This is a genomic window from Sorangium sp. So ce726, assembly GCF_051521405.1.
Taxonomy (GTDB): domain Bacteria; phylum Myxococcota_A; class Polyangia; order Polyangiales; family Polyangiaceae; genus Sorangium.
The window spans coordinates 11,771,301-11,886,643 of record NZ_CP150349.1 but is presented as its reverse complement, the minus strand read 5'-3'; the positions used below and the strand labels follow the sequence as shown (position 1 = coordinate 11,886,643).

The following is a 115,343-nucleotide window of genomic DNA, read 5'->3' as shown; positions in this document are numbered from 1 at the left end:
GCGATCGTGGCGGCGCCGACAGCGGCGCCGTAGCTGGTCATGCCCGCGCTCGTCGGCGCACCGAGGCGGCCGGCGGCACGGTTCGTGGTTCCCCGGGGGCATGGCAGAGCCCGCAGCGCAGCAGGGGGATGGACGCGGCGAGGAGCCCCTCTCGACGGTACGGATCGCCCTGATCGCGTCCGTCGCCGCGCTGGGTGGCTTCCTGTTCGGGTTCGACACCGCCGTGATCAACGGCGCTGTCGGCGCGCTGGAGCGGGTATTCACAGCGCACCCGGGAACCGTGGGCCTGTCCGTGTCCTCGGCGCTGCTCGGCGCGGCTGCCGGCGCGGTGCTCGCGGGCAGGCTGGCCGACCGTTACGGCCGGACGCGGACGATGATCGCGACCTCCCTGCTGTTCGTCGTCAGCGCGGCGGGCTCGGGGGCGGCGATCTCGCCCTGGGACTTCAGCGCGTGGAGGGTGCTCGGCGGCATGGCCATCGGCGCGGCCAGCGTCGTCGCCCCCGCCTACATCGCGGAGATCGCGCCGGCCCACCTGCGCGGCCGCCTCGGATCGCTCCAGCAGCTCGCGATCGTGCTCGGCATCTTCGTCGCCCTGCTCAGCGATTATGCCATCGCGACGTCCGCGGGCTCGGCGACGAGCCCGTTCTGGCTCGGGGCACAGGCCTGGCGATGGATGTTCTGGAGCGCCATCCCACCGGCGCTCCTCTACGGGCTCGGCGCGCTGCTGATCCCCGAGTCCCCGCGCCACCTCGTGGCGAGGGGGCATGTGGACGAGGCGCTCGTCGTGCTCCGTGGCCTCCTCGGCGCGTCCGCCCAGGCGAAGCTCGTCGAGATCCAGAGGACGCTCTCGTCCGAGCGCCGGCCCAGGCTCGCGGATCTGCGCGGGCGCGCCGGGCTGCTCCGCATTGTCTGGATCGGCATTGGCCTCTCGGCGTTTCAGCAGCTCGTGGGCATCAATGTCATCTTCTATTACTCGAGCGTCCTCTGGCAGGCGGTCGGGTTCTCCGAGAGAAGCTCGCTTGCCATCACGGTCATCACCGGCGTCACGAACATCGTGACCACCCTCGTCGCCATCGCGACCGTCGATCGCGTCGGGCGCAGGCCGCTGCTCATCGCGGGCTCCATCGGCATGACGCTGACGCTCGGCGCCATGGCGGCCGTGTTCGGCGCCGCGGGCGAGGACGCCGCGGGCAACCCCGTCCTGACGGGCGCCGCCGGCCCCGCCGCGCTGCTCGCAGCCAACCTGTATGTCTTCTGCTTCGGGGCGTCCTGGGGCCCGGTGACCTGGGTGCTGCTCGGCGAGATGTTCGAGAACCGCATCCGCGCTCTCGCCCTCTCGATCGCGGCCGCCGCGCAGTGGCTGGCGAACTTCCTCGTGAGCGCGACCTTCCCCGCGCTCAAGGCGGCCGGCCTGGGCATCGCCTACGGGCTCTACACCGCCGCCGCGGCGGCCTCGCTGGTGTTCGTCGTCGCCTTCATCCCCGAGACGAAGGGCAAGGAGCTCGAGGAGATGTGATGTGCCCCCACCTGGCGAGAGGCGATTAGAGCGACGGTCACCCGCTTCGGAGACGGGCCCACCTCGACGTTTTCGGTGCTCAGCGCACCGGAGTGCGCTTGCGCGCCGAAAACGCCGATCTGGGCCCGTCTCCTGTGCGGGTGACCGCCGCTCTGCTCTGCATGGTGCAGAGGTGAGCGGAAACCGCTGTAGAGGACATCAGCGGGCGGCGAACTCCCGCTCGTGGATGGATCGCACCTTCTCCAGCACCCTCGGGCCATGCTCTCGGAACGGGAGATCCATCGCGCGGTCCTTCTTCAAATAGACGCCTGAGAGTTGCCGGTTCGCGCCGAACGCCGCCTCGTAGAGCCGAGACGCCCCGTGGCTCGGGGGCGGGAACAGGAACCTCATCAGCGGCTCCACGTAGAACGGCAGCCCCGATCGCTTTCCCTTCCTCAACGTGTTGTTGGGCCCAGGATCCACGCTCCGGATCTTGATCCCATCCCCCTCGAGCAGCGGCGCCACCTCACGCGTCCAGAGGGACAGCGCGAGCTTGGAGGTCGCGTACGGGCCGAAGAGCTGCTTGAACGACGCCGGGCGCTCGAGGGCGTCGGGGTCGAAGCGCCTCGTCATCTCGAACGCATTGGAGGACGTGTTGACGACCGTCTTCAAGTCCCCCTTCTGCAGCAGCCCTCTGAGCTCCATCGCGATGACGTACGGCACCACCGTCTGGAGCTCGAAGTGCAGCTCACGGCCTTGCCTGGAGAACGTCAGCTCCGGGACGCTGCCGCCAGCGTTGTTGAACAGCACGTCGATCTTCTCTTCGCTCGTCTCGATCGCGCCGAGCACCCGCCTGAGGCCCTCGAAATCGGACAGATCTGCCGTGTGGACACGGAGCCTCCGGCGCTCGAGGCTCTCCCGTATCAGGGGATCGTCCTCGGGGAACCCCGAGCGGTTCAGCGCGATGACCTGAAAGCCCTCCGACAGCAGACGACGCGTGAGCTCGAGCCCAATACCGTGGTTTGCGCCCGTGATGAGCGCGACCTTGTCGTGTTCCATGGTGTTCCTCGTGGATCCTGTGAGGGCCGCCTCCCCCGCATCCTCCGGCGGACAACGGCCATGGGCGCGCCGATCGCTCGATCGCCCGAGATCGCTCCAATCGGCGGGGAGCCGCGATGGGGAAAGAATGTGCGCCTTAGTGGCATTTGTCAAGAAGGGGCACCTGGATCCTGCGCGTGGTAGCCTGCGGGCATGGCGGAGGGCCAGGCACCGGGGCTCCGGGAGCGCAAGAAGGAGCGGACGCGCGCGCAGCTCATCGAGGTGGCGTGCGAGGCGGTCCGCGCGCGCTCTCCGAGCGAGCCGCCGCTCGTCGCGATCCTCTCCGCGCTTCGCCGCTAGGACAGCGGCAGCGTGAACCGGAAGGTCGTCTTCCCGGGCGCGCTCTCCGCCCAGATCCGCCCCCCGTGGGCCTCGACGAGCCCCCGCACGATGTAGAGCCCGAGGCCCAGCCCGGCGGCGCCTCCTGCCTTCGCCTCGCGCGTCCGGTAATAGCGGGTGAAGAGCCTCGGCACCTCGTCCGGCGCGATGCCCTTCCCCTCGTTCTCGACCGCCACGCACACCTCGCCGCTCCGCCGTTCCACGGCGATCCTGATCGGCGTCTCGGGCGCGCCGTACTTGGCCGCGTTGGACAGCAGGTTGGTGAGCACCTGCTCCAGGCGCCCGGGATCGGCCAGGAGCGGCGGGACCCCGTCCAGCACCTCGACGTCGACCCGATGTCCTCTCGTCGCGTCGGCCGTCCGCTCCACCGTGGCCCGGATGAGCGCCGGGAGATCGACCTCGGCGTGCCTGAGATCCAGCCGGTGCGACTCGAGGCGGGAGACGTCGAGCAGATCGTCGATCATCCGGTTGAGCTGCCTCGCGCTGGCCAGGATGTGCTTTGCCTGGTCGCTGGACTGCGATTGCTTCGAGAGCATGGCGGCCTTGAGGACGATCGTGGTGATCGGCTGGCGCAGGTCATGAGCGATGACGCTGGTCCACTCCTCGCGCATCCGCGCGAGCTCCTTCAACGGGCTGATGTCCTCGGCGGCGACGATGGCGCCGGTGATCATCCCCGCGCTGTCGCGGAGCGGCGCGGCGGCGACGAGGAAGGTCCGGCATGAGCCGTCCGCCTTGGCGACGAGGAGCTCCTCGCCGGTGAGTGTGTCGCCGCGCATCGCCCGGCTCGACGGCAGCTCGTCCAGCAGGAGGGGGGTGCCGTCCGGGCGCCTCACGCGACCGACGCACTGCGCCCGGTCCTCCGCGCCCCCGGTGAGATCTCGCCCGTGCGGGTTGGCGATCAGGCGCTCTGCGCCGCTTCGATCGACGAGCAGGAGCGGGACGGGCGTGCTGTCGAAGACGGTCCGCAGCGTCCTCCGCTCGGCGTCCAGCTGCGCGAGCAGGCGCTCCCGCTCCTCCTCTGCCTGCTTGCGCGCCGTCACGTCCTCCACCTGGGCGATGTAGTGGATGGGCTCGCCCGTCTCATCACGCACCACGGACGTATGCAGGACGACGTGGATGGTCGTGCCGTTCTTGTGGATGTACCGCTTGGCGAGCTGATAGCGCGGGATCTCACTGCGGCGCAGCCGCTCGACCAGGCCCACGTCGGTGTCCACGTCGTCGGGGTGGGTGATGTCCTGGAAGCGGAGCTTCGAGAGCTCTTCCGCCGAGTAGCCCACGATCTCGCAGTAGACGTGGTTGACGCGGATGAATCCCCCGCCGAGCCCGACGATGGCCATGCCGATGGGCGCGTTCTCGAAGGTGAGCCGGAAGCCCTCCTCGCTCTCGCGGAGCGCCTGCTCCATCTGCCTGCGCTCGGTGATGTCGCGCCCCTCGGGGATGAGCATCACGACCCTGCCACGGTCGTCGGTAACGGGCTTGATGGAGAAATCGATGAAGCGCCGCCCGCTCGCTCCGATCACGTACATCTCATCTCGCACGAGCCGGCCCGCCGCGGCCTCGGCGACGGCGGCGCGGACGCGCTCCCTGTGCTCGGGGCTCCACCCCGTCAGCTCCCAGAACGGCTGGCCGATCGTCTCTGCCTCCGTGGCCCTGCAGAACTCGAGAGCGGTGCGGTTGTTCTCCAGGACGATGCCCTCCGGCGAGAGCAGGCCGATGAACTGGAGGGCCCCGTCGAAGATCGCCCGAAAGCGCTGCTCTCTCTCTCGGAGCGCCCTCTCCAGGTGACTTGCGCGCCGGAGCTCCTGGGCCATGCGGTCTGAGGTCCGTGCCCTGCCCTCGCGCGCGAGGGCGCTGTCCAGGCCGATCGCGAAGAGCGCGGCGAGCGCGTCGAGATCGACGCCGGCGCGGGGGTAGGGGCGGGGCAGGCAAAAGGAGAGGACGCCAAGGCAGCGATCGCGGACGCAGAGGGGCATCGAGACCGCGCTCTGCGTGTCGGTCCGCGCGCAGAGCTCTCGCGTCATGGACGGACCCGGATCGAGCGAGCGCACATCGCTCATCACCTGAACCCGACCCGAGCTCGCCGCCCACTCATCGAGCAGCGGCGCGCCCCGCGCCACCCGCGCGAGGCAGAGACAGATGTCGGCGGGCACGTGGCGGTGGGAATGGAGCTCGAGCTCGCCGGTGTCCTCGGAGGTCAGGAGCAGGTAGGCAGCGCGAGCGCCGAGCTCCATCGCCTGGTCGAGCAGGAGCCCAGCGAGCTCGTCGAGATCGGCCACGCGCGCGATGCGGGGCGCCGCGCGCGCCATGAGCTCGCCCGGCGCCGGGTAATGCTCGCGGCGAGCGCATGGGCTGAGAGAGGCCGCGCAGGCGACCTCCTCGTCGCGGCTGATCGACGCCTCGATCTCTTCTGCCGAAAACGTGGCCCCCACCGGAATCGACCGATTGTTGCACGAGAGCCGCGCCGCCTGAAGGGTCGACGCGGTCATGTCCCTCGGCATGACCTCCTCGGATGCCGATCTGTTCCTGCTCGCCAGGGCCAGGAGCGCCGGCGCCCTGAGCGGCGCCGCCTCACGGCATCCCGAGCAGCCCGCTCCCCTGGTAGACGACGAGCGCCGCGACGTACGCCGCCGCATAGGTGTAGCCGAGGACGAACGCCGGCCAGCGCCACGACTTCGTCTCGCGCCGGATCGCCGCCACGGTGCTCATGCACTGGCAGGCCAGGACGAAGAACGCGAGCAGCGCGAGCCCGGTGCGCGACGAGTACGCGACCGTCCCGTCTGGGCGCTTCGCCTCGCGGATCTGCTCGGCGAGCGGCGCGGGCTCGTCGTCCGCGTCCTCGACGCCGAAGATGACCCCCATCGTCCCGACCATGACCTCGCGCGCGCCGAACGAGCCGATGAGGCCGACGTTGATGCGCCAGTCGAACCCGAGCGGCGCGGTCACCGGCTCGAGCGCGCGCCCCACGCTGCCGGCGATGCTCGACTCGAGCGACGTCGCCCCGCCCTCGGCCGCGGCGGCAGGAGGCTCGTGCGGCGCGGCGCCCGGCATGGGGACCTTCAAGAGCACCCACAGCACGGCCGAGACGGCCAGGATCACGGTCCCGACGTCGCGCGTGAACCGCCACGCCGCCTGGCCCGCCTTGCGGACCACGAGCCGCGGCTCGGGGCTGCGGTACGCCGGCATCTCGAGCACCATCGGGAGCGAGCGCCCGCGGGTCGCCGTGCGCCGGAGCAAGAGCGAGGCGACGAGCCCGGAGAAGATGCCGGCGACGTAGAGCGCGACGAAGAGCAGCGCCTGCACCCAGGCGCCGTGGGCTGCGAAGAAGGTCGTCAGGAGGAGCGCGTAGGTCGGGATCCGCGCCGAGCAGGCCATGAGCGGCAGGACGAGGATCGCCGTGAGCCGCTCGCGCGGGTCGCGGAGGATGCGCGTGGCGTGCACGGCGGGCACCGCGCACGCGTGCCCCATCAGCAGCGGGAGGAACGCCCGGCCGCTCAGCCCCATCAGCTGGAGCAGGCGGTCGACGAGGAAGGCGCCGCGCGCGAGGTACCCGCTCGCCTCGAGCAGCTCCATGGCGATCGTGAGGATCACGATCTGCGGCATGAAGGCGAGCACCGTCCCCGCGCCGCCGAGCAGCCCGTCGACGACGAACGAGGCGGCGAGCCCCCCGCCGAGGGCGCGGGACACGAGGTTGCCGAGCTGACCGATCGCCGCGTCGAGCACCTCGGTGACCGGGGTGGCCACGAGGAACACGGCGGCGAAGAGGAGCGCCATGAGCCCGAGGAACAGCACCGGGCCGATCGCCGGGTGGAGCAGCACGGCGTCCGCGCGCGCGGTGAACGTCCTCCGTCGCTCCGCGGCGGCGTCCCGGCGCGGCGGCTCGACGTACGCGGCGCGCGCGACCTCATCCGGATCCCACGCCGCGGCGCCGGGGGGCTTCACGTCGCCCGACGCGATCGCGTCGAGCCGCGCGGCCGCCGCGTCGAGCACCACGCCGCGCGCGGCCGGGTCCCGCGCGCTCACGAGCAGCACGGGCAGGCCGATGGCGCGCTCGAGGGCGCCGAGGTCGAGCCCGCGCCCCTCGCCCTCGAGCACGTCGCGCTGCGTGGCGACGACGAGCGGGGCGAGCCCGCGCCGCACGAGCTCACGCGTGAGCCGCAAGCCGAGCGCGAGCTGCGTGGCGTCCACCACCTGGACCACGAGGCGCGGCCGCCCGCCCTCGCCGGAGCGGTCGAGGAAGCGGCGCGCGACGCCCTCGTCCGTCGCTGGATCGACGACGGCCTCGATCGAGTAAAGCCCGGGGAGATCCGCGATCGTCGCGACGGCCCCGCCCGCGAGGCGGACGTCGGCCGTGAGGATGTCGACCGTGATCCCCGGGAAGTTGCCGACGTGCGCGCTGCCCCCGGTCAGCCGGTTGAACAGCGACGATTTGCCCGAGTTCGGCCGCCCGAGCAGCGCGATGAGCGGCCGCTCTGCCGATACCGGGAGGCGCTCCGGGCCTGCGCCTGTGCTCGTGAAGTCGAGCGAGGCGGTCATCCGACCCGCCGCTGCGAGGTCAGGGGCGCCACCAGGATCGAGCGCGCGAGCGACGCGTTGATCGCGAGCTCCCCGCCCGACCCGGTGCGCACGTGGAGCGGGCCGCCGAACGCCGCGCGCCGGATCGACGTGAGCGTCTGGCCGGGGCCGAGCCCCATCGCACCGAGCCACCCGGCGAGCTCGGCGTCGAGGCCGACCTCGACCACGATCACGCGCTCACCGGCGCGCACCTCCGAGAGCGGACCTGCAGGAGCAGCGGCGCTGGCGTCGCGCGCCGGGGCATCCGCGCTGGTCACGCTGCCGGTCGAGTCCACCTCGGGGAAGCTCACGTCAAGTTGGGGAGGAACGCTGGAAACCATGGGCCCCGTCAGATTTTGAAAATCAATTTCAAATCTAATGGCATTGTGAACGGGTTCGACCGGGATGTCGAGCGTCTCTCGACCAGCGGCCGCGGCGACGGAGCGCTCTGGCGTGGCGGTGGCGCCTGTTCTTCCTGTTCCTGCCCAGGCGGCCAACGATTTCCGGTCCTGGAGATAGCCGCGTTGCTCCTCGCTTTGGGGCCCAGCGCACCCTCGATCTGCTCTCCGGCGAGCGGTCGCCGTGCGTCGGCTGAGGGCGCGGAGCGGAGCGCGCGAAGCAGCGTTCGGGTCGGGCGAGCCATCCGATTCACGGGCAGCGGCGGAGCCTCGGCCAAAGCGATGGCGGTCCGCGGATTGTCCTCCAGGGGCCTCTTCTACCATGGGGACGCGACTCGAGCGCCTCACGGTGCTCCAGCGCAGGCCCGCCGCTCCTTGGTAACGCGCGACGCGCGACCCGCCCGCAGCGCCACGGCAGGCGGGCGTGGCGTGGATCGCTGGCGGACGACCTCTGACGCACAGCGCGCTCCCCCGCGCGCGGCTGGTTTCTGTCCGCGTGTCACGCCTTCCGCGCGACGTGATGGTGCCCTGGAGCATGCCCATCCTGCACCCGAACTTGAGCTCACCCGCCTTCAGCTCGGGCAGATCGATGGTGATCGCCTACCCGGTCGACAGCTCCTTGGATGTTCGTGGTCCTGGGACTGCTCCGGCTCCCCTGACGGACGCTGCGGCTCCTGCGCGGTGTAATGAACCCCGATGGCTGCGTCTCCGGGGGTGAGCGGCCCGTGGGCCGCCGAAAGGAAGACGCCATGAAAGAGACCATGCTCCAGGTGGACGGGATGAGCTGCCCGTCCTGCGTCCGCCACATCGACAGCGCGCTTCGCGAGCTCGGCGGCGTGGCCAAGGTCGACGTGCGCCTGCGCGAGGGCATCGTCGTGGTGCAGCACGATCCGGCGAGCGCGCCCGTCGACGCCCTCGTCGAGGCCGTGCGTGGGGCCGGCTACGGCGTGCGCCCGCGCGCCGCCTGAATGCACGCAGCGCCCGCGGCGCGTGACCTCATCGTCTCGGCGCATCGCGCCACGAGATCTCCCACGCCGCGCTCGACGCCGCAGTGAAAACTTTACCGGTTAATCAAAGTAGGGGCCAGCTCACGAGATTGGTCGTCTCTGCGAGCTCCGAAGCGCGTCCATCCCAGCACAGACATCGAGACCCCGCGTCGCCCTTCAAGGCGCTGGACAATGAACCGATTAAGTGGTTTCCTGTCCGCGCTTCCCGCGTACCTCGGGCCATGTCGTAGGAGTCGTTGGTGAGCCCCGGTCCGCGGTTTCTTGGTTCCTTAATTCTCGTGGGCCCGCGGACGGAATAGGTCCTCTCGCCGTGGGGTCCTCCCAGGCCTGGCCATGCAGGGCGTCATTTGCGCGCCGCCCGCGGTGCTGCGCGGCGTGCAGGATCTGGCCGACCTGCAAAAGGAGAAGGATTCACCGTGCGGTCACGCAGGGTCGAAGCCGGACGTCGCCAGGTGCAATCAGGAGAGAGGCAGAAGGAGATCACGATGCGCGTTCTTCATGGGTCGGTGGCTGGTTGGACCGGAGCAGCCCTCATGGCGCTGGGCCTCTCCGCGGGGTGCGGAGACGGCTCGGACGACCAGCAGGGCTCAGGGCAGGAGACGACCGGAGCGGGGGGCGGCGCGTCGGGCGCGGGCGGGGCCACCGGCGCCACGTCCGGCGCCGACGGCACCACGTCGAGCAGCGGCGTCACGTCGGGCGCTGGCGGCGCCACCTCGGGCAGCGGCGCTACGTCGGGCGCCACCTCGGGCAGCGGCGCCACCTCGGGCAACGGCGCCACGTCTGGCGCTGGCGGCGCCACATCGGGCGCGGGCGCCGGGGGCGGGGGTGACCAGGAGTCGCCGGGGTTCTCGGTGCGCGGCCGCTTCCTCTACGACCGCTGCGGCGAGAAGGTGCTGCTCCGGGGCATCAACGAGATGGTCGTGTGGCTGTCGTCGGGGCCCGACGGCCTGCCGGAGTTCGCGGAGATCGCGAAGACCGGCGCCAACGCGGTGCGGATCGTCTGGCTCGCCACGGAGTCCTCGGCGGGCCTCGATCAGGCCATCACGAACGCGCTCGCCCAGAAGCTCATTCCGATCGTCGAGCTCCACGACGCCACGGGGAAATGGGATCTCCTGCCGAGCCTTGTCGACTACTGGACGAGAGCGGATGTCGTCGCCGTGATCAAGAAACATGAGCAGAGCTTGCTCGTCAACATTGGCAACGAGGTCGGGGACCAGGTGGACAACGCCGCGTGGGAGGCGGGCTACAAGCAGGCCATCACCCGGATGCGCACCGCCGGCATCACGGTCCCGCTGGTCATCGACGCCTCCAAGTGGGGGCAGAACATCGACCAGCTGCAGGCCGTCGGCCCCGCGCTCGTCAAGCACGACCCGAACATCCTGCTCAGCGTCCACATGTGGTGGACGGACGGCAGCGCGGCCACGATCACGAAAGAGCTGCAGGAGTCCGTGGCGCTGAACCTGCCTTTGATGGTCGGCGAGTTCGCGCAGCACGCCGTGTACGAGTGCGGCAAGCACCCGTTCGAGTACAAGACGCTCCTGGCCAAGAGCGTCGAGCTCGAGGTGGGGTGGCTCGCCTGGTCGTGGGGCGCCGTCAAGAACAGCGACTGTCAGAACGACGGGCCGTTCGACATGACGACCAACGGGACCTTCGCGGGGCTCACCGGCTGGGGTCGCGAGGTCGCGGTGACCGACCCGAACAGCATCCAGAACACCTCGGTGCGCCCGCGCTCGATCGAGGCCGGATCGTGCAGGTAGTGGCGTGACGACGCCCCCGCCTCCTACTCCTCCGCTACCGGCGGGAAGTAGACCTGCTTGGGGCCGATGGCGTGCCCGGCGGGGATGGGGGTGCCGAGCTCCTCAAGGCGGAAGACGTCCGGTGGGAGTCGGAGCGACTCCCGCAGCCGATCCATCGTGGTCGGGACGAACGGGTAGAGCATGATCATCAGGTTCTTGAGCACGTAGAACGAGGAGAAGAGGGCGTCGCGCCGGCCCTCCTCCGGGTGCCGATCGTCGTGCGGCTTGAACTGCGCGAAGAGGCTGTTGATGACGCGCGCGTAGTTCTCGATCTCGAAGAGCAGCGTCGGGTAGTCGGCGCGATCCATCGCGCGCACGTAGCGCTGGACGATGCGGAGGGTGTCCGCGACGACCTTGTCGAGCAGCGCGCCGTGGGGCACGCGCCCATCGAATTTCGAGTGCGCCGCCGAGATCGGCCGCTCGAACGCCGCGTTGAGCGGCCCGGCGAGGAACCGGTTGCGCTCGTCGAGCTTGGCGAAATCGAAGTTCGACGGCTTCTCCGCGAGGCCGAGCAGCGCCAGGTAATAACGGATCTGGTCCGCAGAATACCGCTTCTCGTCGAGGAGCTGATCGGCGGTGAAGAAGTTTCCGCGCGACTTGCTCATCTTGTCGCCCCCGACGAGCAGGTGGAAGCACCCGAGGACGTCGGTGAGCTGCAGCTCGCCGGGCGCCGGCAGCCGGCCCGGATCGGGCTGCGTACCGAGCCACATCGCGCCCTGCATGAGCACGTAGAAGAAGACGTTATCCTGGCCGAGGAACTGGTAGATCCTGGCCTCCGGATCGCACCAGAAGTCCACGTACCGGGCCGGATCGACGCCCCTCCGGGCGAGCGCGACCTGCGAGAACGCGATGGGGGCGATCAGCGAGTCGGGCCAGACATAGAGGGTCTTGCCCGCCAGCTCCGGATCGAGATCCACCGGCAGGGAGAGCCCCCAGGCGACGTCGCGGGTGATGGCGCGGTGAGCCCAGTCCTCGACGGGCTCGCTGGGGACGCCGTGGCCCGCCAGGGCGGCGCGCGCCTCCTCCATCTCCGGCTTGCTGCCGAGCTGCAGCAGGACCTTGCGATCCTGCGTGAACTTCGCCTTGTGCTTCGGCAGCGACGCCTTGATCTCCTTGTACGCCGGGGCGAGGTCGGCCTCGAAGCGGAGCGAAGGCATCACGGTGTTCAGCACGTCCGCGAGCACCGCCGGGCGCCACGCGCCCTGCTTGCCCTGGATCCAGCCCCGGAGCGTCTCGGACACGGCCCACATGTCGAGCCACCAGTGCGCGGTGTCGCGCATCACCGGCGTGGCGTTGCTGAGCGCGCTGCGCGGACTGCCGAGCTGTGAGGGCGAGTGCTGGTGACCGCAGCGATCGCACTCGTCGCTGTAAGCGTCGCCGTTGTCGCACTTCGGATTGGGGCAGCGCCCGCGCACGAAGCGGTCGGGGAGGAAGCACTGGAGCTCCGTATCGAACCACTGGCTGCTCGTGCGCTTCTCCAGCAGGCCGTTCTCGTGCAGGCGCCGGAGGAAGCGGTGCGCGAGCTCCTGCTGAATCGGGAAGCACTCCGGCCGAGAGGTCCCCGAATAGACGTCGAGATCGATGTCATACCGCCGGAGGCTCGCGCGCTGCTTCTCGTGGATGCCGTCGATGAACTCGCGTATCGGCACCCCGGCCTGCCGCGCTGCGATCTGGCTGGCGGAGCCGTGATCATCGGTGCCGCAGACGAAGAGGACGTTCTCGCGGCCGATGACCAGGCCCAGCCACCGCGCGTGGATGTCCGCAGGGACGTGCGCCCCCGCGAGGTGCCCAAGGTGCAACATCCCGTTGGCGTAGGGCATGCCTGCGGTGACGACCGCCCGCCTGGGCCTGCGAACCTGGCGGAGGACCGAGGCGACATCGGTCGGGGCGCCGTGAGAAGATGCCATCGAAGCTCGCTATACCCCAGCGGGCCCATCAGCACAACGCTCGCGCCTCAAGCTTCCTTCGTCACGTTCGTCACGTTCGTCACGTTCGTCGCGTTATGCGCGCGCTGAAGCCGCGCCCGCAGCGGGCTCGGGCCCGGCCTGAGCGCCGAGGTGTCCTGCTCCTGAAGCATTCCCTCGAATAGTCCGGGAGAAGTCACGGGGAGGCGGGGAGGCGGGGAGAAGGGGAATAAAATCCCATGAATCTCCCTGTCTCCCCGCCTCCCTGTTCAATATTTCTCTAAAAATGCCGACGAAATGAAGGGTCTATCAGGCCCTGATCGATACCCGTCCTCCGTGTCGCGATTCCCCTCTTTGCCGGCTCGAACGGACGTTGTGGGGTTACGTGTCTACCGGTGTCCGCGATCCAGGGTGCCCCCAGGAGGACAGGAGGGAGGCCATTGAAGACTTCCACTTTCACGGCGATCAGACCCGCTCGGATCACGGGCAGATCGCGGCGCATGCCGTGTGGGCACGGGGGCTCCGGCGGTCGCTCGCTGGTTTGGACCACCCGCCCCTCGGCGCAGCCAGCGAAGGCGACAGGTCCCCACGGGTGGGCATCGACGCGACGAGGCCCGGCCAGGAGGGCCTCCACGCCATGCCCGCGTGACGCCAGAACGCGCCGCCGACGCCGCCAGGCCGCCGCGCGGCCGCCGGCGGGCTTCTCCGGCGTCGCCCTGCGTCAGCCCCCGGCGGGGCCGATCCGTCGCGCTCGGAACCCGCTTCTCGATTAGACTCGCCGTCGATGGCCGACCTAGCCAGGCAAGCCGCCCCGGACCAGGCACGGCAGCAGGTACCCCCGGAGAGGCCCACCCGACGCTGTCCCGTGTGCGGCGTCCGGTACCCGCTCGACTTCCTCGTCTGCCCCATCGACGCGACGGCCCTGGAGCTCCAGGGCGTGACCGCGACCGATCCGATGGTCGGCGAGCTGCTCGCGGGGAGCTTCTGCATCACCGGCGTGATCGGCGCGGGCGGCATGGGCCGCGTCTACGTTGCCGAGCACATCCGCCTGCCGAAGCGCTTCGCCGTCAAGGTGCCGCACGAGCACTTCGCCAGCCACCGGGAGGCGATGGCGCGCTTCGAGCGCGAGGCGCAGACGATCGCGCGCGTCGGCAACGAGCACGTGATCGACGTCGTCGATATCGTCCGCCTCAAGGACGGGCGCCCGTGCATGGTGACCGAGCTGCTCAAGGGCGAGGACCTCGGTGGCCTCCTCGACCAGGTTGGCAAGCTGCCGCTCCCCACCGCCATCACGATCTCGCGCCAGGTCTGCCGCGGCCTGGCCGCGGCCCACGCGACCGGCGTCGTCCACCGCGACCTCAAGCCGTCGAACCTGTTCCTCGTCCGGCGCGAAGGGGGCAGCGTCCACGTGAAGATCCTCGATTTCGGGGTCGCCAAGGTGCTCGACGGCGCCGACCTCACGCGCACCGGCTCGGTGGTCGGCACGCCCCAGTACATGGCGCCGGAGCAGGCGCGCGGCTCGGCCGAGGTCGACTCGCGCGCCGACATCTACGCGGTCGGCGCCGTGCTGTACCGCATGCTGACCGGCGAGCGGCCCTTCCCCGAGGAGGAGCCGACGCGGACCATGCTCCGCCTGCTCACCGAGGATCCTCGGCGCCCGCGCGACATCGACAAGACCATCCCAGAGGGGCTGGAGGCGCTGATCCAGCGCGCCATGGCCCGGGCGCGCGAGGACCGGCCGCCGTCCGCCCAGGAGCTCGATCGCCTGCTCGCGGACTTCGATCTGCAGGATCCGCTCGCGCCTTCCCGCGCGCTCGGCGTGGGCGTCGCGGTGACCGAAGGCGCCCCGAACGACGAGCGGGCCACGGTCGTCATCCCGAACGCGCAGGGCCAGAGCGCGGACGACGTGACACGCAAGGCGCGGCGCGCTCGCCCCGTTGCGTCGCTGCTGTCCATCGCCGTGAGCCTCGCCGCGGGCGCGGCCGTCTTCACCAGCGCCGCGATGGTCCTCCGCAGGGTCTACGGCATCACCGAGCGGCGGGCGCTCAGCCAGAGCGAGGTCCTCCTTGCCGCGGGCGCCGCGGGAGCGCTGGCCTTCATCGCCTTCGTCGCCACCCTCCGGGTCCTCGTCGGCCGCTGGCGGAGCGCGCCGGCCATGGAGCGCCTGGGGAGCGGCCTCCTGGGCGCGCTCGTGTGGCTGTTCGTCTCGTGCGGTGTCCTCGCGCTCGGCGCCGCCGCCTACAACGCGTTCGCGCTGCCGATCCCCGCCGTGGGCCTCGACCCGGCCGACTGGCTCGGCTGGCTCGACGTCGGCGTGATCGCCCTGCCGACCCTGTTCGCGCTCATCGTGCTCGCCGTGGCGCTGCGGCGCGTGACCCGCGTGTCGTAGAGCGGCGGTCACCCGCTTCGGATACGGGCCCATCTCGTCGTTTTCGGTGCTCAGCGCACAGGAGTGCGCTTCCGCGCCGAAAACGCCGATCTGGACCCGTCTCCTGTGCGGGAGACCGCCGCTCTGCGTCGCGTGTATCAGAGGGGGTGGGAACCGCTCTAGAGCGGGCGGGGCGGCAGATTTTGCTCATCCCGCGAGCCCGCCAGCATTTTCTCATGCATTCGATAGCTTGTAAATAGGCGGCGGGATCGGCGAGATCCGCGTGCTCGCGAAGCACCCCACGAGGAGGCGAGATCATGTCCGCACGATTCAGGCCCGAGGTGTATGCCGTCGATTTCGGTACCTCCAACTCGCTGCTCGCGGCGGCCAGCGCGGAGGCGACCTGCCCGCCCATCCCGCTCGACGCCGCGGCGGCCGATCCGACCGTCCTCCGGAGCCTCTTGTTCTTCGGGCAGGCGCGGTTCTCCTGCGGCGCGGCGGCGATCAGCGACTTCGTCGCGAACGGCATGCAGGGCCGCTTCATCCGCTCGATCAAGAAATACCTCCCCGATCGCAGCTTCTCCGGCACGCAGATCGGCCACCGGGTCGTGACCATCGAGGACCTGATCGGCCGCTTCCTCCGGGAGATGCGCGAGCAGGCGAACCGCCACTTCGACGCCGACGTCGCGCGGGTCGTGCTGGGCAGGCCGGCGAAGTTCTCGACCGAGCCGGCGGACGATCGCCTCGCCGAGGAGCGCCTCGAGCGGGCGGCGCGCATCGCCGGCTTCCGCGAGGTGTCGTTCTGCCCCGAGCCGGTCGCCGCGGCGCACGACTTCCACCTGGAGCTGGATCGCGGGGCCGTCGTGCTCGTCGCCGATTTCGGCGGCGGGACGTCCGATTACACGATCGTCCGGATGCGGCCGGAGGGGTTCTCGCCGTCCGACGTGCTGTCGCTCGGCGGCGTCTCTGTCGCGGGGGACGCGCTCGACGGCAGCCTCATGCGCCACAAGATCGCCCGCCACTTCGGCGCGGAGGTCACCTACCGCGTCCCGCTCGGCTCCAACCAGCTGACCATGCCGCGATCCATCGCCGAGAAGCTCTGCTCACCGGCCGACATGACGGTGCTCCAGCACCGCGATGTCCTCACCTTCCTCCGCGACGTGAAGGCGTGGTCCCTCGGGCCCGAGGATCGGCAGCGCATGGACCACCTGCTCTGCCTCGTGGAGGACTCGCTGGCCTTCCGGCTCTTCGAGGAGATCGAGCGCAGCAAGTGCGCGCTGTCCGGGGAGGCGGCCACGGAGTTCCACTTCGAGTACCCGTCGATGCACATCCGCGAGCGCATCGCTCGGGAGGAGTTCGAGGCCGGAAGCGAGCGGCAGATCGACGCCATCCTCGGCGCGCTCGACCGGACGGTGGCGGACGCGGGCCTGTCGTTCGACGACATCGACGTCGTGTGCTGCACGGGCGGGACCGCCAGGGTGCCGGCGCTCCGGCGCGGCATCGAGCGGCGCTTCGGCGAGGGCAAGGTGAGGCAGCTGCGGAGCTTCCACTCCGTCGTCCAGGGGCTGGCCGAGCGCGCGCGCAGCATCGCCGCCGCCTCCTGCTGAGCGGGCATCGGCCTCGCCGGCCGGCGCGGCCTCGCCCGTCGGCCCGGCCCCGTCCTTGGGCGGCGCGGCCTCGCCCGTCGTCGCGGCCCCGTCCGTGGGCGGCGCGTCTCCGCCGTCGAGCCAGCGGGGATCGCCCTCGACGACCCACGGGTACGCCTCGTGGAGCGCGCGTTCCATCAGGCCGCCGTAGCTGTGGCCGGCTCCCACGGCGTGGACGACGCGCGCCGTGACGCCGCCGCGCTCGAGCACCTCCCGCGTCCTGCGCGCCTGCGCCGCGCAGTCGGCCCGCCCGCACGCGAGCAGCACCCGCGCCCCGCCGCCGCCGTGAAAGCGCCGGGCGGCGCCGGGCGTCCACTCGTCGAAGCTGCCGTATCCACCCTCGATCAACGCCGCCCGCGCGAAGCGGGCGGGATGCCCGGGCAAGAGCAGCGCGCCCATGATCGCCCCCTGCGAGTACCCCGCGTAGATCGGGTCGCGGAGATCCACCCGATCCCCGAAGCGCGCCGACAGCGCCGAGACCGCCGCGGCGACCTCGCGGCTCAGCGCGTGATGGTCCGGATAGTAGAAGATCCGCCCGGCGTCCGGCGTACGGACGTCGATCGGCTTGCCGCGCGGGCAGAGCACGAACCCGGCCCCTCTCACGATCCCGCGCCAGATGTCGCAGTGCCATTCGGGTCGATCGCCGGCGCCGTGCGCGACCACGAGCAGGGGCCGCGGCCCCACGCCCCGCGGCGTCACGACCACCGCGGGGCCGAAGTCCGGGACCTCGAGCTCGATGAGCTCGGGCTCGTCCGCGTGCGGCGGAGGCTCCGGCGCAGGCGGAGGCGCGCTCTTCGGCCCGCGCCCGCGCTCCTGCCGGGCGGCGGGCGGATCGCTGCGGCCGACACGGCCGAGAGGAGCGGTGAGCGGCGCTCGCGCGCACCCGTCGGCGCCGATCGCGAGCGCGATCCCGAGGAGGAGCGCCCGCCGAGGGCCCGAGGCGGTCAGCGCGTGTCGACGTGCCGCATGTGTCGCGCGCATCGCGCGTGGTGCACGTGCCTCACGGTTCGCGCGTGTCCTACCGGTGGCACGTGTTGCGCTCATCGCACATCGGAGGGTGAACACCCTCAGCACGGGAATCAAGAACCGGAGAACATGCCTGTCCCGAAGACCCTCGAGTGCCCGGGAGCTCGCGGCGGTTCTCTGCAGATCAACACCGAGCTCGGCCGTCCGTTCGCCCGGCGCCAGGCGAGCTCGACGGGGACAGTGTCGGGCGTGACGTCAGGCGGCGACGAGGACGATGCGGCTCACCTCGGGGGGCGCTCCGACGCGGGCGGGCGGTCCAGCGGTGCCAAAGCCGCGGTTGATGTAGAGATGCGAACTGCCACGCTGGTAGAGCCCGGCGACGTAGCCGTGGGGGAGCACCAGATCGGCGGGCCGCACGAGGAGGTTGACCTGGCCCCCGTGGGTGTGGCCGCTGAGCTGGAGGGCCACCTCGCCGGCCGCTTCCGGGAAGAACACGGGGTTGTGGCAGAGCAGCACGCGCGGCAGATCGCGGGGCACGTCCGCGAGCGCCCGGCCGAGGTCCGGACCGCCGCCGGGGACTCGCCCTCGCGCCCACACATCGTCGACGCCGAGCAGCGCGAAGGCGCCGCCGGACCCACCGACGACGCACCCGCGGTTGCTGAGCACCCGGGCGCCGCCGCGCTCCAGCGCGCCCAGCGCCGCGTCGATGCCGGCGAAGTGGTCGTGGTTGCCCGGGATCGCCGCGACGCCATGACGGGCGAGCGGGCCGAGCCTCCGCGTGAGCCGCCCGAGGTGCTCGGCGTACCTCGGATCGAAATCGACGAGATCACCCGTCATCACGACGAGATCGCCGTGGGCCTTGCGCACGAGATCCTCGGCGGCGCGCATCTCCGGCTCGCCGACGAACAGCCCGAGGTGGATGTCGGACAGCTGCACGATGGTGAACCCGTCCAGGCTCCGCGGCAGGCCCGGTATCGGGATGGCGACCTCTTCAATGGTGTAGTCGTGTCGCCCGAGCAGCGCGCCATACACCGCGCTACCGCCGCCGATGAGGAAGGCAGAGCCAGCGGCCCCGGTCGCGAGGAAGTCGCGGCGAGCGAGCGTCGGGAGCTCGACGGGCGGCGGGAGCGGCAGGGCCGCGGCGTCGCCGTCCTCTTGCGCCCCTCGCTCCGCGGGGCGGGGCGCCGCGTCGGCAGGGCGGCTGGTCCCGCCTTCCGCGCGTGCGGCCGCCGTCGCGCGCCGGAGCGCGGCGCCCCCGAGCCGGGCGATCAGCCGACCGAGGTCCACGACGGCGAGCAGGACCGCGGAGATCAGGACGCCGAGCGAGAGCGTGCTGCCGGCGAGCCCCATCCCGCGGAGCACCCCGTCGGGCAGCGCGCCGCGCCCGAGCCGCGCGGCCGTCATGCCGACAATCCCGGCGGCCAGCAGGCACGCGAGCGCGCGCCGGGCGCGCACACCCAGGCCGAGCAGCCGGGAGGCGCGCCGGTGCACGTACAGGGCCAGGGCGCTGAGGACGAGGACGATGATCAGCCAGAAGGCGGTGAAACGCATGGGAAGCTCTGCGCGAAAGGGGGACGGAAGCCTAACCGATCGGCGGCGGTCGGCCAGAAAGCGCCCCGTGACGGCCCGATGACGGCAACGCGCTGCGACGGATGCCGCGACACGCGGACGTGGCGTGCGATCTCCCTCGCTGTCACGTCGTGAGCGCCCGGCTGGGAAGGCTGGGAAGGCTTAGGAGAAGCCTTACACGCACGCGCGGGCGAGCGGCGCACTCCGCCCCTCGACATCCGGCGCTTCATGGCGCCGTGCGTCGCCTCCTCGCATGACGCCAGGCGCAGAGCTCCGAGCAGCCCTGGTGTGGGTTATCGCTCGGAGAGGCGGAGTTTGACGCCGCTGATAACGTTGGAAATAGAACTGAAACCCTTCTATGGGTCTGCCGAGTCACATCCAGGCCCAGCCATGCTCGCAACTGTGGAGTCGCGGTGATTGCGCGTTGCGTTGAAGGGACGGCGTTCGCCCTCGTTGCCGGCGCGTTCTCCCCTTGCAGAACCGCCACAGCTTCTCGTGGCTGGACGCGCGTAGGACGCACGCGTGACGCGTGTCGAAAGGTGTCGGTGGTTCCAGCATACGCGGAAAAATACCTACATAGCGTACTACGACGGATGCCCATTGGCGTGGCATAGCCGTCGTTTGTCCTTGCCCGAGAGAGGCCTTTGGTCTAAATTCGGCCCGCTATTTGACGCGTTGAATTCGCCTGGTTTCTTCGTTGAAGTAATGAAAGGCTTAATATGCTGAGAAGGACTACGCATCAGCTGGGGTTGGCAACGTCGGTTGCGGTCATCCTCGCGCTCACGGCGTGCGGGGACGGCGGGGGCGGTGACGCGAACGGGAACGCGGGCGGGGGCGGCAACACCAGCAGCGGCGGCACGGGCGCGGGCACCCCGACGAGCGGCGGCACGGGCGCGGGCACCCCGACGAGCGGCGGCACGGGCGCGGGCACCCCGACGAGCAGCGGCACGGGCGATCCAGGGACCACCACCACCGGCGGCGATCCGGCGACCACCGGGACCACCGGCACCGTCGACCCGACGGCCACCTCGTCCGTCTCGGGCGGCAACTGCTCCCCTGCGGTCGACATCGCGGCGCCGAACGGCAACCCGTTCGCGGGCGCGACCCTGTTCGTGGACCCCGGTTACATCGCCAAGGTCGACTCGTCGATCGCGAAGGTGACGGATACGGCCCTGAAGGCGAAGATGGAGAAGGTCAAGCAGATCTCCACCGCGTTCTGGCTCGACAGGATCGCGGCGGTCGACGGCCTCGCGGCCCACCTCGACGCGGCGCTCAAGCTCCAGAACGAGACCTGCAAGCCGGTCACGTCGGTCATCGTCGTGTACGATCTGCCGAACCGCGACTGCTTCGCCGAGGCGTCGAACGGCGAGCTCCGGGTCGAGAACGGCGGCGTCCAGCGGTACAGGAACGAGTTCATCGCCCCGATCAAGCAGATCTTCGCCGCTCACCCGGACCAGCGCATCGTCGCGATCATCGAGCCCGATTCGCTCCCCAACCTCGCGACGAACCTGGGCAAGAAGGACTGCACCCCGGAGACCGAGAAGGCCTACCGGGAGGAGGTCGCGCACGCGCTCAAGGAGCTCGATATGCCGCACGTGTACCAGTACATCGACGCGGCGCACTCGGGCTGGCTCGGCTGGAAGGACAACCAGACGAAGGGCGCCCAGATCTTCGCTGACGTCATCCAGGCCGCCGGCAATCCGAAGAGCATCCGCGGCTTCGCGACCAACGTCGCGAACTACACGCAGCTCAGCTACAGCTCGGAGAGCTACGATCAGCAGAGCAACCCCTGCTTCGGCGAGTTCGACTACGTCGATGCCATGGCCTCGGCGCTCTCGGCCGCGGGCCTCAGCGACAAGCACTTCATCATTGACACCAGCCGCAACGGCGTCGGCAACATCCGGGAGGACTGGGGCTACTGGTGCAACAACATCGGTGCAGGCATGGGCCAGCGGCCCCAGGCCAACCCGAGCGGCGCGACGAACCTCGACGCGTTCTACTGGGTCAAGCCGCCGGGTGACTCCGACGGCACCGCCGACAAGAGCGCGGAGCGCTTCGACGCCTTCTGCGGTTACGAGAACGCAGATCAGCGCGCTCCGGAGGCGGGGCAGTGGTTCCACGAGTACTTCGTGGAGTGCGTGAAGAACGCCAATCCGGCGCTTTGACGGGCGGGTCGGCCTGCTTCAGACTGTGACGAGCGCGCTCGGCTGAGCGCGCGGCCGGCGGCCGGGGCAGGCGAGGAGCGTGAGAAAAAGGGGTCTACCTTCCCGCGGACGACGCGGGCCCGCTGGAGGGTAGACCCCTTGGAAAGACGCTCCTCGCCTGTCCTGGCCGCCGCGCCGCTTTCAGGGACATCACCAGCGCAGAGGGCCCGCGACCTCCGGCGGGCGCACGCACGCACGCACGCATCCTACAACCGCACCGCGCCGCGCCGCGGCGGGCCGTGGCATGGTGATGCGCGGTGCACGACTCCATCACGCTCGAACAGCTGCGCACGTTCATCGCGGTCGCCGACGAGGGCAGCTTCTCGGCCGCGGCCAGGAAGCTCCGGCGCGTCCAGTCGGCCGTGAGCCACGCGATGGCCAACCTGGAGAGCCAGCTCGGGATCGCCCTCTGGGACCGGTCGACGAGGATCCCGGCGCTCACGGAGCACGGCCGCGTCCTGCTCGGCGCCGCGCGGCGGGTGTGCGCCGACGCGGACGCGCTCAGCAGCACGGCGCAGCGGCTCGCCGGCGGCCTCGACCCGCTCGTCTCGCTGTGCGTCGACGCCATCTTTCCGCTGTCCGCGCTCGTCGATCTCTGCGTCGAGTTCGCGCGCGTCTACCCGACCGTGGAGCTCGTCGTCCACACCGAGACCATGGCCGCCGTCGCCGATCGCGTCCTCGACGGGACATGCCAGCTCGGGGTCGTGGGGCCGGCGGCGATGGCCCAGGGGCTCGAGCGCCAACACCTCACCTCCGTGCGCATGGTGCCTGTCGTCGGCAAGACACACCCGCTCGCCTCCGCAGCAGCGCCGCGCGGCGCGCGCGTCGCGACCGAGCAGCTGCGCGAGCACGTGCAGATCGTGCTGAGCGAGCGCGGCGGGGCGCGCTCGCCGGAGCAGGCCGTCCTGTCTCCCCGCACCTGGCGTGTCGTGGATCTGGAGACCAAGCGAGAGCTCCTGTGCGCGGGGCTCGGCTGGGGGAACCTGCCAGAGCACATGATCCGCGACGACCTCAACGCCGGGCGCCTGGTCCGGATCTGGCCGGCGGCGTGGGGGGACGACGAGCACGTCTTGCCGCTCGCCGTGGTCCACAGGCCGGGCCTCGTGCAGGGGCCCGCGGGGCAGTGGGTGCTGAAGCGCCTCGTCGAGCTCTGCCGCAAGCACGTGGGGGACCCGGAAGCGCCGCGGTGACCTGAAGTCGAGCGGGGGGTCGAGCAGGGAGGAGCGGCGAGCGCGCGCCCATCCACGCTCGCGCTCGCACCGGGCTTCCGGAGCCGGCGGGTGTCAGAGCGAGAGCCGCGACAAGAGCTCGTTCACGCGGAGCGCGGCCGCGACGCTCCCGATGTCGTGCGCGTAGTCCATGGCCGCGAACAGGTGGGTCTGCTCGAGGTCGAGCCGCTCCGGAGAGCGCTCGAGGAGCGCCATGTAGTGCTCGAAGAAGCGGCGCTGATCCATCTGCGTGCGCTTCAACACGGCGTGCCGCACCGTCGCGTGCAGGGCGAAGCGGCCCGCGAACGGCTCCTGCACCAGCCGGAAGCGGCGCAGCGAGGCCAGCGCGTCGCCGGCGCGCCGCCCGGCCCGCGCGAGCTCGGCGAGGGAGCCCTCGTCGATGTGGTCGCCGTTCGAGTGCGCCAGCACCGCGAGCATCCGCCGCGCCGGCGGCGAGAGCCCGCGGAAAGCCCACGCGACGAGCAGGCCGACCTCGGGGAGGTCGTCCTCGTGATCGATGACCTGCACGCGGTCGACGCCGCCTGCCACGAGCCACCGGTGGAGCTCGGCGACGTCGGCCGCGCCGCTCTCGACGATCGCGTCGGCGAGCTCCAGGGAGACGGGGTTCCAGCGGAGCAGGCGGGTCAGCGAGGCGACCGCAGGGAAGGGGCTCCGCCCCGAGGTCACGAGCGGCGCGATGACCGGAAAGATGGAGACGCCGGCGACGAGGCAGCGCCGCGCCGTGATGACCCAGGTCACCGCCTCGTCGCGGAGGTCGTCGAGCAGCTCGGCGACGGCGCGGTCGTGCTCGTGGTTGTCGAGCACGATCAGCATCTCCCCGCGCGCCCGCAGGCGGCTCCGCAGCGCAGGCAGCGACGGCGACGGCCCTGCTCCGAAGCGGAGCGACAGCATGCCGCGCAGCGTGCGCGCGTCCCATGCGCCAACCCGGAACCAGTGGATCCCGCCGGGGAGCTCGCGCGCGAGCTTGTGCCCGAGCGCGCACGCGAGCGTCGACTTGCCGCTGCCGCCGGTGCCGACGAGCGCGATGCGGGTCGGGCGCGACGCGCGTACCGTCGCCAGGAGCGTCGCGAGCTCGCGGCGACGGCCGCGCAGCGAGGGGGGGCGGGGAGGGAACACGAGCGGCGATGCGGTCATCCCCGCGCGAGCGTACCAAAAAGCGCGCGAGGCGCCGGCGCTCATCACGGCGGTCGCGGCGGTTCACCCGCGCGATCGCGGCGGTCGCGGCGGTTCACCCGGGCGGCTGCGGCTCGAGCATGAACTCCTCTATCGCGCGGGAGATCGGCTCCGGCGACATCGAGGTGAGTCGGAGCCGGAGAGGCTCCTGCCCCTCCCGGATCAGGAACAGCGCCGGCACGCCCCGGACCTGGAGAGTCACCGCCTCGGCCCGCGCGGCCTCGAGCTGCTGCACGACCTCCGGGCTGTCGCGCTGCGCCATCGCTTGCTCGGCGTCCACGCCCGGCACCTCGGAGGCGACGCGCAACAGGAGCTCGTCCGTGATCGCCGGGCGCTCGCGCGCCTGGAGCCGGAAGAAGCGGTCGACGAAATCAAAGAGCCGATCCTGCATCCCGACCGCGGCCGCCATGCGCGCGGCCTGCACGGAACTCGGACCGAGGAACGCGAGATTCCGGAATACAAGCTTCACCTGCTTCGTCCTCACATGGCGTTCGAGGATCACCGGCAAGATCTCGAGCCCATAATCCCTGCAATGCGAGCACCGCAGATCCGAGAACTCCACCAGCGTGATCGGCGCGCTCGGCTCGCCGAGGACGATGCCGTCCTGGGGAATGCCGGAATAGAGGTCAATCCCGCCGGTGACCGCGCCGGTGGGCTCCTGCACCGGCGTCTCTCCGGCGTCGTGGCACGCCGAGATCCCGAGCAGGAGCGCGGCGAGCAGGGCGCCGCGCCGCGCCACGGAGCCAGAGCGTGAATTGCGTGAATGAGCGAGTGCGTATCGTTCGAACAGCTCAGGATTCATTCGTGAGCATGCGGCACGAACCGTACCTCGATGGGGCCGCGTGCGAGAGATGCTTTCACGAGGATCTCGGTAAACCGTGCTGGGCGAGGACCTCCGGGCGAGGAAGGACTCCTCTCCAGGGCGCCGCGCGACGCGAGGAGCGACACCGGCAAGCGCCGAGATCGCCGGAAGGGGTCAGGACATGGAGGTCTCCTCTCGGCGTTCCTCCTGCCGCGGCGGGTCGCGCGGCGGCTCGCCCGGCCGCAGGCCGGCGCGGGCCGGGCGCGACGCCGCGCCAGGGCGCTTGCCTGCACCCGGTCCCATCCGCAATGCTGTTGCGGAACCTGCGTGTCCTCGGAATGTCCTCAGCTCAGCGCCGCCCTGGGCCGCGACCGTGAACGGGGCGGCGCCTTCGCCCCGCCCGGCGCCGCAACGGGAACGGGCGCGTTCCTGGGCGGATCCGGGCCGCCCGCCGATGGCGTGGCGCGGCAGCTTCGGGATCAGGCGCAGGGCGCGCTCGCCGAGGTCCTCCGCGGCTTTCAGGCGGCGCATCCGCAGGACGGCGACGCCGCGTGCGCCGGCTCCGCTGAAGGGCGGCGGCGCCTCCGCGCCGGCCTCGTGTCCGCGTTGATGCGGCTCATCTTCCTCCTCTACGCCGAGGCGCGCGGCCTGCTCGCCGGCGTGGACGGTGGCGGCGCCCCGCTCGCCCGGCTCTTCGAGGATCTCCAGGAAGAATGGCGACAGCAGGGAGACGACCTCGAGCGCCGCCATGGCGCGTGGGCGAGGATCGCGGCGCTCTTCTGCGCGCTACGCGATCGCGGTCCCGGGGGCGCGCACGGCGGCCTCTGCGATCCGGACGCCCATCCCCTCCTGGAGGGGAGACCCTGGCTCAGCGACGGCGCGCTCCACCGGGTGCTCTCGGCGCTCCTCGTGCACGACAGCGCGCCGTTGCGCTACGGCGAGCTCGAGGTCGAGCACCTCGGCACGCTCTACGAGGGCCTGATCGCCTTTGATCTCGAGATCGCCGAGGGCGAGTCGATGGCGCTCTTGCCGTCGCACATTGTCGTCGATCTGGAGGCGCTCCTCGCCCTCCCCGGCCGTGATCGGCTCGCGCGGCTCGAGGAGGTGGCGGACCTGAAGCTCGGCGCGCGGCCGGCCGCGCGCGTCGCCGCGGCCGGCAGCGTGGCCGAGCTGTCGCAGGCGCTCGCGCGCCGCGCGTCCCCACGGCAGCCGGACCGGATCGCGCGGGGCGCGCTCTACCTCCAGCCGGGGCAGCTCCGGCGGCGCGCGGGCTCGTACTACACGCCGCGGGAGATCACGTCGCATGTCGTCGAGCGCACGCTGTCGCCGCTGCTCGACAGGGACGGCCGGCCGGCGGCGCCCGCGGATGTCCTCGCGCTCGCCGTGTGCGATCCCGCGATGGGGTCCGGCGCGTTCCTGGTGGAGGCATGCCGCCAGCTCGCCGCGCGCCTCGTCGACGCGTGGCAGAGCGCCGGCGCGGCGCCGCCCCTCGCCCCCGGCGAGCCGCCGCCCGCTCGCGCGATGGCGCTCGTGGCGGAGCGCTGTCTGCACGGCGTCGACCTCGACCCGCTCGCGGTCGACCTCGCCAGGCTATCGCTGTGGCTCGTCGTGCAGGACGCGCGCCTCCCGCTGAGCTTCCTCGACGGCAAGCTCCGCTGCGGCGACAGCCTCATCGGCGCCGAGCGCGCGGAGGTCGGCGGCTTCCCCACCGCCGCGAAGCTGCCCGGCGGCACCGGAGAGCGGCAAACGCGGCGGGCCCTGCTGCGGCAGGCTCCTGCGCCCCCGCGGCCGGAGGGCGCACCGCCGGAGGGCGCGCCGCCGGAGGGCGCTGAGCGAGCGCCCCGCGATGGGCCCGAGGTCGACGAGGCAGCGGATCAGGCGGCGCTCGACGCCTGGATGGCCCTGTGGTTCTGGCCGCCGGCGGGCGAGCTCGCGGCCCTGGCGCCGGCGCCAGCGACGTTCGCGCGCTACATGGCCGCCGCGCGCGAGCCGGCCGATCCGCGGGCGGCGCTGTCGCGGCGCATCGCCGAGGAGCGCCGGTTCCTGCACTGGGAGCTCGCGTTCCCCGGCGTCTTCGATCGCCCCGAGCCCGGCTTCAACGCCGTGATCGGCAATCCGCCCTGGGTCGCGTACGTCGGCCGCGCGGCGCAGCCGATCGCGCCCGAGGTCTTCCACCTCTACCTCCGGAGGAACCCGGCGTTCCACGGTTACCGCTCGCTGCACGGCCTGTTCGTGCAACGGGCCGCATCGCTGCTGCGGCCGGGCGGGCGGCTCGGCCTCGTCATCCCGACGTCGGTGTCGGATCTCGATGGATACGGCCCGACGCGGCGCGCGCACGACGCGCTCTGCGCCGTGGACTCCGACCTTCCGAGCTTCGGCAGCGACGCCTTCGACGGCGTGTTCCAGCCGTGCATGGGCCTCCTCTCGACCCGCCTCGCCCCCGCCGCGCCGCGGGCGGCGGGGGCCGCCTCGTGGCCGCTCGCGCGTTCGGATCTCGACGTCGTGTCTCGCCGGCTCCTCGAGCGGCTCGGCGCGCTGCCCCCGCTGCCGGCGGCCCTGTTCGGCGAGCGCGGGTTCCAGACGACGGCCGAGGACGCCGAGCGCATCCGGCGCGCGGACGCCCCGGAGCCGCCGTACACCTGCCCCATCCGGGAGGGCACCGACGTGGGCGAGCTCATCGCGCGCGCGCCGCGCCACCACGTCGATCGCGCCGGCGTGAAGGGCCGCTTCCGGAAGGACGAGGACTGGAAGGCGGTGCGGTTGCTCATCCGCCAGACCGCCCGCTACCCGATCGCCGCGCTGAGCGACGGCCTCCCGTTCCGCAACTCGATCCTGGCCGGCTTCTCCGACGCCACCTGGAGCGAGTTCGCGCTGCTCTGTTACCTCAACTCCTCTCCCGTCCGCTGGTGGCATTACACGCGTCACCGGGACGCGCGCGAGGGCATGCCGCAGGTGAAGATTGCGCACCTGCGTGCGATCCCTGCGCCCCCGCCGGCGGGAGCCGCCCTGATCGCGGCGCTCGACGCGCTCGGACGGGAGCTCGGCCCGGCGAACGCGGGCCTGTCGGCCGACGCCCGGCGCCACCTGGACGGCATGGTGGCGAGCATGCTGGAGATGACCGACGAGGAGTGGGGCTGTGTCGCGCGCTGGGCGGCGGCGACCCCCCTCCCGCGGCCGGATGGCTGAGCGGCGCGCGGAGGCGCGCCGAGGCGCGCCCCCTCGTCAGTAACCGCCGTCGAAGCCGGGCGCGTCCTTCAGGTTGAACAGGACGCTGCGGAGATCGTCCAGATCGAACGGCTTCTCGAAGACGGCCGAGGCGCCCAGGCTGCGCGCGGTCGCGTGGAGGTGCGGGTGGCCGAACGCCGTGATCAGGATGACCGGCGGCCGCCGCCTCACCTCGGCGAGGCCCTCCAGGATCTCCATCCCTGAGAAGCAGGGCATCTGGATATCGCTGACGATCGCGTCGATCGGCTTCGGGGGCTCATTCCCACCGAGGCAGGGCGCCACTTTGTCGAGCAGCTCGAGGCCGTTTCGCGCCTCGGACACCTCGAACCCATCGCTGCGGAGCGCCATGGCGATCGTGGACCGGAAATCCTCGTCGTCTTCAGCCAGGACGATATGCTGACCTTTGCCGAACAAGCCGCAAGGCGGGACCAAGGGCTTATCGCCAATCCAGCTTTCCGTCAGGTTCATGGCAACTTCTCCTTCTTCTGGCCCGCCAACGCTGCGTCGTCGGACCGTCGACCGCGGTCCTCGGAGCTCAGCCCCGCACGATTTGCAGCGCCCGTGCCACGCTGTCCTTCTTTGCGGTGGAGCGGTCTCGACGAGTTCGACCCCGCTCATTCGCGGGGCGCTGTCCGCAGCATAGGCGGCGCCAGCAGGGGTTCCCTTCGGGGCGGCAGGGGCAATTTGCCGCGCGAGGGGCAGATCACGCCCACGCGGGGGGTGTGAGGTGTCCACGCGCGTCGAGGGACGTTCCGTCCTGAGTACGAGGTAGCCCCCCTGCTAGGTGGTGAGGGGAGCGACGGCAGAGGGGAGGGGGAAGGGAGGCGGGGGAGGGGCTGGGCCAGCGTCGGCGGCTCTCCAGGCTGGTCGCTTGGAGCGGGCGCTGGCCCGGGGGAGGTCGCGTCTACGTCTCAGCGGCCGCAGCCGCGGTCATGGTCGCGATCGTTGCGGTTGTCCTCGCAGTCAAGGTCGTCGCGGTGGGGGGCGCAGAGGTAGCCGTTGTTGTACTTGTCGAGCTTCTCGGAGAGCGGCTCGCCGGTCGTCCACGGCGCGTTCCTGCTGCAGTTGTCCTTCACGTTGCTGCCGAGCGGGTACTTCTTGAGCCAGGCGTCGGCCTTGGCGATGGTGTCCTCGATGCAGCTCGACTGGTTGCCGATACCGACGTTGAGCTTGGCGACGATGAGGTGCTTCGCGATGATGTAGGTGACGTCGCCCCGCGTCGGACGGCTGATGATGTCGAGGAGCTGGGACTTCGTATATGTCTTGCCGCCGATGGTCAGCTTCGTGATCTTCCAGGCGCTCGGGTGGTTCTTCCAGTAGCCGGGGGAGCCGGTGCCGGGGGACGAGCACTTGCAGACGCCGCAGTCGGCCGCGCAGCTCGAGCAGTTCTCGACGCCCGCCTTGCAGACCCCATCGCCGCAGACCGGCGGGCAGGCGCCGCAGTCGGCCGCGCAGTTCGAGCAGGTCTCACCGACCGCGCAGACCCTATCGCCGCAGACCGGCGGGCAGATGCCTACGTCGCTCGGGCATTCGAGGCAGTTCTCGCCGGCCTCGATGACGCCGTTGCCGCAGACCGCGGGGCAAGCGCCGCAGTCGCCGGTGCAGTTCGAGCAGTCCTCACCGTTCTCGCAGACGCTGTTGCCGCAGACCGCGGGGCAGGCGCCGCAGTCGTCCGAGCAGGTGCCGCAGTCCTCGCCGGCCTCGCAGGTGCCGTTGCCGCAGACCGGCGGGCAGGTGCCGCAGTCGGCCGCGCAGGTGCTGCAGCTCTCGCTCGCGTCGCAGGTGCCGTCGCCGCAGACCGGCGGGCAGACGTCGCAGTCGGCGCTGCAGCTGCCGCAGTCCTCGCCGATCTCGCAGGTGCCGTTGCCGCACTGGGGCGGGCAGACGCCGCAGTCGACGGCGCAGCTGGAACAGCTCTCGTCGCCGCCGCAGACGCCGTTGCCGCAGGAGAGCCGGTAACCGAAGTCGGCGTCGAGGAGGTCTTGTGCCCAGCCGAGCGAGACCACGCCCACGTTGTCGAGCCCGCCATCCGGGTCGGCCGTCGGCTCCTGTCCGGCGAGCGGACCGCTCGCCATGAAGTTGTCGGGCGTGATGACCACCGAGTAGGTGCCCGCCGGGAGCGTATCGAAGAGGTAGAAGCCGGGCTGGCCGGTGTAGGGGCTCGTGCCGGTGATGGTGAAGTCGATCAGCTGGGCCCCCTGGAACAGCTCGACGCGGACGCCGTTGACGCCGAGCTCGCCGGTCTCCGGCTCGTAGAGCCCGTCGGCGTCGCTGTCGAGCCAGACGGTATCGCCGATCGACGAGTAGGTCACATAGCCGAAGTCGGCGTTGGCCACGTTCTCACCCGCGTCGAGGGACACGCCGAGCGGCTCGTCATCGCTGGTCAGGATGTGACCGAGCGGGAGCGTCGCGTCGTCGACGTCGACGACGTAACAGCCCGCCTCGAGCTCGGTGAAGCGGTAGACGCCGTTCGCGCCGGTCACGGCCGTCTGGAGCAAGGCGCCGTCGGCGACGCCGTCACAGTTGGCGTCGCCGAAGAGGTCGACGACGACGCCGGAGATGCCGAGCTCGGAGGCGTCCTCGATGCCGTCCGCGTTCGCGTCGAACCACACCTTGTCGCCGATCGAGCCCTTCGGCGCCGTGTAACAGACCTCGAGGAGAGGGCGGTAACCCGTATCGGTGTGGGCGCTGCCCTTGTACGATGTCTTCCCGCTGGCGCCCTCCTCAAGGAGGATCCCGTAGCTCGGCGCCGTCCCGTTCACCCAGTCCTGCACGATCCCGGTGAGGTCGACCGAGCTCCACCCGGTGACGTTGGGCACGAACGAGGTGAACGCGGCGGGGTCCATGCCCCCGAAGTTGTTCCACGTGACGAGCTCCTCGCTCCAGGGGGCGAGCACCTGGTGGACGTACACGGTCTGCGCGGTGCTCGTGTACGTGAGGGCGTAGAACTTGGCCGACGTGACGAGAGAGCCGGCGGGGATGGGGCTCAGATCGAAGCGGAATAGTGCGCGCTTCTCTCCGACCGAGCTGGAGTACCCGGTGTTGACCTCAAACGGGGTCGGGACGTGGTAGCTCGGGGCGAGGCTCCAGATCTCAGCGTTGTAGATGTCGCCCAGGACACCCCGCTTGATCACGGTGCACGTAGGAGACGGAGCGGTCGTGTTGGCGAGGCTGGTGGCGGTGATGAACAGCGTGGCGAGCGCGGCAGAAGATGCGATTACGAACTGCTTCATTGGTAGCTCCTTGAGGTCCTCACGGGTGAACCATTGCTGGAGCGTCATCCGAATAGCAGGCACCATGACTCACGGGTCAGGCGAGGTCGGTTTCGCGGGCTCCGGTCGGAATGAGCCCCGCGGGATGATCAGGATCAGATCAAGTACGCGGGTGCTTTTGCTTCGATCGGAGAGCGGATGCGCAAGGTGACAGTGTGTAAGTTAGCAACTCAGAGATGAAAGTGTCCAGATCTTTTTTGGTGGCAGACGCGAGAAAGTTATCGAGTCGCGTTGAGCTGTACGGTGACAATTTTGGGTCGTGCGGTGACGCTTTTGGGCTGCTCGCGGGCTGCTCATGGTCTGCTCGCGGTCTGCTCATGGTTCGTCGAGACGAGCGCAGTTTGGCGCATCGAATTCGATGGCCAGATCAGTCGCCAGATCGACGGCCAATGCGCGGCGCGCGGTTCGCGGGGGGCGCGCTGGGCGTTCGGCGGCGTGCGGCGACGCTCAGCAGCCCTCTCCGACCCTTCGCAGGGGTCGAGGGACGAACAGGATCGGATCAGGTACGCGGGCGTGCCTGACGAAATTTGATGCAGAATGCGCACGGGACCATTTTTCAAGATAACGAATCTTTACTTTGCCTGTCTAGATCCTTTTTGCGGCATGAGCATTTTGTGCGGCTCTTGGTCCTCGCTCTCGCGTGCGGGTGGGTCCGGGCGTTGCGTGTCACGCGGCGCACGTCGCACGTCGCACGTTGCCCTGCCCGCCGGGGACCTGCGCCTCGGGCCTGCGCCGGCCTCGCCGCCCTGGACGCGGTGGTGGGGCGCGACGCGGTGGCGGAGCGAGCGGGCTGCATCGCCGCTCGCCGCGGTCACCTGGCATCTCGCGCACCTCGCGCACCTCGCGCACCTCGCGCACCTCGCGCCGCACGGCACCGCGCGGGCGGCGCTCCGAGCCTGCCGGCTGCCGCCCGCGCGCGGGCGCTGCTACGGTTCGGCTGTGCGACGCCCGCTGCTCGCCTCGTCGGCCCTGGTCCACGCGCTTCGCCTTGCGTCGCTCGCGTCCATCACCGTCGCCGTCGCCGTCGCCAGCCCGGGCGAGGGCGCCGCGCAGGACCTGCCGACGCTGAGCGGGTCCTGGACCGCGAGCGCCCTCACCGAACAGTGGTCGGTCGCCGCCTGGGGGCAGGCGTGCGGGCCCAGGCCTCGCCCGCAGGGCACCCCGGGCGGCGCCGTGCAGATCCAGCAGCACGGCTCGGAGCTCTCGATCTCGGGCGCCGGACGGTCGTGGAGCACCGCCGAGTGCTGGGAGCAGATGCCCGGGCTCGCGCGGAGCAAGCACTCGGCGTCTGGCAACGCGCGCTCCTGGCAGACGCGCTGCACGACGCCGGCCAGCGATCCCCGCCGGGCGGTGGTCACCACCACCACGCAGGCGACCGACGCCAGCATCAACATGGTGGAGACGGGGCAGTACCAGTTCATCATCCAGGACACGACGTGCAGCGCGTCCGTGACGAGGACGCGGACCTATACGCTCGTCCGGCGCGAAGGCGAGGCGCCCCCCGCGGCGAGCGCCCCGCCGCCGGTGGCGAGCGCTCCGCCCGCGGCGTCCGCGGCGCCGGCCGCAGCCGAGAAGAAGCCCGCGGCCTCGCGCACCTGCGACGCCCCCGGCGAGCCAGCGCGCCTCGAGGTCACGCCGTCGCGCAAGCTCATGCGGCCGGGCGAACGGTTTCAGTTCCGCGCGCTGGTCATGGATGCGGAGGGGTGCGGGCTCCCGACGAGGCCGACGTGGTCGATCGCGCCGGGGCCGCTCGCGTCCGCCGCGACGGTCGACGCGACAGGCGCCCTCTCGCTCGGCGCCGGCGCGGGCGAAGGGGCGCTCGGCCTCGTCGCGTCCGTCGCCGGTAAGGGGGTGACCGTCGCGATCGAGGTGACGAGCCCCGATCGTTACGACGCGCTCCTCGCGACGAGCGGGCTCAACGAGGCTGGCGAGAGCGAGCAGGCCGCCGTCGTGGTGATCGCGGCCGGCACCATCGGCGGGCGCACAACCTCGGGCGAGGACCTGGGACGCCAGCGCAAGAACCTGTTCGTGGCCATCGTGGGCGGGGTCGCGGCCTGCCTCGGATTTGCCGGGTTGATCCTGCTCCGCCGAGGCCGCCGGCGGACAGGCGGCGACGTGGAAGGCCCGGCCTCCACGGCCGGCGCCGCCGGCGAGCGCGACAGCGCAGGCGCTGAGAGCGCCCCGGCGCCCTCGGGGGCCTCGCTCGCGGGCGTCGCAGGGCCAGCCGCGGCGCCGGTCCGGCCGACGCTGCGGGCTCGTGGAAAGATCTGCCCAACGTGCGGCGACCGCTATCCGAGCGAGGCGATGTTCTGCGGGAAAGACGGCACGCAGCTGCTCCTGCTCAATTGATCGCGCCACACTGCGCGCGGCTGCGCGGGGACGTGGACGCGCGCTGCGTCATCGCGCGGCGCTGCGCCGGCGGCGATCATAAAAGAAGTCGCCGCCTTGATCGGCCTCGCGCCGTCCCGCTATTCTGCGTCGACCGACCGGGCCGCGTGAACGTGCGCGTGTGTGGTCGTTGAACCCATGCCCGCATGCCGGAACGGGAAGGGCGACAGTCGCATGAAGATTACGTGTGAGTCGTGCCAGGCCAAGTACACGATTGCCGACGAGAAAGTCGCCGGCAAGACGGTCAAGATCAAATGCAAGAAGTGCAACCACTCCATGGTGGTCCACGGCGCGAATGAGGCTGCCCCGGCCGCGCCGCAGGACGCGACCGCGGAGCAGCAGGGCGACCTGTCGGATGACGCCGAGGCCAAGCTCGTGGCCGACGCGGGCGGCGCGCCCTCGGCGGCGGCGCCCGACACGTGGACCGTCAACGTCGCCGAGGGCGACGAGCGGACCATGACGACCGCCGAGCTCGTAGCCGAGTACGCGCGCGGCGGCCTGAGCAACGACACGTACGTGTGGAAGGACGGGATGGGCGACTGGCTGCCGATCGCCAGCGTCCCGGAGCTCAAGGAGCGATTCTCCCCGCAGGGAGACGCGGCGCCCGCGCCCGCAGCAGCCGTCGCGGCGGCGGCGCCCGCTGGCGCGGCGCCCGCGATCGCGACGCTCGTGTCTGCTGCAGCTGCGCCCGCCGCGGCCGTCCCTGCTGCAGTTGCGCCGGCGGCCGCAGCGGCGCCTCCACCTGCAGCGGTCTCTGCGCCTGCTGCCGCTCCGGCGCCTGCGGCTGCAGCTGCGCCGATCCCCACGGCTCCGGCGCCTGCTGGGCTCAGGTTCGGGCCCGAGGGGACCGTGGTCATGAAGGACTCGCGGCGCGCCCTGAACCAAGCGGGGGCCGCGACCCCGGCGCCTGCAGCCGTCGCACCGGCGAAGGCCCCGGAAGCTGCGGCGCCGGCGAATCCAGCGGCCGCGGCGCCAGCGAATCCAGCGGCTGCGGTGCCGGCCCCAGGCGGCGCACCGGCGCCAGCGGCTGCGCGTCGCGCGGGCCGCGGGGCCGCGGTCGACGTCTTCAGCGCCGCCGAGCGCACTGAGGACCCCGCCGGGTCCGCCCCGCCGCCGGGCCTCGATCGCCAGGTGGGCGAGCGCAACGAGAACTCGGTCCTCTTCTCGCTCTCGGCGCTCACCGCGACCGAGAACGCTGCGGCCAAGCAGAAGGAAGAAGACGAGCTCCCGTCGGGCCGGCGTCCGTCGAACCGCCCGTCGAAGAACAACGGTCGAGCTGGCTACGACGATCTCCTGAACCTCGGCGGCGGCCCCATCGCCTCCGCGCCGATGCTCGCGCCGCCGCCGTTGCTCGCGCCGGTGACGGACTCGCGGCCGCCTTCCTCGATGCCGCTTCCGTCCAAGGCGTCGGTGCCGCCCGCGTCGCTGTCGTCGCTCTCTCCGCTCACGGCGCCAGAGGCCTCGACCAAGAAGGGCCGCACGGGTCTGATCGCGGCCGCGGTCGCCGCGGTCGTGCTGATTGGCGGCGTCGCCTTCTTCTTCATGCAGTCGCCGAAGCCGGAGACGTCGACGGCCACGCCGGAGCAGGCGAACACCGCCCCCGCCGAGGTGCCGAGCCCTGCGTCGACGCCGGCGCCGACGCCTGCCGAGACCGCTGCGGCCGCAACGCCGTCCACGGCGGAGACGGCGGCGCCGTCCGCGGAGCCCACCGCCAGCGCCGAGGCCCCGAGCGCCGCGACGCCTGCTGCCGCGACGCCCGCCGCGGCGACGCCCGCTGCGGCGGAGAAGCCGGCGTCCGCGCCCGCTGCCGCGGCGGAGAAGCCGGCGGCACCGAAGCCGGAGCCGGCGGCCTCTGGAGGCGCCGAGTTCAACCGTGGCGCCGCGAGCTCGGCGCTTGGCGCTGCCGCTGGCTCTGCCAAGAGCTGCAAGAAGGCCGGTGGACCGACCGGGACCGGGAGGGTCAAGGTCACCTTCGCGCCGAACGGCAGCGTCACGTCGGCTGAAGTCCAGGGCGCGCCGTTCGCCGGGACCAGCGTCGGCGGCTGCGTCGCCAGGCTGTTCCGCGGCGCGCGGGTCCCTGCCTTCGGCGGGGGCTCGGTCTCCGTCAGCAAGTCCTTCACCATCAACTGATCGCGGCCCCAGCGCGGGCGCTCCCGCGAGAGGCCCTCGCGGCGTGCGAGAGGGCCTTTTCGGGGGCGCGTGGACCGCGGCGGCGGATCCGTGAGGCTCCTCTGCGGGCGTCGACGGCGCGGCGTGGGCCGCGGGCGCCGGGGCCGTGATGCGCTTCGATCGGAGCGGCGCCGCGATCGAGGCGTCGGAGGGCGGCAGCCGCCCGGTGGCGATAGGACCCGACGAGGCCGGCGCCTTCCGGAATGGACCGGCCGGGCCTCGCGGGAAAGGGGTAGTCGCACCCCGCCAGGCGAAAGCGGCGCGCGATGTCGCGCTCGCGCGGGTCGAGCCACTCGCCGTCTGAGGCGAACCGCTCCGAGGCGGCCAGATCCAGGCTGGGTTGGCAGCACTCGCGCGTGCGAAAGACGATTGCGAGATGAGATAGCTTGTCTTGTCGTAATTGGGCGACACTGCTCGATGTCATCTCATGAATCGTATCCAGAAATAGATTTCTTTTTCATGGCCAATCTGTCTGTGACTTGCTAGCGAATTGGCCTCGAAGGCGGCGCGCCACCGAGCCCGTGTTCGGCGGCGCCGGACCGACGTTCGTCCTTCCGCGCCGCGGAGGCACTCTCCCCATCACGACGGCCGGCTGCACACGCCGGCCAGGAGGATCGACCCATGGGCGTGCATGCGATTCTCGACATCGAGAACGCCGAGCTCCGGGCCTACGCAATCGCAGTCGGCCGTGACGAGGCGGCGATGCGTACGCTCGGCGACCTCGCGGCCAAGGTGCGCGCCGGCGGCGGCGGTGATCGATGACGCCCACCCCTCATGACGCCCTGTTCAAGTCCACGTTCAGCCAGCCGGAGCACGCGGCCGGGACGTTGCGCCAGGCGCTGCCTGCCGCCCTGGCGACCCGCATCGACTTCGCGTCGCTGGCGTTGCAACCTGGCAGCTTCATCGACGAGGCGCTCGCCGCGAGCCATAGCGATCTGCTCTTCACTGCCAGGCTGGAGAGATCGTTGCTGTTCATCTACGTGCTCTTCGAGCACCAGAGCACGACGCACCCGCTGATGGCGTTTCGGCTGCTCACGTACATGGTGCGGATCTGGCAGGGTTACCTGGAGCGCCACCCGAGGGCTGCTGCCGAGGCTGCTCGTGGCGGCGGGACCGGATGCCGAGGAGGAGATCGTGACCATCGCAGATTACCTTCGCGAGGAGGGGCGCCGGGAGGGCCGGCTGGCGGGCGAGCGAGAAGGCCGGCTGGCGGGCGAGCGAGAGGGCCGGCTGGCGGGCGAGCGAGAGGGCCGGATCGAGGGGCAGCGGAGCACGTTGCTGAAGCTGCTCCGGCTGCGCTTCGGCGAGCTGCCGGAGCCGATCGAGGTGCGCATCCGCGCCGCCGACGCCGCGCAGATCGAAGGCTGGACCGAGCGCGTGCTCACCGCGCCCACGCTCGACGACGCGCTGACCGAGCGCTGACGCGGCGCCCTCGCGCTTGTCGTCTCCAGCGTCGCGTGTCGCCGGGGCACCGCGGGGACGGTGACGCTCGCATCGATGCGCGCGCCAGGAACTTCTTTACCCTCGCCCTGCTCGCGAGTGTGCGCGGCCCAGCCATGCGGTACGGACGCGCCCGCTCACGTGGGGGTGATCGTCTACCCCCTGCGCCGCCGGCGGAGCAGACCCGCCAGCGCGAGCCCCGCGAGCCAGCCGGCGCTCCCATCCCGGCCTCGCGGGCTCGCCGCGCAGGGGCCGAGCATGCCGCTCCCGGCCGCGTAGAAAGACTCCGGCACCACGGCGACCTCGGTCGGCGGCGCGCCCGGGGCGTCGCCGTTGCCGTCCGTCGGATCGTCGCTGACCGGCGCGCCGAACGCGCCCGCCGCGGCGATCTTCGCCTGGTTCTTGATGAGGTCCGGCGCGTCCGCGTCGACCGTCACCTCGAAGCGCACCGTGACGCTGCCGTCGACAGGGATGCTCCCGCCCTGCGCGCCGTCCGCCCCCTCTCCGAGCCAGAACGTGATGGTCCGCGTCGCGGGATCGTACTCTCCGAGGTCGTCGCCGGGCGCGTCCGTCTGGGGACCGGCGTTCGGCCCGTCGATGATCGACAGCGAGCCAGGGACGAACGTCACCCCAGCAGGCAGCGCGTCCGTCAGCACCGCGCCCACGGCCTCGTCATTGCCCGTGTTCGTCGCCGTGATGCGGTATTCGACGGCGTCTCCGCGGTAGGTCGGCAGCCCGCCGAGATCCGTGGCCACCTTGCTCGATTTGCTGAAATCAGGCCCGTAGTTGGAGATCGACGTCACCCACCCCGCGAGGAAATAGAGCTCGTCCCTGCTCGTGGCGACGAGCGTGGCCCGATCGTCCCCCGGCTTGAGCTTCGCGCTGACATCCACGATGTCGATGTCGACCCCCGACATGCTCTGAGGTGTGCCCGGGATCCTCGGGAGATCACCCTCCACCGACACCGCCTTTCCGAGCGCCGAACGGGTGCTGTTGAAGAAGTTGTCCGCGGGGTTCAGCTCGTCGCTCAGCGCCTCGGCAAGATCGGGCTTCCCCGGGTTCTTGGGGTTGAAGAACACGCTGTCCCCGGTGTTCGAGTTGTCGCCCTCGAACGCGACGATGCCCAGCTTCGCCACGAAGCCGGCGTCGGGCACCTTGAAGCCCGAGAGCTCGACCTGCTGCCATCCCACGTCGGAGACCCGGTCGAGCCCGTCGAACAGCGCGAGGTTGCGCATCGGCGATTTCGGCGCCTCGTAAAACACCACCATCCACCACGCCACGAAGACCACGTCGTCGTCGCTGTCCCGCACGTCGACGACGTCCACGCCGCCTACCCGGTAGGCCCCGGCGCCGCTCTCCTTCACGATCGCGGTGATGTCGGCGACGGACTGGTAGTTGTGCGACTCGTTGGGTTTCCCCTGGTTGATCACCGTCTCGACCGAGTCGATGGCGGTCACCGCGCCGTCGTAGCCGCCCTCGTGGTGGAGCTCCACCTCCTGATCGGCGCCGGCGGTGTTGCGCGCGGCCCAGTACAGGTACGCGTGCGTCACCGTCGCCCCCTCGGGCAGCGTCAGCACCGCGGTCGTGCGCGCCATCTCCGGGGTGATATCGAGGCTCGCCTCCGCCCGGCCGTCAGCAGGCGAGTCAGACCGCCAGAAGAGATCGGGCCCCGACTCGACGGTCGACTGGCCACAGGCGCCCACCGTGCCCTCCGTGGGCCTCGGCGTCGCGGAGCGGCACTCCTGCCCGATCGAGCTCCCGATGAGGGCGAAGTCGCCCTGCTGATCGACCTGTACGCGCAGCTTGGGCTCGGCCGTCGCGCTGGCGGTCGTGAGCCCGATCAGCGTGAGGGACGCGAGCCCCGTGATGCTCAACTGCTTTCTCATCGATCCTCTCCGGTCTCGGCCTGCGGCGTGTACGCGGCCTTCTTGATGATGTTGAACTGGACTCGTCGGTTTCGCTGCCTCCCCGCTTCCGTTGCGTTGTCGTCGATGGGCTGCTCCCGGCCGTAGCCCTGGGCCGTCAGCCGCGTCGAATCGATGCCGCGGCGGACCAGCGCCGCCATGACGGAGTTGGCGCGGTTCTGCGACAGGATCCTGTTGTGCTCCACGGTGCCGCGGTTGTCGGTGTGACCCTGGATCTCGATGAGCACGATCTCCGGGTGCTCCTTCAGCACCTCGGCGACCTCGTCGAGCAGCGGATCGCTCACCGGCTTGATGGTGGCCTTGTCCGTGTCGAACTGCACCTGCTGGAGGATCACCACGTGCTTCTCGGTCACGCGGACCGCCTTCGGGCAGCCGTGCTTCTCCGGGTCCGGATCCGCGAAGCCCTTCTCCCTCGGGCAGGCGTCCGTGTCGTCGCGGAACGTGTCGCCGTCGGTGTCGCGCGGGCAGCCGTTCTTCGCCGGATCCTTCGAGCGGAACCCCTTGACGTCGGGGCAGGCGTCCTCGGCGTCGACGATGCCGTCGTCGTCCCGGTCGGGCGGGCAGCCGTTCCTCTTCGGATCGTCGCTGCGCACACCGGCGACGTCGGGGCAGGCGTCCTCGGCGTCGACGATGCCGTCGGCGTCGCGGTCCGGCGGCGGCGGGCAGCCGTTCTTCTTCGGGTCGTCGCTGCGCACGCCGGCGACGGCGGGGCAGGCGTCCTCGGCGTCGACGATGCCATCGGCGTCGCGGTCCGGCGGCGGCGGGCAGCCGTGCTTCTTCGGGTCGCCGCTGCGCACGCCCGGCACGCTCGGGCACGCGTCTTCGGGGTCGCCGATGCCGTCCCTGTCCTGGTCCGTCGGCTGCTCCGGCGTGAAGGCGGCCATCGCGACGGCGCGCACGTCCGGCGTCCCGATCCCCGAGGTGATCCCTGGCCCGACGCCGATACCCGCCTCCATGAAGGGCAGGAATCGATACCTCGCGTCGAGGAGGAGCTCCGCGTTGGTCGAGCGACTGCTGATGTCCTCGAGCACCATCGCCGCGCTGACCTCCGGCCCCACCTGGAGCCGGCCGTCGAACGCGAGGAACCCGACGCCGCCGCCCAGCGTGAGCATCGTCCCCTGCGCCACGCCGCCGAACGACTGGGCGCGCCGGACCTCGGTGCCCAGCGCGGTCGACCAGACGAGCCGCTCCATGCGGCCGCCGGCCGCGACGTACGGCATCGCCCGGACGCTCCCGTCGCTCACGAACGAGTCGTCTGCGCCGGTCGGCAACCAGAGGTACGCGCCGACGGCGAGCTGGAATGGATCATGGTACGTACCATGGAGCTGTACGCGCGCGCCGAGCCGCACGTCGCCGAGCGCCGCGCCGCTCGGCGACGGGAACTGCTGGCCGCCGCCGCTCGGGCTCTCCCCCGACTGCAGCGCGGTGAGCGGCGCATCGAGGTCGAAGCTCAGCTTGTTCCAGAGCGGGAGCGACGCGCCCAGGTGGAACGTGAGCTGATCGCTGACAACGGCGCCGATCTCCGCGCCGTCGCGCTCGCGCCGCAGGACCAGCGGGTTGCTCGCGTAATCGGCGAGCAGCATCACATGCGGTGTGAGGTGCCCTGCCACGAACGGCGACGGCACGCTGAACATGCGGTCCCCGGCCGGCGCCGGCACGAAGCGGCTCAGGGCCATCCCACCGGGGTTGACCGGCGCGTCCTGCCCGTACGCAGGCGCGGGAAGGAGAGGGGCGACGACGAGAGCGGCCAGCGCGGCGGCAAGCGAACGGAGAGGCCAAAGTCTCATGAGGTGGCACCCTGCATCGGCGGGTTTCGCATGACGATATAAGACGCTGTCGCGGACGAGTATACAGGTCGGCAAGTGCGGAGTCTTGAGCAACGAGCGACGTCGTCGGCATGTTCGTAGGACTTGCGCGCACCTCCCCGGACCATCCCGACCATTCCGCGCCACCCCCAGCGCATTCCCCCATCCGCTGAACGAACGAGAGGCTATCGCGCGCTGCGGCGCGCGCTTCATCGCAGCGACGCCGCCGCGCGCGGGCCGTGCCGCTGCGGCGCGGCCGCGATCGCCGCGGGCCTTTGTCCGCGCGGCGGGGCGCGAGCTCAGCGGACCGCGCAGCGCCGCGCGGGCGAAGGCCCGCTCGGGCGAGCGCAAGGCGGCGCCTTCGCTCGCGGGCACACGCACACGCCGATGCTACGTCGCGCGGTCATCGTCGGAAGCGCCGCACGACGCCCGTCGCTGCGCGCTCGGCTCCCCGGCGGCACGGCCGGCGCGACCTCCGCAGCGCAAGCATGGCTTCTCCATTGACGAACGCCATTGTCCGCGTGGCACAGCAAGACATGAAATCAGGCCAGTCGACCTCGTCTGAAGAGCGGATATCCCGCGCTGGGCGCCGGACGACTGGAAGAGAGGGACCGTCGAGTCGCAGAGAGGGCCGGGAGAGCCCTTCATCGTCGCGGCGGCGCCGGCGCGATGCGGTCCGACTCCAGGGTCGGTCGCTCCAGCCGCCCTCGCGAACGGCCAGCGCGACGGCGTGACCGCTCCGGCGCTCCGTCGCGCTGGCGCGAGGCGGGCGCCCGGGCCGGCGGCGCGGGATCGCCCGCGATGCGGCGGCGCGCCGCACACCTCGCCCGGCGCGCCCCTCGTGGCGCCTGTCCGCCGCACACCGAGCGCGCTCGGCGTACACCGCTCGCCGAGCTCGTGGCGTGCCGGGCGCTCGAACCACCGCGGCCTTCAAGGGCGAGCTTCGAACGGCGCAGGGTCCGATCCGGACGGAGAACCTGCCGGACGTCACCGGGGGCGCTCGGGCGCCTGCGCTCTGCACGCCGAGCGGCTATGGTTGGCGGGACATCGCGATGGGCACCCTCCTCAAGCGTGCGCTCGACCAGGCGGCGGTCTGGCACCGAGCACAGAAGCGCAAGTATCCGAACGCCGACGTCCCCTACATCAGCCACCTCGCCGGCGTGGCGGTCCTGCTCGCGCGCCACGGCTTCGACGATGAGGTCGTCGCGGCCGGCGCGCTGCACGACGCCATGGAGGACCAGGGCGTCACGTTCGACGAGCTGAGCCAGCGCTTCGGCGATCGCGTCGCCACGCTCGTCCGCCACGTGACCGAGCAGGACAGGGCGCTGCCCTGGGAAGACCGCAAGCGGCTCTATCTCGACGCGTTCCCGAAGAAGCCCTGGGAAGCGCAGGCGATCACGCTGGCCGACAAGATAGACAACTTCCAGTCGATCATCGTCTGCGCGCGCGAGCACGGCGATCCGTGGTCGATGTTCAAGCGCGGCAGGGACATGCAGATCGCGAGGTTCGAAGAGCTGCGCGCGATGTGTCGCGGCCTGCCGCCGCACCCGTTGCTCGACGAGTACGGGGCCGTGCTCGACGAGCTCCTGTCGACGGGCTGAGCGCCGGATCCGCGGGGGGCTCGACGGCGCGCTCCGGAGCCTCGAGTCGACGGCGAGCGGAGCTCCGCCCGCGGGAGATCCTGAAGACCGAGGCCTCGGAGACACGGTGTGTCTCGAACGTGAACGAGGCGACGGCGACGCGCGCTGGATTCCGGAGAGGCCCTCTCGGGGATGCGCGATCGGCGAGAGCAAGCGTGAAGGGCCCAGTGCTCCCGTGAGCCACCCTGCCCCGCTCCGTGCCGGATCGGGTTCACTCGCGCCCTCCGCTCCCTTCATGTGAGCACGACGAGCACCCCTCCTGCCCGTCCCGGGCGAGCGACAACCACCCTGCTTCCGGCCGGCGCTGCGTTCCGGAGCGGCCGGGGCGCGCACATCGACAGCCGCTCACCGGCACATGCGATGCACCGGGTGAGGGGAGCTCCTCCAAGGAGGCACCGATGAAGCTTTTATCTCCCCGCCACCATGGATACGTCGATTACGCGGTCGTCGTCCTCCTCGCGCTCGCGCCGCTCGCGCTCCGCCTCGAGCCGGTGCCCACGGCGGTCAGCTACGTCGCCGCCGTGGCGCACCTCGTCGTGACGCTGCTGTCCGATCAGCCGCTCGGCGCCGCCAGGAAGATCCCGTTTTCGGTGCATGGCGCGCTGGAGACCTCCCTCGCGGCCGCTCTCCTCGCGTCGCCCTGGCTGTTCGGGTTCTCCGCCGAGCTCCCGGCGCGGACCTTCTTCGTGGTCACCGGGCTCGCGCTCGTGCTCGTCGCCCTCGGCACGAGGTACTCGACCAGCGCCGCCTCCCGGCAGGAGCCGTACGACCGCTACGATCGCTGAGCCGCGCGGGCGGCGCTCAGCAGGCGGAGACGGCCGCCTGCGCCTCGCGCATCACCTCGGGCCAGGCCGGATCCGCGCGCGACACCTCCATGGCGATCGCCAGCGGATCCTCGCCGGCCGCGATGGCGAGGCGCGCGGCGGCGGAGCCGGTGAGCAGATCGAAGGCCGGGATCGTGTCGACGTACTCGTACCGCTCGGTGCGGAAGCGGAACTGCTCGGGCCGCTGCCTGCAGGCGAACGCGATGAGCGCGACGTACGTCGCGACCGGGCGGAAGGCGTGTGGATCGGTGACGTGGATCTGGACGCCACCGCAGATCTTGCCGGCGTGCTTCTGGAAGGTGGGCCGGAAGGTGAGCGGCCGCGCGACGAAGCCGGGCAGCGCCGTGGACGCGAGGCGCGCGGCGAGATCGCGGCCGTCGAGCCAGGGGGCGCCCACGATCTCGAACGGGCGCGTCGTGCCGCGGCCCTCCGACAGGTTCGTCCCCTCCAGCAGGCAGCCGCCCGGGTAGACGAGCGCGGTGTCCGCCGTCGGCATGTTGGGCGACGGGAAGACGAACGGGCGATCCCACCCGGACGCGAGCGCCTCCCGGCGATGCCCCTCGACCGCGACGACCTGCAGCCCGCAGGCGACGTCGCCGAGCGGGATGCCCTCGCGCCGCGCGAACAGCGCGACCAGCTCGCCCACCGTGAGCGAGTGGCGGATGGGCACCGGCTCCAGGCCCACGAACGACAGGAACCCCGGCGCCTGCGTCGCGCCCTCGACGCTCTCCGCCGCGCCCCCGAGGGGGTTCGGCCGGTCGAGCAGCACGACGTGCACGCCCGCCGCGTGGGCCGCCCGCAGCGCGAGGAGCGCCGTCCAGACGAACGTGTAGTACCGCGCGCCGACGTCGGCGAGATCGATGAGGAGCACGTCGATCTGCGCGAGATCCGCCGCGGAAGGCGAGAGATCCTCGAAGCTTTCGCCGTACAGGCTGACGATGCCCGCGCCGGAGCGCGCGTCGACGCTGCTCATCACCGTCGCCATGTCCTGCGCCTCGCCGCCATAGCCGTGCTCCGGGCCGAAGAAGAGGCGCGGGCGCAGGCGGAGGCGCTCGAGGACGAAGGCGATGTGGGTGAGCTCGCGATCGACGCTCGCCGGGTGGGCAAGGACCCCCAGGCGAGTCGAACGGAGGCGCTGGAGCTGCGGAAGATCCGGGAGGCGGTCCAGTCCGACGTGCACGTCGCTGTGCTACCAAGGCGAGCGCGGGCCGTCCATGCGTCCGCGTTGGATTCTGTGTGACACGGCGACGGGCGGCGTCACTCCTCGGGGGCGCTCTCCGCCGGCGCGCCGAGGTCCATCGGCGCGGCGTCGTCCGCCGAAGATCCGTCGGAAGGCCCCGCCGGCCAGGCATCCTGCCCGTCGTCGCGCAGGTGGATGCGCTCCAGGTAGAGCCCGTCCGGCGGCGCCGTGATCCCTGCGTCGCGCCGGTCGAGCGACGAGAGCGCGCGCGCGATCGCGCCGGGCGCGAGGTGGCCGCGCGCCACGTCCATCAAGGTGCCGACCAGGATGCGCACCATGTTGTGCAGGAACGCGTTCCCCTCGACGTCGATCCGCACGACGCGCGGGTCCGCGGGATCGAGCGACAGCTCGACGCCGTACAGCGTCCGCACCGTGGTCGTCCGCTCGTCCGCGCTCGTCCGGAACGCGGCGAAGTCGTGGGTGCCCTTCGCGGCGAGCGCCTCGGCGCGCGCCCGCTCGATCGCCTCGTCCGTGATGCCCTCGACCCGCCAGGCGCGGCGGCTGAGGAACGGGTCGCGGACCAGATCCCGGAGGACCAGGTAGCGGTAGCGCTTGCGGAGGCTCTCGAAGCGCGGCGAGAACCCGAGGCGCACCACGGCCGCGCGACGGATCACGATCTCTTCCGGGAGGTGGCGCGCGGTCGCGAGGACCCAGCCGCGCGGCGGCAGCGGCGCCGTCGTATCGAAGGCGACGCGCTGGTCGCGCGCGTGGACGCCCGCGTCGGTGCGGCTCGCGCCGCGGATCTCGCGGATGCCGGGGTCGATGACGCGCAGCGCGCCGAGCAGCTCTCCCGAGACCGTGCGCTGGTCGCGCTGGCGAGCGAAGCCTGCGAACGGGCGCCCATCGTAGGCGACCGAGAGCAGGATCCCCCGGCTCGAAGCGGCGCTCCTCGGCACGGCGCGATCGACGCGCGCGGCCTAGCCGCCGCTCCCCCCGGCGCCGCCCGAGCCGCCCGCGCCGCCCGAGCCACCCGCGCCGCCGACATCTCCCGAGCCGCCGGCACCACCCGAGCCGTCGCTTCCCCCGGCGCCGCCCGTGCCGCCGTCGCCGCCCGTGCTGGCCGATGAGGTCCGCGACGCATACCCCTGGACGCACTCCAGGTTGACGAGGCCCTCCGCGTTCTTGCAGCACTCCTCAGGGGCGGCCAGCTGGCCATTCACCACGCAGGACGGGAGCTGATAGCAACCGTCCGGATCGTTCTCGATTCCCTGGTCGCCGTTGAGGTTGTTGTCGCAGAGCGCCGTGGTCCCTTCATCGACGTGGCACGCGGCGCTCTGAAGGACGAGCGGCGCGAGCGCGAGGAGGAGCAAGCTGGCCATCCGGGGGGGGAGCGTTCGCATCGGCTGCTTCCTATTGCTTGATGGTGAAGTTGATCGGAACGTTCACCACGACGCATCCGCTCTGCGGCGGAGGCAGTGATTTGCCGCGGAAACGTCCCAAGACGCAAGACGCAATCTCGCCCGAGCCCACCGTGTCGTTGAGGATCGAGGCGCTGCACACCGCGCCGTTGGAGGCGACCTGCACGCTCACCGTCAGCTTGCCGGAGACCTCCGAGGTGCGCAGCGCGCGGTTATAACAACCCTGCGCCGAGCGAGCGAGCCCCAGCACGGCGGAGTCGAGCGCGGGCGAGGTCGCGCCGTCGCCGCACTTGCCGGAGCAAGGCGACTTGCCGGTGGTGGCCGGGCCCTGCCCCGACGCGACCTTGCCGGCGTCCACGCCGGCGTCCTCGACCTCCTCGACGGGCGGCGGCGGCGGCGGCGCGAACAGCGGCGGAGGCTCCGCGGGCTTCGTCTCGGCGGGCGCAGCGACGGTCGGCGCGACAGGCGGCGCGGCCGGCTCCGAGCGCAGCTTCCAGTAGAGCAGGCCCGCCATGAGCGCAGCAAGGACGACCATTCCTGCGATGTAAGGCCCAGGGCCGCCGGATTTTCCCGGGATCTGCTGGGATGACGGAGGCATCGATGCGGACACGTTGAGAAGTCCTCCCGGAGAGACGCGCAAGGTCCGGCCGCTTCGGCGGGACCGTCGTGCGCCGGAGCCGAGACGCGGGCGCGTCCGGCGGGGGCGAGTCTACAAGGGCGGGCAGGGAAGCGCGCCAGGAAACTGGATGCGCCCCGGATGAACACGACAGCGCCGCGCGGAGGGCTGCTCGGCGAAGCGCGGCCGCGGCTGTGCGTCGCGTGGACGCGGGCGGCTGTCTGGCGCTTGCAGGCGGCTCAGCGCGCGTGGCTGGCGCTTGCAGGCGGCTCAGCGCGTGTAGAACGACACCGTAGTGTCACCGTAGGCGCGGCTCGCAGCGCAGGTGAGCCCGGCGATCTCCGGGGAGGGATCGCGGCGCGCGTGCTCGAGGACGAGGCGCCCCTCCGGGGCGAGCAAGCCGAGCGGGCCGGCGAGGCGCGCGGCCGCGGCGGCGGCCTTGGCCAGGACGGCGTAGGGCGGATCGAGCAGGGCGAGGTCGAAGGGGCCCTCGTCGCGGAGCAGATCGAGCGCGCGCTCGACGGGGAGCGGGACGACCCTCGCCGCCGCCTCGTCGAGGCCGAGCGCGGCGAGGTTCTCGCGGAGCACCGCGAGCGCGGGGCGGCCGCTCTCGACGAAGACCGCGCGCCGCGCGCCGCGCGAGAGCGCCTCGATGCCGAGCGCGCCGGTGCCGGCGTAGAGGTCGCAGACGAGCGCGCCGGTGACGTCGCCGAGCGAGGAGAAGAGCGCCTCGCGCACGCGGTCCGCCGTCGGCCGCGTGCCCTCGCCGCGCGGCGCGGCGAGCCTCCGCCCGCCGAGCCGGCCAGCGATCACCCGCACGGTCGTCCCCCAGTCCTTGCGCGCAGAGCGGCAGAGCTCACCAGCGGTACGTCACGTCGACGCCGCCGCCGCCGAGGCCGACGTTCGGCTGCACGCTCCAGCCGGTGCGCTCCGCGGTCTGGCCGTCGCTCGTCACGAGCAGGTACGCGCCGACACCCGCGGAGACGACCGCCAGCGGGTAGAAGACGTACTGGAGCGCCATGAACGTGTCGGCCTTCTCGCAGAGCTGGATGCCCTTGCGGGCCGTCTTCGCGTCGGCGTTGAAGTCCTCCTGGATGGCCTTGCGGTTCTCGAGCGCGCAGACGTCCTCGACGTTCTCCGTGAACAGCCCTCGATAGGCCATGTACCGCGCGTCGCTCTGGATGCTCGCGACCTGGACCGAGCTGATGACGGCGACGGACCCGAACACCGCCCCCGCGCCGAGGCCGATGAACCCGCCCATGCGCTTCCAGTTGGTCTGCGTCGATTCGGCCGGCATCTGGCTGAGCGCGACGTCCGTCGTGGCGACGGGCCGGACCACGACCGACGCCTGGGAGTCGAGGAAGCCGGCCGACTTGACGCGCACGTTGTGCGGCCCGGCCGTGACCGTGAAGGTCGCCTCGCCGTTGTGCACGTTGCCGGCGGGCTTTCCGTCGATGAAGACGCTCGCCTGCGCGGCGCCCGTCCTCACGCGGAGCGCCCCGCTCGGCGGCCCGCCGGTCAGCGTCGCGATCGTCTCCGCGGCGATCTTGCGGAGCGGCTCGTCGTTGGCCTCGGTGAGGTTCGCGCTGTACTTCACCGGCACGCTCGATTCCGGCTTCCCGCGGGTCCAGAGGTGGAGCTCGCCCTCGACCTCGGTGCCGCTCTTGCGGAGCATGCCCCAGATGTAGCGGTCGCTCTTGATCTGGTCGGCGATGCGGGCCTGGCAGCCCGCGTCGGGCCGATCCTCGCACTGGAGGGAGAGCGTCAGGACCTCGAGCGAGAAGTCCTCCTCGCTGACCGACCACCCCGGGGCCTCCTTGATCGCGGAGCGGAGCGCCTGGGTCAGCGCGCCGGCCTGGTCGTAGGCGTCGTCTGTCCGGAGGACAACGACGGTGATCGGCAGGGCGGTGGGCGACGGCTCCGCCGCCCGGGCGGCGTTGCTGCAGGCGAGGAGGGCCACCACGGCAGCGAGACCGGTCCTCTGTGCGCGCGTCATCATGTGGTCGTGGGCTCCACGCGCCCAAGTTACCCGTCCGGCGGCCAGGAACGCAATCCGTGAGCCGGCAAGGCGGCGCCGCGGTGTGATCGCGATGCCGGCGCGGCGAGGCGGCGCGATCGCGATGACGACGCCGGCGAGCCCACGCTGCGCGCGGCGTTTTTCGTTCCGTCCACGATTGCGCCGTGTCAGAGCGTCCCAGGCCAGGCGCCGGCCCGCCCTGCGGCGCGGGCGCCGCGCGCTACTCTCCTGGTCCATGAAGGTCCCCCGACACATCTTCCGCGAGTACGACATCCGCGGCGCCGCCGAGCGCGACCTCACGAGCGAGCTCGCTCGCGAGCTCGGCGCCGCGTTCGCCCTGCTCCTCGGCCGCGAGCTCGCCGCGGGGGCGCCTCCCCGCCGGGCTCGGCCGAAGGTGGCGGTCTGCCGGGACGGCCGCCTCTCGAGCGACCGGCTGTTCTCCGCCCTCACGGACGGCCTGCTCGCGGGCGGCGCCGACGTGATCGCGGCGGGGGTCGGGCCGACGCCGCTGCTCTACTTCGCGGCGCACCACCTTCACGCCGACGGCGCCATCATGATCACGGCGAGCCACAACCCCGCCCCGGACAACGGGTTCAAGCTCATGCGCGGCAAGGCCTCGTTCTTCGGCAAGGATATCCAGGCGCTCGCCGACCTCATCGAGGAGGGAGGCGCCGATGGCCGCAGCGCCGCGGCGGCGCGGGGGGAGCTCACCGAGGTCGATCTCGCGGAAGACTACATCGCCGCGGTGCGCGCCGCGGCCCGCCTGTCCGGCACCGACGTCCGCTTCGTGGTCGACGCCGGCAACGGCGCAGCAGGCCCGCTCGGCGTCCGCACACTCGCGGCGCTCGGCTTCGCGCCGGACGAGCTCTTCTGCGACATCGACGGCCTCTTCCCGAACCACCACCCGGACCCGACCGTCCCCGAGAACCTCGAGGCGCTCCGCGCCCGCGTGCTCGCGACCGGCGCCGCGCTCGGCGTCGCGTGGGACGGCGACGGCGATCGGATCGGCGTGGTCGACGAGCGCGGCCAGGTGCTCTGGGGGGACAAGCTGCTGCTCCTGTTCGCGCGGTCGCTCCTCGCGGAGCGCCCCGGCTCGGCCGTGCTCGGGGAGGTGAAGTGCTCCGAGACGCTCTACGCCGACATCGCCGCGCGCGGCGGGCGCCCCATCCTCTGGAAGACGGGCCACTCGCTCATCAAGACCAAGATGAAAGAGGAAGGCGCCCTGCTCGCCGGCGAGATGAGCGGTCACATGTTCTTCGCCGATCGGTGGTTCGGGTTCGACGACGCGATCTACGCGACGGTCCGCCTGCTCGAGATCGTCGCCCGGGCGCGGCGGCCCCTCGGCGAGCTGCTCGCCGACGTGCCGGAGACCTTCGCCACCCCCGAGATCCGCGTCGACTGCCCGGACGCCGTGAAGTTCGAGGTCGTCCGCCGCGTGACCGAGCACTTCCGCCGCGTCCGTCCGGTCGTGGACATCGACGGCGCGCGCGTCGACTTCGGCGGCGGTGCCTGGGGCCTCTGCCGCGCCTCCAACACGGGTCCGATCCTGGTGCTGCGGTTCGAGGGGCGGTCCGTCGCGGACCGCGACGCGGCCCGCGCCGAGGTCGAGTCCGTCGTCACCGCCGCGGTCCGCAACGCCCTCGCCGCCGCCCCGCTCCCGTGACCATGTCCGAAGGTGAGCAGCAGAGCGAGGCCTGGACGATCCGGCGCGTGATCACCTGGGCCACGGGCGACCTGAAGAAGCGCGGCGCGTCCTCGGCGCGCCTCGACGCCGAGCTCCTGCTCGGCAAGGTGCTGGGCATCGATCGCGTCGGGCTGCTCATCGACGCCGAGCGGCCGCTCGACCGGGCCGAGCTCGCCGCCTACCGCGAGCTGCACCAGCGCCGCCGCGCCGGCGAGCCGGTCGCCTATCTCCTCGGTGTGCGGGAGTTCTACGGCCGCCCGTTCCGCGTCGATCCGCGCGTGCTCATCCCCCGCCCCGACACCGAGATCCTTGTCGAGGTCGGCCTCGCCCGGACGAGGCAGCTCGCCCTCTCCGCGCGCGTGCTCGACCTGTGCACCGGGTCCGGCTGCGTCGCCGTCAGCCTCGCGTGCGAGCGGCCGACCAGCCGCGTCCTCGGCGTCGACATCTCGGACGGCGCGCTCGCCGTCGCACGCGAGAACGCGCTCCGCCTCGGCGCGGTCAACGCGGGGTTCCTGCGCTCGGATCTCTTCGCCGGCGTGCCGTCCGGCCTTCGCTTCGACCTGATCACCGCGAACCCACCGTACATTCCGGACGAGGACGTCGCCGCGCTGCAGATCGACATCCGCGGCTACGAGCCCCACCTCGCGCTCGCGGGGGGCCCGGACGGCCTCGTCTTCACGCGCCGGATCGTCGCGGGCGCGCCGGCCTTGCTCGCCTCTGGCGGCGTGCTGGCCGTGGAGGTCGAGGCCGGCAAGGCGGGCGCGGTGGCAGAGCTCTTCGCCGCGGCGGGGTTCGGCGGCGTCTCGAGGCACCTCGACTACGGCGGGCACGAGCGCGTGGTCTCCGGCGTCCTGCCCTGATCGCCTGCCGCCCGGCGAGGGCGGGGCGGCGCGGCGGCCGCGCAGCGCGCGCCTCCGCGAGGGCCGCGCAGCGCGCACGCCTCGCGAGGATGGGGCTGGCGCGCCCTATGCACAGCGACGCCCGGCGAGGGTGGCGTGGCGCAGTCGGTGGCGGAGCTCGGGGGCGACCCGTGCGCCGCTCGCTGCCTGCGTCGCCCCCGAGCGCGTTCACGCCGCGAGGCGAAGAGGTGTCCCATGAGGCAGGTGGATCCCAGGCCGGAGAGCTCGACGGCAGATCTCGTGAAGGAGGCGATCGCCGAGGCCAGGGAGCTGATGCAGGTCGAGGTCGCGCTGGCGCGCGACGAGATGAACGAGGAGATCTCGCGGGCGAAGGCGTCGTGCGTCGCGCTCGGCGCGGCGGCGGCCGCGGCGCTGCTCGGCGTCGCGCTGGTGCTCGTCGCGATCGCGCTGGCGATCGCGCCGGAGCCGCTGCCGGCGCTGCTGATCGGGCTCGCGTTCATCGCGCTGGCGATCGTGGTGGGCGTGGTCGGCTACAAGCGCGCGCCGAGGAGGCCGCTCGAGAGGACCCGGGGCCGCCTCGGGGCGGACGTCCGGCTGGTCCGGGAGCTCGTATGAAGGGGCTGAACGGTCAACGCGCGGACTTCGAGCGGAGGGCGGACGAGCTGCGCGACCGGCTGATGCACACGATCGAGGCGCTCGATCGGCGGCGCCACGCGCTCGTCGACGTGCGGTCGCGGGTGCGCCGGCACGGCCCCGAGGTGCTCGCCGGCGGGCTCCTTCTCGCGATCGCGGGGGGCGCGGCGGCGATCGCGCTGATCAAGGAAGTGCGCGCGCGCAACGAGCGGCCGGGCGGCCAGCGCCTCCGCGCGCTCGTGCGCTTCTGGCGGCACCCGGAGTGGGTGGCGCCGCGCAGCAAGCCGAGCGTGTCCCGCGAGATCGGCCGGAGGATCCTGGTGGGCATGGCGTCGTACGTGGCGATGCAGCTCATCCGGCGCGGCGTCCGGCTCACGCTGGCGCTGCCCGATCGGGACGCGCAGGCGCGGCGGAGCCCGCTCGAGCTCAGCGCCGCGGCGCCCCGGACCAGGAGGCCGTCCGGTCAGGGCCCGGTGTAGAGGGCGGTGCGCCACCCCAGGTAGAACCCTGGCTGGCGGACGGACGTGCTCCAGGTGTAGTCGGCGTAGAGCCACGGGCCCATGGCCACCTTCCAGAGCCGGATCCCCTCGTAGAACACGCCGCCGCCGATGCGGGCCGGCAGGGCGCCGTCGATGACCTCGGCGCCGTCGGCGTCGGCGGTCGTGTACGCGACGCCCGTGCCGGCGTCGAAGGTGAAGCCGACGTCCCTCCACCGATCCGCGAGCGAGAAGAGCGGGAAGACCTCGGTGTGGAGCATGAACCCGCCGGCGAGGGAGGCGTGGTCCGCGGCGCTCAGGCCGTGTCCGCCGAAGGCAGCGCCGAACGTGAGCCAGTCCGCGAGCGCGCCGCCGAGCCAGACATAGCCGCCGGCGCCGATCCCGACGCCGGTCTCGGTGTAATGGCGCTGGAATCCGATCTTCTGGACGTCGTTCGGGAAGCCGGCGGCGCTCCCGAGCGCCAGGCCTCCGGCGATGCCCGCGGCGAGCCCGCTGCGCCGCACGGCTGATCTGGGCGCGAACAGCGGGTCGGCGGCGGGCGTCTCTCCGGCCGCCGTCGGCTGCGCCGCGGCGGCCGCGGGGAGCAGGCTGAGGCCAAGGAGCGCCGGCAGCGCGGACGCGCGCGCGCGTCGGAGGTGGGGACACGTCGCCATGGGCTCCCTTTCCTATACGATGACGCGGGGCTCGGCATCGCAATCCGCCGCTCCGCGCGGACCGGCGCGGGCCTGAGGGCGCGCTGTCGCACGGGAGGATCCTCTGTGATCGTGCCGTGTCCTCGCCGCGGTGAGCTCGGTCCCCTCGGCGTTCGCGCTATGATCCCGCCGTGACGCACGAAGCTTCCCTGGAGCGGGCGCCGGCGGGCGGGATCGTCCTCCGGTGGCTCGTCGGACTGCGCTGGGCGGTGTTCGCGCTGCTCGCGGCGACCCTGGCCGTCGACGAGGCGCTGTTCGGCTATCATGTCCGGTACGGCATCGCCGTGCCCATCCTGGTGCTGGCCGCCGGGCTCAACCTCGCCCTCGACCGGCGGGTGCGGTCGGAGCGGGGCGCAGAGACCGCGGTCGTCGCCGGCGTCGTGGCGCTCGATCTCGTCGCGATCGCCGGGGTCCTCGCCGCGTCGGGCGGCGCGGGCAACCCGTTCAGCGCCCTCTTCTTCGTGCACGTCGCCCTCGCCGCGGCGCTCCTGCCGCCGCGGACGACCTTCGCGCTCGCGGCGCTCGCGGCCTGCCTCTTCGCGGCGCTCTTCGCGCTCCCTGCCGGAGCGTGTTGCCCGAGCCACCCGGAGCACGGCGCGTTCTCCACCCACCTCTACGGGATGCTCCTCGCCTTCGTGCTGAGCGCGGCGCTCGTCGCCCATGTCCTCCTGAAGATCCGCCGCGCGCTCGACGAGAGCGCGGCCGAGAACGCGGCGCTGCGCCGGCGCGCGGAGGAGGCGTCCCGCTTCCAGGCGCTCGGCGCGCTCGCGGCCGGCACCGCCCACGAGCTCGGCACCCCGCTCGGCACGATCGCGGTGCTCGCCGGGGAGAGCCTCCGCGACACCAGATCGAGCGACGCCGCGCAGCGCCGCGCCCGGACGATCGCGGAGCAGGTCGAGCGCTGCCGCGTGGTGATCGCGCGCATGCGGGCGGACGTCCGGGCGAACGACCTGCGCGCCGGGGTCGAGGTCGGCGAGGCGGCCCGGCGCGGCGTGCAGGCCTGGCAGGCGGCGCACCCCGGCGTCGCGGTCGAGGTGCGCGGCGATCTCGCGCCGCGCCGCACGGTGCCGCTCGACGCGGCCGACGTCGAAGCGGCCCTGTTCGCGCTGCTCGACAACGCGCTCCAGGCGCTCGGGCCGAGCCCCGCGGCCGCGGAGCCGATCGTGGTCACCGTCGGGGACGAGGGCGGCGCGCCGGTGATCAGCGTCGAGGACGCCGGCGCGGGCGTCGCGCCGGGCCTGGAAGGGCGGCTCGGCGAGCCGTTCGTGACCACCAAGGCGCCCGGCGAGGGCATGGGCCTCGGGCTCTACCTTGTGCGGACGCTCATCGAGCAGGTTGGCGGCTGCCTCACCGTGTCGCCGAGGCAGGGGTCCGACAAGCGCGGCGCGCGCGGCACGCGCGTCGCCCTGCGCCTCGCGCCGGTGGACTCATGAGCTCCGAGGCCGCCGGCGAGCCGACGCTGCTCATCGTCGACGACGACGCGACCTTCCGGACCGCGCTCGGGCAGGCGCTCGGCAAGAGCGGGTTCGCGGTGTCCCTCGCCGCCAGCGCCGAGGAGGCCGCGGCGATCGCGCGAGGGCACGTGTTCGAGTACGCGCTCGTGGACGTCCGGATGCCCGGGCAGAGCGGGATCGACCTCGTGGGGACGCTGCGGAGCATGGATGACGGCATCCGTATCGTGGTGTTCACCGGATACGGCACGATCGCGAACGCGGTGGCGGCGATCCGGGCCGGGGCGGTCGATTACCTGACCAAGCCGGTGGACGCGGCCCGGTGCGCGCGGTCGCTGCTCGGCGTCGACCCGCTCGCGCGCGGCGAGGACGAGGACCTGCCGTCGCTCGAGCGGGTGGAGTGGGAGTACCTCCAGCGCGTGCTCGCGGACTGCGAGGGGAACATCTCGGAGGCGGCGCGCAAGCTCAGGATGCACCGCCGCTCGCTCCAGCGGAAGCTCTCGCGCCTGCCGCCGAGATCGTGAGGGCGGTAGAGGCGAGGGTCCACGAGGGGCGGGTTCCGCTCGGTCGAGCGGGCCCTATGGAGACGCCATGCCCTACAAGCCCATCGAGTCCTACGGCGTCATCGGCGACATGCACTCCGTCGCGCTGGTCGGGATGGATGGATCCATCGACTGGTGCTGCCTCCCCCATTTCGACTCGCCGAGCGTGTTCGCGGCGATCCTGGACGACGAGCGCGGCGGTCGCTTCGCGCTCTCGGCGGAGAACGGCACGTCGCGCAACAAGCAGATGTACATGCCCGACACCAACGTCCTGCTCACGCGGTTCCTCGACGTGGACGGCGTCGGCGAGGTCTGCGATTTCATGCCGATCCACCGGGACCCGTACGGCGCCTACCGCCGCGGGATGCACCAGATCGTCCGCGTCGCGCGGGCAGTCCGCGGCGCGGTGCGCTTCCGGCTCGCCTGCCGCCCCGCGATCGACTTCGCCCGCCGCCCCCACCGCCTGATCCTCGACGACCCGCGCGGCGCCGTCTTCGACTCCGATGGAGTCGACCTGGCGCTCATCAGCCCGGTCCCCCTGTCGAGCGACGGCGCCGGCGGCGTCACCGCCGACTTCGTGCTCCAGCCCGGCGAGTCGGCCACGTTCTCGCTGCGCCAGGTCGAGGACTGGACGGCCAGCGCCGATCTGCTCGCCACGCCGATCGACGGCGAGGACGCCCTCCGGCGCACGGTCGCCTTCTGGCGGTCGTGGCTCGCCCGCTCGCGGTACAAGGGGCGCTGGCGCGAGATGGTCGACCGCTCGGCGCTCGTCCTCAAGCTGCTCACGTTCGAGCCGACAGGCGCGATCGTCGCCGCGGCGACGACCAGCCTGCCCGAGGAGATCGGCGGGGGCCGCAACTGGGACTATCGCTACGTCTGGGTGCGCGACGCCGCGTTCACGCTCTACGGCTTCCTCCGGCTCGGCTACACGGAGGAGGCCGCGCGCTTCATGGAATGGCTGAGCGCCCGCGTCTCCGAGGAGGACGGCCCCACCGGGCCGCTGCAGCTCATGTACGGCATCGACGGACGCCACGAGCTGCCCGAGGTCGCGCTCACCCACCTTGACGGCTACCGCGGATCGCGGCCGGTCCGCGTCGGCAACGGGGCGACAACGCAGCTCCAGCTCGACATCTATGGCGAGCTCATCGACTCGGTGTACCTCTTCGACAAATACGGATCTCCCATCTCTTATGATTTCTGGCGCGAGCTCCGGCGCATGGCCTACTGGGTATGTCAGAGCTGGGAGCAGGCGGACGAGAGCATCTGGGAGGTGCGCGGCGGCAAGCAGCAGTTCGTCTACTCGAAGCTCCAGTGCTGGGTCGCGCTCGACCGGACGCTGCGGCTCAGCGACAAGCGCTCTCTGCCGCTCGACTGGCAGCGCGTCGCGTGCGCGCGCGACGACATCTACGAGGCGATCATGGCGCGCGGCTGGGACGCGCAGCGGAGGACGTTCGTGCAGGCCTTCGGCGGGGCCGCGCTCGACGCGAGCAACCTGCTCATGCCGCTCATGCGCTTCATCTCTCCCACCGATCCGCGCATCCTCGGCACGCTCGACCGCACGCTCGAGGAGCTCGCGAGCGACACGCTCGTCCACCGCTACGAGCTCGGCAAGGGCGCAGGCGACGGGTTGACCGGCAAGGAGGGCACGTTCAGCATCTGCACCTTCTGGCTCGTCGAGGCCCTCGCGCGCGCTGGCCGCCTCGACGACGCGCGCTTCATCTTCGAGAAGATGCTGACGTACGCCAACCACCTCGGGCTCTACTCCGAGCAGATCGGGCCGAGCGGAGAGCTGCTCGGCAACTTCCCCCAGGCGTTCACCCACCTCGGCCTGGTCAGCGCGGCGTTCTACCTGGATCGCGCCCTCGGTCACGGCGGCTGAAGGTCGGATCTGGGTCCTCGCGCGCTCCCCGCCGGCGAGCGGCGGGGCGTGGCTTGTGCGCGAGCGGTGGAAGGGAGAGAGCAGCTACCGGCAGCCCGGGATATCCAACCCCAGGCTGCCAGCGCTCACGAGCCCTGTAGGTGTGTCGTGCAGGTGAGTAGGAAGGAGGGGCTGGCGCGGCGCCGAGGGATCCTGCGACGCGGAGTCCCCGGCGCCGGCCAGCACGATGGGATCAGATCACCACCCAAAGCCGCCCCAGCCGCCGAAGCCGCCGAAGCCGCCGCACGGGCTGAAGCAGGGGTTGACGACCGGGACGAAGCTGGTGATCGACGTCGTGATTGCCGTCAGACCGCAGCCGCCGCCGAAGCCGAGGCCGCCCCAGCCGAAGCCGCCCCAGCCGAAGCCGCCCCAGCCGCCGCCGAAGCCACCGATGCAGCGCTCGCCCTCACGCTGCCCGGTCTCCTGCCCGACAACGCCCGTCTGCCCGAGGCCGGCCTGGCCGAGCTGCGCCGTGCCCGCCTGCCCGATCTGCGCCGGTCCCGCCTGCCCGATCTGCGCCGGTCCCGCCTGCCCGATCTGAGCCTGCGAGAGCTCGGACGCCTGGCCGAGCTGCGCCGGGCCTTGCTGAGCGTATCCGCCCTTGGTCGGGTAGCCGCCCTTGCTCGGGAGGCCCTTGGTCGGAAACTCACCCTTGCTGGGAAGGAGCCCGCCCTTGCTGGGCAGCTCGCCCTTGCTGGGGAGCATCGGAACACCCTTCGAAGGCAGACCCTTGCTGGGGGGCAGACCGAGCTTGCTGGGCCCCATCTGGCCGACCTGCGCCTGAGCCTGCGACTGGGTCGCGTAGCCGCCGCGCTCGTCCGCCTCCAGCGCGCTGTTCGCGGAGTCGACGCTCTCGTCATCCATATCGAAGTCGTCGTCCGCGCCGACCGCGCACCCGGCACCGAGCGCCAGCATCATCGCGAAACCCATCGTCTTGTGCATCGAGATCATTGGTCCTCCCCGGTGTTCCTGATGAGCCTTGCGGCCCCCGAACACCTTGGTGCACCCCAGAGCAGGCTGTGTGCCTCGCTCTTCTGTGCAGAGGCTGCCGCTTCGAGCAGCATGGATTCGCGGGATGGCGCCCGTGAATCAGGCGCTCCTCGCATCTGCGCTCCCTTGGGATTTCTCCGCGATTCAATCGCGGTGGATCCGGGCGAGCGCGGCGCGCGCTGGAGCGGCGTCGCGATTACGATGGATAGGATAGAAGGCGCCCCGCTGCGCGCCGCGGGGCCGCGCGGGAAGAAGGAAGAAGCGAGCGCGGCGCGGATCGCGCGCTCTCGCGCGGTGATCGCGGCGAGCGGAGGTGTCCTCAAACAGGTAAAACCTCCCTCCGGATCCAGAAAAGAGCGGCCTCACGAGGCGCCGACATCACGGGACGCAAACGGACGTGATCGGACGTGATCGGACGCAAACGGATGTGATCGGACGTGATCGGACGCAGGCGGGATGTGATCGGACACAAACAGACGTGATCAGGCAAATTCGATGGCGCCGTCCAGGCGAGACACGCGCGCTGCGCCCTGCCTGCTCAGCCCCTCGCGTTCCGACACGTTTGTGCATCCATTTGCTCGTGATAGCGGAATTGTCGCTTCCGGTCGGAATTGGCCGCCCGGCGCCCAACGCGATGCGGCGAGCGGGCGACGAGACCGCCCGCGTCGCAATAGGGCCCTCCTGCTGCGCCGCTTTCCTGCTCGGGCGGCGGACGGAGGCGAATCGACTGTTATTCCCACTTGCGCAGGACGTTCTGTAAATGGTCCAGTGGAGGATGTCGGTGACGGGGAGGGAGCATCCGATTGTGTAGTTTGCCCCACGGCTCTCGACGACTCGGTAGCGGGTTGTCTCATGTCGTCCGGGACGCTGGCTCTCCAGCGTGCTCGGCGCTGGCCGAACGGCGGTGGTGGAGCGCCGGATCGAGCTGCCCTGGCCAAGGTTCGCAGGAGCGGCGCGCGTCGGTCGCGGCGCCGTAACAGAGCAGAAACATGTTCCAGCGTCGCATCGCGGCTGTCGCCGCCTATCTGCCGGAGCGCGTCGTCACGAACCAAGAGCTCATCACCAGCTACGGTCTCCCTCACGCTGCGGACTGGCTGCACGAGACGACGGGGGTCGCGGAGCGGCGCTTCGCCGACGCGACGGAGACCACGCTTTCCATGGCCGCGGCGGTGCTGCGGGAGCTCATCGAGGTGGGGCGGCTCCGCGATCCCTTCGTCGATGTCCTCATCATGACGAGCGACGACGGCGGGGGAGGGGACGCCGGCGGGGCGGCCTTCGCCGCGTGCATGGCCGGCCTCGTGCCCGCGCTGACGATCGATCTCACGCCCGCTCAGGGCGGTTTTGCCGCGGCCGTCGAGCTGGCGAATCGGCACCTCGACAGGGGTTGTCGGCGCGTGCTCATCGTGGCGAGCGACGTGCGGTCGCGGCGCCTGCGCGAGGGGCAGCCGTGGGGCAACCACCAGATCACGGAGATCCTGGGAGACGGCGCCACGGGCGTGCTGCTCGAGCGGGTCGACGGCCTCGGGGCCGAGGTCCCCCCGCGCGGCGCCGAGCCGCCCTCGTCTCGCGGCTCCCAGCCGTTCCTCGCCGCGGCTCACGCGAACCGCGGATAGACCTCCTCCTCGAACAGCACCTTCACCTGGTCGCCGGGGGCCTCTGCCACGAACTCCTCGTAATCCTCCCGCACCGGCACCCTGTATCCACCCCGCCACGGCGCGACCGAGTTGAGCCACGCCGTGTGGAGGGTCAGCCCTGGCCGGAACGCCGGGTGCCCCAGCTTGCAGAGCGGCCCTCGCGCCAGGTTCGTCGCGTCGAAGATCCAGATCTCCGCGCGGCACGGCGTCGCGACGATCGCGACGACGTACCCGTCCGTGTCGGCCCCGCTGCCGCCGCGCCGCGGGACGAACTGCAGCGAGCTGAGCCAGGACCCCACGGCGCGCCGCGGGAACTCGTAGCGATCCTCGATCCGCATCGCGCGGTGGTTGAACCGGAACAGGCTGTCGGGGTGGCCGCCCTCCGCGCGCATCCGGCGGAGCGCCGGGAGGGGGAGCGACCTGTGCGGGTGCGCCGCGTAGAGACGATCGATGAACTCGGTCGACAGCTCATCCCATATCCCGCCGCCGCGCCAGTAGACGTTCTCGACGCGATCGGGCGGCATCCACGACGCGCCCGTCTCCCGGTACGCATAGAGGCCGACGCCGAGCGCCCGCTCGGCATCGGCGAACACCGTCTGGTCCACGACGCGCTCGGCCGCTGCGTCGAGGGTATACCGGCCGATGCGGTTCACGTCCGCCTGCCCGAGCGGGAACAGGCCGCGCAGGCGTGGCGGCGCCGGAGTCTTGTCGGCGGCGTGCCGATCGCAGGGCCGGAGCCACTCCCCGTGATCCGTCGCGCAGTTGTGCGCCGCGTGCACGGTGATGCGGTCCCCCGCGTCCTCGTAGTCGACGAGGAAATGGAGAGTCTCCAGCGGGACGACGACCCGCTTCACCACGACCGGCCCGCCGCCCGGCCGCAGCGCGTCCCGCCGGACCAGGTAGAACGTCGTGCTCGGCTCGTGGGGCATCGTGAGCAGCGACCGGACGAGGCGCTCGACCCCGGGGCTCTCCTTGGAGCTCCGGAACGCCACGCTCTCCAGGCCGATCCTGAAGGCCGTGTCCGCGAGCACGACCCAGCGCCGCGTCAGCCCGATCTGGTGCACGCTCTGCTCGATGCGCACCGGCGCGCCGCTCGGCAGGACCAGCGCGTGCCGCTCGGGCTCGTTGTGGCCGTCCCATCGCACGAGGTGCACGAAGTCGCCCGCCGGCTCGTCGAGCGCGACGCCGCCGAAGCGCGCCGCCTGCCGCGCGAGGAGATCGCCCGGCCCCGGCGGCGCGCTCGGGCGGAGGCGCGCGGGCAGGAGCTCGAGCGCCCGCTTGGCGAACGCCTCGATCCGATCGGCCCTCGGGCGGACGAGCTGCTGCTCGATCATCGATGCGGCCGCCGCGGCGAGACGATCCCAGGAGCGCGGGAGCGCCCCGAGCTCGTCGAGCCGCGGCAGCGACGCGATGAACAGGTGGAGGAGCGAGCGGCCGTAGTTGACGGTGAGGAGCTCGCCCCGCTCCGCGTCGAAGCATGGATGCGCGCTCGAGAGCGTCATCGGAAAGGGGTGATCGACGGGCGCGGCCGGGTACCACGTGCTGTTGCGCCCGACCGGCGTGACGAGCTCCAGCGTGGCCGGGTCGATCTCGTAGGGCCTGCCCGTGTCGCTCGTTACGAGCAGGCGCGCGGGCGCGCGCGGCGCGTGCATGGGCACGAACGCGGTGTTGAGGTGGTTCCGCAGGCCGAGGTGCGGCGAGAAGCGGAGCAGCCCTGCGTCACGGAAGCCCAGCGCCTCGAAGCGCGTGCCGGGGCGCGAGGCGGCGTCCGCGTGATAACAGGGGGTGCGCGCGATCTTCGAGGTCAGCCGGACCGCCCCGCCGCGGCCGAAGTCGAGCCGGTAGATCATCCCATTGCCATTGAGGATCGGCGCGCCGTCCGCTCTGGGCAGGTCGCCGTCCACCGAGCCGACGGGCCCGATCGCGAACACGTGGCCCGTGAGGTCCCTGGGCACGCCGCCCGAGTGCGATGAATCCAGGACCGCGAGCTCGACCTTCGTCAGCTCTTCCGTGCTCGCTGCCATCAATGCATCGGGGACGCGCTGGCGCATGACGACCTCGGTCACACCAAGCTACGCCAATCCGCGCGCGGCGTGGGCGCCGCGCTGCGCCGTGCGTACTCAAACGCGCTCCCCTGACCGTGATTCCCGCCTGGGACGGACGCGCGCTGGCGCCGTCGCAGCGGCGCGCGCCTCTCTGCATTGCGTGGCGGCGCTGCGCGGCTGCCCTGGTCTTCCGCGCATTGGCGCCGTCTCGGCGGCTTGCGAAGGTGCTTGTCGGCCCCATCTGTACCTGTGGATCAGGAGGCACATGTTCGACCAGGGGCTGACAGTCCTGCGGATCCGTGGAATCCCGATACGCCTGCACATCACATTGCTGATTTTCCTGCCGTACGTGGCGTGGGCGGCGTCGTCGCAGTTCTCGGTGATCGCGTCGTCGCTCGGGATTCCGCGCGAGGAGATGCGCTTGCCGCCGCTCGCCTGGGGGGCGATCCTGGCTGTCGGGCTGTTCGTGGCGGTGCTCGTGCACGAGCTGGCCCACTCGTTCGTCGCGCTCAAGAACGGGATCCGGGTGCGCGCGATCACGCTGATGATGCTGGGCGGCGTCTCGCAGATGGAGCGCGACGACCCCGAGCACGAGGCGTGGATGGCGTTCGCCGGGCCGCTCGTGAGCTTCGGTATCGCGCTCGCCAGCTACGTCGCGTATCGGCTGCTCCCGGCGCCGGCGGAGATCGGCGCCGCGCTCGTGGCCTTCGCGATCACGAACGCGCTCCTCGGCGCGTTCAACCTGCTGCCGGCCTTCCCGATGGATGGCGGCCGGGTGCTGCGCGGGCTGCTCCTGCGCCGTCTCGGGCGGACCCGCGCGACGCGCATCGCGACCGCGACCGGCAAGGCGATGGCGGTGGCCTTCGGGCTCTTCGGCCTGCTCTCGTGGAACCTGATCCTGGTGCTCATCGCGATGTTCGTTTACATGGGGGCGTCGGCCGAGCAGGCGCGCTCCAGCACGAACGAGCTCCTCCGCGGCATCCCGGTCGCGCGGCTCATGACCGATCGGCTCGGCGAGGCGTATGCGGACGAGAGCCCTCGCGCGGTGGCCGAGCGGCTCCTGCGCCACAACCTGGTCGGCGCGCGGGTGATCGACGATCCCCGGGACGGCGAGGGGCGCCGCGAGATCGGCGTCGTCACGGTCTGGGATCTCGCGCGCCAGCTGCAGGGCGGCGCCGCGCCGGCGACGGTCGGCGCGGTGATGCCCGTGGATGTGCCGAGAGCGCACGCGGACGACGACGCGTCCCGCTCGTTCGACGCGCTGGCGAGCGGCGAGGCGAGCGTGATCGCGGTGCTCGACGAGGGGGAGCGCGTGATCGGCCTGGTGACGTCGGCGGAGATCCAGCGCGCGCTCGCGCTCGCCGGCGCGCTCCGCGCGGCCCGCTGAGCGCCGCGGCGGAGATCTCGAGTCGCGCCGCGCTGGCACTCGCGTTGCTGAGTCACGCTCCGAGGAGCAATGACGTGAAGCAGAGCAACAACGTGACTCCGCCCGTGCGAGGGCGGTCCAGATCTCTCGGTGTGACGAGGGCCTCGCTCGCCGCGGCTGCGCTCGCGGTCGGCGCCTCGCTGCTCATGGGGTGTATGGGCACGGTCGGGACCGAGGGTGCGTTCGTCGTGTCCGGCGTTCCGGCGGTGCGCGCCGAGGTCGTCCCGGTGGAGATCGCCGCCTATCCGCGCGTCTACTTCCGCGGGACATATGCCTACCTGGTCGACGGTCGCTGGTTTTACCCGACGAACCGGGGCTGGGTCATCTTCGAGGAGGAGCCCACGGAGCTCCAGCACTACAGGCAGACGTACCGGACGTCGCCGCGGTACGTGCCGGAGCGCGAGCTGAGCTATCCGCGCGAGCGGGGGCGCCGTTACTACACACCGCGCTGACGGCGAGGCAGCAGTGAAAGGACGGGTACGAGGATGAATCAGGAGAAGAGCGTCTTTCCCCTCTGCGGCCTCGCGTTATCGAGCTTCCTGGCCCTGGGGTGCATCGTCGACGTGGAGCCCAGCCCCCAGCGCCGGCCGCGGCCTGTGCAGGCCGTCGGGAGCCTGACGATGGATTGGACCGTGGCCAACCGGATCGATTCGCGGGCCTGCTCCCAGCACAGCCGCCGAGGAGCGGATTTCGAGCTGATCGTTTACCGGGGCAGCCGCGAGGTGGCGAGAGACTACGCGCGCTGCGAGGATTTCAGTGTAACCGTGGATCTCCCGCCCGATGAGTACACGGCCACGGCAACGCTCGTGGAGCGTGGCAACGACCGCCCCGTCACCACCACGCTGACGGTGGACAACATCAACATCGTGCGCGGCGCGACGCTCAACCTCGACGTCGATTTCCCGACGAACTCGTTCCTGCGATAGCAGGCGAGATTTCAACGCAAAGGCGCAAAGACGCAAAGGCGCAAAAAAGAACAGACATCATGCCTTTTTGCGACTTTGCGCTCTTGGCGTCTTTGCGTTGAATCTCTCTCCGCTCGCGAGGCAGAGCCGTGGCAGGATTTCTGCCACGAGGCGCTACCCCGATCGCGGGATCGTGAGCCGCACCCGCGTCTCTCCGCGCGGCCCGTCCTCGATGGCGATACCGTAGTTCGTGTGGGCGGCGATCGCGTGCGCCGCGATGAGCGGCAGCGCCGGCGGGCGGCCCTGGGCGACCGCCTCGAAGTCGCGGCTCAGCACGACGCTCCGCGCCGCGGCCGGGAGCGGCGGCCCGGCGTCGTCGAACGTGATCTCGACCCCGCTCGGGCCCTCGGAGAGGGAGACGAGCACCTCGCTGCCCGGCGGCGACGCGCTGATGGCGTGATCGAGCAGCGCGTGCAGCAGCACCGTCAGCGCGCCCTGCGGCACCACCTCCTGCGTCGTCTCCGGCGCCTCGACCACCACGCGCACGTCGTGGCGGGCCGCGCGCGCGAGATCGTCCTTCACGACGTCGCGCAGCACGTCGGCGACGTCGCAGTGGCGCGGGAACTCGTGGAGCGGACACGCGCCCAACCTGGCGAGATCACTGACGATTTCTGACGCCGCGGTCACGTGGCGCCCCACCGACGAGGCCGTCTCGCCCGCGTCGCCGCCGTGGGTCCGGAGCGGCGCGATGTCGCGGCCGATCGCCGACAGGATGCCGCGCAGCTGCGTGCCGAGCACGCGCACCGCGGCGACGAGCACCGCGAGGCTGTCGCCGCTCGGCGGCAGGTGCGACACCGGCTCGCTGCCGCCGAGCCGCGAGATGACGCCGGACAGCGACCCGCGCTCGCGCTCGCCCTCGGCCCGGGAGAAGACGGCGGCGAGCTCGCGCGCGTACGCCTCGCCCTGGGCCTGCGCCGCGGCGAGCTCCTTCCGGAGGCTCTCGACCTCGAGGCGCTGGAGATCGACCTCCGCGGGCAGCGTCAGCGTCTGCATCTGGCCGTCGAGCTCGAGCCGGCCGCCGTAGCGCAGCGCCATGCGCGACAGCCACACCCGCTCGGTCTCGAAGTTCACGGGCGTCTCCGGGCCGAGGTTGACCCGGACGCTGACCTCGTCGCCGACGCGGTGGATGCTCACGTCGGGCGCTCCGGCCACGCTCGAGGGGTCGCCGCCCTGCGCGATGAGCACCTGGAGCATCCGCCGGAGCTCGGTCTCGTCGCCGAACACGGTGGTCCCTTCGCCCATCTCGATCTGCACGCGCGCCTCGGGCGCGACCTCCCAGAGGAGCGCGGTCAGGTCGACGCGGCCGCGCCGCCCGCGCGGCATGGGGCGGCCGTGGAGCGAGGCGAGCATGCTCACCGCCTCGTCGAGCCGGTTGAGCGTGCTCTCGACGCCGCCCGAGCTGTCATCCGGCGAGGGCGTCGGCGGCGGCGCGCTCTCGGTCGCGATCATCCCCACGCCCTGGCGGAGCTTCTGGGCGGCGCTCCGCGCCTCCTGCGCCAGCAGCCACGTCAGCTCGGGTCGGGTCAATCTGTCGCTGGTCACCCTGTTTTTCCCTCTATCCGCGACGCTCGGCGGAATCGCGCGCCATGATGCCAGACGTGGCGGTGCCCTGCTACGCTCATTGCCGCTCACCTCGTTCGATGCGGACTCGCACTTCCTCCTTCTTGACGCCTTCCTCCTTGACGCGTCTCGCTCTCCTCTGTGGAGCGTTCGCCGCGGCGGCGCTTTCCGGCGTCGCCTGTGCCTCGAGCGCCCCGAGCCCCTTCCCGTCGGCCGGTGGAGCGGGCGGCGCCGGCGGCGAGGGCGGCGCTGGCGGTGCCGGCGGCGACCAGGCTCCAGCGGACCCGACGCTCGGCGGCCCGTGCGTCGACGACGAGCAGTGCGAGGACGGATTTCCCTGCACCTTCGATGCGTGCGACACCGCCCTCGGGCGGTGCCGTTTCACGCCGGACGACAGCGCGTGCCAGAACGACGTCTACTGCGATGGCGTCGAGCGCTGCAACCCGCGGCTCGGCTGCGTGCCCGGCGCGCCGATCGCGTGCGACGATCAGAGCACATGCACGATCGACGCCTGCGACGAGGCGACCAAGTCGTGCTCGAGCGCGCCGCGCGACGCCGATCTCGACGGCGATCCCGACGAGCACTGCGGCGGGGGTGACTGCGACGACGCCGATCCCACGGTGTCGTCGGCGCAGCCCGAGGTCTGCGGCAATGATCGGGACGACGACTGCGACGGGCGCGCCGACGAGGGCGGCTGCGTGTCTCCGGAGCACGACACGTGCCTGGACGCGCTGGAGATCTCGGCGCCGGGCTCGTACGCGATGACGACGGCGGGCGCGGGCTTCCACTACGCGAGCTCGTGCGGCCTGCCCCGCCCTGCGAGCACGCACGACGTCGTGGCCGCGGTGATCTTGCCGCCGGGGCCACCGGTCGACGTCGAGGTGACCGTGCGGACGGAGGCCCCCGATGAGGAGACGGAGGCCACCGACGTCGCCGTGACGCTCGCCGGCCAGTGCGGCGACGCCGCGACCGAGATCGCGTGCGGGGGCCCTCACGAGACGGCGGACGGCGGCAAGCTCGCGAAGCTCCGGGCCCGCGGCCTCGGCGATCCGGAGCGGGCGACGGTGTTGCCGCTCTACGTGACGACGAAGGTGGGCGCGCCGGTCATCGTCGACGTGGCGTTCCTGCCGCCGGCGCCGGCGCCGGAGAACGAGACGTGCGGCACGGCGGCGACCCTCTCGCCGGGGGCGCCGGCGCTGGCGACGATCCTCGACGCCGCCCTGGATCTCGGGACCGCGTGCGAGACCGGGCTCGGGGAGCTCGTCTACACGTTCGAGCTCGCCGAGCCCCAGGACGTCGACCTCTACGCGATCTCGACCGACGGCGACGGCGATCCCTCGCTCTCGCTGCGGAGCGCCGCGTGCGCGCTGCCGGAGGACGAGCTCGCCTGCCAGACGGCGGCGGCGCCGCACCTCTTCCGGCGGGCGCTGCCTGCGGGGGTGTACGCCGTTGCGGTCTCCGCCACGGCGCCGACCTCGGTGCTCGTCACGCTGGAGCTCTCGGCGCCGACCGAGCCGCCGCCGGACGAGGGGTGCGAAGGGGCGGCCGAGCTCGCGCCGAACCGGACGGTCTCCGTGTCGCTGCTCGGCCACCAGGACGACGTGGATCTCGGCTGCGGCCCGGCGGCCGTCGACGCCGTGTACGCGCTCGAGCTGCCGGTGGCGTCCGACGTGCTGCTCGTCGAGAAGCTGTCGGCCGGCGACACCGGCGCGATCGCCCTGTCCGCGCCGGCGTGCAGCGGCGAAGGCGATCTCCTCGCGTGTGGCGAGGGCGAGGTCACGCCGCTCCGGAGCGCGCGGCGCAACGTCGCGCCGGGGTCGTACCGGGTCGTGGCCGAGGCGCAGCTCGGCCAGCCCGTGAGCGTGACGGCGTTCGTCCGGCCGGCGGTGCCGCCCACGCTGGTGCCCTTCTCCGACGCGTGCGAGGAGGCGCTGGAGATCCCGGAGAGCGGAGGCTTCTTCCAGGGCAACACGGCCAACGCCGCCGCGGACTTCGACGCCGGCTGCGACCGCGCCGGCACGGAGGAGGGCGGCGCCCGGGACCAGCTCCTCCGGCTCACGCTCACCGCGCGCAGGCGGGTCGTGCTCGACATGGCCGGATCGAGCTACGACACGCTGCTCTCGGTCCGCCGCGGCCCGGGCTGTCCCGGCGTTGAAATGCCGCTTTCCTGCACGATCGGTACGGATCCCCAGCGGAGCTTCCTCGATCTCGTGCTCGATCCTGGCGTGTATTACCTCCAGATCGACGGCCACGCGCTCGCGCACGGCCTGTGGTTCCTGGACGTTCGGGTCGTCGACCCCGGGGACGACGCCGCCCCCTGACCCGCGGCACTTTACAAGCTCCCCCCGTCCCTTGCTAACGTCGCCTCGATGTTCGGCCGCATCTCTGCGATCGCCCTCAACACCTACCGGGAATCGCTTCGGGCGCGGATCCTCATCGGCCTCGCGGGCGTCGCCTTCGCGGTCGCGTTCTACTCGATCATCGTCGGCGCCTACACGCTCCGCAACGGGGCGAGGGTCGTCAGCGACCTCGGCGTCGCGTCGATCTCGCTCTTCAGCATCGCGGTCGCGGTCATCATCGGCGCGACGTCGCTGTACCGCGAGCTCGAGCAGAAGACGATCTTCCCGATCCTGGCCCGCCCGGTGCGCCGCGGCGAGTACCTCGTCGGCAAATACCTCGGCACGCTGCTCACGCTCGGGGTGTTCATCCTCGCCGACGCCGGGCTCGTGCTGCAGATCAGCGCCGTGCTGGCCGGCCGCTCGCTGGCCCTCGTGGCGGGCGCCGGGGCCGCCTCGCTGGCGGCGCTCGGGCTCGTGGCGTGGCGCTCGCCGCTGGCGCGCACGTACGGGTTCATCCCCTGGGCGGCGGTCTTCCTCGTGCTCGGCGCGCTCTTCTCGGACGGCGCGCCGACGGAGCGGCGCGTCGTGCTCGCGGGCAGCGCGCTCGCGTTCCTCGAGGTCGGCATCGTCGCCGCGATGGCGACGCTGTTCTCGTCGTTCTCGACGCCGTTCCTGTCCTCGCTGCTCACGCTGGGCGTCTTCCTCATCGGGCGCAACGCCGACTCGCTCGCCCGGATGCCGGTGAAGTACTTCGGCCCCCAGATCAGCGCCGCGGCGCACGCCTTCTCCAAGGTGGTCCCGAACCTTCAGATCTACGTGCCGCCGCGCCCGTTGCTCGCGGGCGAGGTCGCTGACGCGAACCTCCTCGTGTACCTGGGCTGGGCGGCGATCACGTGCGCCGGGTGGGCGCTCATTCTCCTTCTGGTGGCGGCGTTCGTCTTCAAGAGACGCGACTTTCTGTGAGGCTCTCGGTCGTGCTCGGCGTGCTGCGCGGCCTCGCGGTCGCCGGCTTCCTCGTCGGCGCGGTGTCGCTGCGGGTGGTGGCCGCGGGCGAGGGGGAGATCGCAGAGAGCACGGACGCCCTGCGCGCCGGCGACGCGCACGCGGCGGCGCTCCACGCGCGGCGGGCGGCGGGCTGGTACGCCCCCGGGGCGCCGCATGTCCGCGTGGCGTACGAGCGGCTGATCGCGCTCGCGACGGCCGCGGAGGGCCTCGGTCAGGCCGACACGGCGCTCTTCGCGTGGCGCGCGGTGCGCACGGCGGCCCTGGAGACGCGGTGGCTGACGACGCCGCACGCGGAGGACCTCGAGCTGGCCAACGCGGCCATCGCCCGCCTCTCGGCGGCCGCGCCGCGCCCGCCGGGCACCCGGACGGAGCCTGCCGTGGCGGTCGAGCGGCAGCACCTCGCGGCGCTTGCGCGCGACGAGGCGCCGCGGGTCGGCTGGGTCGTGGCGCTCGTCGGGGCGTTCGCGGCGTGGGTCGCGGGCGCCGTCTGGGTGGTGCGGCGCGGGGTCACGGTGACGGGGCAGTGGGTGTGGCCGCGGGCGGTGCCGGGGCTCGCGGTGTGCGCGGCGGGGGTCGCGGTGTGGCTTCTGGCGATCTGGCAGGCGTGACGCGCGCTGCTGGCGCATTCCAGGTCGAGCTCGAGCATCGCGGGAAGCGGGGGTCTTGCCGGGTCGCCCGGCCCTCGGAGCCCCTGGCCGTCGCGCGGCGCAGGGAGGGCTGAACTCGCCTGAGACGTCACTGCTCCGGCAGAACCGGAGCAGTGACGTCAAATGGGCTCAGACAACAGCCCTCCCTGCGCCGCGCGACGGCCAGGGGCTCCGAGGGCCTACGGCATTTGCCGAAGAAGGATGAGCTCGACGACGCGGTATCCGAGGTGGAATGGGCCGCGAGGCGAAATGGGGCGGTGGGGCGAAATGGGGCGGGCCAGCAGGGGTGGCGGTCAGGAGAGCCACAGGCGGGAATCCGCCGGACACGACGCCTGCTGATCGGGTGCGCGGGGTATTGCAATGCGACGACGCGCGACACATCGATCTCCAGGGAGCGGCTTTTGCAGCGCTCTGCTTCGAGGAGGATACGAAGTTCATGAAGAATCAGATCAAGACGATCCTGTTGCTCGGCGTCATGTCGGCAATCCTGGTGTCCATCGGCGGGGCGCTGGGGCCCGGGTACCTCGTCTTGTTCGGCGTGCTCGCGCTCGCGATGAACCTGGGTGCGTATTTCATGTCCGACCGCATCGTGCTCGCGGTGCACCGGGCCGCCGAGGTATCGCCCTTCGATGCCCCGGGACTGCACCGGATGGTGGAGGAGCTCTCGAGCCGGGCGGGGATCCCGAAGCCCCGCGTCTATGTCATCCCGGACGCGCAGCCGAACGCCTTCGCCACGGGGCGCAACCCGGAGCACGGCGTCGTGGCGGTGACCGAGGGCATCATGCAGCTCCTGAGCGAGCGTGAGCTGCGCGGCGTGCTGGCGCACGAGATCGCGCACATCAAGAACCGCGATATCCTGGTATCGACGATCGCGGCGGCGTTCGCCTCGGGCATCACGTGGGTGGCCCATGCCGTGAGCTTCGCCGGGATATTCGGCGGATCGTCGGATGACGAGGAGGACGGCGCGAGCCCGCTCGGCGGGCTGGCCCTCGCGATCGTGGCGCCGATCGCGGCGACCCTCGTGCAACTCGGCATCTCGCGGTCGCGTGAGTACATGGCGGACGAGCTCGGCGCGAAGCTGTCCGGGGATCCGGAGGCGCTCGCCAGCGCGCTGTCCAAGCTGGAGCACGGCGTGGCGCTCGTGCCCCCCGAAGCGGCGCGCCCGGCGACGGCCAGCCTCTTCATCGTCAATCCGCTCGCCGGGGCTGGCTCGGTGCTGAAGTGGTTCTCGACGCACCCGACGACCGAGGAGCGTGTGAGCCGGTTGCTCTCGATGGCATCGAGCGGGCGGACGGCGCGGGGGTTTTCGAACGCGATGGCCTGATGGCGGGCATTGGCCGCCTTCACTCCACGGACTGCGGATCCTCGTCGTCGTCGCTGTCGGCGTCCTGGTCGTCGCTGTCGTCGTCCTCGTCTTCCTCGGGGGGCCTCGGCGCGAGCGCCACACGCGGGTAGTGTTCGCCAGAGGCGTCACGGCGCCCGGCCTCCCAGGCGTCCTCGAGGTTGACGAGCTCATACCAGCCAAGGCGATTCACGGCCTCGAAGAAGAACTTGCCGTCAGCGCTCGGCTCGAAGCTGAGGGGCTCCGGCTCGAGCTCGGCGAGCGTGCGGACGCCGTCGTCGTAGACGCCCCAGACCCGGATAGGCTTGCCTTCGGAGGCCTCCAGCACGGCCACGCGGCCCCCCGCGGCGCTCTCCACGACGCGCAGGTCCAGGTCGCCGCGCGCCTCCAGCCTGGACGCGCCGCCGCTGACCGAGAAGATCCAGGTCTCCGACGAGGTGCCGACGATCACCCGCCCGGAGGCGAGCGCCTCGAGCGTGTAGACCTCGTCCTCGCTCTCCTCCTTGCTGAAGTCGTGCACGAGGACCGGCTTGCCGTGCGGGAGGTCTACCCACCACAGCTTGGCGTCGCCGTCGGTCGCCACGAGGGCGGCGCTCCGATCCGCGTTGACCAGGCCCGTCGACGAGGGGGAGCTCGCCTTCACCGCGGTCTCGATGAGCTCCCCGTCCTTCAGCACGGCGAAGACGAAGGAGCGCCGGGCTTCCTTCTTCCACCCGATGTACACGTCGGCGGGGCGGTAGCGCTCGACCTCCCGCGCGCCCGCTCCGAAACGCGCGCGCACGTCCTTCGGGATGTCGTCCTCGTCCTCGTCCTCCGGCAGCGGGCGCTGCTTGCCCAGGTAGCGCACGCCGACGCGGCCCGGGGCGGGCTCGATGGCGTACTCCTCGGGCGCCTTCTTCGGGCCTGACTCCGGCGCCTCGTCGTCGTCATCGCCCTCCTCGGACGGCGTGTACACGGCGACCTCCGGGCTCGTGGCGAGCCGCTCGACCAGCGCGTCGAGGCCGAGCAGCTCGTAGGTGTCGCCGATGTGATCCATGAAGGCCCGGCCCTCGGCGATCCGGACGTCGCCCACAGAGGCCTTCACGCGGGCCACGCGGCGCAGCTTGCTCCCGTCGAAGCCGACGATGGTCAGCCCGTCCTCGGAGTCCTCGCCCTCGTAGCTCTTGACGAGGAGCAGCCGGCCGCCGAGGGCGGGGGTCAGGCCGTAACCGCTCACGTCCCAGCGCTGCTCGAGGACGGCGCCCTCTCCCTCGCGGCGGTAGACGTCGAGGGACTCGCCCGTGGCCAGGATGACGCGGCCCTCCGGGCCGTAGGCGATTTCGGAGATCGACGCCTCGTGCTCGAAGAGGCGGCGCAGCTTGCCGTCTGCGAAGGAGAGCTCGGCGACGAGCTTGTAGTCGAACCCGTACAGCACCGCGCCGCCGTCCTCCCGCGCCGCGATGTAGCCGTGGGGGCTGGGCAGCGCCTCGCCCTCGGCGCGCTTGAGCTCCCCGCCCTCGATCCAGGCGGCCGTCGCCGGCTTGCGCCGGAGCTTCGCGATGCCGTAGACGCGATCGCCGGGCGCCACCGCGACGCAGGAGCTCGACCCGAACAGCTCGCGCTCCGCGCGCTCGATCTCGGGCTCCGGGGGCACATCGCGCGACTTCCGCTGCTCCACCCGGATCGCGCCCTCCAGCACCTCTGGCCGTGCGCCCTCTTCCTCGTCGCCCTCGCCGGACGCGCTCTCGCCCTCGTCGTCGCCCTCGCCGGACGCGCTCTCGTCTTCGTCCTCGTTGCCGGGTTCGTGCTTCTTCAGCTCGGGGAAGGACTCCGGCTGCGCGGCGAAGCGCGCGGCGAGCTCCTCCAGGCCGAGCAGCACGTAGCCATCTTCGCCGTCGATCACGACGACGCGGGCGCCGTCGATCACGATCTCGCCGACCGAGATGCGCACGCGCGCCAGCCGGCGCACCGTGGATCCGTCGTAGCCGAGGAGGGTGACGCCGTCCGCGCTCTCGTCCTCGTCGTCGAAGCACTTCATGAGGAGCAGGCGTCCGCCGAAGATCGAGCGCATCCCGTAGCTGTCGAGGTCCCAGCGCCCCTCGAGCGCGACGCCCGAGCCCTCCCGGCGGTAGACCTCGATCGTGTCGCTCGCGACCAGCACACGGTCCTCCGGGCCGTAGGCGACGTCGGCGAAGGGCTCGTCGTGCTCCAGGAGGCGTCGCACGGAGCCCGCCGCAAATAGGACCTCCCATACGGCCTCCGAATCCTCCCCGATCAGCGCCGCGCCGCCGTCGTCGCGCGCGGCGAGGTACACGCCGTGTGTGGTGGCGAGCGGATCGCCCTGAGCGGTGCGGAGCTCGCCGTTCTCGATCCACGCGGCGACGGGCGGCTTTCGCTTCGGCTTGGCGACACCGAAGACGAGGCCGTTCGTCGCGATCAGCCACTCGCTGCTCTGCCCGAAGAGCTTCAGTTGCTCGTCGGAGGGCTCGGGCGCCTTGTAGTCCGGCACGCGCTCCAGCCGGAGCCCGCCGGAGATGACCCTGGGCTTGTCGTCGTCGTCGCTGCTCTCCGCGTCGTCCGCGTCGTGGTCGTCGCCCGCCGCGCTCGCCGACGAGCGCTCCTCCTCGAGACGCGCGGCGCGCGCCGCGGCGCGCGCGGCTTCGACCTCCGGATCCACCGAGCACGCGGCCTCGAAGCGCTCGCCTCCGCCGAAGCGGGGCAGCTCGACGGGCCACCTCGGGCCCGTCGGGGGCTCGGGTCGTTGCTCGGCGGACCAGGCGTCCCAGTCGCTGTCGCTCTCCATCGCCTCGGCCAGGGAAGCGACCTCGATCGGGTGCGCGCCGTGCACCGCGGTGAGGGCCTGCTGGACCGCGCGCGCCATGTCGGCGATGCAGGCCTTGCTCCACCCCGCCGGCCGCACCCGCACGAGCGCCCAGCGATCGGCCCACTGGAAGGGCTCGCAGTGCTCCACCGCGCGCGCGTCGAGCGCCCGCTCCCACGCCTCACCGACAGCGCGCCGCGCGGCCGCGTCCGGGGGCGCCACGAAGCAGAGCTCATAGGAGAACAGGTCCCCTTCGAGGTCGAACCAGTCGCTCGGCGCTGCCCCGAAGAACGCGAACGGATAGGGCTGAGATCCCGGCATGGGGGCGAACGGTACCGCAGCTTCTGGCGAGCGTGCAGGTCCAGACGCCCGACGGCCCGGCGAGGCGCCGGAGGCGCTGCTCATCGTCCACAGTGGGCTTATCGGTTCAGCGAAGCGACGTGCATGGACGTGGTTCGGAGTCGCCGTTTCGTGATCCATCGAGGTGGCCCGGCTGGAATTCTGTTCAACTCGACAGCAGCGCTGACCAGGTGAAGATGGACGCCAGACGCGCCAGCCTGCTCACGTCGAAGCCTGGGGCACCCCCGGCTCGAACCGCGCGCCGAGCTGCAGGAGCCGGCCGAGATCGTCGGCATTACGCCATGTCTCGACGATCTTGCCCTCGACGATGTGGTGAATGAACATCGCTGTGAACGTCTGTTGCCGTCCGTGGCTCGGGACGCCGAGGAAGCTCGCTTGTGTGCACGTGTTCTTCGCGCGCACGACCACCTTGTCTCCTTCGGCGATCACATCCTCGACCGACCATGTTTGCTCGACGGCGCCGAATGTCCCGAAGAGCGTGCGAATTCCTTCCGGCCCCGCGGGGAGCGCGGGCGGCCCGCCGTGCATCCTCCACGACGGAGAGATCATCTCGCAGAGCTCCTCGATCTTGTGTTCGCTCACGAGATCGAGAAACCGCCGCGCGATCGTTTTGTTCGCCTCGATTGAAGACATTGCTACACACCCTCCTCTTGTCATGCTGAGAGCGCATCGCCGCTCGGCTGAGCTGTGATCGCCTCCCGGCGCCTGGTCGATTGCGCCGCCGGGGTTGTTGCGGGCGGCGTGGCGCTGGTGCGGTGCTGGTGCAGGTGCGGTGCCAGGCGCCGCCGCCGGGCGCTCCAGCCGAGGAGCTGGCCGCTCCACGTGGCGTCGCGCTCGACGCGCCCCTATCAAACGACGGTCAGTGATGGCGCCAGCCACCAGCCTGAGGGGCGGGCGCCTCCATGACGAGGCAGAGCCTCATGGGCTGCAGTGGCAAGAGCCCGGACGGCCTGCGGCGCCCGCGCCCGCAAAGCCAGCTCCACGAGAACCGGCGGCCGAGGCGCCCGCCGGAAAGCCACTCTGAGCTGAAACGTGGTGTCGGGCGCGCCGCCGAGCCGTCGCGCCCGCCCCGCTACGACGCCGCGCGCGGCGCCTCGCCGAGGAGCTCCAGCCTGGCCAGGCTCCCGCAGGTCTCCGCCAGGGCGCGCATCAGCCGCAGGCGGTTGTCCCGCACGGCCGCGTCGTCGGTCATCACGAACACGTCGATGAAGTACTGGTGCAAGAGCGGGGCGAAGTCCGCCACCGCCCTGAACGCGGTGTCGTACGAGCCGCTCCGGACGTCCGACGCGATCTGCTCGCGCAGCTTGAGGTACCCCGCGAAGAGCGCCGTCTCGCTCGGGTGCACGTCCTGCCCGAACGGCGCCACCGGCTCGCCGGCAGGCGCCTTGTCGGCGATGTTCGTGGCCCGCTTGAAGACCTCGCCCACCCGCGCGCGCACCTCCGGGCTCAGCGCGTCGATCGCGCGCACGCGGGCCCTGAGATCGAGCGGGCGATCCGCGGCGACGCGCAGGCACGCGAGGACCGCGTCCTGCGGGAGCCGGTCGGAGAGCAGGCCCCGGAGCCGCTCGGAGAAGAACTCGCCGAGGCGCGTCGTGAGCTCCTCGCGCGAGACGTTGAGCTCCACCCCGGCGTAGCCGTCGTAGGCGGCGCCGAACGCGGCGCCGAGGCGCAGATCGAGATCGCGATCGAGGAGCGTGCGCAGCACGCCGAGGCACGCGCGGCGCAGCCCGTACGGGTCGGCGGTGCTCGTGGGGACGAGCCCGATCGCGAAGCAGCCGACCAGCGTGTCGAGCCGATCGGCCATCGCGACCAGCGCGCCGGCGTTCGTCGGCGCCGTCGCGTCCGCGGCGCCCTTGGGCAGGTAGTGATCGCGCACGACGTCGGCCACCTCCGGGCTGACCCCCTGGGCGAGCGCGTACGCCCGTCCCATCTCGCCCTGGAGCTCGGGGAACTCGCCCACCATCAGCGCGACGAGATCGCACTTCGCGAGGTGCGCCCCCGAGGCCGCCGCGACCAGCGTCTGCTCGGGCAGCATCAGGAGCAGGCCGAGCTCGCGGGCGAGCCGCTCGACGCGCTCGGCCTTCGCCAGCACGCTGCCGAGCCGCTTCTGGAACACGATCCCGCCGAGCTTCTCGCGGCGGTTCGCGAGCGGGATCTTGACGTCTTCCCGGTAGAAGAACTGCGCGTCCGACAGGCGCGAGCGCATCGTGTTGTCGTTGCCGCGCTTGATCTTCTCGGGCGCCTCCGCGGTGTTCACGACCGCCAGGTACCTCGGGAGCAGCGCCCCCGTCCTCGCGTCGCGGACGCCGAAGTAGCGCTGGTGGCCGCGCGCGACCTCGAGGATCACCCGCTCCGGCAGCTCGAGGAACCGCTCCTCGAAGCTGCCGACGATGACGTGCGGCTCCTCCACGAGGGAGAGGTTCTCGCCGATCAGGAAGTCGTCCTCGATCAGCGCCCCGCCAGCGTCCCGCGCCGCGGCGAGCAGGCGCTCGCGCATGAGCTGCGCGCGCGCCTCGGGGTCGACGAGCACGTGCGCCGCGCGCATCGCCTCGACGTAGTCCTTCGCGGCGCCGATCGCGATCTCGCCCGACCCGAGGAAGCGATGGCCGCGGCTCGTGCGCCCGCTGCGGATGCCGGCGATCTCGACGGGGATGACCTCGCCGCTGGAGAGCGCGACCAACCACTGGATGGGGCGGCCGAACGCGAAATCTCCCTGCCCCCAGCGCATCGACTTGCGGAAGGGGATGGCCGCGACGAGCGACGCCAGGACCTCCGGGAGCAGCTCGGCCGCGGGCTTGCCGGCCTCGCGGCGGGTGCCCGCGAGGTACTCGCCCTTCGGCCCCTCGACGCGGCGCAGATCCGCGACGGTACAGCCGAGCTTCTGCGCGAACGCCTCGGCCGCCTTCGTGGGCGCGCCGTCCTTGAAGGCCGCCTTGACCGGCGGGCCGGTGACCTCCTCCTCGAGGTCCGGCTGGCGCGCCGCGACCCCGGAGACGAGCAGCGCGAGCCGACGCGGGGTGCCGAGCGCGCGCACCGCACCGTGGCGGAGCCTGAGCTCTGCGAGGCGCTTCGTTGCGAGATCCGGGAGCGCGCGGAGCGCAGCTTCGACAAACGACGAGGGGAGCTCCTCGACGCCGATTTCGAGCAGGAGATCGCTCGCTTCGTTGGACATGGGACCGCGGACGCTACCCCAGAACCGCTCGTTCGGCGAGGTGGTCGAGCGATCGAGCCGCGCAGTTCACGCCTGTTCACGCCCGTTCACGCCATTTGCGCCGGCCGCGCCGTCCGCGTCGCTCGTCACGTCACGCCGTGGCACGGCGCGCACCATGGGCACGCGCCACGCGCGGCGCGCGGCGTGACGTTCGCGCGGCTCAGCGCGCCTGTGCAGCGTTCCGGAGCGCGCGCGAGAGCACCTTCCTGAAGGCGCTGGCCTCGCCTCCATTCGGCTTGTTCTTGCGCCCGTAACGGGTCGCCGCGCCGACCCGGGCGACGCACTGGGCTGCGCGCATGTACCGCCGGGCCGCCTTCGTGACCGCCCGATCGCCCGGAGCAGACGCCGACGCGACGGCCGAGCCGAGCTCGTTCAGGGCCTCGTCGAGGGGCGCGCAGCCCTCGGGCGTGGAGGGCAGATCGAGGGGGCGCGGGGCGTTGCAGCAGCGGGCGCGCAGGGTGGCCAGGGTCGCCATGTCGTGCCAGCCGAGCACGGCCCATTCCTTCGTGGCGTCCGAGACGCCCTTGGGCCCAGCTGCCTGGGCGAGGTGGCTCTTGAGCGCCGCGACGCCCTTCATCGGGTCGGTCTCGGCGCAGACGAACAACAGCTCGCCCGCGATGGCGGCGTCGACGCTCTTGCCGGGAAAGAGAGGCATCGCGCACGCGGAGAACTCCGCCGTGGCCGCAGGGTTCGGCGCTGCGTTCATGGCGCCTGCGTCCACCGGCGCCGCCGTGCCTGCCTGTTCCGCGCCGGCGTCGCCGAGCGCCGGGGCGCTCGGCTCTGCGGGGGCGGCGCATGCGGCGGGCGCAGCGTCCGACCCAGACGGCGGCGCCGGGAGGGAGGGCGGCGCGGCGTCGCGGTGGCGCAGCCAGAACAAGGCCGCCCCCGCGGCGCCCGCGATGGCCACGACCCCTAGAGCCAGTGTGACCCACCGGCGCGCCGCGGACGGCGTCTCGCGGCTCGCTCCGAGCGCTGGCGCCGGCGCGCGGAGCGGCGGCGCGCCGAGCCTGGACGCGCCGCCGCGCGCGGCGACGCCGCCGGGCGCCATCGGGAAGGGGTGCGACGGCCGATTCGGGTCGTCTTCGCCCAGCCAGGGGAGATCGACGGCCGGGATGTGGGGCGTCGGCGCGCCGAGCCCGGGCGTGCCGAGGCGCGCGGCGACGCTGCCGGGCGCCATCGGGAAGGGGTGCGACGGCTCGTGCGTGTCGCCTTCGCCCAGCCAGGGGAGGTCGACGGCCGGGACGTGGGGCGTCGGTGCTCCGAGCTCGGGCGAGCCGAGGCGCGCGGCGACGCTGCCGGGCGCCATCGGGAAGGGGTGCGACGGCCGATTCGGGTCGTCTTCGCCCAGCCAGGGGAGGTCGTCGACCGTTCGCGGGCTCGGCGGGGCATCCGCGTCGAAGAGGGGTACCGCGGTGGGTGAGAAGGGTGGTTGCGCCGTCGCTGCGGGCGCGGCGCGCGGTTGCGCTGTTGCAGGCGCAAAGGGCAGCTGCGCTGTCGCTGCGGGCACGACGGGCGGTTGCGCCGTCGCTGCGGGCGCGACGGGCAGGTGCGCCGTCGCTGCGGGCGCGAGCGGCGGTTGCGCCGTCGCTGCGGGCACGACGGGCGGTTGCGCCGTCGCTGCGGGCACGACGGGCGGTTGCGCTGTCGCTGTGGGCGCGACGGGCGGTTGCGCCGTTGCTGCGGGCGCGACGGGCAGTCGCGCCGTCGCTGCGGGCACGACGGGCGGTCGCGGCGGTGGCTGCACGCGCGCGGTCGGGGCAGCCACTGCGCCCGCGCGCGAGCCGTCCTCCGTCGTTGCGCCGGCGAGCCGCGGCGATGCGGCAGGCAACGCGGTCTGCGCCTTCGACGGACGGTCTGGCGCCTCCGGAGGCGGGGTGGTCGGCACGCCGGCCGTCGACCGGAGCCCCAGGCTCGCGAGCCCGTGGAGGGGCAACGGCGTCCGGCGGGCCGAGGCGCTCGCGATGGGCGGCGGTTGCGAGCTCGAGTGGCCATGGGGCGGCGCGCTCTTGCGAGGCGGCTGCGAGCCTGTGCCCTCGCGCGGCGGCGCGCTCTTGCGAGGCGGCTGCGAGCCTGTGCCCTCGCGCGGCGGCGCGCTCTTGCGAGGCGGCTGCGAGCCTGTGCCCTCGCGCGGCGGCGCGCTCTTGCGAGGCGGCTGCGAGCTCGACGTCCCCCGCACCCCGCTGCTCGACGGGCGCGGCGCTGGAATGGTCCTCGCCGGCGCCGCGAGCGCGTGCTCATCGAGCGGCGGCAGCTCCTCCAGGCCGTCGCCCGGCCGCGCCGCCTCCAGCGCGCGACGGAGCGCCGCGACCTCCGTGATCCGCTCCTCAGCGCGGCGCGCGAGCGCCTGGTCCAGCACGCGCCACAGCGCGTCGCCCGCCGCGCCGGACGGCGTGATCCGCGGCGCGGCGCCGGCGCCTTGCTTGCGGCGGAGCTCCTGGTCGCTCTCGGCAGGGAACGGGAGCGCTCCCGAGAGCGCCGTGTACAGGGTGACCGCGAGCGCCCACGTGTCGTCCCGGCGCGACGGCCCCTCGCCCGCGGCCCGCTCCGGCGAGCGGTAACCCACGAAGGCGGGCGTGGCGAGCGGATCCGAGAGCCACCCCGTCGACGTGCACGGCTCGCCCTCCATGACCACGCACGCGGCCGACAGACGGCCGTGCACCGTCCCGCGCGCGTGCAGGCTCTCGACGCGCTTCGCCAGGCGGACAACCCAGCCGACCGCGTCCCTGTCCGGCAGCGGACCGGCGCGTGCGATCCTCGCAGCGAGCGTCTCCATACGAGCGCCGCAGCGTAGTGCGGCGAACCGCCGCTGACCACATTGTGGCTCTCTCGCGACAGGCCGGATCGCGGATCGCCCGCGTCCGGCCCTGGAGCGCCGCGGTCAGCCGCCGATCACGTCGGCCATCGTGTATCGGCCGGGCGGCTTCCCGTGCAGGTGCCACGCCGCGCGCAGCGCCCCGCGCGCGAAGAGATCGCGGCTGGTCGCGCGGTGCGTGAGCTCGATGCGCTCGCCGGGGCCGAGCAGGTGGACCGTGTGGTCGCCGATGACGTCGCCGCCGCGCACGGCGAAGATCCCGAGCTCGTTCGCCTTGCGCGGGCCGACGTTGCCTTCGCGGCCGTGGACGTCGGCGAGCGTGGCGGTCGGCTCGCGGGCCGCGCGTATGGCGTCAGCGAGCCGCACGGCCGTGCCGCTCGGCGCGTCCACCTTGGCGCGGTGGTGCACCTCCACGATCTCCACGTCGTAGCCAGGCCCGAGCCGCTGCGCCGCGCTCGCCGCGATCTCCGCGAGCACGTGGATGCCGATGCTCGTGTTCGGCGACCAGAGGACCGGGACGTGCTGCGCCGTCTCGTCGAGCAGCCGCTCGCACGTGCCGTCGAGGCGCGTCGTGCCGCTGACCACGGCGACCTTGGCCCGCATCGCGAGGTGCAGGAGGCGGGGGAGCGCCTCGGGCCGCGAGAAGTCGATCACCACATCCGCGCCGAGCAGCCCGGCGCTGGTGTCGTCGCTCATCGCGACGCCGATGTTGCCTGTCCCCGCGAGCTCGCCGACGTCACGGCCGATGCGGGAGGAGCCGCGCGACACGATCGCGCCCACGACCTGGGCTCGCTCGTTCGCCGCGAGCCGGACGATGGCCTGCCCCATCTTGCCGCTCGCGCCGTGGATCGCGACCTTCAGCAGCCGGGCGTCGTCTCCCTGGGCGGCCCCGACGAGCGCGCTCATCGGCACACCTCGATGATCTCCGTTCGATTTCACGATGCCTCGCGCCTCGCTTCGAGCCGCCTCATCGCCTCGGCGATCTGCTGCCGGGTCGCCTCTCCGGCCGGCACGAGGGGCAGCCGGACAGTAGCGCTCATGCAGCCCAGGGCGGCGAGCGCGGCCTTCGCGGGGGCGGGGTTCGGCTCGACGAACAGGAGCCCGTGCAGCTCGAGGAGCGCGAGGTGGGCTGCGCGCGCGCCCGCGAGGTCGCCGGCCAGGAACCGCCGGGTCACCGCGCTGGTCTCGCGTGGTAGCACGTTCGACGTGACGCTGATGACGCCCTGCGCGCCGAGCGCCATCATCGCGAGCGTCAGCGTGTCGTCGCCGCTCAGGATCGTGAGCCGGTCGCCGAGGCGCCGCACGAGCTCCTGGCAGCGGAACACGTTGCCCGAGGCGTCCTTGATGGCGACGACGTTCGGCGCGGCGGCGCAGATGCGCTCGGTCGTCTCGGCGGAGAGGTCGACCAGCGTCCGCCCCGGGATGTTGTAGAGCACGATCGGCGCCGGGATCGCCTTGGCCACGGCCAGCGTGTGCTCGCGCAGCCCGTCCTGCGAGGGCTTGCTGTAGTACGGCATCACGATCATCACGCCCGCCGCGCCAGCGGCGAGCGCGGCGCGCGAGGCCTCGATCGTCTTCTTCGTCGAGAACGAGCCCGTCCCCGCGAGCACCGGCACGCGGCCGCGCGCCGCCTCGACGACGCGCCGGATGACCGCGGTCGTCTCGGCTTCGCTGAGGGTCGGCGACTCGCCCGTGGTCCCGCACGGCACGAGCCCGCTGACGCCGCCCGCGATCTGCGCCTCGACGAGCGCATCGAGCGCATCGAAGTCGACGGCTTCGCCATCGGGCGTGAATGGCGTGACGAGGGCGGTGAACGTTCCCGACAAGGGGAGCTGCGACATCAGACGACCATGATCGCCACCCCGGGTGCGCGTCAACAGGAGAGGACAGGTTCGCCGCGGACTCCCCGCTCTCCGCTGGTTCCTGCGCGGGGCGACGCCGAACGGACGCGGCCTTGTGGACGGGCTGGCGGGAGCCTGCGGGGCTTGTACGGCGCGGGCTGGCGGGAGCCCGCGGGGCTTGCGGAGAGCGGGTCGGACGCTCCGGGGCTGGTCCGCGTCTGCTATCATCCGCGGTGTAGCGCCTCGCTCCTTCGGGGGATTTGCCCGAGCGCGTCAGGTCCCTGAGAGGCACCGGCCATGGATCTCGCCCAGTACATCAAGAGCATCTCCAGCGCGGCCAATACCATCCTGGAGGGGATGGCGGTCACGTTCTCCCATCTGTTCCGGGAGCCCATCACCGTCCAGTATCCCGACAAGACGGACCGCCCCGTCAGCGAGATGCTCCCCCCGCGGTACCGCGGCTTCCTCGAGGTGCAGATGGACATCTGCACCGGCTGCAAGCGCTGCGAGCGCGCGTGCCCCATCGAGTGCATCGCCATCGATCTGGAGAAGGACCCGGCGACGAAGAAGCAGGCGATGAGCCGCTTCGACATCGACATGGGCAAATGCATGTACTGCGGCCTCTGCGTCGAGGCGTGCAAGACGGAGTCGACCGGCGCGATCCGCCACACCCGCGAGTTCGAGGGGGCGGCGCCGACGCTCGACCACCTCACGTTCCGCTTCATTCCGGAGGGCCTCGTGCCGCTGTACAAGGCGCCGAAGGACCTCGGCGAGGTGCCCGTCGGCGAGTACGGGCCGCACGCCCGGGAGGCCCGCGAGCGCGCCATGCGCGACAACCCGGCCGCGCTGGAGGAGCTGCGCGCCATCTGGCGCAAGGAGCGCGGCAAGCAGCAAGGCGCCGAGGGCGCGGAGCCCGCGGGCGGGGCGGGAGCGGGCGCCTGAGCGAGGGCGAGCGGCGAGCGGAAGGGCGCAGAACGGCGCAGCAGCGTGCCGCGAGCGACGCGCCAGGGGTCGCCCTTGATGGGCGGTGGGCAGCGGTCTAACGTCGCGGCCCTCACCCCATGCCCTCCCTGAGCGCACTCGTCTTCCTCGGGCTTGCCGCGCTGACGCTCGGCTCGGCCGGGCTCGTGGCGTTCTCCAGGAACATCATCCACTCCGCGCTGGCCCTGCTCGGCACGTTCCTCGGCATCGCCGGGCTGTACGTCTCGCTCTCGGCCGATTTCATCGCGGCGACGCAGGTGCTCGTCTATGTCGGCGGCACGCTCGTGCTCATCCTCTTCGCCGTGATGCTCACGAGCCGCATCGCGGAGATGAAGATCTCGAACCCGCGCGGCGGGCCGGCCGTGGCGTTCGGTCTGGTCACGGCGGTGCTGCTCCTGCTCGGCAGGGTGGCGACCCAGACCCCTTGGCCTGCCGAGGCCAAGCCGGCGATGCCGTCCACCGCCAAGCTCGGGCACGCGTTCCTCGGAGAGTACCTGCTCCCGTTCGAGCTCGGCTCGGTCGTGCTGCTCGCCGCGATGATCGGCGCGGTCGTGCTCGCGCGTCGAGCCGTCAGGCGCGCCTGGGAGAGGGAGTAGGCGATGGAGGTCGGTCTCATCCATTACCTCAGCGTCGCCGCGGTGCTCTTCGGGCTCGGGCTGTTCACCGTCATGACGCGGAAGAACGCGGTGGGCATCCTCCTCGGCGTCGAGCTCATCCTTAACGCCGCCGCGCTCAACTTCATCGCGTTCGACCACTTCGTCGCCGGCGGCGTGGCTGGCCAGGTGTTCACGGTCTTCATCATCGTCCTCGCGGCGAGCGAGGCGGCGATCGCGCTGGCCATCGTGCTTCAGGTCTACCGCAATCACCGAAGCATCATGGCCGACCAGCTGACATCCCTGAAGAACTGACGCGAGAGCGGTCATCCGTGCGGAAGCGCGCGGTCGGCGTGACGCGCGTGACGCGCGCGACGTTCGGACCGGCGGCCGCCGCGTCGCGCGCCCCACGCCCCACACCGCGCACCGATGCCGACCGCCGACCGTCGACCAGACGATGCGCTCGACGCTCCCGCGCTCTGCTGCTTCACGTGGAGCTCAATCCCAGCGACAAGCAGGAAAAACCTGACCTTGCTAAGCCCCAGCCGGCGACCCACGTTCGAAGGCATGCAGAACCTATCCAAGTCGGAGCTGGTGGGGTTCGTGGAGCTCGAGGTCGGTTCGCTTGCTGTGCAGGTGCCCATCCGCGCTGCAGCAGCGGCGACAGAGCTACCGCTCGCATCCTTCGAGGCTGAAGGGGACAATTGCGCCATCCTCGTGCGAGGCGACACGTCCTCGAAGGCGGTCGAGGTCGCGCTGCGAAACGCGGCGCAGGAGGCGGTCAAGCACCTCTCGAAGAAGTTGCTCAACTAGCGCGGAGCGATGGTCCCGCTGGCCCGGCGCAGGGCTGCAGGCCATCGTCCCCGCGATGTTCCGTGATGTTCCGCGATGTACGGTGCCCCTGGGCACCGGCGGAGCGGCGTGGACAGGTTTCTGCTGGCCGCCCGGCGCTCAGCGCGAGCGGGGCGGCGCTCCGGCCCGCGATGGAGCCTCGCGTCGCGGGGGAGCCCGCTGCGCTCCGAGGTGAATTTCTCGACGCACGTCGTGCTACGCTGCGCCGCGAAATCGCCCGTGAAGCTCATCATCCAAATCCCTTGCTTGAACGAGCGCGACACGCTCGCGCAGACATTCGCGGACCTGCCGCGGTCGATCGACGGCGTGGACGAGATCGAGGTCCTCATCATTGACGACGGCAGCACGGATGGGACGAGCTCGCTCGCCGAGCAGCTCGGGATCCACCACATCGTCCGCTTTGCCAGGAATCGAGGCCTCGCCGCCGGCTTCATGGCCGGCATCGACGCGTGCCTGCGGCTCGGCGCCGATATCATCGTGAACACCGACGCGGACAACCAGTATCGCGGCGCGGAGATCCCGAAGCTCGTCGCTCCCATCCTCGACGGCCGGGCCGACCTGGTGATCGGCGATCGGCAGACAGATAGGATCGAGCACTTCTCGCCGCTCAAGAAGGTCTTGCAGCGGTGGGGCTCGCGGCTCATCCGGCGCCTGTCCGCCACGGAGGTGGCCGACTCACCGAGCGGCTTCCGCGCGGTGAGCCGGAAGGCCGCGCTGCAGCTCTTCGTGCACAACCGCTTTACCTACACGCTGGAGACCGTGATCCAGGCAGGCCGCCGCGGCCTCGCCCTGGAGAACGTGAAGATCACCACCAACCCAAAGACGCGCGAGTCGCGGCTCTTTCGTTCGATCCCCGACTACCTGCGCCGCGCCGGTCCCGTCATGTTCCGGGCTTATGCGATGTACCGCCCCGTGCAGCTCGTGGGCTGGGTCGCGACGGTCCTGCTCGTGTTCGGCGTCGCGCTCGGCGTCCGGTTTCTCTACTTCTACCTGCGGAATCCGGACTACAGCGGTTATATTCAGTCGCTCATCGTCGGCACAGGCGCTGTCGTGATGGCGTGCATCCTGGTGGCCGTGGCGTTGCTCGCGGAGCTCATTGCGACGAACCGCCGCCTCGTCGAGGAGGTGCTGATGCGCGTGCGCCGGATCGAGACCGAACTCGCGGAACGGGAGCCGGCCCTCAGGCTGGAGGGGATCCAGTCCACGGGCGCGAAGCCGTGGCACAACCAGCAGGTGCAACCGGCGCGCGTGAGCGCGAGGTGAAGAGCCCGGTCCCCTGGACCGGGCTGCTGCTCGAACAGCGCTGGTAGCCCCGGGCCGGGAGCTCAGCCGTCCGGGTCCTCCAGATCGACGTCCTCCGGGGGAGCCACAGGGTCGATCGGCTCCGGCTCGGGCGGCGCGCCTGTGGCCGGGGGCTCGGGCGGCGTGCCTGTGGCCGGGGGCTCGGGCGACGGCTCCGCCCGGGAGGTGTCGCGCTGCTGCCGCAGGTAGACCGTGTAGTTCTTGAAGCGCTCCGCTGAGAAGAACACGCCGTCCAGCTTCACGTTCCGGCCGCTCCGCGCGTTCTTGCCGAGCACCACCGCCTCTGCGGCGTCGAGGAGCGCGGCCTGCGCGTTCGTATCCTTGGGCCACGCCCGTGCAGGCTTGGGCTCCTGGCCCTTGGGTGGCTGGAGCTTGGGGAGGATGTGGAGCGCCTCGACCGGGTAGAGCCCATCCGTGTAGCCCGGCGCGCCGAGCGCGAGCACCTGATAAGGCAGCTCGTCGGCCGGCGGCGGCTCCTTCGGCATGGTCACGAGCTGAAGGCTGCCAAAGCGGCGCTTCTCGGTCGCGTAGCGGTGCACGAGCTCGTTGAACAGCACGGCGGCCTGGAGCGTGTCCGGCGGGCGCTGGTTCGGCGGGTACAGGATGTGGGTGATGCCGACGCTCCGGTAATGCTGGTAGAGCTCGGCCGGCCCTCGCACGGGCTCGTAGAAAATGAGCGATTGCCAGGCCTGGATATCGAAGATGATCTCGCGCTCGATACCGAGCGTCGTGCGGTAGTTGCGCGCGAGGATGCGCGCGTCGGGCGGGGTAGCCCGGTTGATCGCGCGGTGATCTTCGCGAAACTTGAACCGCTGCGCGTCCGTCCATCGCTTCTCGTAGGTGGAGCGGATCAGCGACAGCGCGCTCTCCAGCCGGCGCGGGCCGGAGTAGAAGGGCACATCGCCGCTCCACACGATCTGGAACACCACGAGGGGCACGAGGCCGAGCCGCGCGACGGTCCCGAGCTGCCATGTGCGGACGAGCAGCGCCGCGGCGGCGGCGATCGGCACCGCGAGCATGCCCTGCAGGTACCGGTCCGCGGTGTACGTGTTGCTCCACATCCAGATGCCGGCGAACGTCGCCCAGGCCGCGAGCGCCGGCCTGCGACGGCCGCGGATGACCAGCAGCATCGGCAGGAGCAGCGTGAAGAGCGAGCCCATCGAGGGGACGTAGCGAGTGAACGAGTAGTGCGGGGAGAACGAGAACGTGAAGAAGTTGCCGGCCGCGATGAGCTGCCGCTCGAGCCCCTTCCCCTTGGGCAGGTAAGGCGCGTTGGGATACGCCTTCTCCATGAACTCCGCGGAGCGCGCGTGCTGCGGGTACGACCGCGTGAACACGCGCTGGGCCAACGGATAAACGGGGTTGTTATGGTAGATGGTGTTCTTGATGAAGTGCGGCGCGGCCGTGCCGAGCGCCACGCCCGACGCGATGAGCCCTGCCACGAGGACGCGGCGCGCCGAGAGCAGCGGCCGCCTGCGCTTCTTCAGGGCGCGGGAGGCCGCGCGCGCGAGCAGGTACGCGGCGCGCGGCACGACGACCGCCGCCGCCATGGCCAGGTGATAGACCGCCTGGTACTTCACCAGCATCGCGCCCCCGAGCGACGCGCCGAGCAGGACGGCATACCGCCTGTCGAAGCGCTCCGCGAAGCGCATGGACGCGAGCAGGACCGGCGCCGCGAAGAAGCCCAGGAAATGGTCCGCCGAACCGCCGGGGTTCTGGTCCTGGACGAACAGCGACGGGAACAGGAAGAAAGCCGCCCAGAGACCAGGGACGCGTTCGCCCTGGAGCAGGTATCGCGCCAGCGCCGCGACGCCGACCACCTTCCCCAGGACGAACACGAACTCCAGGTGGAGCGCCATCATCCACCGTTGCTCCACGAGCATCCCGGGGACGCTGAAACCCCACGCGTAGAGCATGCTCGCGAAGTGGGGGAACGAGCGGTTCACGTCGCCGTAGAACGGCACGATGCGGCCGGCGTGCGCATAGTCCTGCCCGATCGGCAGGTGATACCAGGTCGCGTCGAAGCTGATGGAATCCGGGGTCAGCGACAACAGGTAGAGGAGCACGAGGCACACGCCGCCGACGCCCGTGGCCGTGAGCCACAGCCAGCGCATCGTCCCTTTCGGCGTCGTCGAGGCGTCGAGATCGTGCTTCAGGCGCGATAGCCACCGTGGCAGCTCCAGGAGGCCGCCCGCGAAGAGGGCCGCCGGCATCACGAGCCCGTACCAGGGGCGGATCCAGCCGACCACGCCCGCGAGGTACATGCCGAACACGAAGGCGATGCTGCCCACCATTATGCCGAACAGGCCCTCTTCGACCGGCGGCAAGTGCGTGAGGCGCAGCCCCCGGCGCAACAGCACGAGGCCGATGCCGAGGCTGGAGAGCAGGAACAGCAGCGAATAGCCCCAGAGCGGCGCGAGCCGCCACAGGAGCCAGTGCTGGATTGGAATGTGCGCGTGGACCACGAGCGCGTAGCCGACGAGGCCCGTGAGGCATACGACGGCCGCGAAGACGTTGCGCAGCAGCCTTTCCCGGGGCGATCCGGAGGTCAGGGCGGCACAAAAACGGGCCAGGGGGGAGTCAGGGTTCAGGGCAACACGCAGGCGGGCCAGCATGAGAGGGGGCGCATCCTAGCGACGCGCGGCGCGTCGGCAAAGCAGCCGCGCGATGAGCAAGCCGCCCACGTCCACAGCGAGCGAGGTGGCTCGCGAGATGAGCGCGGCGCCCAGCGCTGCGGCGGGTCCGACGGCGGGGGCGAGGCCCACGGAGAGCAGCGCCTCGCGCACGCCGATGCCGCCCGGCGTGGCCATCGCGAGGAAACCGGCGATGGGCGCCAGCACGAACAGGCCGGAGCCGCCGAGCGCCGCGGCCGGCGTCGCGCCGACGGCGAGCGCGGCGCACGCGCCGTGCGCGGCCCAGGTCAGCGAATACACCGCGTGCACGAGCGGCAATCGCACCGGCATGAGCGGCCCGCGCCCCTCGGGCGCGAGGAGCTTGCGCACGCGCTCGGGCGCGCGGGTACGATCCACCGTCATGAACGCGACGAGGACCGCGCCCAGGGCGAGGAGCACAGGCAGCCTCCATCGACCGATGAGCGCGCTCGCGCCCGCGAACTGCTTGCCGCCCGCCGCCAGCAGGCCGAACCCCACCATGGCGCCGACCGCGATGAAGCTGGTGAACTCGATCGCGAAGGACGACCCCACCACCGCGCTGGTCGTCCCGATGCGCGGGGCGCCCAGCATGCGGAACAGCGGCACGCCGACCTTGCCGGGGATGTACCGCGCCGCCTGCGACTCGATGTGCAGCGCGATCGCCGGCCAGCGAGGGATGGGCCGGCCGGTCAGCTCTTCCAGGATGAAGGCCCAGGCGAGCCCCAGCACGACGAGGCCGAGCGCGAGGGGCAGCACCGAGAGCGCGACGAACGCGGGACGGATGTCGATCGGCGCGCCGCTCTCCCACCTGCGAGCGAGGTCCCGCGCGGCGAGCCCGATGAACAAGGCAGCGGCGACGACCATGACCGGGCGCAGCACCGTGCGCGCCCTGGCGAGCGGGCCTCCGATCCCCTGCGGCGGGCCGGGCGCGGGCTCGGGCGGATCCGCCGAGATCATCGGGGGTGCGGGCGGGGCGCCGGTGGGCGGGGTGCTGGGGAGATCGGCGAGCGACGCGGATCTGTCCTTCATGCGGCCCAGCGCTTCGCCACGCAGAAGACCGACAGGCCGAAGCTCGGCCGGTAGCCGCGCGCGATGAGGTCGACCTCGGCACCGAGGACGGCTTCGAGCGCGGAGGAAGCGAGGCCCGACTTCGGTGAGGGCTGCTTCATGCTGGTCTTGCGAGGGCGCAGCTTGCGCGCGGCGCTCCAGACGGCGCGCGAGCCGACCGCGGCGGGGAAGAGGAGCTGGTTGAAGTAGGCACAAGCTTCCACGTGAAGCTCGGCCGGCAGCGCGGCGCGGAAGCTGCCAGCCGTGTACCGGCGGAAATGCTGCAATGCGCGGTCGTGATCGCTGAACAGCCACGGATACGCGGGCACCGTGGCGACGAAGATTCCGCCAGGGCTCAGGTGGTCATGGATCCACCGGAGCGCAGCGCGGTCGTCCTCGATGTGCTCGATGACATCGAGCGCGCAGATCACGTCGTAACGTCGGTCGAGCTGGAACGGGAGGGATGTGCCGTAGAGCGTCCTTGCCACGCCGGCCTTCGCGATGGCCTCCTGCCCGAGAGGGCTCACCTCGTTGGCGTCGACGGCCCCGAACTCCGCGAGGACACTCAGGTTTTGGCCGACCCCGGCGCCGACCTCCAGCAGCTCGAGCGGCCGCCGTTCCGGGCCGAACTCGCGCACCAGATGGGCCAGCAGCCGGGCCCTCCCCTTTCTCAACCAGTCGCCGGATTCTTCAGAGTATTGCTGATATGCAGTCGTTTCCACGCTTCACTCTGCATGCGGGGCCGGATCGTCCCGGGGAGGCGATCCGGTCGGGGGCGGCGACTCTGCTGGTGAGGTCGGTTCCGCCTCGGCCGGCTCCGGAGGGGTTGGGATCTCGATCGTCAGGTCGTCCACCTTGCCCGGCTCTTTCCGCGACTTCTTCGGCGGCGGTGGCGGGCGCCGCTTCCGCGGCGGCGTCGTCGCGGCGGCCCTGGCCGACGGCTGCGCGGACGTGACCGTTTCCACGGCCGGCGTCGTGACGGTCGGCTGGAGCGCGGGCTCTTGCGGCGGTGCGGGCTCTGCCGTGACGGCGGGCGGCGGCGGGGCCTCGCTCTCGGCCGCCGGCGTGCTCTGCGGCAGGCGCTGCGAGCGGACGAGCACCTGCCACGCGGCGACGCCGGCCAAGGCCACCAGCGCGAGGGCTGCCAAGCGGGCGCGTCGGCGCCGGCGTGAGCCGGGGTCGAACTCCGGAAGCACGCTCTCGCGCGCCTCGTGCGCCACCCCGCTCACGCTGGACCCCTTCATCCATTGGTCCGGCGACTGGCCGGAGGGCAACGCGCGAGCCCGAGGGGCGAGCGGGGGATCGAGCGGGGGCGGCTCGCGCAGCGAGGCGGGGGGCGCGGCAGCCGCGACCGCCGCTCCGGCGACCGCTCGCCTGACGTTGTTGCGGAGCTTCTCCGACGACGGGTCCTGGCTCGGCGGCGCCTCGCGCTCGGGGGCGATCGCGTGCGGCTCGGCCTGGTGTGGCGAGAGCACGTGTGGCGTCTGCGACGAGAGCGGTGGCTCGGCCGTGGCGTCTGGCGCGATGGGTACGCCGCTCTGGGGCGCAGCCATCGCGGGCTCGGCCGGCGCTTGAGTTGCGGCCGCGGGCTCGGCCGGCGCTTGAGTTGCGGCCGCGGGCTCGGCCGGCGCTTGAGTTGCGGCCACGGACTCGGCCGGCGCTTGGGCCACGGGCTCGGCCGGCGCTTGGGCCACGGGCTCGGCCGGCGCTTGGGCCACGGGCTCGGCCGGCGCTTGAGCTGCGGCCGCGGGCTCGGCCGGCGTCGCTTCTGCGCGCGGAGCGAGCGCTGCGGATGCGGCCGGCGCCGTCCAGGGCTCGTCCACGTCGGTGTCGATCACGTCCTCTTCGAACTCGCCGATGTCGACGTCGACGAGCGAGGACGCGCTGTCGGCGGCCTTCCGGAACGTGTCGCTGGGCGCCAGCGCCGGTGCAGGCGCGCCTGGCGGGGCGTCGACGTCGTCTGTCGGCGCGGACGATACGCTGCTCGGCTGCGCGGAGACCGGCGTCCCGGTGACGACCGGCGTCCCGGCAGTGACCGGTGTTTCGGCAGCGACCGGCGTCCCGGCAGTGACCGGTGTTTCGGCAGCGACCGGCGTCCCGGCAGCGACCGGCGTTTCGGCAGCCACCAGCGTCCCAGCAGCGACCAGCGTTCCGGCAGCGACCGGCGTCCCGGTGGCGACCGGCGGCTTCTGCGACGCGCTGTCGCTGTGCTGCGGCGGCGCCGGAGGTCGATCGCCGGGTCGAGCCGAGAGCGGCGGCCGCTGGCTCAGCGGCGGCCGTTCGCCGAGCTCGGGCGAGCCCGGTGATTGCTCGCTGATCTGAGCCAGCGACGGCGTCTGAGGCCGCGCCGTGGGCCGAGGCGGCGCCGGAGGTCGCTCGGTGGCCCGCGGCGGCGCCAGAGGCCGCTCGCCGAACCGAGACGACAGCGGCGGGCGCTCGCTGAGCGGAGGCCGCTCGGTGAGCCGCGGCGGCGTCTGCGGCCGCTCGCTTGGCACCGCGGGGATCCTCGCGCTCGGCCTGGCCGACGACGGAGCAGCCGCCATGTCCGCCGGCGGCTCGCCCGACCCTCGCTCGGGCGATCGCGTCGACGCGGCGGCGCCCGTGGGGTCGGCCACCCGGGGGAGCGGCGGCGCCTTGGGGATCACCGAGCCCGTCGCCGGCCGCGGCGGGGCCGCCGGCGGGCGCGTGGGCGCGGCCCGGGGCGGCATCGGCGGCGGCTGCGGCGACTGCGGCGATCTCATGCTGCTCGGGGCCTCGATCGACAGGTCGGCGGTGCGGGCGAGCGACTCCGCGAGATCGCGCGCGCTGCTGAAGCGCCGCGACGGGTCGCGGTCGCAGGCGCGCGCGAACCACCCGTCGAAGCTCGGCGGCAGCTCCGGGTTCACCCTCGACGGGACCGGGATCTCGCCGAGCGAGATCTTGATCAGCAGGTCGCCGACCCCCTCGCTGTCGAACGGGAGCTCGCCCGTCACGCACTGGTAAGCGATCACGCCGAGCGCCCAGAGATCCGCGCGGTAGTCGACCTCCCGGAGCCCCTTCACCTGCTCCGGGCTCATGTAGTGCGGCGTGCCCATGAGCGTGCCGACGCTGGTGCGCTGGGCGACCCGCTTCCCCTGCCCCTTCACCTTGGCGATGCCGAAGTCGAGGATCTTGACGATCTCGTCGTCCTCGTTCGCGCAGAGGAAAAAATTCTCCGGCTTGAGGTCGCGGTGCACGATGCCGGCCCCGTGCGCGCGGGTGAGCGCGCGCGCGACCTGCGTCACGATCTTCGACGTCTCCTGGAGCGAGAGGCGGCGCCGGTGCGCGAGCCGATCGAAGAGGTCCTCGCCCTCGAGCAGCTCCATCACGATGAACGGCTGCTCCCCGTCGATGCCGTGATCGATGATCTGCACGACGTGGGCGCTGCGCAGCTGCGCGGCGGCCGTCGCCTCGCGGCGGAACCGCTCGCGCGCGTCCTCCTGCTTCGCGAGCTCCGGATCGATGAGCTTGACGGCGACATGGGTGCCGAGCGCCAGGTGCTCGGCGACCCACACCGCGGCTTGCGCGCCCTGCCCCACGGGTCGGATGAGGCGGTAGCGCTCGCTCAGCACCTGACCAGCTGCAATAGACACGGCGGCAAAAGCCTACGTCGAGGACAACATCCGTGTCGAGTTCATGCGTACCACCTCAGATGCCCTGCGGAACGGTTTCCTTCATCAGCTCGCGCCATTCGTCGTGGGTGAGCTCTGGATAAATGTAGTCGCCCTCGAAATTTGTATGGTGCAGGAGCAACCGGGCGACATCGACGATGGCCTGCGCGACGTCGCCGCCCTGCGCAACGCCCGCCAGGGCGTCGGTCGCTTCACGCACGGCGGCGTGCTGCTTCAGCGCCACCTGGACCTCCTCGGCGAGCCCGCGCGCCTGGAAATGCGGGAATATGGCGGTCTCTTCGTAGCGCATGTGTCGCTCCATCGGCCCACGCAGGAACGCGAGCAGGCTCGCGCGCTCGGCGCTCGCCTCATCCGTGGAGCGCTGCGCCAGCTCGATCAGCTTCTTCGCCGTGTCGCGAGCGAGCTCTTCCTCCTGGAAGAGCTCGCTCACCATCCGGTCCAGTTCCATGAGGTGCGGGCCGTCGTAGTCCAGATCCCGTGGAGGGTCGAGCGGGGCGCGGCGCGATCCCGCGGCGGAGCAGGTCGGCTCCGCCATGCGCGTCAGTCCTGCGCGCGGGCGCGGACGATCGCGGCGAGCCGGCCGACGACGCCGCTCGCGACCATGGCGAGCACCTGCTTCTCGAGCGCCTGTCGCTCGCTCGGCCTCCCGCCGAACGAGATGTGCGAGCGGGCGGTGGGGCCGCCGACGACGCGGCCGACGACGGTGCAGCTCACGCGGTGGACGTCGCCCCGCGTGGTCGAGGTGAACTCGACGACACGCGCGCTCAGCACGACCGATTTCGCCTTGCCGAAGTCCGCCTTCTTCGCGGCGCTGGAGAGCATGCCGCGCAGCGCCCGCGCCCGCTGGGCCTGGCCCTCGCCCGCGGGGACGTCGACGCTCTTCCACTCGACCTTGGTGTCGCGGGCGAAGGTCGATGCTGGCGAGGCCGTGAGCGTGGTCAGGGCCATCACCGCCGAGAGCAGCCATCGTGACGCGCGGCGCATGCGCGCAGGGTAGGGGGCCGCGGGCTGGCCGGCCAAGTTCGCGCACGGCGCGCGGGTTCGGCGCGCGCGGCGCGGCCACACCCGCGCGATCGACGCGCTCGCGCCGCGATCGGGCCCGCGCTATGCCGTGACCGGGAAGCGAGGTTCGATGGAGCGCAGCTCGCCGGGGGGAGATCGACGGGATCGACGAGGACGAGATCGACGCGCGCGCGCCCGCGCGCTCCGCGGGGGCGGGTGGGTGGCTGCGCTGCTCGCGATCGCCGCCGCGCCCGCGGCGGGCAACGCACAGTCGCCGCCACCGGGAGGCGCGAAGGCGGCTACGAGCGCGCCCGCGGCGGGCAGCGCGCCGGCGCTGCGACCGGGGGGCGCGAAGGCGGGGGCGAGCGCGCCCGCGGCGGGCAGCGCGCCGGGGTCCGAGAAGCGCGCGCCCATCGTGCTGACGCTGCGGTGGACCGCCGCGACGCCCGACGAGATGCTCGGCGCGGCGCTGGCCCGGGCGCGACGGGGCGGCGACGACGCGTTCGCCGGGCTCGTGATCGCGGCGGCGCTCGCGGACCGCGCCGCGCAGGGCCGCGCGCGGGAAGGCCTCGCGCAGATCGGGGCGTCCTCCTCGCCGCTCGCCGATGAGGCGCGCTGGCTCGCCGCCTCGCTCGCCCCGGAGCCGCCGGCGGCGACGTGGCCCGGCGCGCGCGCCGTCTCGTACGACGCGCCCCCGGACCCGTCCGGGCTCGTCAAGGCGTTCGCGATCCTCGGCCCGTTCCAGGACAACTCGGGCGGCGGGCTCGCGCTCCGCGAGGGGCCCGAGGCGGAAGGCCAGCGCTTCTCGGACATGAGTGCCCGCTACGCCTGGGGGGTGTACGACGTCGCGTGGCGCAGGGTGCTGCCCGCCGCGTCGACCGCGCGCGGCGTGCCGCTCGATCTTTACATCCATCCGCGCACCGAGACCTGCACGTACCTCGCCTCGCGCGTGACCGTCCCGGCCGCGCTCGATCGCAAGCCGATCCTCGCCCACGTCGCCGCGACCGGCGCCGTGCGGCTCGCGTGGGATGGCGCCGACGTCGCCGCGAGCGACGCGGCGCACGAGCGCCTCGTGCTCGACCGCATCGCCGCGCGCATCGAGGCGCCCGCCGGCGATCACCTGCTCGCCCTCAAGGTGTGCACCGGGGCCATCGCCGACGAGGGGCGCGTCCGGGTGCGCTTCACCGACGAGGACCGCCGGCCGGTGGCGCTCGCGACCTCGTCGGACCTCACGCCGCTCAAGCTGCCGCCGGCCCCGCCCCCGGGCACGCGCGCCGCGACCGCCGTCGCGACGGCGCTCGACAGGGCGCTCGACGCGGGCGCGTCGCAGTCGCTCGAGCAGACCCTCACGGCCGTCGTGGCGCGCACGCTCGGGGGCGCCGACGACCAGCGGTCGCCCCGCGCGCCCGGGCTGCTCGACCGCGTGACGCGGTCGCCCGGGATCTCGGCCGACGCGCTCGCCCTGGCGGGGTGGGTGTCTCCGTTCGGCGCGAACCGCAGCGGCTGGCTCGAGGCCGCGCGCGCCCGGGGCCTCGCCGAGAAGGACCGGGCCACCGCGGCGTTCGCGCAGCGCCGGCTGGTCGCCGCTCACCTCGCCTCGGAGCGGGTCGACTGGGCAGCGGCCGCGCTGCGCGAGGACCCGCTGCGCTCGGCGCGCGATCCCGAGGCGCGCGTCCTCAGGGCGCTCGTCAAGAAGAAGCTCGCGACGGCGGGGCTCACGCGGGCGGGGCTCGAGGAGCTGCTCGCGGTCGAGCGCGAGCAGAAGGACCGGACGCCGGTCGTCGTCTGGCAGGAGATCGCGGCCGCGGCCCGGCTGGACCCGGCGCTCGAGCTGCGGGCCGCGCGCCGGCTCGCCGAGATCGCGCCCGAGTCGCGGGGCGCGTCCTACGTGCTCGCGTTCGAGCCCGACGGCGGCGCCGCGCTGGAGGTGGCGGCCGCCGGGGCGCTCGCGCAGCAGACGTCGGCCGACGACGTCATCCGGATCGGCCGCGCGCTCCACGACGCGGGCCGCGTCGCGTGGGCGCGCGAGGTGCTGTCGTACGCGACGCAGGTCGCGCCGAACCAGCCCGCCGCGTTCCAGGCGCTCGCCGCGGTCCGGGAGGGCGGCGCGAGCGCGCGGCCGACGCCCGCCGCGTCGCGCGTGGCCACGGCCGCGCTTGCGCGGGCGCGCGACCTCACGCCCGGCGATACGTACCTCAAGGCCGAGCTCGCGCTCCGCCTCGGCGAGGGCTCGGCCGGCGCGCCGGGCCGGCAGCGCATGCGCGACGAGCAGCACATCGTCGCGCCCGGCGTCTTCCTTGCGCGCGGGCGGCAGACCCCGGCGAAGAAGGGGGAGGTAGCCGACCGGCAGCTCCACTGGGTGCGCGTCGTGACGTACCACCCGGACAAGCGCGTCTCGCAGCTCATGCACTACGCGCGCGAGATCGTCATCGAGCCGCGCACCGATCAGGATCTCTACGAGCGCGACATCCCCGCGGAGGGGGAGGACACGGAGCTCCTGTTCGCGCGGGTCCACCGCAAGGACGGCACGGTGGCGCAGCCGGACGAGCAGGGCGCGGGCGGGCAGAAGCCGTTCGTGCGCTGGCCCGAGCTCAAGGCGGGGGACGTGGTGGAGGTCGCGGTGCGCTCGTGGACCCGGGGCCCCGTCGGTCGCCGGGGCGACGCGCCGTTCTACTTCATCGACTACGTCGGCTCGACCGACACGCGGCCGATCCTCTACAACGAGGTCGTCGTCGACTCGCCGGCGAGCGATCCCCTGGCGATCGACGTATTGAACGGCAAGGCCGAGCGGGTGCTCAGGTCCGAGAAGGATGACCGCCAGGTGACGCGGTACATCTGGGACGACCCGCCCGAGGTGCCCGAGGAGCCGCTCGCCCCGCACCTCGCGGAGGTGCTGCCGGTCGTCGTGGGCTCGACGTTCCACGGCTGGCACGACTTCCGGGAGTGGTACCGGGGCGCGGTCGCCGGCTTCATGGAGCCCGACGATCAGGTCCGCCGGCTCGCCGCGGAGCTCACAAAGGGCAAGGCCACGCGCGAGGAGAAGCTGCGGGCGCTCTTTGACTTCGTGGCGGACGACATCCGGTACGTGAACTTCGTGTCGGGCGAGTGGTGGCTGCCGAACCGCCCGCAGGAGCTCCTGGCGCGGCGCCAGGGCGACTGCGACGACAAGGCGATGCTGCTCATCACCCTGCTCAAGTCGATCGGCATCGAGGCGACGGAGGTGCTGGTGCAGACGCGCTACACGGGCCAGCCCTCGCTGCTCCGGAGCGAGGTGGCGGCGATCCCGGTGTTCGATCACGGCATCGCGTACCTCCCGGGCGCGGGCGGCGCGCCGGGCCTGTGGCTCGACGCGACGAGCCCGCAGAGCCGCCTGGGGCCGCTGCCGGCGATGGACGCGCGCACGCTGGCGCTGTTCGTCGACGAGGGGCCGCCGAAGATCGTGGAGACGCCGGCGAGCTCGCCGGCCGATCACGGCGTCGACGCCGAGTGGACGATCGCGCTGCTCCCCTCCGGCGCGGGCGAGCTCGCGGCGAAGGAGCGGCACATCGGCGACGCGGCGTTCGAGCTCCGGTCGAACCTGGCGGAGGCCGACGCGCGCGCGCAGTGGGTCGAGCAGTACCTCGCGTACGGCTGGTTCCCGACGGTCGACGTGAAGCCCAAGGTGGCGTTCCAGGCCGATCTCCCGCACGGGGCGGCGACGCTCGAGTACGAGGCGCGCTCCGAGGGGCTCGCCCGCCGCGAGGGCGCGGAGCTCTCCGTGCCGCTCTCGGGCGCGTCCACGATGACGTCGCAGCTCGCGCCGCTCGTGAAGCGCACGCTGCCGGTGGTCCTGCCGCCGAGCTTCGCGCCGCGGCACCACAACCGGACGATCACGATCACCGCCCCGCCCGGGTACGCGTTCGCCGAGCTCCCGCCGGGCGGCGACGAGAACGGCGGCGCGTTCGGGCGGGCGACGATCTCCTTCGCGAAGGTGCCCGGCAAGAACGCCGTGGTGGTGAAGGAGCGCGTGATCCTCGATCAGTCGACCATCCCGGTGGCGCAGTACGCCGCCTGGCGCGGCTGGCTGCAGCGGGTCGACGGGCTCCTGCACCGGATGGTGCGGCTCGCGCCTGTCGCGCCCGCGACCAAGCAGGCGCGCAGCGCGCTGGACACCAAGGCGGGCGGCGGCGCCGTCGCGGCGCCGCAGGCGCGCGGCGCGATCCGCTGACGAGCGGCTTCGGCCCTCGCGCTGGCGGCGCGCCAGGCGCTTGCTCGCCCGCTCGCGGCGGCGATCCCGGGCGCCGCGTCCACCCGCCGGCCACGCGCGCCATCGCGGTTGGTACCGTTCTGGCTAGCCGCGCTCTGGCGTACGCACGCACAACCCCGAACGCGCTGCCCAGGGGAGGGACTCGCCATGTCGCTCGAAGAGTACCGACGCCCGCGAATGATCGTTCTTAGCCCGCGCTCGACCGCTTATGACGCCGTGAGGGCGATGATGGACAACCACGTCGGCGCCGTGCTGGTCCACGACGGCCAGCGCCTCGCCGGCATCGTGACCGATCGCGATATCGCGCTGGAGGTCGTGGCAGGCGACCTCGACGCGCGCAGCACGATGCTGCGCGACATCATGTCCGACGAGATCGCGACGCTCGAGCTCGACGCGTCGATCGACGACGCCGTGCGCACCATGCGCGATCATGCGTGTCGGCGCGTGCCGGTGACCGAGCAAGGGCGGCCCGTCGGTCTGGTGACGCTCGACGATCTGCTCGCCGATGGAATCATCGACGCGGAGGCCGCCGGCTCCGTCGTGAAGGCGCAGCTCGAGGTGGCCACCCGGTTCAAGCCGGAAGGCGCGCTGCACCCCGAGGGGACCGCGCGCCCGGAGCGCTCGCACGGCCGCGTGCGCGCCCTCACCCGGCGCAAGGCGCGGGCTGACAGCGCGTATGGCCGGCTGATCCACGCCGTCGAGCGCCACAGCGGCCTCCAGCAGCGCGATCGCGCGGAGCTCGCGCTGCAGATCGTCCTCGGCTGCCTCTGCCGCAGGGTGACGCCCCAGGAGGCGCGGCACCTCGTCGCGCAGCTGCCCTCGAAGCTCCACCCGTCGCTCGAGCCGTTCCTCGACGGGCCCGACAAGCGCATCACGACCGCGACCATCGAGGCCGACGTCGCGCGCGAGCTGCGCATGGACCGCGAGGCAGCCGGCTTCGTGCTGCAGGCGATCTGCGAGGCCGTCGCGGACAGCGTGTCGGCGGGAGAGATCGAGGGGTTCCGCGGTCAGCTCCCGCTCGACATGAAGGACCTGTTCCCGCCGACCCCGCTGCGCCGGGCCGTCTGAGCCGGGAGCGGCCCGGCGCGACGAGACCCCGCGGGCCAGGCGGGCGCGCAGGCCGCGGCGCGCGCTCTGCGCCCGCGCGCCGCGCTCCACCTACGCCTGCGGCCAGACCACGCCGCGGGCGCGCAGATCGGCGACGGTGTCCGCGAGGGTCTCGAGCGGGTCGCGCGGCGTCCAGCCGAGCTCGCGCCGGGCCTTCGTCGCGTCGAGGTACCAGAAGTGCTGGCCCATCTCGGCCGACACCGGATCGACCGGCAGATCGAACGGCAGCCGCTTCCGCGCCTGCTCGATGAGGTGCGCGCCCGCCTTCGCGAGCGCGATGCTCCGCGGCAGCCGCAGGGCGGGGGCCGGGACGCCCGAGATGCGCGCGAGGCGGCGGAAGAAGACCTCCAGGCTCATGTTGGCGGCGCCGAGCAGGTAGCGCTCGCCCGGGCGGCCCTTGTCCATCGCCAGCGCCATGCCTTGGGCCGCGTCGCGGGCGTCGACGAAGGAGAGGCCGCCCGCGGGGGTGAAGGGGAGCCGGCGCTCGAGGAAGCTCACGATGTCCCCGGTCGAGGCGCCGTGGACGTCGCCTGGGCCGAGCAGGATGCTCGGGTTGACGGCGAGGACCTCGAAGCCGGGCCCGCTGCGATCGAACGCCGCGCGTTCGGCGTACAGCTTCGAGCGGTAGTAGGGCCAGCCGGCGATGAGGTCGATCGGCGTCGCCGCCGTCTCGTCGCGGACGTCGTTCGGGTCCTTGCTGACCGCGACGACGCCGCTCGTGCTCGCGATCACCGCGCGCTTCACCCCCGCGTCGCGGCAGGCGTCGAGGGTGATCTTGGTCCCCTCGACGTGCGTCCGGTAGAGCGCCTCCGCGTCCTCGCGGCGCCGCGAGACGCGCCCGGCGCAGTGGAAGACCCCGTCGCAGCCCTCGGCGGCGCCGCGCACCGACCCCGCGTCGAGGATGTCTCCGCGGCGAAGCTCCACGCCTTGCTCGGCGAGCGCGGGCGCCTCTGCCCGGCAGAGCGCCACCACGTCATGGCCACCCCCACGGAGCGCCGTGACGAGGTGCGATCCCAGGAAACCGGTCGCGCCGGTGACGAGATAGCGGCTCATGCGAGGTCGAAAACCTTCTGGAAGGTCTGCAGGAGGGAGATGTCGTTCGATTTCACGAGGCCCGTCATGAACTCCATCGGGCTCGGTGTGTAGGCCTCGCGGACGATCTTGGTGAATATCTCGGGCGTTGTCTTGAGGACACAGTCCGCTTGCTGGCTTGGCTTACCGATCCGCGCCTCGCAGCTGGCCGGGTCGATCCGCAGCGTCCACTTCGCCTCGTCCTCTGTGCCGAGCGTCACGTAGTAGGTGATCGGCTGGGTGACCCGCCCCGCCACGTATTTCGACTCGAGCTCGCGGAACAGGAGCGTGAGCGGGTGCTCCTTGGTGGTGGTCGCGGCCTGATCGATGCTCTCGACCCGGCTCAGATCGAGGGCGCCGCCGTCCTTGAGCTTGATGACGGCGAGCTGCGTGAGCTCCGCGACCTTGCGGCAGGCCACCGCGTACTTCATCCCGGCGGTGAGCCGCCGGAGGTCGCCGATCGCGAGCGGCGGCCCGATGCGCGCGACGAGGTCGCGGCGGATCGGGACGGTGCGCCCCTTGGGGAGCGCCTCGAAGGTGCCGCCCAGGTAGAGGGGCAGGATGTCGACGTTGTGGGTGAGCGCGAGGTGCCCGATCGCCGGCTTGAACTCGAGGATGCCGCCGTCGGGGCTGCGCGTGCCCTCCGGGAAGAGCAGCACGGTCCGCCCGCGGTCCAGGATCTCGCCGGTCTGGCGCAGCGCCGTGCGGAGGCCGCCCTTGCGGTCGAACGGCGCCAGGTTCGTGAGGTTCTCGAAGTAGGCGCGCCGCCAGCGGTTGCCCTCGAAGAAGTAGTCCTGGGCGGCCAGCGAGACGAGGCCATCCCCGTAGCTGCCCAGCGCGAACTTCACGAGGCCCATGTCGAGGTGGCTCGCGTGGTTCGAGACGACGATCGTGTTGCGGTTGTGCGGGATGAACGCGCGCCCGTAGACCTTCGGGCGCATGACGTTCCCGTAGAAGCCGGACTGGACCTTGTTCATCCAGTGCTTGGCGAAGTCGGCCACCGGGCGGGGGATGTGGATCGGCTCGTCGCCCTGGCCGTGCGCCGTCGGCTCCGCGCTCGCCGCGGCGTCGTGCGCGACGGCCGCCGCGCCCGCGCTGGGCGCGGCGGCCTCGGCGGCGAGGCGCGTGACGATCGCCTTCACCTCGGAGCGCTTCACCTGACCGGACGCGGTGCGGGGCAGGTCGGCGTCGTGGAGGTGGACGGCCATGGGGTGGCACGGCTTGGGCAGCGCCTGGATCGCCGTCCGGAGCGCCTCGAGCGCGCGCTCGTTCTGGTTGGCCCGCGCGAGCGCCTCGTCGCCCTCGCCGTCCTTCGCGCCGGGCGCCGTCGGGACGGCGAGGCACGCGACCTGCTCGCCGCCGCGGCCGTTGTCGATCCCGACGATGGCGAGCTCCTTGACGTGCTCGATCTTGCCGAGCGTTCGCTCGATGTCGGCCGGGTACAGGTTCTCGCCCTTCGCCGCGCTGATGACCTCGCTCTGCCGGCCGACGAGGACGAGCCGCCCTTGCTTGTCGAGCTTGCCGAGATCGCCCGTGCGGAGCCACCCGTCCGCGTCGAGCGCCGCCTGGGTCGCGTCCGGGTCGTCGGCGTAGCCCTTCATGACGTTGGGGCCGCGCGCGAGCACCTCGCCGACGCCGTTCGCGTCCGGGTTCGCGATCTTGATCTGCACCCCGGGGATCGGCTTGCCGACGTTCCCTGGGTTCGCCGCCGGCGAGGGCCTGGTGACGGTCAGGAGCGGCGCCGCCTCGGTCAGGCCGTAGCCCTCGGCGAGCGGCAGGCCGAGCCCCTTGAACACGGCGGCCGTGTCCCTGGGGAGCGCCGCGCCGCCCGAGATGAGGAAGCGGACGTTGCCGCCGAGCGCGTCGTGGACGCTGCCGAAGAAGAGGCGCCCCGCGTTCACGCCCAGGCGCTTGCCGAGCATGCGGTTCAGCTCCATCGCCCAGCTGAACGCGGTGGCCGCGGCGGGCCCTTGCTCCTTCACCCTGGCGACGATCTGGCGCTCCAGCATCTGCCAGAGCGCCGGCACGCCGACCATCGCCGTGACGCGCGCCTTCTTCAGCCCGTCGCTCACCCGATCGGCCGAGACCTCGTCGAGGTAGATGATCCGCGCGCCCTGCGACAGCGGCAGGAGCAGGCCGCAGGTCACCTCGAAGGTCTGGTGGAGCGGCAGCACGCTGAGCACGCGGTCGCTCGCCTTGAGCGGGAACAGCGGCGCCAGCGAGGCCAGCAGCGCCGTGAAGTTGCCGTGCGTGAGCAGCACGCCCTTCGGCTCCCCGGTCGTGCCGCTCGTGTAGACGACGCTCGCGACGTCCTGGCTGCCCACGCGAACGTCCGGGGGCGCGAGCCCGTCGCCGGACGCCGGGCCCAGGTCGGGCACCTCGCCCTCGGCGAACCCGCCCATGTCGAAGGCGACCAGGTTCGGCAGCGCCGCGCGCACGTCGGCGCCGAGCTTCTCCGCCACGCCGCTGTCCCAGAGGACGACCTTCGCCGTCGACGAGCGGAGGACGTCCGCGAACGCCTTCGCGTCGAGCCCGGGATCGATCGGGACGGCGACGGCGCCTGCGCGGAGGATGCCGAAGTAGGCGACGGGCCACGCCGGCTGGTTCGCGCCGGAGAGCGCCACCCTATCGCCGCGGCGGACGCCGAGCGCGGCGAGGCGCGCGGCGGTCATGCAGGCCGCGTCGCGGAGCTCGCGGTAGCTCGTGCGCGAGAGCCCGTCCTGCTCGAACCGCTGCACCGAGAGCGCGTGATCGAAGCGCTCGGCGACCTCGTCGAGCAGGTCGACCAGGCTGTCGTAGGGCCGGAGCGGCTTGATCTCCCGGCGGAGCATCTCCTCCATGAGCGGGAAGGCCCACTTCTCCAGGCCGGGGAGGTGGACGTTCCAGATGTAGTCGCGCCAGTCGATCTTCTCGGGCGCCCAGACGAAGCGCGCCCGCTCCTCGGGGGGCATGCGGGCCATCGCCGCGCGCGTGTTGGCGCAGGAGTAGACCCAGTCGCCCTCCGCGACGAACGGCATGAAGACCTCGAGGAGCGTGGCCGTCTTCTGCTCGGTCCTGGCGGCGTTCTCGAGCGCGGCCGCCGCCGGCTTGAGGAGGGCCGCGGCGGGGCCGACGCTCGCCGTCTTGAGCAGGCCGCCCAGGCCGCGGAGGGCGCCCTCGATGGCGCGCGCGCCGTGCGCGCCGTACTGCTGCCGGGTCAGCCCGCGCGGCTCGAAGCGGGACGACACGATGTCGAAGAGCGAGGTCTTCTTCCCCTCGAACACCTGCCGCCGCTTGTAGAGCCCGGCGAGCTCCAGGTAGCGCGTCACGCGGCAGCCGTTCGTGTCGGTCGATCCGTACTGGTACACCGCGGGCGCGCGGCCCTCGATGAGCTCGCAGAGCGAGGCGATCATGCCGCTCGCGGTCATGTCGACCGGGATCAGGTCGAGCCGCACGTCGTGGTCGCCCGGGAACTGCACCTGCCCCTTCGAGGCGAGGTAGAGGTACGGCGCCGAGGTGTTGATCCCCTCGTTCCAGCCGCAGAACGGGAACTCGACCGCGGTCTCGACGACGGCGGGGCGGACGATGGTGAAGGGCAGCCCGGAGCTCGCGAGGACCTGCTCGCCGATGCTCTTCGTGTAGGTGTAGATGTTGGTCCACCCCCAGAAGAGCGCGCGCTCCTTGCCGGCCTCGATGAGCCGGTCCTTGATGAACTTGCGCTTCACCCTGGCGAGCTCGTTCTCGAGTGCGCTGCCCCGGCACGGCTCGCTGCGCGCGGCCAGGTTGGCCTTGGCCTCGTCGAGGAAGGCGCTCTGCCGGAAGGCGTCCTCGCACCGCTGGCGCGCCTGCTGCACGAGGTCGAGGCACTCGCTGATCTCGCGCTGCGGGTCCCAGTGCGACCGATCGAGGGTCCGCTTCGGGCAGGCGGCGCCGAACCACGTCTCGCCCGCGGCGCGGGGGAAGGGGATCTCGGCCGGGTGGTTCTCCTCGATGAGCCCGGAGCGGTAGCCTGCGACGAAGCAGGTGCTCGTGTGCATCACCTTGGCCCCGAGGGTCCGCGCGAGCTCGACGAGGTTGCTGATGCCGAACGCGTTGACCTCGAGCGCCTCGTCGAGCGGGGGGTTGAAGTCGACGACGCCTGCCACGTTCACGACCGCGGCGATGTTGCCCGTGAGCTCTCCCACGCGGTCGCCCAGCCCGAGCAGCGGCAGGCCGACGTTGCCGTTCATGGGCGTGATCTTCTGCCGCAGGTACTCCTCGAAGGCGGGCCCCGGGTACTGCTCGCGGATCGGGTCGAAGACCGGCGAGGTCACGATCTGCGACCAGAAGCGCTCCTCCGGCGACTGGTTCTCCTTGGCCCGGACGAGCAGGTAGATGTGGGCGATCTCCGGGAACCTTGCGAGCAGCATGGCCAGCCAGACCTTGCCGAGGAAGCCGGTCCCTCCGACCACCACGAGCCGCTTGCCCGAGAGCACGTGCGACGGCACCAGCGGCGGGGCCGCCGCGGTTTCCTCGCCCTTGGCCCCACCCGGCGACCCCGGCACTGCCTCTCCGGCGCCGGCCCCGTTCGTAACACCCATATGGCTCATCGAGACTCCAGGAAGGCCGCTCAATTCGCGCCTGGGCAGGAACGCGTCAAGGGTGAGGTGCCGCGAACCGGGGTTCGCGCCCTCCCGGCATACGGTTTGCTCGATTTGCTCGCGGAATCGGGGTCATCGCAGGGGACGGACGAGGTGGCCCGGGCGTTGCCCTCACGCGTGGAAGCGCGTGGAAGCGAGTGGAAGCGCGTGGGGGCGCGTGGGGGCGCGCGAGTGCGCGCGGATGGCGGGGGCCGTGGCAGATCCGGTGGGCTCGGGGCAATGCCTTGCCGGCGGCGGGGAAGCGCCCCAAGCAGTGCGGCCCATGATCTTCGGCGCGCACGAGTCCATGGCTGGCGGCCTTCACCGCGCGATCGCGCTGGCGGGGGAGGACCGCTGCGAGGCGGTGCAGATCTTCACCAAGGTCTCGGGCCAGTGGCGGGAGCCGGCGCTGAGCGCGGAGCAGATCGCCGCGTTTCGCGCCGCGCGCGCGGCCTGGGGAGGCGCGGGCCGGACGCTCGCCCACGCGAGCTACCTCATCAACCTGTGCGCTGACGACGCCTCGATCCTCGAGCGCTCGCGGGAAGCGCTGTTCCAGGAGCTCGCGCGGTGCGACGCGCTCGGGATCGATTTCGTGGTGTTCCATCCGGGCGCGCACCGCAGCCTCGGCGAGGAGGCCGGCCTCGACCGCATCGGCGAGAGCCTGTCGATCGTGCTCTCCCGCGGGAAGGGGCTCCGCGCGCAGCTGTGCATCGAGAACACGGCCGGGCAGGGGTCGACCCTCGGCGACCGCGTCGATCAGATCGCCGCGATGATCGAGCGCGCCGGGCCGGAGGGGTCGCGGCTCGGGGTCTGCATCGACACGCAGCACGCCTTCGCGGCCGGGCACGACCTCCGGAGCGAGGCCGGGTACGAGCGGTTCTGGAGCGACTTCGGCCGGCTGCTCGGGCTGGATCGGCTGCGGTGCATGCACATGAACGACTCGAAGGCGGGGCTCGGCCAGCGGCTCGATCGGCACGAGCGCATCGGCGACGGGGAGATGGGGCTCGCGCCGTTCTGGCGCCTCGCGAACGACGCGCGGCTCGCGCGCGTGCCGGCGGTGATCGAGCTGCCGCCGCTCTCGAAGGAGCGGCGCGGCTACACGGAGGAGATCGCGCGGCTGCGCGCCCTCGAGGGCGCGGCGGAGCCGGTCACCCCGCCCGGTGCGGCACCCGGACGCCCTTCTCCTCCGCCACGCGGATCGCCGTCTCGTAGCCCGCGTCGGCGTGCCGGATGATCCCCATCCCCGGATCGATGGTGAGCACCCGCTCGAGCCTCTGCCGAGCGGCCTCGGTGCCGTCGGCGACGATCACCATCCCGGCGTGCAGCGAGTTGCCGATCCCGACGCCGCCGCCGTGGTGGAAGCTCACCCACGACGCGCCGCCCGCCGTGTTCGCGAGCGCGTTGAGGATCGCCCAGTCGGCGATCGCGTCCGAGCCGTCCTTCATCGCCTCCGTCTCCCGGAACGGCGACGCGACCGACCCGCAGTCAAGGTGGTCGCGCCCGATCACGATCGGCGCCTTCACCCGGCCGGCGCGGACGAGCTCGTTGAAGGCGAGCCCGACCTTCGCGCGATCGCCGTAGCCGAGCCAGCAGATCCGCGACGGGAGCCCCTGGAACGCGATCCTCTGCTCCGCGAGCTCGATCCAGCGGCGGAGATCCGGATCGCCCGGGACCGCCTCGAGCACCGCGCGGTCGGTGGCGAGGATGTCCTCGGGATCGCCCGAGAGCGCGACCCACCGGAACGGGCCCTTGCCCTGGCAGAACAGCTCGCGCACGTACGCCGGCACGAAGCCGGGGATCGCGAACGCGTCCTTGGCGCCCGCCTCCATCGCGCAGGTGCGGATGTTGTTGCCGTAGTCGAAGACCTCGGCCCCGCGCCGCTGCATCGCGAGCATCGCCTCGACCTCCCCCCGCATCCCCGCCTTCGCGCGCGCGACGTACTCCCCGGGATCGCGCGCGCGGAGCTCCGCCGCCTGCTCGAGCGTGAGCCCCGGCGGGATGTAGCCGACGAGCGGATCGTGCGCCGCGGTCTGCTCGGTGACGAGGTCGGGCGTGACGCCGCGGCGCACGAGCTCCGGGTAGACGTCGGCGGCGTTGCCGCAGAGGGCGATCGAGCGCGGCGCCCCGCGCTGGACGCTCTCGAGGACGGCGTCGAGGGCGCGGTCGAGATCGTCGATGCGCTCGTCGATGTAGCGGGTGCGGAGCCGCTTCTCGATGCGCGCCGGGTCGATCTCGACGCCGAGGCAGGCCATGCCCGCCATGGTCGCGGCGAGCGGCTGCGCACCGCCCATGCCGCCGAGCCCCGCGGTGAGCACCCAGCGCCCGCCGCCCGGGGCGCGCGCCGCGTGCGCCTTCCGCGCGGCGACGAACGTCTCGTAGGTGCCCTGCACGATCCCTTGCGAGCCGATGTAGATCCAGGAGCCGGCGGTCATCTGCCCGTACATGGTCAGGCCGAGCGCCTCGAGCCGGCGGAACTCGTCCCACGTCGCCCACCGGCCCACGAGGTTCGAGTTCGCGAGGAGCACGCGGGGCGCGTCCGGGTGCGTGCGGAAGCGGCCCACCGCCTTGCCCGACTGCACGAGGAGCGTCTCGTCGTCCGCGAGCTCCCGGAGCTCGCGCACGATCACGTCGAACGCCTCCCACGATCGCGCCGCCTTCCCGGTGCCGCCGTAGACCACGAGATCGTCGGGGCGCTCTGCGACCTCCGGATCGAGGTTGTTGTGGAGCATCCGGAGCGCGGCCTCCTGGATCCACCCCTTGCAGCTCCGCTCGCTTCCCCGCGGCGCGCGCACCACCCGGGCCCCCTGCTCTCCGGTCGTCATGCTGTCGTGTACTCCACCCGGTCCGGATCGACCAGAAGGCGCGGCGTGCGCCGCGAAGCGCGGCGAGGGGCACGCCGCCGCGCGACGCGAGCCTGCTCGGTCCTCTCCGGGGCAGCCGGCTTCGTCCGAACCGGAGTATGCTTGCTCGGGGCGCGCGCAGCGCCCGTGTGTCCGGGAGAATCCATGATCTCGACGATCCGTTCGGCCCTCGCGCGTTGTCCGGTCCGGGCCCTCCAGCTCGCAGCCCTGGCGCTCACCCTCGCGACCACGGGGTGCGACAAGGTCGGGTGCTTCGAGTGGACCGAGATCGAAGGGGAATGCCCCTCCCAGGACGAGGCGCTCGCCTATTTCGGCAGCGACACGTGCAGCGGCGAGGTCGAGTCGGTCGACAGCGAGCCCGAGTACGACGGCGATTACTGCTGTTACGACATCACCAAGCGCGACGATTACCAGGGCACCTGCACCTCGCCCGCCGGGCGCATCTCGCCGCCGCAGCCGGCGCCGCCGCCCGCCCCGTCTCCGCCGAACTGAGCCGGCGCGCCGGACACCCCCCGCGCCCGCGCATCGCGGGCCTCGCTTCTGGCGCCGCCTCCGCCCTGGTTCATCGAGCTAGAGCTCGTCCAGCGCGTTCCTGTCGAGCTCCTGGAGCGCCGCGAGATCCCGCGCTGCGAGCTCCTCCACGTCGCCTGGAGCCTCGCGCGGGTAGGCCAGCGTGAGCTCGCCATCGTGGACGTAAAGGTGCTGGCTGTCGATGTACCCGTGCGCGCCTCCGGCCGCGTGGAGCGCCGCGATGGCCTCGCCGAGGCGCGCACGCTGAGCCTTGGTCAGCGCGCGCGCCTCGTCGGCGAGCGCGCGGCCCTGGGGCAGCGCCACCCAGACCTCGCCGCTCGCGAGATCGACCCGGAGGACGGACGTCAAGGCCGCGTGACCGGCGCGCGCGAAGGCCCGGGCCCGGGTGAGGGTCGCGTCGTCGAGCTGCAGCACGAGGACGTCGCGATCGAGCCAGGCGTCGTGCCAGCGCCCCTCGGTGTCCCGGCCGTCGCCGACCTCCAGGGTCGCCGTGAGCCGCGTCGCCGTGGCGGGCGGCGCGTCGCTCGATCGGGGCCGGCCGCTCCCGCGCGACCGCCGCGGCCGAGGGCGCTCTGGCCAGGCGAGCGCGGTGATCGCGCGCCGCGCCTCGAACGCGTCGGCCGGGCGCGCGGCGGGGTCCTCCGCGAGCAGCGCCGCCACGGCCGCGTCGTGGGCCGCCGTGAGGTCCGGATGGACCTCGCTCGGCGCGGGATCGAGCTGCCCGCGCACGGCGGGGGCGGGCGGCTCTCCGGTGAGCAGCTCGGCGAGCACCGCGCCGACGCCGTACAGATCGCTCGCGAGCGTCGCCGGTCGGCCCATGCGCTGCTCCGGCGACATGTACGCGAACGTCCCGATCGCGCCCGCCGTGGCGGTGGACGAGAGATCCCCGAGGTGCGCCGCGCCGAAATCCGCGAGGTGAGACGTCCCGATCTCGTCGAAGAGCACGTTGCTCGGCTTCACGTCGCGGTGGAGGATGCCGAGGCGGTGCGCTTCGCCGAGCGCGGACAGCAGCGCGCCCGCGATCTCGACGGCGCGCGCGGGGGTGACCGGCTCCCCCCGCAGCCGCTCGATCAGCGACCCGCCCGTCATCCAGGCGAGCACCATCGCCGGCCCTTCGGGGTGGTACGCGCGGAGGGCGACGACGTTCGGGTGCCGGAGCTGGGCGAGGGCGCGCGCCTCGCGCTCGAACCGGAGGAGCGCGTCGCGGCCCGCTCCGAACGCCGCGCCCGCGAAGATCTTCACGGCGACGCGCTCCGCCGTGATCCGATCGCGCGCCTCCACCACGCGCGCGTGGGGCGTGGCCGTCACCTCGCGCAGGGTCTCGTAGCGCCCGAAGAGGAGCGGCCCGACGGGCGCGGGGCCCGCAGGGGGAGGGCCCGCGGCGGGGCTTCCGGGAGCGGCGCTTCGCGACGAGAGCGCCTCCTGACCGGGCGGATCGAGCCGGGCGAGCTCCTCGCGGACGGTCCGCGCGGCGTCCTCGAGCCCGAGCTCGCTCAGGCAGCGGCCGAGCAGCGGCAGCGCGCGGGCCCGCTCGGCGGCGGCGGGCGGCAGCTGCTGCAGCGCGCGCACGGCGGCCTCGGTGCGGCCGTGGCGCGCGAGCAGCTCGCCGAGCGCGAGCCACGCCGCCGCGTCGCCCGGGCGGCGGCGGAGCGCGGCCTCGAGCACCCGCGCGCCGTCGGCGGGGCGGCCGGCGAGCTCGAAGCTCTCGGCGGCGCGGCACGCGTCGTGGGCCGCGGTGAACGCCTCCGCGGCCGCCGCGTGAGCGCCGAGCGCCGCGAACAGCGCGCCCGCGTGGCGCGAGAACCCGCGCGCCGCGAGGTCGGCGGCGGCGCGCAGCGCGGCGTCCCGGGGCGACGTGGCGGCGATCCGATCGAGCGCCTCGCGCGCGAGCGCCTCGTCGCCGCCGAGCGCGGCCATCAGCGCGGCGCGGGCCGGGTCCCCGGCTGCCAGCGCCTCCCGGGCCGCGCCGGCGAAATCGCAGACGCGCTCGAGCAGCTCGGAGGCGCCCGCGTGATCTCCGGCCGCCGCGAGGAGCGCGGTGCCGCGGTCGCGCTGCCCGATCGCGGCGAGCTCGGCCGCGCGACGTCGAAGATCCTCGTACGCCACGCCGATGTCGGTCGGAGCGCCGTCAGCGCGCGGCGATGCGCGCTCGGCCGTTCACGGAGAGGTCGAAGCGCACCTCGCCGAGGTCGATCCCCGAGGTGTTGAACGGCACCTGCCGCGTCCGGTGCACGGCGAGCGTCGCGCTCGCCGGCAGAGGCCCGAGCGTCGAGGGATCCAGCAAGGAGCCCGGGATCACGCCCCTCCCGGTGTCCTTGAACGCGCACCGCACGGTCGCGCCGTGCGCCGAGGTCACGTCGACGTAGATGATGTCCCGCGCCCGGCCGGCCTCGGCGCCCTCGTCCGCGCGCCACTGCACGACCGCGCCGACCCCTGCGTCGAGATCGACGCCGTCGGCCAGCTCGGCGTCACCGACGCGCACCTCCTCGGGACCCGCGGGGGCATCGGCGTCGAACGCGAACCGGTCGAGCTGCCCCGAGCCGGAGCTCTCGAACACGTACCGCGCCGGCGCAGGCAGATCGCTGGTGGCGTCGCGCGACGTGTAGAACACGCCGAAGACCAGGGCGCCCACGTCCGGGAACGCGCGGGCTGCGAGCGGCATCTCGGTGCTCTCGGTCTTCATCGTCACGTCGCCCGCGTCGAGGAGCTCGATGGGGCTGAGCGAGCTGAAGCTGCTCGCCTCGTCGTCGGCGGCGGGCGAGAGGACCATGCAGCTGCCGGCGGAGGGGAGGACGAACGGCTTCCCGACGGCTCCCTCGGCGAGCTCGGGATCCATCGCGGACGAGAGCCGCATGAACTTCGCCAGCACGTTCGTAACCGCCCCCGCACCGTCGACGCCCGCGCTCGGAAGCGCGGCGTCGTCGAGCTCACCGGGGGTGGCGGTCGAGGCGGCGTCCCGGCTCAGGTTGATGGCGCGCTCGACGCGCACGACTCCCTGGGTGACCACCCCGTTGACCTCCGTCGCGTCGCCCGCGACAGGCGCCGAACAGCCGACGAGAGCCGCACCGGCGAGCAGGCATGAGGTGGCGAGGGCGCCGTGGGGACGCATAGATCCGAGTCTAAGACGGGTCCTCCGGCCGGGCAAGCGCCTGTGCTTGCCCCCGAAAATGGCAGGGAATCCGGTTGATTACGTTTTGCTACGTTTTGTTGCGCTTGCCCGCGCTTTGTTACGTTTGGTTACGTCTGGGAACGCTCGACGTCGTGCCACGTCGCGCTGCGGACGTTGCAACGTCGTTGCGTTTGTTGCGGCTGCGTCAGAAGGTGACCGTGAGGCCGCCGCCCGGGGTGATGGTGCCCTGATCGATCGCGACCGGATCGTCGGCGATTTCGCCCTCGGCGTGGTGGTACGTCGCGGTGGCCTCGAGCGCGACGTGCACATGGCGGAACCCCGCGCGGATGCCCAGCACGAACCCGAGCTGGAGATGCTGGCCCGACGCGTCGACGAGCGGTCCTCGGAGCGCCGCTCCGGCGGCGGGCAGCCGCACCTCGCCGCCGAGGAGCTCGAAGCCGAGCCGGGGACCGAACCAGAGCGCGTAGAGATCCGCGTCCGACCGGAAGCCGAGCAGGAGCGGGACGTCGAGCCCTGCGCCGTAGACGTCGATCCCTTCTGCGCTGGGGCCCGGCCCGCCCGCGAGGAGCGCCGAGGCGCCGAGGCCGATCGACAGGGCCGCCTCGCCGAGCGGGAACGCGTGGCGCCCGTCGAGCCGGATGGCTCGCCCTGTGTACGTCAGCCCCGCTTCGTTCTCGCCCTCGATCCCGACGCGAGCGCTGGCCCAGGGCGCGACGCCCGGCGATACGGTGATCTCGGAGAGCTTTCGCCGCGCGGCGCCCTCCGCTGTCGCCGGGTCAGCGGCGCTCGCGCCTGCGTCCGCCGCTCCGGCGACGACCATCTCACCCGACAGGCCGCCGCCGAGGCGCACGGCGCCGGGACGGAGGACGTGGGCCGGGTGCAGCAGCGGACCGCTGCCATGGCAGCCCGCGCAAGCGCCCGCGAGGAGCACTGCGGCCCAGCGCCGGATCACGGTGTGACCCGGGCGCCGCATTGAACCGACGGTGCCGACGGAGGCATGGGAAGCGCGGCCGGAGAGGCGACGCGATGGTGCGCGAAGAGGCGCGCTACTTGCGGAAGCGCGAGGGGTAATCGTTGGCGGCGGCCCGCTTCTTCAGCTCCGCATCGTCGGGGTGCAGCCTGACGGCGCGCGCGATGAGCACTTCCTCGGTCTCCACGATCTGCGGGTTGGGCAGGCAGCACTCGACCGGGCATACGGCCTGGCACGCTTCGTGGTCATAGAAGCCGACGCATTCGGTGCAGAGCTCCGGATCGATCACATAGATCTCGTCGCCCTCGCTGATGGCTTCGTTCGGGCATTCCGGCTCGCAGGCGCCGCAGTTGATGCAGTCTTCGGTGATGTAAGTCGCCATGGCCTTCGCTTCGTTCTCCGGGGTCACCCCGGTCCGCTCGTTTGTAGAGGCCTCACCGCAAGGTGTCAATTCGGGCGGAAGCCAGCGCCGGTTCCGGGACGGTGTCGTGGGCGTAGCGGGCCTGCGCTTGCGCGCGGGCGCCCCTGCCGGTACTAAGCGGCCTCCTCGATGCTCCGCCTCACCGAGCCCGCCCTCCTGCTCGTCGCCCTCGGCGCCTCCTCGCTGCTCGCCGGATGCGGCCCCCAGATCGGCGATCCGTGCACCTCGTCGCTCGATTGCGTGCAGGCAGAGCAGCAGCTCCTCTGCGATGGGACGCAGCCTGGCGGCTACTGCACGGTCTTCAACTGCGAGCCGGACAGCTGCTCCGGGAGCAGCGTCTGTGTCGCGTTCAACCCGGTGATCGATCCGGCGTGCAGCGAGCTCGAGAACGTCCGCTGGGCGCGCTTCGAGCGGACCTTCTGCATGGCCACCTGCGATGAGGACGACGACTGCCGCAGCGGCTACTCGTGCGTCGCGCTGGGCAACATCCAGGGGGCCGCAGCGATAGCGCCGGGCGAACGCAACGCTGCGATCGTCGACGCCAGGCCGGAAGGCTCGAAGGCCTGCCTGCCGAACCCGTCGTCTACGTCGAGCGCTGCCAGCGAGCCGCCGGGCGACGTCGAGAGCGGGCCTGGGGTGTGCAGGGCCGCTCCTGCACAGTCGGGAGTTCCGGATGGATGGCATACGTACACGCCGGATGCCTCGGGCGCGGGAGGCGGCGGCGGCTCGGGTGGTGAAGGCGGCGGTGGTTCGGGCGGCGAAGGCGGCTCGGGCGGTGAAGGCGGCGCTGGTGGCTCGGGCGGCGCTGGCGGCTCGGGCGGCGAAGGCGGTACGGGCGGCGGCTGAGCGCCGCTGGGTGCAGTCCGGCTTTGCGCGTCGACCGTGCTAGCGTTGGCCGCGTGTTCGGACCGGCCCCCGCAAAAAGGACGCTCGAGGCTGCGCTGCGCGACGTCGCTTCGCAGAAGCCCGCCGTGCGCGCGGAGGCCGTGAGCGACCTCGTCCCGTATGCCGCAACGGCACGGGAGCAGGTCGTGCGCGCGATCGAGGGCGCGCTCCGCGTCGATGAGCACGCCGCGGTCCGCGCGGCGGCGGCCATCGCCCTCGCCGACACGAAGGCCGTCGAGGCGCTCCCCGCCCTGCTGCTCGCCGTCGAGGACGTGGATCCCTACGTCCGGCAGATGGCGATCACGGCGCTCGGTGAGATCGGCGATATGCGGGCCACGGGCCGGCTCCGGCGCGCCCTCTCGGACGAGCGGCCCGAGGTGCGATTCCAGGCGGTGATCGCGTTCCCGCGCGTCTGCGCCCAGCAGGCCGACGCGATCGAGGCCGTCATGCAGGCCACCCACGACGACGACCCGCTCGTCTGCCACATCGCGCTGCGGATGTTCGAGGAGCTGGGGGAGTCCAGCGGCGAGCTGCCTCCGTTGGGCATGACGCGGGCACGCGCGCTGCTCGGCCACGCGTCCCCGCTCGTCCGGGCAGCCGCGGCGGTCGTCACCGCGCGCTTCGGCGATCCGGAGGGCCACCCCGTGCTCGCCGAGATCGTGGGAGGAAAGCTCCATGGGGTCGATCACGAGGACGAGGCCGCGGCCATCGAGCTCTGCGGCGAGCTCGGCCTCGCCGCTTCCCGGAGCGCCCTGGAGCGGCGCGCGTTCGGGCTCAGGCTCGGCTTCGGCCGCGATCCGCTGCGCTGGCACGCGCGCGTCGCGCTCGCGCGGATGGGCCACGAGCGGGCCATCCGCGAGATCCTCAGCGAGCTCGGCGCGTGGGACCGCCACCGGCGCACGCTCGCCGTCGCGGCCGCCGGTCGCGCCCGCCTCTCGGCTGCCCGCGCCGCGATCGCGGCGATGCGGGGAGACGAGCGGAAGGCCGATCAGGGGGCCGTCGAGGAGGCGCTCGCCGCCATCGCTTCCGAGGTGGATGCATGAACGATGAAGCCCAGTTCAGCGAGGCGGACCTCGCCCCGAGCCCCGAAGAGCGCGCCGCGTCGCGCCGCTCCCTCATCGATCGCGTGGCCGCGAGCGTGGCCGCGCTCGCGGCGGGGGCCTGGGTCGGCGGCATCGTGGCGCTGGGCGCCTGCGCTGCCCCGTTCGTCTTCCGGCTCGCCCCGGCCCCCTTCTCCGGTGACGCGATGAGCGCGGCGTTCGCCCGCTTCGATCAATTCGCGCTCGGCGCCGCGGTGATCCTCCTCGGCGCGGAGGTGGCGCGCACCTGGGCCGCCTACCGCCACGGCGCGGGACGCGCGGCGCGCGTGCGCCGGGTCGTCGCCATGGTGTTGGCCGGGTGCGCCGCGTACGTCGGTCTGGCGCTCACCCCCCGCATCGCGGCGCTCCACCGCGAGGGTGTCCGGCGCGGCGAGGGGGAGCTCGGCATGGAGCTCGAGCGCGTCCATCGCCGCGCCGAGCTCGTGAGCAAGTCCGAGGTGTTCCTCGGCGCGAGCCTCGTCCTGCTGCACGTCTTCACGCTCGGCGCGCGCCGCCCCGAGCAGGACGACGACGAGGAAGCGGCCGCCCCGCTGCCGCCCGGCCCGCGGTGAGGACGCCGGGGGCGCCCCACCTGCGCCGTCGCCTCGGGCGCGGGCGCACGCGCGACGATCGAGGCCTCGCGATGCG

At 72.3% G+C, this 115,343-nt stretch carries 84 protein-coding genes and 1 pseudogene (1 of these 85 only partly in view); 44 read left to right on the top strand and 41 right to left on the bottom strand.

Translation table 11 applies throughout. The features are described from left to right. Together WME79_RS44405 and WME79_RS44400 are read left to right on the top strand one after the other, a co-directional pair. Positions 1-33, top strand: partial view of a hypothetical protein gene (locus WME79_RS44405; protein WP_437528116.1) — the final stretch only. 174 nt of this gene lie to the left of the window's left edge; only the last 33 of its 207 coding nucleotides appear in the window; the start codon falls outside the window, past its left edge; it ends in the stop codon at positions 31-33. 67 nt (positions 34-100) lie between these two features. Then, the gene (locus WME79_RS44400) at positions 101-1,516 is read left to right on the top strand and encodes a sugar porter family MFS transporter (RefSeq protein ID WP_437528113.1); all 1,416 of its coding nucleotides are present in this window, start codon (positions 101-103) and stop codon (positions 1,514-1,516) included. Between the two features lie 198 nt (positions 1,517-1,714). Here WME79_RS44400 and WME79_RS44395 read toward each other — a convergent pair whose 3' ends face one another. Continuing rightward, on the bottom strand, positions 1,715-2,554 hold the full coding sequence (locus tag WME79_RS44395) for an SDR family NAD(P)-dependent oxidoreductase (RefSeq protein ID WP_437528110.1): 840 nt from the start codon (positions 2,552-2,554) through the stop codon (positions 1,715-1,717). 192 nt (positions 2,555-2,746) lie between these two features. Between WME79_RS44395 and WME79_RS44390 the strand changes: the two genes are divergently transcribed. Beyond that, positions 2,747-2,893, top strand: coding sequence for a hypothetical protein (locus tag WME79_RS44390; protein ID WP_437528107.1), 147 nt, complete (start codon positions 2,747-2,749; stop codon positions 2,891-2,893). Here WME79_RS44390 and WME79_RS44385 read toward each other — a convergent pair. From WME79_RS44385 to WME79_RS44375, 3 genes are all read right to left on the bottom strand, one after another. After that, a complete protein-coding gene (locus WME79_RS44385) occupies positions 2,890-5,430 on the bottom strand; it encodes a PAS domain S-box protein (protein WP_437528104.1) in 2,541 nt (846 codons plus the stop codon). The two genes, WME79_RS44390 and WME79_RS44385, sit on opposite strands and share 4 nt — an antisense overlap. Positions 5,431-5,500: 70 nt before the next feature. Further along, positions 5,501-7,465, bottom strand: a complete 1,965-nt coding sequence (gene feoB, locus WME79_RS44380) for a ferrous iron transporter B (RefSeq protein WP_437528101.1) — start codon at positions 7,463-7,465, stop codon at positions 5,501-5,503. Then, complete coding sequence (locus WME79_RS44375) at positions 7,462-7,824, bottom strand: FeoA family protein (protein ID WP_437528099.1); 363 nt, start codon at positions 7,822-7,824, stop codon at positions 7,462-7,464. Before WME79_RS44375 ends, feoB begins: the two co-directional genes overlap by 4 nt. 806 nt (positions 7,825-8,630) lie before the next feature. Between WME79_RS44375 and WME79_RS44370 the strand changes: the two genes are divergently transcribed. Both WME79_RS44370 and WME79_RS44365 read left to right on the top strand, forming a co-directional pair. After that, the gene (locus tag WME79_RS44370; protein ID WP_437528096.1) at positions 8,631-8,849 is read left to right on the top strand and encodes a heavy-metal-associated domain-containing protein; all 219 of its coding nucleotides are present in this window, start codon (positions 8,631-8,633) and stop codon (positions 8,847-8,849) included. 524 nt (positions 8,850-9,373) lie between these two features. Next, positions 9,374-10,645 (top strand): cellulase family glycosylhydrolase, encoded by a 1,272-nt coding sequence (locus WME79_RS44365; RefSeq protein WP_437528095.1) that lies wholly within the window; start codon positions 9,374-9,376, stop codon positions 10,643-10,645. A gap of 23 nt (positions 10,646-10,668) precedes the next feature. Here the strand turns inward: WME79_RS44365 and WME79_RS44360 are convergent, their stop codons facing one another. After that, positions 10,669-12,591, bottom strand: coding sequence for a methionine--tRNA ligase (locus WME79_RS44360; protein WP_437528092.1), 1,923 nt, complete (start codon positions 12,589-12,591; stop codon positions 10,669-10,671). A gap of 862 nt (positions 12,592-13,453) precedes the next feature. Between WME79_RS44360 and WME79_RS44355 the strand changes: the two genes are divergently transcribed. Together WME79_RS44355 and WME79_RS44350 are read left to right on the top strand one after the other, a co-directional pair. Further along, complete coding sequence (locus WME79_RS44355; protein ID WP_437528089.1) at positions 13,454-14,977, top strand: serine/threonine-protein kinase; 1,524 nt, start codon at positions 13,454-13,456, stop codon at positions 14,975-14,977. A 296-nt stretch (positions 14,978-15,273) separates the two neighbouring features. Next, complete coding sequence (locus WME79_RS44350) at positions 15,274-16,563, top strand: Hsp70 family protein (protein ID WP_437528086.1); 1,290 nt, start codon at positions 15,274-15,276, stop codon at positions 16,561-16,563. A gap of 1,260 nt (positions 16,564-17,823) precedes the next feature. On the opposite strand, the gene WME79_RS44345 is transcribed toward WME79_RS44350, so the two are convergent. Continuing rightward, on the bottom strand, positions 17,824-19,119 hold the full coding sequence (locus WME79_RS44345; protein ID WP_437528083.1) for a metallophosphoesterase: 1,296 nt from the start codon (positions 19,117-19,119) through the stop codon (positions 17,824-17,826). A gap of 767 nt (positions 19,120-19,886) precedes the next feature. Between WME79_RS44345 and WME79_RS44340 the strand changes: the two genes are divergently transcribed. Beyond that, a complete protein-coding gene (locus WME79_RS44340; RefSeq protein WP_437528080.1) occupies positions 19,887-21,302 on the top strand; it encodes a glycoside hydrolase family 6 protein in 1,416 nt (471 codons plus the stop codon). 296 nt (positions 21,303-21,598) lie between these two features. Next, entirely contained in the window at positions 21,599-22,531 is a 933-nt protein-coding gene (locus WME79_RS44335; protein ID WP_437528077.1) for a LysR family transcriptional regulator, read from the top strand. Positions 22,532-22,624: 93 nt separating this feature from the next. Here WME79_RS44335 and WME79_RS44330 read toward each other — a convergent pair whose 3' ends face one another. Further along, a complete protein-coding gene (locus WME79_RS44330) occupies positions 22,625-23,704 on the bottom strand; it encodes a hypothetical protein (RefSeq protein WP_437528074.1) in 1,080 nt (359 codons plus the stop codon). Positions 23,705-23,798: 94 nt separating this feature from the next. Then, a complete protein-coding gene (locus WME79_RS44325) occupies positions 23,799-24,482 on the bottom strand; it encodes a DsbA family protein (protein ID WP_437528071.1) in 684 nt (227 codons plus the stop codon). Positions 24,483-24,872: 390 nt separating this feature from the next. On the opposite strand from WME79_RS44325, the gene WME79_RS44320 reads away from it, so the two are divergent. Continuing rightward, on the top strand, positions 24,873-27,731 hold the full coding sequence (locus tag WME79_RS44320; RefSeq protein ID WP_437528069.1) for an Eco57I restriction-modification methylase domain-containing protein: 2,859 nt from the start codon (positions 24,873-24,875) through the stop codon (positions 27,729-27,731). A 36-nt stretch (positions 27,732-27,767) separates the two neighbouring features. On the opposite strand, the gene WME79_RS44315 is transcribed toward WME79_RS44320, so the two are convergent. Both WME79_RS44315 and WME79_RS44310 read right to left on the bottom strand, forming a co-directional pair. Then, a complete protein-coding gene (locus tag WME79_RS44315) occupies positions 27,768-28,238 on the bottom strand; it encodes a response regulator (protein ID WP_437295895.1) in 471 nt (156 codons plus the stop codon). A 443-nt stretch (positions 28,239-28,681) separates the two neighbouring features. Next, entirely contained in the window at positions 28,682-31,003 is a 2,322-nt protein-coding gene (locus WME79_RS44310; RefSeq protein WP_437528066.1) for an SdrD B-like domain-containing protein, read from the bottom strand. A 702-nt stretch (positions 31,004-31,705) separates the two neighbouring features. Between WME79_RS44310 and WME79_RS44305 the strand changes: the two genes are divergently transcribed. From WME79_RS44305 to WME79_RS44285, 5 genes and pseudogenes are all read left to right on the top strand, one after another. Beyond that, the gene (locus WME79_RS44305; RefSeq protein ID WP_437528063.1) at positions 31,706-33,391 is read left to right on the top strand and encodes a hypothetical protein; all 1,686 of its coding nucleotides are present in this window, start codon (positions 31,706-31,708) and stop codon (positions 33,389-33,391) included. Between the two features lie 213 nt (positions 33,392-33,604). Further along, positions 33,605-35,560: a zinc-ribbon domain-containing protein gene (locus tag WME79_RS44300; RefSeq protein WP_437528060.1), complete on the top strand. Its 1,956-nt coding sequence runs from the start codon at positions 33,605-33,607 to the stop codon at positions 35,558-35,560. A gap of 660 nt (positions 35,561-36,220) precedes the next feature. Further along, a complete protein-coding gene (locus WME79_RS44295) occupies positions 36,221-36,361 on the top strand; it encodes a hypothetical protein (RefSeq protein WP_437528057.1) in 141 nt (46 codons plus the stop codon). After that, positions 36,358-36,615, top strand: a pseudogene (locus WME79_RS44290) (Rpn family recombination-promoting nuclease/putative transposase); the annotation flags it as partial. The gene WME79_RS44295 and the pseudogene WME79_RS44290, both read left to right, overlap by 4 nt. Positions 36,616-36,733: 118 nt before the next feature. After that, positions 36,734-37,021, top strand: a complete 288-nt coding sequence (locus WME79_RS44285; RefSeq protein ID WP_437528054.1) for a DUF4351 domain-containing protein — start codon at positions 36,734-36,736, stop codon at positions 37,019-37,021. 173 nt (positions 37,022-37,194) lie between these two features. Here the strand turns inward: WME79_RS44285 and WME79_RS44280 are convergent, their stop codons facing one another. Continuing rightward, on the bottom strand, positions 37,195-38,925 hold the full coding sequence (locus WME79_RS44280; RefSeq protein ID WP_437528052.1) for a DUF3344 domain-containing protein: 1,731 nt from the start codon (positions 38,923-38,925) through the stop codon (positions 37,195-37,197). After that, positions 38,922-40,751, bottom strand: a complete 1,830-nt coding sequence (locus tag WME79_RS44275) for an OmpA family protein (RefSeq protein ID WP_437528049.1) — start codon at positions 40,749-40,751, stop codon at positions 38,922-38,924. The genes WME79_RS44280 and WME79_RS44275 overlap by 4 nt, the downstream gene beginning before the upstream one ends. A gap of 920 nt (positions 40,752-41,671) precedes the next feature. Here WME79_RS44275 and WME79_RS44270 point away from each other — a divergent pair. After that, positions 41,672-42,370: an HD domain-containing protein gene (locus tag WME79_RS44270; protein ID WP_437528047.1), complete on the top strand. Its 699-nt coding sequence runs from the start codon at positions 41,672-41,674 to the stop codon at positions 42,368-42,370. Positions 42,371-42,807: 437 nt separating this feature from the next. Next, the gene (locus WME79_RS44265) at positions 42,808-43,194 is read left to right on the top strand and encodes an SPW repeat domain-containing protein (RefSeq protein ID WP_437528045.1); all 387 of its coding nucleotides are present in this window, start codon (positions 42,808-42,810) and stop codon (positions 43,192-43,194) included. A gap of 16 nt (positions 43,195-43,210) precedes the next feature. Here WME79_RS44265 and WME79_RS44260 read toward each other — a convergent pair whose 3' ends face one another. The 6 genes from WME79_RS44260 to WME79_RS44235 form a co-directional block, all read right to left on the bottom strand. Then, positions 43,211-44,413 carry an exo-beta-N-acetylmuramidase NamZ family protein gene (locus tag WME79_RS44260; protein WP_437528042.1) on the bottom strand — a complete coding sequence of 401 codons (1,203 nt, stop codon included), beginning with the start codon at positions 44,411-44,413 and terminating at the stop codon, positions 43,211-43,213. 77 nt (positions 44,414-44,490) lie between these two features. Beyond that, a complete protein-coding gene (truA, locus tag WME79_RS44255; protein WP_437528039.1) occupies positions 44,491-45,369 on the bottom strand; it encodes a tRNA pseudouridine(38-40) synthase TruA in 879 nt (292 codons plus the stop codon). A gap of 21 nt (positions 45,370-45,390) precedes the next feature. Further along, positions 45,391-45,813, bottom strand: coding sequence for a hypothetical protein (locus WME79_RS44250; RefSeq protein WP_437528036.1), 423 nt, complete (start codon positions 45,811-45,813; stop codon positions 45,391-45,393). A 10-nt stretch (positions 45,814-45,823) separates the two neighbouring features. Continuing rightward, positions 45,824-46,366: an AgmX/PglI C-terminal domain-containing protein gene (locus WME79_RS44245; RefSeq protein ID WP_437528033.1), complete on the bottom strand. Its 543-nt coding sequence runs from the start codon at positions 46,364-46,366 to the stop codon at positions 45,824-45,826. 351 nt (positions 46,367-46,717) lie between these two features. Then, positions 46,718-47,266: a 16S rRNA (guanine(966)-N(2))-methyltransferase RsmD gene (gene rsmD, locus WME79_RS44240; RefSeq protein ID WP_437528026.1), complete on the bottom strand. Its 549-nt coding sequence runs from the start codon at positions 47,264-47,266 to the stop codon at positions 46,718-46,720. 37 nt (positions 47,267-47,303) lie between these two features. Next, positions 47,304-48,446: a PEGA domain-containing protein gene (locus tag WME79_RS44235; RefSeq protein ID WP_437528023.1), complete on the bottom strand. Its 1,143-nt coding sequence runs from the start codon at positions 48,444-48,446 to the stop codon at positions 47,304-47,306. A gap of 253 nt (positions 48,447-48,699) precedes the next feature. On the opposite strand from WME79_RS44235, the gene WME79_RS44230 reads away from it, so the two are divergent. From WME79_RS44230 to WME79_RS44215, 4 genes are all read left to right on the top strand, one after another. Then, entirely contained in the window at positions 48,700-50,127 is a 1,428-nt protein-coding gene (locus WME79_RS44230) for a phosphomannomutase/phosphoglucomutase (protein WP_437528020.1), read from the top strand. A 2-nt stretch (positions 50,128-50,129) separates the two neighbouring features. Further along, positions 50,130-51,008, top strand: coding sequence for a peptide chain release factor N(5)-glutamine methyltransferase (gene prmC, locus WME79_RS44225; RefSeq protein WP_437528017.1), 879 nt, complete (start codon positions 50,130-50,132; stop codon positions 51,006-51,008). 234 nt (positions 51,009-51,242) lie between these two features. Then, entirely contained in the window at positions 51,243-51,623 is a 381-nt protein-coding gene (locus WME79_RS44220) for a phage holin family protein (protein ID WP_437528014.1), read from the top strand. Beyond that, complete coding sequence (locus WME79_RS44215) at positions 51,620-52,120, top strand: hypothetical protein (RefSeq protein ID WP_437528011.1); 501 nt, start codon at positions 51,620-51,622, stop codon at positions 52,118-52,120. The genes WME79_RS44220 and WME79_RS44215 overlap by 4 nt, the downstream gene beginning before the upstream one ends. Here WME79_RS44215 and WME79_RS44210 read toward each other — a convergent pair. Next, positions 52,105-52,791: a hypothetical protein gene (locus WME79_RS44210; protein ID WP_437528008.1), complete on the bottom strand. Its 687-nt coding sequence runs from the start codon at positions 52,789-52,791 to the stop codon at positions 52,105-52,107. The two genes, WME79_RS44215 and WME79_RS44210, sit on opposite strands and share 16 nt — an antisense overlap. 170 nt (positions 52,792-52,961) lie before the next feature. Between WME79_RS44210 and WME79_RS44205 the strand changes: the two genes are divergently transcribed. The 3 genes from WME79_RS44205 to WME79_RS44195 all read left to right on the top strand — a co-directional run bounded on the left by WME79_RS44205 (position 52,962) and on the right by WME79_RS44195 (position 56,702). Then, positions 52,962-54,263 carry an ATP-binding protein gene (locus WME79_RS44205; protein WP_437528005.1) on the top strand — a complete coding sequence of 434 codons (1,302 nt, stop codon included), beginning with the start codon at positions 52,962-52,964 and terminating at the stop codon, positions 54,261-54,263. Continuing rightward, positions 54,260-54,805: a response regulator transcription factor gene (locus tag WME79_RS44200; RefSeq protein ID WP_437528002.1), complete on the top strand. Its 546-nt coding sequence runs from the start codon at positions 54,260-54,262 to the stop codon at positions 54,803-54,805. The genes WME79_RS44205 and WME79_RS44200 overlap by 4 nt, the downstream gene beginning before the upstream one ends. A gap of 67 nt (positions 54,806-54,872) precedes the next feature. Next, positions 54,873-56,702 carry a glycoside hydrolase family 15 protein gene (locus WME79_RS44195; protein ID WP_437527999.1) on the top strand — a complete coding sequence of 610 codons (1,830 nt, stop codon included), beginning with the start codon at positions 54,873-54,875 and terminating at the stop codon, positions 56,700-56,702. Positions 56,703-56,939: 237 nt separating this feature from the next. Here WME79_RS44195 and WME79_RS44190 read toward each other — a convergent pair whose 3' ends face one another. After that, positions 56,940-57,683 (bottom strand): hypothetical protein, encoded by a 744-nt coding sequence (locus WME79_RS44190; RefSeq protein ID WP_437527996.1) that lies wholly within the window; start codon positions 57,681-57,683, stop codon positions 56,940-56,942. 1,037 nt (positions 57,684-58,720) lie between these two features. On the opposite strand from WME79_RS44190, the gene WME79_RS44185 reads away from it, so the two are divergent. Then, complete coding sequence (locus tag WME79_RS44185; RefSeq protein ID WP_437527993.1) at positions 58,721-59,344, top strand: hypothetical protein; 624 nt, start codon at positions 58,721-58,723, stop codon at positions 59,342-59,344. On the opposite strand, the gene WME79_RS44180 is transcribed toward WME79_RS44185, so the two are convergent. Beyond that, a complete protein-coding gene (locus WME79_RS44180) occupies positions 59,326-61,389 on the bottom strand; it encodes a carotenoid oxygenase family protein (protein WP_437527990.1) in 2,064 nt (687 codons plus the stop codon). The genes WME79_RS44185 and WME79_RS44180 overlap by 19 nt on opposite strands. 286 nt (positions 61,390-61,675) lie before the next feature. On the opposite strand from WME79_RS44180, the gene WME79_RS44175 reads away from it, so the two are divergent. The 3 genes from WME79_RS44175 to WME79_RS44165 all read left to right on the top strand — a co-directional run bounded on the left by WME79_RS44175 (position 61,676) and on the right by WME79_RS44165 (position 63,762). Further along, positions 61,676-62,797, top strand: coding sequence for a site-2 protease family protein (locus WME79_RS44175; RefSeq protein WP_437527987.1), 1,122 nt, complete (start codon positions 61,676-61,678; stop codon positions 62,795-62,797). 74 nt (positions 62,798-62,871) lie between these two features. After that, entirely contained in the window at positions 62,872-63,288 is a 417-nt protein-coding gene (locus tag WME79_RS44170; protein ID WP_437527985.1) for a hypothetical protein, read from the top strand. 33 nt (positions 63,289-63,321) lie between these two features. Further along, positions 63,322-63,762, top strand: coding sequence for a hypothetical protein (locus tag WME79_RS44165; protein ID WP_437527982.1), 441 nt, complete (start codon positions 63,322-63,324; stop codon positions 63,760-63,762). A gap of 153 nt (positions 63,763-63,915) precedes the next feature. On the opposite strand, the gene WME79_RS44160 is transcribed toward WME79_RS44165, so the two are convergent. Next, positions 63,916-65,343: a sensor histidine kinase gene (locus WME79_RS44160; protein WP_437527980.1), complete on the bottom strand. Its 1,428-nt coding sequence runs from the start codon at positions 65,341-65,343 to the stop codon at positions 63,916-63,918. A gap of 137 nt (positions 65,344-65,480) precedes the next feature. Here WME79_RS44160 and WME79_RS44155 point away from each other — a divergent pair, with 137 nt between their 5' ends. The 4 genes from WME79_RS44155 to WME79_RS44140 all read left to right on the top strand — a co-directional run bounded on the left by WME79_RS44155 (position 65,481) and on the right by WME79_RS44140 (position 70,676). Continuing rightward, the gene (locus WME79_RS44155; RefSeq protein ID WP_437527977.1) at positions 65,481-67,682 is read left to right on the top strand and encodes a putative metal-binding motif-containing protein; all 2,202 of its coding nucleotides are present in this window, start codon (positions 65,481-65,483) and stop codon (positions 67,680-67,682) included. Between the two features lie 48 nt (positions 67,683-67,730). Then, the gene (locus WME79_RS44150; RefSeq protein ID WP_437527974.1) at positions 67,731-68,663 is read left to right on the top strand and encodes an ABC transporter permease; all 933 of its coding nucleotides are present in this window, start codon (positions 67,731-67,733) and stop codon (positions 68,661-68,663) included. Further along, positions 68,660-69,313, top strand: coding sequence for a hypothetical protein (locus WME79_RS44145; protein WP_437527971.1), 654 nt, complete (start codon positions 68,660-68,662; stop codon positions 69,311-69,313). Before WME79_RS44150 ends, WME79_RS44145 begins: the two co-directional genes overlap by 4 nt. 475 nt (positions 69,314-69,788) lie before the next feature. Continuing rightward, on the top strand, positions 69,789-70,676 hold the full coding sequence (locus tag WME79_RS44140) for a zinc metalloprotease HtpX (protein WP_437527968.1): 888 nt from the start codon (positions 69,789-69,791) through the stop codon (positions 70,674-70,676). Positions 70,677-70,695: 19 nt separating this feature from the next. On the opposite strand, the gene WME79_RS44135 is transcribed toward WME79_RS44140, so the two are convergent. The 6 genes from WME79_RS44135 to dapA all read right to left on the bottom strand — a co-directional run bounded on the left by WME79_RS44135 (position 70,696) and on the right by dapA (position 81,718). Then, on the bottom strand, positions 70,696-73,815 hold the full coding sequence (locus tag WME79_RS44135) for a hypothetical protein (RefSeq protein WP_437527965.1): 3,120 nt from the start codon (positions 73,813-73,815) through the stop codon (positions 70,696-70,698). A 240-nt stretch (positions 73,816-74,055) separates the two neighbouring features. Beyond that, positions 74,056-74,487, bottom strand: coding sequence for an ester cyclase (locus tag WME79_RS44130; protein WP_437527962.1), 432 nt, complete (start codon positions 74,485-74,487; stop codon positions 74,056-74,058). Between the two features lie 439 nt (positions 74,488-74,926). Beyond that, a complete protein-coding gene (gene glyS, locus WME79_RS44125) occupies positions 74,927-77,026 on the bottom strand; it encodes a glycine--tRNA ligase subunit beta (RefSeq protein ID WP_437527959.1) in 2,100 nt (699 codons plus the stop codon). 199 nt (positions 77,027-77,225) lie between these two features. After that, entirely contained in the window at positions 77,226-79,838 is a 2,613-nt protein-coding gene (locus WME79_RS44120) for a hypothetical protein (protein ID WP_437527956.1), read from the bottom strand. 105 nt (positions 79,839-79,943) lie between these two features. Next, positions 79,944-80,741, bottom strand: a complete 798-nt coding sequence (gene dapB / locus WME79_RS44115) for a 4-hydroxy-tetrahydrodipicolinate reductase (protein ID WP_437540062.1) — start codon at positions 80,739-80,741, stop codon at positions 79,944-79,946. Positions 80,742-80,812: 71 nt separating this feature from the next. After that, positions 80,813-81,718: a 4-hydroxy-tetrahydrodipicolinate synthase gene (gene dapA / locus WME79_RS44110; RefSeq protein WP_437527953.1), complete on the bottom strand. Its 906-nt coding sequence runs from the start codon at positions 81,716-81,718 to the stop codon at positions 80,813-80,815. A 297-nt stretch (positions 81,719-82,015) separates the two neighbouring features. Here dapA and WME79_RS44105 point away from each other — a divergent pair, with 297 nt between their 5' ends. From WME79_RS44105 to WME79_RS44085, 5 genes are all read left to right on the top strand, one after another. After that, a complete protein-coding gene (locus tag WME79_RS44105; RefSeq protein ID WP_437527950.1) occupies positions 82,016-82,660 on the top strand; it encodes a NuoI/complex I 23 kDa subunit family protein in 645 nt (214 codons plus the stop codon). Between the two features lie 119 nt (positions 82,661-82,779). Next, positions 82,780-83,295, top strand: coding sequence for an NADH-quinone oxidoreductase subunit J family protein (locus tag WME79_RS44100; protein WP_012240634.1), 516 nt, complete (start codon positions 82,780-82,782; stop codon positions 83,293-83,295). 3 nt (positions 83,296-83,298) lie between these two features. Then, the gene (gene nuoK, locus WME79_RS44095) at positions 83,299-83,607 is read left to right on the top strand and encodes an NADH-quinone oxidoreductase subunit NuoK (protein WP_272102053.1); all 309 of its coding nucleotides are present in this window, start codon (positions 83,299-83,301) and stop codon (positions 83,605-83,607) included. Positions 83,608-83,859: 252 nt separating this feature from the next. After that, a complete protein-coding gene (locus WME79_RS44090) occupies positions 83,860-84,105 on the top strand; it encodes a hypothetical protein (RefSeq protein WP_104985891.1) in 246 nt (81 codons plus the stop codon). A 258-nt stretch (positions 84,106-84,363) separates the two neighbouring features. Then, on the top strand, positions 84,364-85,407 hold the full coding sequence (locus WME79_RS44085; protein WP_437527945.1) for a glycosyltransferase family 2 protein: 1,044 nt from the start codon (positions 84,364-84,366) through the stop codon (positions 85,405-85,407). 62 nt (positions 85,408-85,469) lie between these two features. Here WME79_RS44085 and WME79_RS44080 read toward each other — a convergent pair whose 3' ends face one another. Genes WME79_RS44080 through WME79_RS44055 form a run of 6 tightly spaced genes read right to left on the bottom strand, consistent with a single transcriptional unit; the run spans position 85,470 to position 93,778 of the window. Next, positions 85,470-88,061 (bottom strand): hypothetical protein, encoded by a 2,592-nt coding sequence (locus tag WME79_RS44080; protein ID WP_437527942.1) that lies wholly within the window; start codon positions 88,059-88,061, stop codon positions 85,470-85,472. Positions 88,062-88,076: 15 nt separating this feature from the next. After that, on the bottom strand, positions 88,077-89,126 hold the full coding sequence (locus WME79_RS44075; protein WP_437527939.1) for a lysylphosphatidylglycerol synthase domain-containing protein: 1,050 nt from the start codon (positions 89,124-89,126) through the stop codon (positions 88,077-88,079). Then, positions 89,123-89,818: a class I SAM-dependent methyltransferase gene (locus tag WME79_RS44070; RefSeq protein WP_437527936.1), complete on the bottom strand. Its 696-nt coding sequence runs from the start codon at positions 89,816-89,818 to the stop codon at positions 89,123-89,125. Before WME79_RS44070 ends, WME79_RS44075 begins: the two co-directional genes overlap by 4 nt. A 51-nt stretch (positions 89,819-89,869) precedes the next feature. Then, positions 89,870-92,755 carry a protein kinase domain-containing protein gene (locus tag WME79_RS44065; RefSeq protein ID WP_437527933.1) on the bottom strand — a complete coding sequence of 962 codons (2,886 nt, stop codon included), beginning with the start codon at positions 92,753-92,755 and terminating at the stop codon, positions 89,870-89,872. A gap of 55 nt (positions 92,756-92,810) precedes the next feature. Further along, positions 92,811-93,329 (bottom strand): hemerythrin domain-containing protein, encoded by a 519-nt coding sequence (locus WME79_RS44060; RefSeq protein ID WP_437527930.1) that lies wholly within the window; start codon positions 93,327-93,329, stop codon positions 92,811-92,813. A gap of 5 nt (positions 93,330-93,334) precedes the next feature. After that, positions 93,335-93,778, bottom strand: a complete 444-nt coding sequence (locus WME79_RS44055; RefSeq protein ID WP_437527927.1) for a hypothetical protein — start codon at positions 93,776-93,778, stop codon at positions 93,335-93,337. 238 nt (positions 93,779-94,016) lie between these two features. On the opposite strand from WME79_RS44055, the gene WME79_RS44050 reads away from it, so the two are divergent. Further along, positions 94,017-98,003: a transglutaminase domain-containing protein gene (locus tag WME79_RS44050; protein ID WP_437527925.1), complete on the top strand. Its 3,987-nt coding sequence runs from the start codon at positions 94,017-94,019 to the stop codon at positions 98,001-98,003. Between the two features lie 186 nt (positions 98,004-98,189). After that, positions 98,190-99,110, top strand: a complete 921-nt coding sequence (locus WME79_RS44045; RefSeq protein ID WP_437527922.1) for a DUF2267 domain-containing protein — start codon at positions 98,190-98,192, stop codon at positions 99,108-99,110. Between the two features lie 90 nt (positions 99,111-99,200). Here WME79_RS44045 and WME79_RS44040 read toward each other — a convergent pair whose 3' ends face one another. Together WME79_RS44040 and WME79_RS44035 are read right to left on the bottom strand one after the other, a co-directional pair. Next, the gene (locus WME79_RS44040; RefSeq protein WP_437527919.1) at positions 99,201-100,202 is read right to left on the bottom strand and encodes an NAD-dependent epimerase/dehydratase family protein; all 1,002 of its coding nucleotides are present in this window, start codon (positions 100,200-100,202) and stop codon (positions 99,201-99,203) included. Further along, positions 100,199-104,779, bottom strand: a complete 4,581-nt coding sequence (locus WME79_RS44035; protein WP_437527916.1) for an AMP-binding protein — start codon at positions 104,777-104,779, stop codon at positions 100,199-100,201. The genes WME79_RS44040 and WME79_RS44035 overlap by 4 nt, the downstream gene beginning before the upstream one ends. Positions 104,780-105,101: 322 nt before the next feature. Here WME79_RS44035 and WME79_RS44030 point away from each other — a divergent pair, with 322 nt between their 5' ends. Next, the gene (locus WME79_RS44030) at positions 105,102-106,052 is read left to right on the top strand and encodes a deoxyribonuclease IV (protein ID WP_437527913.1); all 951 of its coding nucleotides are present in this window, start codon (positions 105,102-105,104) and stop codon (positions 106,050-106,052) included. Here the strand turns inward: WME79_RS44030 and hutU are convergent. Further along, positions 105,967-107,640: a urocanate hydratase gene (gene hutU / locus WME79_RS44025; RefSeq protein WP_437527910.1), complete on the bottom strand. Its 1,674-nt coding sequence runs from the start codon at positions 107,638-107,640 to the stop codon at positions 105,967-105,969. The genes WME79_RS44030 and hutU overlap by 86 nt on opposite strands. 183 nt (positions 107,641-107,823) lie before the next feature. Between hutU and WME79_RS44020 the strand changes: the two genes are divergently transcribed. Beyond that, entirely contained in the window at positions 107,824-108,171 is a 348-nt protein-coding gene (locus WME79_RS44020) for a hypothetical protein (protein ID WP_437527908.1), read from the top strand. Between the two features lie 78 nt (positions 108,172-108,249). On the opposite strand, the gene WME79_RS44015 is transcribed toward WME79_RS44020, so the two are convergent. From WME79_RS44015 to WME79_RS44000, 4 genes are all read right to left on the bottom strand, one after another. Next, positions 108,250-110,316, bottom strand: a complete 2,067-nt coding sequence (locus WME79_RS44015; RefSeq protein WP_437527905.1) for a protein kinase domain-containing protein — start codon at positions 110,314-110,316, stop codon at positions 108,250-108,252. A 22-nt stretch (positions 110,317-110,338) separates the two neighbouring features. Further along, the gene (locus tag WME79_RS44010; RefSeq protein WP_437527902.1) at positions 110,339-111,319 is read right to left on the bottom strand and encodes a hypothetical protein; all 981 of its coding nucleotides are present in this window, start codon (positions 111,317-111,319) and stop codon (positions 110,339-110,341) included. Positions 111,320-111,524: 205 nt separating this feature from the next. Beyond that, the gene (locus WME79_RS44005; protein WP_437527899.1) at positions 111,525-112,292 is read right to left on the bottom strand and encodes a hypothetical protein; all 768 of its coding nucleotides are present in this window, start codon (positions 112,290-112,292) and stop codon (positions 111,525-111,527) included. A gap of 94 nt (positions 112,293-112,386) precedes the next feature. Beyond that, on the bottom strand, positions 112,387-112,692 hold the full coding sequence (locus WME79_RS44000) for a YfhL family 4Fe-4S dicluster ferredoxin (protein WP_272102072.1): 306 nt from the start codon (positions 112,690-112,692) through the stop codon (positions 112,387-112,389). A gap of 168 nt (positions 112,693-112,860) precedes the next feature. Between WME79_RS44000 and WME79_RS43995 the strand changes: the two genes are divergently transcribed. The 3 genes from WME79_RS43995 (at position 112,861) to WME79_RS43985 (ending at position 115,267) form a co-directional block, all read left to right on the top strand. After that, positions 112,861-113,577, top strand: coding sequence for a hypothetical protein (locus tag WME79_RS43995; protein ID WP_437527896.1), 717 nt, complete (start codon positions 112,861-112,863; stop codon positions 113,575-113,577). A gap of 125 nt (positions 113,578-113,702) precedes the next feature. Next, entirely contained in the window at positions 113,703-114,659 is a 957-nt protein-coding gene (locus WME79_RS43990) for a HEAT repeat domain-containing protein (RefSeq protein WP_437527894.1), read from the top strand. Further along, entirely contained in the window at positions 114,656-115,267 is a 612-nt protein-coding gene (locus WME79_RS43985; RefSeq protein WP_437527893.1) for a DUF4149 domain-containing protein, read from the top strand. The genes WME79_RS43990 and WME79_RS43985 overlap by 4 nt, the downstream gene beginning before the upstream one ends. Positions 115,268-115,343: the final 76 nt, after the last annotated feature.

What these genes read in the sequence shown, in the direction of transcription:
- WME79_RS44400 (WP_437528113.1), top strand. Translation starts at nt 101, where the DNA reads ATGGCAGAGCCCGCAGCGCAGCAGGGGGATGGACGCGGCGAGGAGCCC.
- WME79_RS44395 (WP_437528110.1), bottom strand. Translation starts at nt 2,554, where the DNA reads ATGGAACACGACAAGGTCGCGCTCATCACGGGCGCAAACCACGGTATT.
- WME79_RS44390 (WP_437528107.1), top strand. Translation starts at nt 2,747, where the DNA reads ATGGCGGAGGGCCAGGCACCGGGGCTCCGGGAGCGCAAGAAGGAGCGG.
- WME79_RS44385 (WP_437528104.1), bottom strand. Translation starts at nt 5,430, where the DNA reads ATGCCGAGGGACATGACCGCGTCGACCCTTCAGGCGGCGCGGCTCTCG.
- feoB (WP_437528101.1), bottom strand. Translation starts at nt 7,465, where the DNA reads ATGACCGCCTCGCTCGACTTCACGAGCACAGGCGCAGGCCCGGAGCGC.
- WME79_RS44375 (WP_437528099.1), bottom strand. Translation starts at nt 7,824, where the DNA reads ATGGTTTCCAGCGTTCCTCCCCAACTTGACGTGAGCTTCCCCGAGGTG.
- WME79_RS44370 (WP_437528096.1), top strand. Translation starts at nt 8,631, where the DNA reads ATGAAAGAGACCATGCTCCAGGTGGACGGGATGAGCTGCCCGTCCTGC.
- WME79_RS44365 (WP_437528095.1), top strand. Translation starts at nt 9,374, where the DNA reads ATGCGCGTTCTTCATGGGTCGGTGGCTGGTTGGACCGGAGCAGCCCTC.
- WME79_RS44360 (WP_437528092.1), bottom strand. Translation starts at nt 12,591, where the DNA reads ATGGCATCTTCTCACGGCGCCCCGACCGATGTCGCCTCGGTCCTCCGC.
- WME79_RS44350 (WP_437528086.1), top strand. Translation starts at nt 15,274, where the DNA reads ATGTCCGCACGATTCAGGCCCGAGGTGTATGCCGTCGATTTCGGTACC.
- WME79_RS44345 (WP_437528083.1), bottom strand. Translation starts at nt 19,119, where the DNA reads ATGCGTTTCACCGCCTTCTGGCTGATCATCGTCCTCGTCCTCAGCGCC.
- WME79_RS44330 (WP_437528074.1), bottom strand. Translation starts at nt 23,704, where the DNA reads ATGACCGCATCGCCGCTCGTGTTCCCTCCCCGCCCCCCCTCGCTGCGC.
- WME79_RS44315 (WP_437295895.1), bottom strand. Translation starts at nt 28,238, where the DNA reads ATGAACCTGACGGAAAGCTGGATTGGCGATAAGCCCTTGGTCCCGCCT.
- WME79_RS44310 (WP_437528066.1), bottom strand. Translation starts at nt 31,003, where the DNA reads ATGAAGCAGTTCGTAATCGCATCTTCTGCCGCGCTCGCCACGCTGTTC.
- WME79_RS44300 (WP_437528060.1), top strand. Translation starts at nt 33,605, where the DNA reads ATGAAGATTACGTGTGAGTCGTGCCAGGCCAAGTACACGATTGCCGAC.
- WME79_RS44295 (WP_437528057.1), top strand. Translation starts at nt 36,221, where the DNA reads ATGGGCGTGCATGCGATTCTCGACATCGAGAACGCCGAGCTCCGGGCC.
- WME79_RS44280 (WP_437528052.1), bottom strand. Translation starts at nt 38,925, where the DNA reads ATGAGAAAGCAGTTGAGCATCACGGGGCTCGCGTCCCTCACGCTGATC.
- WME79_RS44275 (WP_437528049.1), bottom strand. Translation starts at nt 40,751, where the DNA reads ATGAGACTTTGGCCTCTCCGTTCGCTTGCCGCCGCGCTGGCCGCTCTC.
- WME79_RS44265 (WP_437528045.1), top strand. Translation starts at nt 42,808, where the DNA reads ATGAAGCTTTTATCTCCCCGCCACCATGGATACGTCGATTACGCGGTC.
- WME79_RS44250 (WP_437528036.1), bottom strand. Translation starts at nt 45,813, where the DNA reads ATGCGAACGCTCCCCCCCCGGATGGCCAGCTTGCTCCTCCTCGCGCTC.
- WME79_RS44245 (WP_437528033.1), bottom strand. Translation starts at nt 46,366, where the DNA reads ATGGTCGTCCTTGCTGCGCTCATGGCGGGCCTGCTCTACTGGAAGCTG.
- WME79_RS44235 (WP_437528023.1), bottom strand. Translation starts at nt 48,446, where the DNA reads ATGATGACGCGCGCACAGAGGACCGGTCTCGCTGCCGTGGTGGCCCTC.
- WME79_RS44230 (WP_437528020.1), top strand. Translation starts at nt 48,700, where the DNA reads ATGAAGGTCCCCCGACACATCTTCCGCGAGTACGACATCCGCGGCGCC.
- prmC (WP_437528017.1), top strand. Translation starts at nt 50,130, where the DNA reads ATGTCCGAAGGTGAGCAGCAGAGCGAGGCCTGGACGATCCGGCGCGTG.
- WME79_RS44220 (WP_437528014.1), top strand. Translation starts at nt 51,243, where the DNA reads ATGAGGCAGGTGGATCCCAGGCCGGAGAGCTCGACGGCAGATCTCGTG.
- WME79_RS44215 (WP_437528011.1), top strand. Translation starts at nt 51,620, where the DNA reads ATGAAGGGGCTGAACGGTCAACGCGCGGACTTCGAGCGGAGGGCGGAC.
- WME79_RS44210 (WP_437528008.1), bottom strand. Translation starts at nt 52,791, where the DNA reads ATGGCGACGTGTCCCCACCTCCGACGCGCGCGCGCGTCCGCGCTGCCG.
- WME79_RS44200 (WP_437528002.1), top strand. Translation starts at nt 54,260, where the DNA reads ATGAGCTCCGAGGCCGCCGGCGAGCCGACGCTGCTCATCGTCGACGAC.
- WME79_RS44195 (WP_437527999.1), top strand. Translation starts at nt 54,873, where the DNA reads ATGCCCTACAAGCCCATCGAGTCCTACGGCGTCATCGGCGACATGCAC.
- WME79_RS44190 (WP_437527996.1), bottom strand. Translation starts at nt 57,683, where the DNA reads ATGCACAAGACGATGGGTTTCGCGATGATGCTGGCGCTCGGTGCCGGG.
- WME79_RS44185 (WP_437527993.1), top strand. Translation starts at nt 58,721, where the DNA reads ATGTTCCAGCGTCGCATCGCGGCTGTCGCCGCCTATCTGCCGGAGCGC.
- WME79_RS44180 (WP_437527990.1), bottom strand. Translation starts at nt 61,389, where the DNA reads ATGGCAGCGAGCACGGAAGAGCTGACGAAGGTCGAGCTCGCGGTCCTG.
- WME79_RS44175 (WP_437527987.1), top strand. Translation starts at nt 61,676, where the DNA reads ATGTTCGACCAGGGGCTGACAGTCCTGCGGATCCGTGGAATCCCGATA.
- WME79_RS44165 (WP_437527982.1), top strand. Translation starts at nt 63,322, where the DNA reads ATGAATCAGGAGAAGAGCGTCTTTCCCCTCTGCGGCCTCGCGTTATCG.
- WME79_RS44150 (WP_437527974.1), top strand. Translation starts at nt 67,731, where the DNA reads ATGTTCGGCCGCATCTCTGCGATCGCCCTCAACACCTACCGGGAATCG.
- WME79_RS44140 (WP_437527968.1), top strand. Translation starts at nt 69,789, where the DNA reads ATGAAGAATCAGATCAAGACGATCCTGTTGCTCGGCGTCATGTCGGCA.
- WME79_RS44135 (WP_437527965.1), bottom strand. Translation starts at nt 73,815, where the DNA reads ATGCCGGGATCTCAGCCCTATCCGTTCGCGTTCTTCGGGGCAGCGCCG.
- WME79_RS44130 (WP_437527962.1), bottom strand. Translation starts at nt 74,487, where the DNA reads ATGTCTTCAATCGAGGCGAACAAAACGATCGCGCGGCGGTTTCTCGAT.
- glyS (WP_437527959.1), bottom strand. Translation starts at nt 77,026, where the DNA reads ATGTCCAACGAAGCGAGCGATCTCCTGCTCGAAATCGGCGTCGAGGAG.
- WME79_RS44120 (WP_437527956.1), bottom strand. Translation starts at nt 79,838, where the DNA reads ATGGAGACGCTCGCTGCGAGGATCGCACGCGCCGGTCCGCTGCCGGAC.
- dapA (WP_437527953.1), bottom strand. Translation starts at nt 81,718, where the DNA reads ATGTCGCAGCTCCCCTTGTCGGGAACGTTCACCGCCCTCGTCACGCCA.
- WME79_RS44105 (WP_437527950.1), top strand. Translation starts at nt 82,016, where the DNA reads ATGGATCTCGCCCAGTACATCAAGAGCATCTCCAGCGCGGCCAATACC.
- WME79_RS44100 (WP_012240634.1), top strand. Translation starts at nt 82,780, where the DNA reads ATGCCCTCCCTGAGCGCACTCGTCTTCCTCGGGCTTGCCGCGCTGACG.
- nuoK (WP_272102053.1), top strand. Translation starts at nt 83,299, where the DNA reads ATGGAGGTCGGTCTCATCCATTACCTCAGCGTCGCCGCGGTGCTCTTC.
- WME79_RS44090 (WP_104985891.1), top strand. Translation starts at nt 83,860, where the DNA reads ATGCAGAACCTATCCAAGTCGGAGCTGGTGGGGTTCGTGGAGCTCGAG.
- WME79_RS44080 (WP_437527942.1), bottom strand. Translation starts at nt 88,061, where the DNA reads ATGCTGGCCCGCCTGCGTGTTGCCCTGAACCCTGACTCCCCCCTGGCC.
- WME79_RS44075 (WP_437527939.1), bottom strand. Translation starts at nt 89,126, where the DNA reads ATGAAGGACAGATCCGCGTCGCTCGCCGATCTCCCCAGCACCCCGCCC.
- WME79_RS44060 (WP_437527930.1), bottom strand. Translation starts at nt 93,329, where the DNA reads ATGGCGGAGCCGACCTGCTCCGCCGCGGGATCGCGCCGCGCCCCGCTC.
- WME79_RS44055 (WP_437527927.1), bottom strand. Translation starts at nt 93,778, where the DNA reads ATGCGCCGCGCGTCACGATGGCTGCTCTCGGCGGTGATGGCCCTGACC.
- WME79_RS44045 (WP_437527922.1), top strand. Translation starts at nt 98,190, where the DNA reads ATGTCGCTCGAAGAGTACCGACGCCCGCGAATGATCGTTCTTAGCCCG.
- WME79_RS44040 (WP_437527919.1), bottom strand. Translation starts at nt 100,202, where the DNA reads ATGAGCCGCTATCTCGTCACCGGCGCGACCGGTTTCCTGGGATCGCAC.
- WME79_RS44035 (WP_437527916.1), bottom strand. Translation starts at nt 104,779, where the DNA reads ATGGGTGTTACGAACGGGGCCGGCGCCGGAGAGGCAGTGCCGGGGTCG.
- WME79_RS44030 (WP_437527913.1), top strand. Translation starts at nt 105,102, where the DNA reads ATGATCTTCGGCGCGCACGAGTCCATGGCTGGCGGCCTTCACCGCGCG.
- hutU (WP_437527910.1), bottom strand. Translation starts at nt 107,640, where the DNA reads ATGACGACCGGAGAGCAGGGGGCCCGGGTGGTGCGCGCGCCGCGGGGA.
- WME79_RS44020 (WP_437527908.1), top strand. Translation starts at nt 107,824, where the DNA reads ATGATCTCGACGATCCGTTCGGCCCTCGCGCGTTGTCCGGTCCGGGCC.
- WME79_RS44010 (WP_437527902.1), bottom strand. Translation starts at nt 111,319, where the DNA reads ATGCGTCCCCACGGCGCCCTCGCCACCTCATGCCTGCTCGCCGGTGCG.
- WME79_RS44000 (WP_272102072.1), bottom strand. Translation starts at nt 112,692, where the DNA reads ATGGCGACTTACATCACCGAAGACTGCATCAACTGCGGCGCCTGCGAG.
- WME79_RS43995 (WP_437527896.1), top strand. Translation starts at nt 112,861, where the DNA reads ATGCTCCGCCTCACCGAGCCCGCCCTCCTGCTCGTCGCCCTCGGCGCC.
- WME79_RS43985 (WP_437527893.1), top strand. Translation starts at nt 114,656, where the DNA reads ATGAACGATGAAGCCCAGTTCAGCGAGGCGGACCTCGCCCCGAGCCCC.